The 107,788-nt window shown below is 63.4% G+C and carries 107 protein-coding genes, 1 tRNA gene, 3 pseudogenes and 1 riboswitch; of the genes and pseudogenes, 62 read left to right on the forward strand and 49 right to left on the reverse strand.

The features are described from left to right. The 6 genes from C8D77_RS32770 to C8D77_RS32790 form a co-directional block, all read left to right on the forward strand. A partial coding sequence (locus tag C8D77_RS32770; RefSeq protein ID WP_146211850.1) for a 2-oxo acid dehydrogenase subunit E2 occupies nucleotides 1-136 on the forward strand: 136 nt, incomplete at its 5' end. Between the two features lie 266 nt (nucleotides 137-402). Then, complete coding sequence (locus tag C8D77_RS32775; protein ID WP_109671571.1) at nucleotides 403-1,389, forward strand: ABC transporter substrate-binding protein; 987 nt, start codon at nucleotides 403-405, stop codon at nucleotides 1,387-1,389. Between the two features lie 90 nt (nucleotides 1,390-1,479). Continuing rightward, nucleotides 1,480-3,183 carry an ABC transporter permease gene (locus C8D77_RS32780; protein WP_109671572.1) on the forward strand — a complete coding sequence of 568 codons (1,704 nt, stop codon included), beginning with the start codon at nucleotides 1,480-1,482 and terminating at the stop codon, nucleotides 3,181-3,183. Next, a complete protein-coding gene (locus tag C8D77_RS32785) occupies nucleotides 3,171-4,250 on the forward strand; it encodes an ABC transporter ATP-binding protein (RefSeq protein WP_109671573.1) in 1,080 nt (359 codons plus the stop codon). The genes C8D77_RS32780 and C8D77_RS32785 overlap by 13 nt, the downstream gene beginning before the upstream one ends. Beyond that, nucleotides 4,250-4,426 (forward strand): hypothetical protein, encoded by a 177-nt coding sequence (locus C8D77_RS37870; RefSeq protein ID WP_170136888.1) that lies wholly within the window; start codon nucleotides 4,250-4,252, stop codon nucleotides 4,424-4,426. The genes C8D77_RS32785 and C8D77_RS37870 overlap by 1 nt, the downstream gene beginning before the upstream one ends. Nucleotides 4,427-4,458: 32 nt before the next feature. Then, nucleotides 4,459-5,583: a DUF930 domain-containing protein gene (locus C8D77_RS32790; RefSeq protein WP_109671574.1), complete on the forward strand. Its 1,125-nt coding sequence runs from the start codon at nucleotides 4,459-4,461 to the stop codon at nucleotides 5,581-5,583. Nucleotides 5,584-5,587: 4 nt separating this feature from the next. Here the strand turns inward: C8D77_RS32790 and C8D77_RS32795 are convergent, their stop codons facing one another. After that, complete coding sequence (locus tag C8D77_RS32795) at nucleotides 5,588-6,262, reverse strand: HAD family hydrolase (protein WP_109671656.1); 675 nt, start codon at nucleotides 6,260-6,262, stop codon at nucleotides 5,588-5,590. Nucleotides 6,263-6,359: 97 nt separating this feature from the next. Continuing rightward, nucleotides 6,360-7,001, reverse strand: a complete 642-nt coding sequence (locus C8D77_RS32800) for a hypothetical protein (protein ID WP_109671575.1) — start codon at nucleotides 6,999-7,001, stop codon at nucleotides 6,360-6,362. Nucleotides 7,002-7,196: 195 nt separating this feature from the next. On the opposite strand from C8D77_RS32800, the gene C8D77_RS32805 reads away from it, so the two are divergent. The 5 genes from C8D77_RS32805 to ptsP are packed head-to-tail and all read left to right on the forward strand — an operon-like array spanning nucleotide 7,197 to nucleotide 11,921. Further along, the gene (locus C8D77_RS32805; RefSeq protein ID WP_023757337.1) at nucleotides 7,197-7,634 is read left to right on the forward strand and encodes a transcriptional regulator GutM; all 438 of its coding nucleotides are present in this window, start codon (nucleotides 7,197-7,199) and stop codon (nucleotides 7,632-7,634) included. 60 nt (nucleotides 7,635-7,694) lie between these two features. Beyond that, a complete protein-coding gene (gene srlA, locus C8D77_RS32810) occupies nucleotides 7,695-8,456 on the forward strand; it encodes a PTS glucitol/sorbitol transporter subunit IIC (RefSeq protein ID WP_013529328.1) in 762 nt (253 codons plus the stop codon). Nucleotides 8,457-8,472: 16 nt separating this feature from the next. Then, the gene (gene srlE, locus C8D77_RS32815; RefSeq protein WP_109671576.1) at nucleotides 8,473-9,477 is read left to right on the forward strand and encodes a PTS glucitol/sorbitol transporter subunit IIB; all 1,005 of its coding nucleotides are present in this window, start codon (nucleotides 8,473-8,475) and stop codon (nucleotides 9,475-9,477) included. 27 nt (nucleotides 9,478-9,504) lie between these two features. Further along, a complete protein-coding gene (locus tag C8D77_RS32820; RefSeq protein WP_109671577.1) occupies nucleotides 9,505-9,885 on the forward strand; it encodes a PTS glucitol/sorbitol transporter subunit IIA in 381 nt (126 codons plus the stop codon). Nucleotides 9,886-9,941: 56 nt separating this feature from the next. Next, a complete protein-coding gene (gene ptsP / locus C8D77_RS32825; protein ID WP_109671578.1) occupies nucleotides 9,942-11,921 on the forward strand; it encodes a phosphoenolpyruvate--protein phosphotransferase in 1,980 nt (659 codons plus the stop codon). A gap of 23 nt (nucleotides 11,922-11,944) precedes the next feature. Here ptsP and C8D77_RS32830 read toward each other — a convergent pair whose 3' ends face one another. After that, nucleotides 11,945-12,742, reverse strand: coding sequence for a hypothetical protein (locus C8D77_RS32830; RefSeq protein ID WP_109671579.1), 798 nt, complete (start codon nucleotides 12,740-12,742; stop codon nucleotides 11,945-11,947). A gap of 159 nt (nucleotides 12,743-12,901) precedes the next feature. Here C8D77_RS32830 and C8D77_RS32835 point away from each other — a divergent pair, with 159 nt between their 5' ends. Beyond that, nucleotides 12,902-13,918: a sugar-binding transcriptional regulator gene (locus C8D77_RS32835; protein WP_109671580.1), complete on the forward strand. Its 1,017-nt coding sequence runs from the start codon at nucleotides 12,902-12,904 to the stop codon at nucleotides 13,916-13,918. Here C8D77_RS32835 and C8D77_RS32840 read toward each other — a convergent pair. Genes C8D77_RS32840 through C8D77_RS32850 form a run of 3 tightly spaced genes read right to left on the reverse strand, consistent with a single transcriptional unit; the run spans nucleotide 13,905 to nucleotide 17,086 of the window. Next, nucleotides 13,905-14,756: a TIGR01459 family HAD-type hydrolase gene (locus tag C8D77_RS32840; protein WP_109671581.1), complete on the reverse strand. Its 852-nt coding sequence runs from the start codon at nucleotides 14,754-14,756 to the stop codon at nucleotides 13,905-13,907. The genes C8D77_RS32835 and C8D77_RS32840 overlap by 14 nt on opposite strands. Next, complete coding sequence (locus C8D77_RS32845; RefSeq protein WP_109671582.1) at nucleotides 14,753-16,027, reverse strand: FGGY-family carbohydrate kinase; 1,275 nt, start codon at nucleotides 16,025-16,027, stop codon at nucleotides 14,753-14,755. The genes C8D77_RS32840 and C8D77_RS32845 overlap by 4 nt, the downstream gene beginning before the upstream one ends. A gap of 15 nt (nucleotides 16,028-16,042) precedes the next feature. Beyond that, a complete protein-coding gene (locus C8D77_RS32850) occupies nucleotides 16,043-17,086 on the reverse strand; it encodes a class II aldolase/adducin family protein (protein ID WP_109671583.1) in 1,044 nt (347 codons plus the stop codon). A 192-nt stretch (nucleotides 17,087-17,278) separates the two neighbouring features. Here C8D77_RS32850 and C8D77_RS32855 point away from each other — a divergent pair, with 192 nt between their 5' ends. From C8D77_RS32855 to C8D77_RS32895, 9 genes are all read left to right on the forward strand, one after another. Further along, nucleotides 17,279-18,061: a DeoR/GlpR family DNA-binding transcription regulator gene (locus C8D77_RS32855; protein WP_109671657.1), complete on the forward strand. Its 783-nt coding sequence runs from the start codon at nucleotides 17,279-17,281 to the stop codon at nucleotides 18,059-18,061. Continuing rightward, complete coding sequence (locus tag C8D77_RS32860; RefSeq protein ID WP_109671584.1) at nucleotides 18,058-19,437, forward strand: FGGY-family carbohydrate kinase; 1,380 nt, start codon at nucleotides 18,058-18,060, stop codon at nucleotides 19,435-19,437. The genes C8D77_RS32855 and C8D77_RS32860 overlap by 4 nt, the downstream gene beginning before the upstream one ends. Next, entirely contained in the window at nucleotides 19,434-20,978 is a 1,545-nt protein-coding gene (locus C8D77_RS32865; RefSeq protein ID WP_109671585.1) for a sugar ABC transporter ATP-binding protein, read from the forward strand. The genes C8D77_RS32860 and C8D77_RS32865 overlap by 4 nt, the downstream gene beginning before the upstream one ends. Next, a complete protein-coding gene (locus C8D77_RS32870; RefSeq protein ID WP_109671586.1) occupies nucleotides 20,975-21,973 on the forward strand; it encodes an ABC transporter permease subunit in 999 nt (332 codons plus the stop codon). The genes C8D77_RS32865 and C8D77_RS32870 overlap by 4 nt, the downstream gene beginning before the upstream one ends. Before the next feature lie 76 nt (nucleotides 21,974-22,049). After that, nucleotides 22,050-22,988, forward strand: coding sequence for an ABC transporter substrate-binding protein (locus tag C8D77_RS32875; protein WP_109671587.1), 939 nt, complete (start codon nucleotides 22,050-22,052; stop codon nucleotides 22,986-22,988). 97 nt (nucleotides 22,989-23,085) lie between these two features. Next, the gene (locus C8D77_RS32880) at nucleotides 23,086-23,979 is read left to right on the forward strand and encodes a sugar phosphate isomerase/epimerase family protein (protein WP_109671658.1); all 894 of its coding nucleotides are present in this window, start codon (nucleotides 23,086-23,088) and stop codon (nucleotides 23,977-23,979) included. A gap of 99 nt (nucleotides 23,980-24,078) precedes the next feature. Further along, on the forward strand, nucleotides 24,079-24,432 hold the full coding sequence (locus tag C8D77_RS32885) for a cupin domain-containing protein (protein WP_109671588.1): 354 nt from the start codon (nucleotides 24,079-24,081) through the stop codon (nucleotides 24,430-24,432). A gap of 185 nt (nucleotides 24,433-24,617) precedes the next feature. After that, complete coding sequence (locus tag C8D77_RS32890; protein WP_109671589.1) at nucleotides 24,618-26,114, forward strand: multicopper oxidase family protein; 1,497 nt, start codon at nucleotides 24,618-24,620, stop codon at nucleotides 26,112-26,114. Nucleotides 26,115-26,120: 6 nt separating this feature from the next. Further along, nucleotides 26,121-26,555, forward strand: a complete 435-nt coding sequence (locus tag C8D77_RS32895) for a YqaA family protein (protein WP_109671590.1) — start codon at nucleotides 26,121-26,123, stop codon at nucleotides 26,553-26,555. Between the two features lie 35 nt (nucleotides 26,556-26,590). On the opposite strand, the gene C8D77_RS32900 is transcribed toward C8D77_RS32895, so the two are convergent. From C8D77_RS32900 to C8D77_RS32910, 3 genes are all read right to left on the reverse strand, one after another. Further along, nucleotides 26,591-27,151, reverse strand: coding sequence for a cytochrome b (locus tag C8D77_RS32900; RefSeq protein ID WP_245951945.1), 561 nt, complete (start codon nucleotides 27,149-27,151; stop codon nucleotides 26,591-26,593). 111 nt (nucleotides 27,152-27,262) lie between these two features. Next, nucleotides 27,263-27,339: transfer RNA gene (locus C8D77_RS32905), tRNA-Arg, on the reverse strand. Between the two features lie 85 nt (nucleotides 27,340-27,424). Further along, complete coding sequence (locus tag C8D77_RS32910) at nucleotides 27,425-28,588, reverse strand: M20 aminoacylase family protein (protein ID WP_109671591.1); 1,164 nt, start codon at nucleotides 28,586-28,588, stop codon at nucleotides 27,425-27,427. Between the two features lie 216 nt (nucleotides 28,589-28,804). Here C8D77_RS32910 and C8D77_RS32915 point away from each other — a divergent pair, with 216 nt between their 5' ends. Both C8D77_RS32915 and C8D77_RS32920 read left to right on the forward strand, forming a co-directional pair. Then, complete coding sequence (locus C8D77_RS32915; RefSeq protein WP_109671660.1) at nucleotides 28,805-29,968, forward strand: D-alanyl-D-alanine carboxypeptidase family protein; 1,164 nt, start codon at nucleotides 28,805-28,807, stop codon at nucleotides 29,966-29,968. Between the two features lie 89 nt (nucleotides 29,969-30,057). Continuing rightward, complete coding sequence (locus C8D77_RS32920; RefSeq protein WP_109671592.1) at nucleotides 30,058-31,167, forward strand: CobW family GTP-binding protein; 1,110 nt, start codon at nucleotides 30,058-30,060, stop codon at nucleotides 31,165-31,167. A 9-nt stretch (nucleotides 31,168-31,176) separates the two neighbouring features. On the opposite strand, the gene C8D77_RS32925 is transcribed toward C8D77_RS32920, so the two are convergent. From C8D77_RS32925 to C8D77_RS32945, 5 genes are all read right to left on the reverse strand, one after another. After that, nucleotides 31,177-31,413, reverse strand: coding sequence for a sulfurtransferase TusA family protein (locus C8D77_RS32925; protein ID WP_109671593.1), 237 nt, complete (start codon nucleotides 31,411-31,413; stop codon nucleotides 31,177-31,179). A 9-nt stretch (nucleotides 31,414-31,422) separates the two neighbouring features. After that, the gene (locus tag C8D77_RS32930) at nucleotides 31,423-32,721 is read right to left on the reverse strand and encodes a L,D-transpeptidase family protein (RefSeq protein ID WP_109671594.1); all 1,299 of its coding nucleotides are present in this window, start codon (nucleotides 32,719-32,721) and stop codon (nucleotides 31,423-31,425) included. Between the two features lie 216 nt (nucleotides 32,722-32,937). After that, complete coding sequence (locus tag C8D77_RS32935; protein ID WP_109671595.1) at nucleotides 32,938-33,888, reverse strand: acetyl-CoA carboxylase carboxyltransferase subunit alpha; 951 nt, start codon at nucleotides 33,886-33,888, stop codon at nucleotides 32,938-32,940. Between the two features lie 99 nt (nucleotides 33,889-33,987). After that, entirely contained in the window at nucleotides 33,988-34,923 is a 936-nt protein-coding gene (locus C8D77_RS32940; RefSeq protein WP_109671596.1) for a site-specific tyrosine recombinase XerD, read from the reverse strand. A 17-nt stretch (nucleotides 34,924-34,940) separates the two neighbouring features. Next, nucleotides 34,941-35,093, reverse strand: a complete 153-nt coding sequence (locus tag C8D77_RS32945) for a histidine kinase (protein ID WP_109671597.1) — start codon at nucleotides 35,091-35,093, stop codon at nucleotides 34,941-34,943. 211 nt (nucleotides 35,094-35,304) lie between these two features. Between C8D77_RS32945 and C8D77_RS32950 the strand changes: the two genes are divergently transcribed. Genes C8D77_RS32950 through C8D77_RS32960 form a run of 3 tightly spaced genes read left to right on the forward strand, consistent with a single transcriptional unit; the run spans nucleotide 35,305 to nucleotide 37,945 of the window. Further along, entirely contained in the window at nucleotides 35,305-35,916 is a 612-nt protein-coding gene (locus C8D77_RS32950; protein ID WP_109671598.1) for a shikimate kinase, read from the forward strand. Then, on the forward strand, nucleotides 35,913-37,055 hold the full coding sequence (aroB, locus tag C8D77_RS32955) for a 3-dehydroquinate synthase (RefSeq protein ID WP_109671599.1): 1,143 nt from the start codon (nucleotides 35,913-35,915) through the stop codon (nucleotides 37,053-37,055). Before C8D77_RS32950 ends, aroB begins: the two co-directional genes overlap by 4 nt. Further along, complete coding sequence (locus C8D77_RS32960) at nucleotides 37,052-37,945, forward strand: HlyC/CorC family transporter (RefSeq protein WP_109671600.1); 894 nt, start codon at nucleotides 37,052-37,054, stop codon at nucleotides 37,943-37,945. Before aroB ends, C8D77_RS32960 begins: the two co-directional genes overlap by 4 nt. A 42-nt stretch (nucleotides 37,946-37,987) precedes the next feature. Here C8D77_RS32960 and C8D77_RS32965 read toward each other — a convergent pair whose 3' ends face one another. Genes C8D77_RS32965 through C8D77_RS32975 form a run of 3 tightly spaced genes read right to left on the reverse strand, consistent with a single transcriptional unit; the run spans nucleotide 37,988 to nucleotide 42,814 of the window. Beyond that, a complete protein-coding gene (locus tag C8D77_RS32965) occupies nucleotides 37,988-39,529 on the reverse strand; it encodes a SpoVR family protein (RefSeq protein WP_109671601.1) in 1,542 nt (513 codons plus the stop codon). Nucleotides 39,530-39,538: 9 nt separating this feature from the next. Then, entirely contained in the window at nucleotides 39,539-40,846 is a 1,308-nt protein-coding gene (locus tag C8D77_RS32970) for a YeaH/YhbH family protein (RefSeq protein WP_109671602.1), read from the reverse strand. 18 nt (nucleotides 40,847-40,864) lie between these two features. Then, complete coding sequence (locus tag C8D77_RS32975) at nucleotides 40,865-42,814, reverse strand: PrkA family serine protein kinase (protein ID WP_109671603.1); 1,950 nt, start codon at nucleotides 42,812-42,814, stop codon at nucleotides 40,865-40,867. Between the two features lie 441 nt (nucleotides 42,815-43,255). On the opposite strand from C8D77_RS32975, the gene C8D77_RS32980 reads away from it, so the two are divergent. Both C8D77_RS32980 and C8D77_RS32985 read left to right on the forward strand, forming a co-directional pair. Continuing rightward, nucleotides 43,256-44,062: an alpha/beta hydrolase gene (locus C8D77_RS32980; RefSeq protein WP_109671604.1), complete on the forward strand. Its 807-nt coding sequence runs from the start codon at nucleotides 43,256-43,258 to the stop codon at nucleotides 44,060-44,062. Nucleotides 44,063-44,171: 109 nt separating this feature from the next. Then, a complete protein-coding gene (locus tag C8D77_RS32985) occupies nucleotides 44,172-45,725 on the forward strand; it encodes an acetolactate synthase large subunit (protein ID WP_109671605.1) in 1,554 nt (517 codons plus the stop codon). A 28-nt stretch (nucleotides 45,726-45,753) separates the two neighbouring features. On the opposite strand, the gene C8D77_RS32990 is transcribed toward C8D77_RS32985, so the two are convergent. Continuing rightward, nucleotides 45,754-46,056, reverse strand: coding sequence for a BolA family protein (locus tag C8D77_RS32990; protein WP_109671606.1), 303 nt, complete (start codon nucleotides 46,054-46,056; stop codon nucleotides 45,754-45,756). 181 nt (nucleotides 46,057-46,237) lie between these two features. On the opposite strand from C8D77_RS32990, the gene C8D77_RS32995 reads away from it, so the two are divergent. The 5 genes from C8D77_RS32995 to C8D77_RS33015 all read left to right on the forward strand — a co-directional run bounded on the left by C8D77_RS32995 (nucleotide 46,238) and on the right by C8D77_RS33015 (nucleotide 51,375). Then, the gene (locus C8D77_RS32995; protein WP_109671607.1) at nucleotides 46,238-46,867 is read left to right on the forward strand and encodes a J domain-containing protein; all 630 of its coding nucleotides are present in this window, start codon (nucleotides 46,238-46,240) and stop codon (nucleotides 46,865-46,867) included. Between the two features lie 123 nt (nucleotides 46,868-46,990). Continuing rightward, the gene (gene cobS / locus C8D77_RS33000; RefSeq protein ID WP_109671608.1) at nucleotides 46,991-47,977 is read left to right on the forward strand and encodes a cobaltochelatase subunit CobS; all 987 of its coding nucleotides are present in this window, start codon (nucleotides 46,991-46,993) and stop codon (nucleotides 47,975-47,977) included. Nucleotides 47,978-47,986: 9 nt separating this feature from the next. Further along, on the forward strand, nucleotides 47,987-48,442 hold the full coding sequence (locus C8D77_RS33005) for a hypothetical protein (protein ID WP_109671609.1): 456 nt from the start codon (nucleotides 47,987-47,989) through the stop codon (nucleotides 48,440-48,442). 9 nt (nucleotides 48,443-48,451) lie between these two features. Next, nucleotides 48,452-50,350 (forward strand): cobaltochelatase subunit CobT, encoded by a 1,899-nt coding sequence (gene cobT, locus C8D77_RS33010; RefSeq protein WP_109671661.1) that lies wholly within the window; start codon nucleotides 48,452-48,454, stop codon nucleotides 50,348-50,350. Continuing rightward, the gene (locus tag C8D77_RS33015; protein WP_109671610.1) at nucleotides 50,347-51,375 is read left to right on the forward strand and encodes an esterase-like activity of phytase family protein; all 1,029 of its coding nucleotides are present in this window, start codon (nucleotides 50,347-50,349) and stop codon (nucleotides 51,373-51,375) included. The genes cobT and C8D77_RS33015 overlap by 4 nt, the downstream gene beginning before the upstream one ends. Before the next feature lie 17 nt (nucleotides 51,376-51,392). On the opposite strand, the gene C8D77_RS33020 is transcribed toward C8D77_RS33015, so the two are convergent. From C8D77_RS33020 to rpmB, 3 genes are all read right to left on the reverse strand, one after another. After that, nucleotides 51,393-52,064 (reverse strand): spermidine synthase, encoded by a 672-nt coding sequence (locus C8D77_RS33020; protein ID WP_109671611.1) that lies wholly within the window; start codon nucleotides 52,062-52,064, stop codon nucleotides 51,393-51,395. Between the two features lie 3 nt (nucleotides 52,065-52,067). Further along, on the reverse strand, nucleotides 52,068-52,748 hold the full coding sequence (locus C8D77_RS33025; RefSeq protein ID WP_109671612.1) for a queuosine precursor transporter: 681 nt from the start codon (nucleotides 52,746-52,748) through the stop codon (nucleotides 52,068-52,070). Between the two features lie 163 nt (nucleotides 52,749-52,911). After that, the gene (rpmB, locus tag C8D77_RS33030) at nucleotides 52,912-53,208 is read right to left on the reverse strand and encodes a 50S ribosomal protein L28 (protein ID WP_056583698.1); all 297 of its coding nucleotides are present in this window, start codon (nucleotides 53,206-53,208) and stop codon (nucleotides 52,912-52,914) included. Nucleotides 53,209-53,466: 258 nt separating this feature from the next. On the opposite strand from rpmB, the gene C8D77_RS33035 reads away from it, so the two are divergent. Genes C8D77_RS33035 through C8D77_RS33045 form a run of 3 tightly spaced genes read left to right on the forward strand, consistent with a single transcriptional unit; the run spans nucleotide 53,467 to nucleotide 55,922 of the window. Beyond that, complete coding sequence (locus C8D77_RS33035; RefSeq protein ID WP_109671613.1) at nucleotides 53,467-54,255, forward strand: DUF3108 domain-containing protein; 789 nt, start codon at nucleotides 53,467-53,469, stop codon at nucleotides 54,253-54,255. Between the two features lie 48 nt (nucleotides 54,256-54,303). After that, the gene (gene yddG / locus C8D77_RS33040) at nucleotides 54,304-55,239 is read left to right on the forward strand and encodes an aromatic amino acid exporter YddG (protein WP_109671614.1); all 936 of its coding nucleotides are present in this window, start codon (nucleotides 54,304-54,306) and stop codon (nucleotides 55,237-55,239) included. Further along, entirely contained in the window at nucleotides 55,236-55,922 is a 687-nt protein-coding gene (locus tag C8D77_RS33045; protein WP_109671615.1) for a lysoplasmalogenase family protein, read from the forward strand. The genes yddG and C8D77_RS33045 overlap by 4 nt, the downstream gene beginning before the upstream one ends. A 1-nt stretch (nucleotide 55,923) precedes the next feature. Here the strand turns inward: C8D77_RS33045 and C8D77_RS33050 are convergent, their stop codons facing one another. Further along, nucleotides 55,924-56,352: a cupin domain-containing protein gene (locus tag C8D77_RS33050; RefSeq protein WP_109671616.1), complete on the reverse strand. Its 429-nt coding sequence runs from the start codon at nucleotides 56,350-56,352 to the stop codon at nucleotides 55,924-55,926. A 10-nt stretch (nucleotides 56,353-56,362) separates the two neighbouring features. Continuing rightward, nucleotides 56,363-57,130, reverse strand: coding sequence for a hydroxyacylglutathione hydrolase (gene gloB, locus C8D77_RS33055; RefSeq protein WP_109671617.1), 768 nt, complete (start codon nucleotides 57,128-57,130; stop codon nucleotides 56,363-56,365). Nucleotides 57,131-57,269: 139 nt separating this feature from the next. On the opposite strand from gloB, the gene C8D77_RS33060 reads away from it, so the two are divergent. From C8D77_RS33060 to C8D77_RS33070, 3 genes are all read left to right on the forward strand, one after another. After that, complete coding sequence (locus tag C8D77_RS33060) at nucleotides 57,270-58,058, forward strand: class I SAM-dependent methyltransferase (RefSeq protein ID WP_109671618.1); 789 nt, start codon at nucleotides 57,270-57,272, stop codon at nucleotides 58,056-58,058. 139 nt (nucleotides 58,059-58,197) lie between these two features. Next, a complete protein-coding gene (locus C8D77_RS33065) occupies nucleotides 58,198-60,024 on the forward strand; it encodes an ABC transporter ATP-binding protein/permease (RefSeq protein ID WP_109671619.1) in 1,827 nt (608 codons plus the stop codon). Nucleotides 60,025-60,109: 85 nt separating this feature from the next. Continuing rightward, nucleotides 60,110-60,907 (forward strand): DUF1194 domain-containing protein, encoded by a 798-nt coding sequence (locus tag C8D77_RS33070; protein WP_109671620.1) that lies wholly within the window; start codon nucleotides 60,110-60,112, stop codon nucleotides 60,905-60,907. Between the two features lie 66 nt (nucleotides 60,908-60,973). On the opposite strand, the gene C8D77_RS33075 is transcribed toward C8D77_RS33070, so the two are convergent. After that, nucleotides 60,974-61,909: a glycosyltransferase family 2 protein gene (locus tag C8D77_RS33075; RefSeq protein WP_109671621.1), complete on the reverse strand. Its 936-nt coding sequence runs from the start codon at nucleotides 61,907-61,909 to the stop codon at nucleotides 60,974-60,976. Between the two features lie 365 nt (nucleotides 61,910-62,274). On the opposite strand from C8D77_RS33075, the pseudogene C8D77_RS33080 reads away from it, so the two are divergent. Next, nucleotides 62,275-62,630 (forward strand): annotated as a pseudogene (locus C8D77_RS33080) (DUF1330 domain-containing protein). Nucleotides 62,631-62,761: 131 nt separating this feature from the next. On the opposite strand, the gene C8D77_RS33085 reads toward C8D77_RS33080, so the two are convergent. The 4 genes from C8D77_RS33085 to metX all read right to left on the reverse strand — a co-directional run bounded on the left by C8D77_RS33085 (nucleotide 62,762) and on the right by metX (nucleotide 66,418). After that, nucleotides 62,762-63,652, reverse strand: coding sequence for a glycosyltransferase family 2 protein (locus C8D77_RS33085; RefSeq protein WP_245951946.1), 891 nt, complete (start codon nucleotides 63,650-63,652; stop codon nucleotides 62,762-62,764). A 144-nt stretch (nucleotides 63,653-63,796) separates the two neighbouring features. Further along, entirely contained in the window at nucleotides 63,797-64,627 is an 831-nt protein-coding gene (locus tag C8D77_RS33090) for a Stf0 family sulfotransferase (RefSeq protein ID WP_146211851.1), read from the reverse strand. Continuing rightward, nucleotides 64,576-65,190, reverse strand: coding sequence for a methionine biosynthesis protein MetW (gene metW, locus C8D77_RS33095; protein WP_023757246.1), 615 nt, complete (start codon nucleotides 65,188-65,190; stop codon nucleotides 64,576-64,578). The genes C8D77_RS33090 and metW overlap by 52 nt, the downstream gene beginning before the upstream one ends. A gap of 58 nt (nucleotides 65,191-65,248) precedes the next feature. Continuing rightward, nucleotides 65,249-66,418 carry a homoserine O-acetyltransferase MetX gene (metX, locus tag C8D77_RS33100; RefSeq protein ID WP_109671662.1) on the reverse strand — a complete coding sequence of 390 codons (1,170 nt, stop codon included), beginning with the start codon at nucleotides 66,416-66,418 and terminating at the stop codon, nucleotides 65,249-65,251. Nucleotides 66,419-66,527: 109 nt separating this feature from the next. Beyond that, a riboswitch (SAM riboswitch) is annotated at nucleotides 66,528-66,605 on the reverse strand. 137 nt (nucleotides 66,606-66,742) lie between these two features. On the opposite strand from metX, the gene hisC reads away from it, so the two are divergent. After that, nucleotides 66,743-67,852 (forward strand): histidinol-phosphate transaminase, encoded by a 1,110-nt coding sequence (hisC, locus tag C8D77_RS33105; protein WP_109671623.1) that lies wholly within the window; start codon nucleotides 66,743-66,745, stop codon nucleotides 67,850-67,852. A 6-nt stretch (nucleotides 67,853-67,858) separates the two neighbouring features. Next, nucleotides 67,859-68,794, forward strand: coding sequence for a prephenate/arogenate dehydrogenase family protein (locus C8D77_RS33110; protein WP_206532373.1), 936 nt, complete (start codon nucleotides 67,859-67,861; stop codon nucleotides 68,792-68,794). A gap of 154 nt (nucleotides 68,795-68,948) precedes the next feature. Here C8D77_RS33110 and C8D77_RS33115 read toward each other — a convergent pair whose 3' ends face one another. Beyond that, nucleotides 68,949-69,884, reverse strand: a complete 936-nt coding sequence (locus C8D77_RS33115) for a sugar kinase (protein WP_109671625.1) — start codon at nucleotides 69,882-69,884, stop codon at nucleotides 68,949-68,951. 7 nt (nucleotides 69,885-69,891) lie between these two features. Beyond that, the gene (locus C8D77_RS33120) at nucleotides 69,892-70,893 is read right to left on the reverse strand and encodes a DUF2125 domain-containing protein (RefSeq protein WP_109671626.1); all 1,002 of its coding nucleotides are present in this window, start codon (nucleotides 70,891-70,893) and stop codon (nucleotides 69,892-69,894) included. A 151-nt stretch (nucleotides 70,894-71,044) separates the two neighbouring features. On the opposite strand from C8D77_RS33120, the gene C8D77_RS33125 reads away from it, so the two are divergent. The 3 genes from C8D77_RS33125 to C8D77_RS33135 all read left to right on the forward strand — a co-directional run bounded on the left by C8D77_RS33125 (nucleotide 71,045) and on the right by C8D77_RS33135 (nucleotide 73,352). Further along, a complete protein-coding gene (locus C8D77_RS33125; protein ID WP_109671627.1) occupies nucleotides 71,045-71,566 on the forward strand; it encodes a gamma-glutamylcyclotransferase in 522 nt (173 codons plus the stop codon). A gap of 120 nt (nucleotides 71,567-71,686) precedes the next feature. Next, complete coding sequence (locus tag C8D77_RS33130) at nucleotides 71,687-72,634, forward strand: aldo/keto reductase (protein WP_109671628.1); 948 nt, start codon at nucleotides 71,687-71,689, stop codon at nucleotides 72,632-72,634. A gap of 91 nt (nucleotides 72,635-72,725) precedes the next feature. Then, nucleotides 72,726-73,352, forward strand: a complete 627-nt coding sequence (locus C8D77_RS33135) for a LysE family translocator (RefSeq protein WP_109671629.1) — start codon at nucleotides 72,726-72,728, stop codon at nucleotides 73,350-73,352. Nucleotides 73,353-73,377: 25 nt separating this feature from the next. Here the strand turns inward: C8D77_RS33135 and C8D77_RS33140 are convergent, their stop codons facing one another. Together C8D77_RS33140 and C8D77_RS33145 are read right to left on the reverse strand one after the other, a co-directional pair. Beyond that, nucleotides 73,378-74,178: a lysophospholipid acyltransferase family protein gene (locus C8D77_RS33140; RefSeq protein WP_109671630.1), complete on the reverse strand. Its 801-nt coding sequence runs from the start codon at nucleotides 74,176-74,178 to the stop codon at nucleotides 73,378-73,380. 79 nt (nucleotides 74,179-74,257) lie between these two features. Then, nucleotides 74,258-75,163: a LysR family transcriptional regulator gene (locus C8D77_RS33145; RefSeq protein WP_109671631.1), complete on the reverse strand. Its 906-nt coding sequence runs from the start codon at nucleotides 75,161-75,163 to the stop codon at nucleotides 74,258-74,260. A 98-nt stretch (nucleotides 75,164-75,261) separates the two neighbouring features. On the opposite strand from C8D77_RS33145, the gene C8D77_RS33150 reads away from it, so the two are divergent. The 3 genes and pseudogenes from C8D77_RS33150 (at nucleotide 75,262) to C8D77_RS33160 (ending at nucleotide 76,642) form a co-directional block, all read left to right on the forward strand. Further along, a complete protein-coding gene (locus tag C8D77_RS33150) occupies nucleotides 75,262-75,813 on the forward strand; it encodes a carboxymuconolactone decarboxylase family protein (RefSeq protein WP_109671632.1) in 552 nt (183 codons plus the stop codon). Nucleotides 75,814-75,871: 58 nt separating this feature from the next. Further along, a pseudogene (locus C8D77_RS37875) lies at nucleotides 75,872-75,985 on the forward strand (DUF1348 domain-containing protein); the annotation flags it as partial. A gap of 24 nt (nucleotides 75,986-76,009) precedes the next feature. Continuing rightward, nucleotides 76,010-76,642, forward strand: coding sequence for a pyridoxamine 5'-phosphate oxidase family protein (locus tag C8D77_RS33160; RefSeq protein ID WP_109671634.1), 633 nt, complete (start codon nucleotides 76,010-76,012; stop codon nucleotides 76,640-76,642). Here C8D77_RS33160 and C8D77_RS33165 read toward each other — a convergent pair whose 3' ends face one another. The 3 genes from C8D77_RS33165 to ftsE form a co-directional block, all read right to left on the reverse strand. Continuing rightward, nucleotides 76,643-77,368 (reverse strand): YdcF family protein, encoded by a 726-nt coding sequence (locus C8D77_RS33165; protein WP_109671635.1) that lies wholly within the window; start codon nucleotides 77,366-77,368, stop codon nucleotides 76,643-76,645. It abuts the gene before it with no gap. 133 nt (nucleotides 77,369-77,501) lie between these two features. Next, a complete protein-coding gene (locus tag C8D77_RS33170; protein WP_109671636.1) occupies nucleotides 77,502-78,497 on the reverse strand; it encodes a cell division protein FtsX in 996 nt (331 codons plus the stop codon). Then, nucleotides 78,490-79,149, reverse strand: a complete 660-nt coding sequence (ftsE, locus tag C8D77_RS33175; RefSeq protein WP_010911739.1) for a cell division ATP-binding protein FtsE — start codon at nucleotides 79,147-79,149, stop codon at nucleotides 78,490-78,492. Before ftsE ends, C8D77_RS33170 begins: the two co-directional genes overlap by 8 nt. A 192-nt stretch (nucleotides 79,150-79,341) precedes the next feature. On the opposite strand from ftsE, the gene C8D77_RS33180 reads away from it, so the two are divergent. The 3 genes from C8D77_RS33180 (at nucleotide 79,342) to C8D77_RS33190 (ending at nucleotide 80,999) form a co-directional block, all read left to right on the forward strand. Next, complete coding sequence (locus tag C8D77_RS33180; protein WP_109671637.1) at nucleotides 79,342-79,986, forward strand: hypothetical protein; 645 nt, start codon at nucleotides 79,342-79,344, stop codon at nucleotides 79,984-79,986. Nucleotides 79,987-80,010: 24 nt separating this feature from the next. Continuing rightward, nucleotides 80,011-80,553 carry a hypoxanthine phosphoribosyltransferase gene (hpt, locus tag C8D77_RS33185; protein ID WP_056583612.1) on the forward strand — a complete coding sequence of 181 codons (543 nt, stop codon included), beginning with the start codon at nucleotides 80,011-80,013 and terminating at the stop codon, nucleotides 80,551-80,553. A gap of 74 nt (nucleotides 80,554-80,627) precedes the next feature. After that, on the forward strand, nucleotides 80,628-80,999 hold the full coding sequence (locus C8D77_RS33190; protein ID WP_164548794.1) for a response regulator: 372 nt from the start codon (nucleotides 80,628-80,630) through the stop codon (nucleotides 80,997-80,999). Here the strand turns inward: C8D77_RS33190 and C8D77_RS33195 are convergent, their stop codons facing one another. Next, nucleotides 81,000-81,947, reverse strand: a complete 948-nt coding sequence (locus C8D77_RS33195) for a DMT family transporter (RefSeq protein WP_109671663.1) — start codon at nucleotides 81,945-81,947, stop codon at nucleotides 81,000-81,002. A gap of 223 nt (nucleotides 81,948-82,170) precedes the next feature. Between C8D77_RS33195 and C8D77_RS33200 the strand changes: the two genes are divergently transcribed. Continuing rightward, nucleotides 82,171-83,052, forward strand: coding sequence for a LysR family transcriptional regulator (locus C8D77_RS33200; RefSeq protein ID WP_109671664.1), 882 nt, complete (start codon nucleotides 82,171-82,173; stop codon nucleotides 83,050-83,052). On the opposite strand, the gene C8D77_RS33205 is transcribed toward C8D77_RS33200, so the two are convergent. The 3 genes from C8D77_RS33205 to C8D77_RS33215 form a co-directional block, all read right to left on the reverse strand. Next, the gene (locus tag C8D77_RS33205) at nucleotides 83,031-83,402 is read right to left on the reverse strand and encodes a glyoxalase superfamily protein (protein ID WP_109671638.1); all 372 of its coding nucleotides are present in this window, start codon (nucleotides 83,400-83,402) and stop codon (nucleotides 83,031-83,033) included. The two genes, C8D77_RS33200 and C8D77_RS33205, sit on opposite strands and share 22 nt — an antisense overlap. A gap of 53 nt (nucleotides 83,403-83,455) precedes the next feature. Further along, nucleotides 83,456-86,050, reverse strand: a complete 2,595-nt coding sequence (locus C8D77_RS33210; protein ID WP_109671639.1) for a TIGR02302 family protein — start codon at nucleotides 86,048-86,050, stop codon at nucleotides 83,456-83,458. A 212-nt stretch (nucleotides 86,051-86,262) separates the two neighbouring features. Continuing rightward, nucleotides 86,263-87,204, reverse strand: coding sequence for a threonine/serine dehydratase (locus tag C8D77_RS33215; protein ID WP_109671640.1), 942 nt, complete (start codon nucleotides 87,202-87,204; stop codon nucleotides 86,263-86,265). A 51-nt stretch (nucleotides 87,205-87,255) separates the two neighbouring features. Between C8D77_RS33215 and C8D77_RS33220 the strand changes: the two genes are divergently transcribed. After that, nucleotides 87,256-87,558, forward strand: a complete 303-nt coding sequence (locus C8D77_RS33220; protein ID WP_109671641.1) for an ArsR/SmtB family transcription factor — start codon at nucleotides 87,256-87,258, stop codon at nucleotides 87,556-87,558. Nucleotides 87,559-87,590: 32 nt separating this feature from the next. On the opposite strand, the gene lysA is transcribed toward C8D77_RS33220, so the two are convergent. The 3 genes from lysA to argH all read right to left on the reverse strand — a co-directional run bounded on the left by lysA (nucleotide 87,591) and on the right by argH (nucleotide 90,630). Beyond that, a complete protein-coding gene (gene lysA / locus C8D77_RS33225) occupies nucleotides 87,591-88,859 on the reverse strand; it encodes a diaminopimelate decarboxylase (RefSeq protein WP_109671642.1) in 1,269 nt (422 codons plus the stop codon). Between the two features lie 70 nt (nucleotides 88,860-88,929). After that, nucleotides 88,930-89,136: a lipoprotein gene (locus C8D77_RS33230; protein WP_056583600.1), complete on the reverse strand. Its 207-nt coding sequence runs from the start codon at nucleotides 89,134-89,136 to the stop codon at nucleotides 88,930-88,932. Between the two features lie 93 nt (nucleotides 89,137-89,229). After that, complete coding sequence (gene argH / locus C8D77_RS33235; protein WP_109671643.1) at nucleotides 89,230-90,630, reverse strand: argininosuccinate lyase; 1,401 nt, start codon at nucleotides 90,628-90,630, stop codon at nucleotides 89,230-89,232. 35 nt (nucleotides 90,631-90,665) lie between these two features. Between argH and tlpA the strand changes: the two genes are divergently transcribed. Next, nucleotides 90,666-91,355: a thiol:disulfide interchange protein TlpA gene (gene tlpA, locus C8D77_RS33240; protein WP_109671644.1), complete on the forward strand. Its 690-nt coding sequence runs from the start codon at nucleotides 90,666-90,668 to the stop codon at nucleotides 91,353-91,355. Between the two features lie 143 nt (nucleotides 91,356-91,498). Here tlpA and C8D77_RS33245 read toward each other — a convergent pair whose 3' ends face one another. Continuing rightward, nucleotides 91,499-92,539 carry an endonuclease/exonuclease/phosphatase family protein gene (locus C8D77_RS33245; RefSeq protein WP_109671665.1) on the reverse strand — a complete coding sequence of 347 codons (1,041 nt, stop codon included), beginning with the start codon at nucleotides 92,537-92,539 and terminating at the stop codon, nucleotides 91,499-91,501. A gap of 245 nt (nucleotides 92,540-92,784) precedes the next feature. Here C8D77_RS33245 and C8D77_RS33250 point away from each other — a divergent pair, with 245 nt between their 5' ends. The 5 genes from C8D77_RS33250 to C8D77_RS33270 all read left to right on the forward strand — a co-directional run bounded on the left by C8D77_RS33250 (nucleotide 92,785) and on the right by C8D77_RS33270 (nucleotide 98,114). After that, nucleotides 92,785-94,137: an extracellular solute-binding protein gene (locus tag C8D77_RS33250; protein ID WP_109671645.1), complete on the forward strand. Its 1,353-nt coding sequence runs from the start codon at nucleotides 92,785-92,787 to the stop codon at nucleotides 94,135-94,137. Nucleotides 94,138-94,312: 175 nt separating this feature from the next. Then, nucleotides 94,313-95,197: a carbohydrate ABC transporter permease gene (locus tag C8D77_RS33255; protein ID WP_109671666.1), complete on the forward strand. Its 885-nt coding sequence runs from the start codon at nucleotides 94,313-94,315 to the stop codon at nucleotides 95,195-95,197. Nucleotides 95,198-95,204: 7 nt separating this feature from the next. After that, a complete protein-coding gene (locus C8D77_RS33260; protein WP_109671646.1) occupies nucleotides 95,205-96,119 on the forward strand; it encodes an ABC transporter permease subunit in 915 nt (304 codons plus the stop codon). A 19-nt stretch (nucleotides 96,120-96,138) separates the two neighbouring features. Continuing rightward, nucleotides 96,139-97,239, forward strand: coding sequence for a sn-glycerol-3-phosphate import ATP-binding protein UgpC (locus C8D77_RS33265; RefSeq protein WP_109671647.1), 1,101 nt, complete (start codon nucleotides 96,139-96,141; stop codon nucleotides 97,237-97,239). A 65-nt stretch (nucleotides 97,240-97,304) separates the two neighbouring features. Then, nucleotides 97,305-98,114, forward strand: a complete 810-nt coding sequence (locus tag C8D77_RS33270; RefSeq protein ID WP_109671648.1) for a phosphodiesterase — start codon at nucleotides 97,305-97,307, stop codon at nucleotides 98,112-98,114. Nucleotides 98,115-98,161: 47 nt separating this feature from the next. Here the strand turns inward: C8D77_RS33270 and C8D77_RS33275 are convergent, their stop codons facing one another. From C8D77_RS33275 to C8D77_RS33285, 3 genes are all read right to left on the reverse strand, one after another. After that, on the reverse strand, nucleotides 98,162-99,244 hold the full coding sequence (locus C8D77_RS33275; RefSeq protein ID WP_109671649.1) for an ABC transporter ATP-binding protein: 1,083 nt from the start codon (nucleotides 99,242-99,244) through the stop codon (nucleotides 98,162-98,164). Then, complete coding sequence (locus C8D77_RS33280; RefSeq protein WP_164548919.1) at nucleotides 99,241-100,821, reverse strand: ABC transporter permease; 1,581 nt, start codon at nucleotides 100,819-100,821, stop codon at nucleotides 99,241-99,243. The genes C8D77_RS33275 and C8D77_RS33280 overlap by 4 nt, the downstream gene beginning before the upstream one ends. Nucleotides 100,822-100,995: 174 nt before the next feature. Continuing rightward, nucleotides 100,996-102,003 carry an iron ABC transporter substrate-binding protein gene (locus C8D77_RS33285; RefSeq protein WP_109671651.1) on the reverse strand — a complete coding sequence of 336 codons (1,008 nt, stop codon included), beginning with the start codon at nucleotides 102,001-102,003 and terminating at the stop codon, nucleotides 100,996-100,998. Between the two features lie 207 nt (nucleotides 102,004-102,210). Here C8D77_RS33285 and C8D77_RS33290 point away from each other — a divergent pair, with 207 nt between their 5' ends. The 3 genes from C8D77_RS33290 (at nucleotide 102,211) to C8D77_RS33300 (ending at nucleotide 105,549) form a co-directional block, all read left to right on the forward strand. After that, entirely contained in the window at nucleotides 102,211-102,762 is a 552-nt protein-coding gene (locus C8D77_RS33290) for a sigma-70 family RNA polymerase sigma factor (protein WP_109671652.1), read from the forward strand. Between the two features lies 1 nt (nucleotide 102,763). After that, the gene (locus tag C8D77_RS33295) at nucleotides 102,764-103,402 is read left to right on the forward strand and encodes an NrsF family protein (RefSeq protein ID WP_109671653.1); all 639 of its coding nucleotides are present in this window, start codon (nucleotides 102,764-102,766) and stop codon (nucleotides 103,400-103,402) included. Nucleotides 103,403-103,614: 212 nt separating this feature from the next. Continuing rightward, a complete protein-coding gene (locus tag C8D77_RS33300) occupies nucleotides 103,615-105,549 on the forward strand; it encodes a PAS domain S-box protein (RefSeq protein ID WP_245951947.1) in 1,935 nt (644 codons plus the stop codon). A 56-nt stretch (nucleotides 105,550-105,605) separates the two neighbouring features. Here the strand turns inward: C8D77_RS33300 and C8D77_RS33305 are convergent, their stop codons facing one another. The 3 genes and pseudogenes from C8D77_RS33305 to C8D77_RS33315 form a co-directional block, all read right to left on the reverse strand. Further along, complete coding sequence (locus C8D77_RS33305) at nucleotides 105,606-106,484, reverse strand: 3-hydroxybutyryl-CoA dehydrogenase (protein ID WP_013529423.1); 879 nt, start codon at nucleotides 106,482-106,484, stop codon at nucleotides 105,606-105,608. Nucleotides 106,485-106,694: 210 nt separating this feature from the next. Beyond that, nucleotides 106,695-107,624 carry an electron transfer flavoprotein subunit alpha/FixB family protein gene (locus tag C8D77_RS33310; protein ID WP_109671655.1) on the reverse strand — a complete coding sequence of 310 codons (930 nt, stop codon included), beginning with the start codon at nucleotides 107,622-107,624 and terminating at the stop codon, nucleotides 106,695-106,697. Nucleotides 107,625-107,648: 24 nt separating this feature from the next. Beyond that, nucleotides 107,649-107,788 (reverse strand): annotated as a pseudogene (locus C8D77_RS33315) (electron transfer flavoprotein subunit beta/FixA family protein); the annotation flags it as partial.

Consider the following 107,788-nt stretch of genomic DNA (forward strand, 5'->3'; position numbering starts at 1 on the left):
CGGCGAGATCAGAATAGCCACCGTGATGTCGGTGACGCTGTCGACCGACCATCGCGCCGTCGATGGTGCGCTTGGTGCAGAACTGCTGGTCGCCTTCAAGCGGCTGATCGAAAATCCGATGGGCATGCTGGTTTAGGACGGGAGAGGCAGCGAAACCTTCGGGTGGGGCGGCCAGTTGCATCGAAGGATCGCCAGCCCGCCAAAGGGCCATGAGGCTCGTGGAACGCCGGTTCCGCGGGCCGTAACTGTTGTGCCGTGAGAGCATTTCGCGCGAAGCTGTTGCCTGATCGGGTCGCACACGCGCTGTGTCATCCACCAGTCATATGCGCCGTGCAGGGAGGACGGGACGGGGAGCCGGCCAGGAGCCGGACCGGTCATGCACAGACAGGACAGGAGGTCTCATTGAAGACGCACTTCATCAAGCTGCTGGTCAGCCAGCTGGCGCTCGCGGCAACTTTGTTTGCCGGCGTGGCAAACGCCGAAACGCTGACGCTCTATACATCACAGCCGGAAGCCGACGCGGCCAAGACCGTGGACGCCTTCAAGAAGGCGCAGCCCGGCATCGACGTGACCATCTATCGTTCGGGAACGAGCGACATCCTGACCAAGATGGCGGCCGAGTTTGCCGCCGGCAGCCCGCAGCCCGATGTGCTTTTGATCGCCGACGCGGTCTCGATGGAGCTGTTGAAGAAGGACGACCGGCTGCTGCCTTATCCCGAGGCCAAGCTCGATGGCATCGACGCGGATGCCTATGACGCCGACAAGACCTATTTCGGCAGCAAGCTGATCACCACCGGCATCGTCTACAACACCGCCGCAGCCGAAAAGCCGGAGCATTGGGCCGATCTCGCCAAGCCGGCCTATGCCGATGGCCTGGTCATGCCGAGCCCGCTCTATTCGGGTGCGGCCGCCTACCTGCTTTCGGGCTTTGTCGGCGACACCAATTATGGCTGGGATTTCTTCCAGAAGCTGAAGACCAACAACACCGTCAGCGTGCGCGGCAACGGCGCCGTGCTGAAGTCGGTGGCATCAGGCGAGAAGCCCTATGGCATCCTGGTCGACTTCATGGCGATGAACGCCAAGAAGAAGGGCTCGCCGGTCGAATTCGTGTTCCCCAGCGAAGGCGTGCCGGCGGTGACCGAGCCGGTCGCCATCATGAAGACCGCCAAGAATGTCGAGGGCGCCAAGAGGTTCGTCGACTTCATTCTCTCGGATGAGGGCCAGAAGCTGGCACTGTCGATGGGCTATCTGCCGGCGCGCGCCTCGGTCGGCCGCCCCGAATGGCTGCCGGAAGGCGTCAAGGTCAACGTGATGCCGTTCGACACCAAGGCAATCGTTGCCACGACCGACGCCGACAAGGCGAAGTTCTCGGACCTGTTCGGCGGCTGAGACGGCAATCCCGGCGGGATGCCGTCCCAGCGGCATCCCTGACCGGCAAAACCCGATCGCATCGGCTGATCGATCCCAGGAAACGCAATCATGTCAACACGGATCAGGGAAAGCCGGGGGCAGGAAATGGCCCTGACGGCGGCGGTAGCCGTCGTCATCGTCCTGCTATCCCTGCTGCCGATGCTGCGTCTTATCAAGGAGATCGTGGCACCTGGCGGCACGCTGTCGACCGTCGCGATAAAGGCCGGGCTCGCCAGTCCCGCAACCTGGATCGCAACCTGGCATACGCTGGTCATCGGCGTTGGCGGCACCCTGCTTGCGGTGCTGTCGGGAACGCTGGTGGCCGTCCTCATCACGCTGACCGACATACGCAGCCGCAGCGCCCTGGTGCTTTGCTATGTCATGCCATTGATGATCGCGCCGCAGGTGACGGCGCTGGCCTGGCTGCAATTGTTCGGCCCGGCAAGCCCGTTCCTGAAGCTCTTTGGCGCAGCACCGCCGCTCGGCACCAAAAACCCGCTCTATTCCACGTCAGGCATCATCCTGCTGCTCGGCGTGCAGTATGGTCCGCTGGTCTTCCTGCTGGTGCGCGCCGGCCTGCGCAAGCTGCCGCGTGAACTGGTCGAGGCGGCGCGCGCCGGCGGCGCCGGCTGGTTCACCGTGCTGGTGACCATCGTGCTGCCGTTGATGACACCGTCGATCATGGCGGCCGCCGCACTCGCCTTCGTCTCCTGCGTCGGCAATTTCGGCATTCCGGCCTTTCTCGGCATTCCCGCCAATTATCTGGTGCTGCCAACCTTGATCTATCAACGGCTGGCAGGCGGTGGCCCCGCCGTGCTCGGCGAAACCGCGTTCCTGTCGGTGCTGATCGGTGTCATTGCCATGGCGGGCATCCTTGCCCAGGAGGTCATGAGCCGCCGCCGCGACTATCGCATCAGCTCCTCCTCGCTGGCGGCCGAACCCTATGAACTCGGCCGCTGGCGGCCCACCGTCCAGGCCGGCATGTGGCTGCTGATCGTGGTGGTGCTGTTGCTGCCGCTGTTCGGGCTGGTTTTGACATCGCTGGTGCCTGGCTACGGCATTGCGCTCACCGCCACGACGGCGACGCTCGATAATTATCGCTTCGTGCTGTTCGAGCATGACGCGGCCGGCCGCGCCTTCTTCAACAGCTTCTGGCTGTCGATCGCGGCGGCCTTCTTCGCGGTCCTCGTCGCCGTGCCGATCGGCTATCTGATCGCCTGGGGCAAGCAGCGCTGGGTGCGGCTGCTCAATCTGTCGGTCGAACTGCCCTATGCCTTGCCCGGTGTGGTGCTGGCGATCGCCTCGCTACTGCTGTTCCTGCGGCCAATCCCGCTGATCGGCATCCAGCTCTACAACACCGTCTGGATCATCCTCTACGCCTATCTTGCCCGCTTCCTGGTGCTGGCGCTGCGGCCGACCATCAGCGGCTATCACCAGATCGATCGGGCGCTGGAGGAAGCAGCGCAAATGGCAGGCGCCGGGCTGTTCACGCGCATGCGCACCATCATCTTCCCGCTCGTCGCGCCGGCGGCGATCGCCGGTGGCCTGCTGATCTTCATGACGGCGCTCAGCGAGCTCACGGTTTCGGCGCTGCTGTGGTCGTCGGGCTCGGAAACGATCGGCGTGGTGATGTTTTCCTTCGAGCAGGGCGGCGATTCCAACTACGCAGCGGCGATGTCCGTCATCACTGTCGCGGTCACCTTCGTGCTGATGCTGGTGACCAATCTGCTTGCCCCCTACCTTCCCAGCGGAGTGCTGCCATGGCGCGATTGAGCCTGGACAATGTGACCAAGAGCTTCGCCAATTTCGATGCCGTCAAGGACGTGTCGATCGATGTCGGCGACGGCGAGTTCCTGGCGGTGCTCGGCCCCTCCGGTTGCGGCAAGACGACGTTGCTGCGGCTGGTGGCCGGATTCGAGAAAGTGACGTCGGGCGAAATCCGCATCGGCAGCGAGGTCGTATCGGGCAAGGGCGGCAGCGTTGCGCCGGAAAAGCGGCGGGTCGGCATCGTCTTCCAGAATTATGCGTTGTGGCCGCACATGACGGTCGCCGAGAACATCGGCTATTCGCTGAAGGTCGCGAGGCTGGACAAGGCGGTCGCGCGCCAGAAGGTCGAAGATGCCCTCGCCCTGGTCAATCTGCAAGGGCTGGGCGACCGTCGGCCGGCCAATCTTTCCGGCGGCCAGCGCCAGCGCGTGGCGCTGGCGCGCTGCCTTGTCGCCACGCCCTCGTTGGTGCTGTTCGACGAGCCGCTCGCCAATCTCGACGTGCATCTCAGGGCCTCGATGGAGGACGAGTTCGCGTCCTTCCACAAGCGCACCGGCACGACCATCGTCTACATCACCCATGATCAGGCCGAGGCAATGGCGCTGGCCGATCGGATCGCGGTTATGGACAGCGGGCGTCTCGCCCAGCTGGCAACGCCGCGTGAACTCTATCATGAGCCGGCAAATGAAATGGTGGCGTCCTTCATTTCGCAAGGGATTTTGCTGCCCGCCGATGTGCTGAGCGCGGAGCAGGCGGGCCACTGCAAGGTCCGGGTTCTAGGCGCGGAGCTGGTTGTCCGCTGCCGGCCTGGCGAGCGGCCGCGCGCTGGGGCAAATATCTGCTGCCGGTCGGCCGATCTCGACGTGTCGCCGGATGGCCCCGGCTTCGATGGCCTGGTCAAGCGGGTGATCTACCAAGGCGGCTCGGCGCGCATCGAATTCACGCCTTCGACCAGTCCCGACCTTTCCTTGCATTTCGAACAGCCCGACCCGGTCGTGCTGGAGAGCGGAGCCAGGGCGCGTCTGCGGATACGGTCCGGCTGGCTGATCCCGGCGGCGGGGGCAGCATCGTGATGATGCTCGATCTGCTCGGTGGTTTTGGGGAAAAGGGCCGCACCAGCCTCGCTGTCAGCAGCGGCAACGACCGCATCCTGCTCGACGTCGGCCTCGGTAACACGGCCCTGCGCGTGGTGATCCAGATCACCAACCTGTCAGCGGCTAAATTGCGCCAATCCAGTGCTTATGCTTGAAGCCGCCGCCATTTCATTCCACATCGGTCAGGATGAAGGGCAAGACAGGAGAACGGCGTCGGAATCTGTTGTGGGGCTTGCCCGCATCGCTGATCATGCATGCGCTCATCGTAGCGCTCGTGGTCTACGGCCTGCGGAGTCCTCCTCAACAGCCGCAGGAGGAGCAGCCGGTCAATGTCGCGCTCGTGCCTGCGTCCGATCAGCCAAAACCGAAACCAGCTCCTGCACCACCGCCAAAGGAACCCAAAACCGAAAAGCCGCCGGAACCGAAGGTTGAAAAACCGCCCGAGCAGAAGGTTGAAAAGCCACCTCCGCCGGAAAAGCAGCCGCAGAAGCCGTCGCCAATCGAGGTGCTGAAACCTGTTTTTCAGTTCGGCGAGAAGGATACCGGCCCGAGGAAATCCCTGGATGGGGACAGCGCTCAGGACAACTCGCCATCACCGACCAAGGATGACGCGTCGAAGCCGCCTGTCGTGCCGAAGCAGGCAGAGAACAAATCGGCCGAGCCCACACAGGATGCGGAGAAGCAGGAAACTCCGATCCAGGAGATGGACAAACAGCAGGCAGACAAACAAGAGGCGGAAGCGCACGACGCCGACAAACAAGAGCCGGAAGCGTCACCAACGCCATTGGCTGCCGGCGAAGGTGAGATCGAGCTTCCCACGTCGGCAGAAGCGCCGAAGCCCAAACCCGCAAATACGCCGAAACCCGGCCCGTCAAAGGTCTCGAAATCCGGAAGCGGGGGCGCCGGGAAGCCAAGCTCGAAGGAGGTGGCCGTTGCCAAGTCGCGGACTTATTCCGGACTTCCGGGTGTTCACAGACTCTATTCGCAAGGCGCGACCGGCGATGCGTCGGCCACGACTTCGATGGCCGGTGTGCCTCGCGGCAAACGGGCAGCCCAACTTTGTGCCAGCGCGTTGCAGCAGCAATTGCTGGACGCCTCCTATTTCCCCGAGTTGATCCCAAGTGTTCCGCTGAAGGCCGGCAATATCCTTGACGCTCCGGATGTCGCCTTCCGCACCACAACCACATGGTATCATCTGGGCTTCCGGTGCGAGGTCGACACCGATGCGACGAAGGTCTTGTCCTTCAACTTCCGTGTCGGGCCAGTGATCCCGCCCGACCAATGGGTCCGCCTTGGACTGCCTGTTCGCTAACAGCCTAGGCGGGGACACCGAGTCCAGCCAATTGCCGGCTAACTTCTTGCCAGTCGGCGCAGATGAAATCGGCACCGGCCGCCGTCAGCCGCGCACCGTGCTCGCGATAGGTGTGACCGCCGCCTGTGTAACCGATCGCCGTCATGCCGGCGGCGACCGCGCCCTGGATGCCGAAGGGCGAATCCTCGATGACGATGCAGTCAGCGGGGTTGGCGCCCATCTTGTCGGCCGCAAACAGGAAGATGTCCGGTGCGGGCTTTCCGTTCTTGACCATCGAGGAGCTGTAGATCGCGTCGCCGAAAAACCGCGCAAGTCCGGTCACGGCCAGGCTGTGGTTTATGCGCTCGACGGAGGATGACGAGGCCACGCATCGGTCGCCCACAAGCGTCTGCAGAAACGCGGCGATGCCCAGTGTCGGCTTCAATTCTTCGGAGAACAGCGCCTTGGTCTCGGCCCAAATGTCGCTGTCTGCCGCCGCCGGAAACTGGTGGCCGGTCAATTCCCTGATCTTGGCGATGATATCGGACTGCTTCATGCCGATGCATTGGGCGATGATGCTGGTGTTGACGCCGGGCATGCCGTGTTTTTCATAGACGCGCTCATAGGCCCGGGCGGCCAGAGGCTCGCTGTCGACAAGAACGCCGTCGCAATCGAAAATGATAGGCCTTGGTCGAGCCACGAGCTTCTCCATCGAGTCAATTCCGCACATCGCTATCGGCAAAAAGTCAAATGTTCAATAGCGCGGGTGTTTTGGGGAGCGCAAAGCCGGCGCGCGGTCAAAGCTGGCGCAGCGCATCGCTCGCACGGGAAGACCCGAGCGCCCGCTGCATGGCTTGCCGGGACTGTGCGCGATCCGGCGTGATCCAGTTCGGTTCGGCGCCGAGGAAGCGGTCGAGGAAGGCCACCGCATAGGCTGGCATCTCGGTCACGTTCTCGCGATAGGACCACCATGTGCGCAGGTCGTCGGCGCATTTGTCGATGCTCGGTGCGCTGCCGAATTCCTGCTCGTGGATCGCCGAAATCACCGAGACGCAGTAGTTGGTGTAGAGGAACCCTTCCGGCCAGAAGCGGACGATTTCCAGCGTGCCGGCGTTTGTTTCCGTCTCGATCAACTGAGTGAGGCCGGAGACTTCCCTGGCCGGCGCCTGTTTTATCAATTCGCGCAGCACGAGGCCGGCGGCAAAGACGATGAAGTCGGCGCGATCGATCGCGGCGAAGCGCTTCTGCGCCTCCATGATCTCGACCCAGTCGAGAAAGGCCCTGGTGAGCTTGGCCTCGTCGATCTCGAAGCGCACGCCGAATGTGTCCGAGACCACCTTGGCGCTGCCGCGAAAGGTGGCGCGGAACCAGCGCAACTGCCGCAATCGATGGCGAAGGTCGGGCATCAAGGCCAGTTCGTCCCTGAAGGGCAGATCCATATTCCTCGTATCCTGTTTCCCGGTCAGGCTAGCACAATGGCGCCGTCGCCGAAATCTGTCAGCGTCCCTGTGGATGACGACAGCTAAGGCCAATATCATACATATTGACATTCTCGGAAACAAATGTTCTCACTTTGCTGTTGTCACGCGCCGGTCCAAGGTGCGGTTCAACTGAGGCTTCGGGAGGAGAACCGAATGGCGATTTGGCAGTGGGGACTGCTTCTGCTGGTTATCGTGTGGGCGTTGCAGTCGCTCGGCGTCTGGCTGCAGATGCGGCACTATTCGGATGTCTTCAGAGGCGTCACCGACCAGTACAAGGATGGCTTTGTCGGAGCCGGCAATTTTCGCGGTCGATTGGCCAAGGGCACCATCGCGCTCGTCGTGGTGACACCCGATCTGGTCGTGCGCCGCCTGATGGTGATGAGCGGCCGTTCCGTCTTCACCAAATTCAAAAGACATGAAGAGTTCGAGGGCGTTCCCCTCGATCGACTCCGGTCCAACCCTGCAATCATGGGGGAGGGGGAATCCGGTGTGGCCGAGGCCGTGAAGCGGGCGATCGAACAGATCGACAAAACACGGTCGGAGCCGGGGAAGAAGCCGGGTCTGTCCGGCTTGAACATAGCAAGGGCCTAGAGGACGAGAGGACGCCGCGCACCGACTGGGATCAACCGGCGGGCGGCATAAGGAGGAGAAATGTCTGTATTTTCGTTGTTGGCGCAGCATGCCGACATGGCCGTGCACAATCTGCATGTCGCAGGTGCCATGGTCTCGGATGCTGCATTGCATGGCAAGCTCGCCGTCGAGCATGCCTCTGACCATCTCGTTGTCCTGGCGCAAGCGGACAGCGGACCGATCACCGTCGATCAGTTCAAGGAAAAGCTGAAGGACGTCCAGCAGGAAGAGCAGCTCGGCTGGCTGACCGCCATCGGCAAGTACTTCATCGGCATCTTCCAGAAGGGCGGCGAGGTGTTCGCCGGCTTCGTCACCGGCATCATTCCGACGCTGGTGGTGCTGATGACGGCCTTCTACGCCGTCACCGAACTGGTCGGTGAAGAGCGCGTGCATGGCCTGGCGCGCGGCGCCGGCCGGATCGCGCTGACGCGCTATACGCTTTTGCCGCTGCTGGCGGTGTTCTTCCTCACCAATCCGATGGCCTATACGTTCGGATCGTTCCTGGAAGAGAAGCATAAGCCGGCCTTCTATGACGCGGCCGTGTCCTATGTGCACCCGCCGCTCGGCCTGTTCCCGCACATCAATCCCGGCGAGTATTTCGTCTGGGGCGGCATCCTGGTCGCGCTGCTGGAGCTGGAGAAGAAGGGCGTCGTCGTCGCCGGTTACCACGTCAAGGTGGCGATCTGGTACGCCATCGTCGGTCTCGTCGTCATCCTGCTCAAGGGCATGCTGACCGAACGCATCACCGCCATCATGGCACGCCGCCAGGGCGTCGAGCTGTAAGGGCGGGGAGGACATCATGGCCAAGACATACAAAGCCGTAAGGATCTCCCAGGGCAAAACCGGCTGGGGTGGCCCGCTCGTAATCGAGCCGACCGAACAGCGCAGCAAGGTTGTTTCCGTCACCGGTGGCGGCATCCATCCTGTGGCGCAGCTCATCGCCGATATGACCGGCGCCGAAGCCGTCGACGGCTTCAGGGCGCCGCCGATCGAAAGCGAGATGGCGGTGGTCGTCGTCGATTGCGGCGGCACCGCACGATGCGGCGTCTATCCGCGCAAGCGCATCCCGACCGTCAATCTGACGCCGGTCGGTCAATCCGGGCCGCTGGCCCAGTTCATCACCGAGGACATCTACGTTTCGGGCGTGAAGCCGGCCAACATCACAATGGCGGACGGATCCGAAACGGTCACGACTGCAGGGGGAGCAGCAGCGATGAGTTCGAGCAACAACAATGCGGCCGCGGCACCACAGCCGCTGCCGAGTGAAGGCGGGCTCATCGGCCTCATCAGCACGATCGGCCGCATCATGGGGCGTATTGTCGGCATCTTCTTCAATGCCGGTCGCCGCACCATCGACCAGGTCATCCGCAACGTGCTGCCGTTCATGGCCTTCGTGACCATGCTCATCGGTCTGATCCTCTACACCGGCATCGGCGATGTGCTGGCGCAGCCGATGGGTCCGCTGGCCAACAACATTGTCGGCCTGCTGATCATCTCGGCGATCTGCGGTCTGCCGTTCCTGTCGCCCATCCTCGGGCCAGGCGCTGTCATCGCGCAGGTTATCGGCGTCGCCATCATCGGCCCGCAGATCGCCAACGGCACGATTTCGCCGGCGATGGCACTGCCGGCGCTGTTTGCCTACAATACCCAGGTGGGCTGCGACTTCGTCCCCGTTGGCCTGGCGCTCGGTGAGGCCAAACCTAAGACGATCGAAATCGGTGTTCCGGCGGTGCTTATCAGCCGCCAGATCATGGGCCCGGTCTCGGTGCTGATCGCCTGGGTCGTCAGCCTGATCGTGTTCTAAGACAGATACAAAAATGAGGTTCGCCATATGACGGTTCTGCTGAGAACACGGGTCACTGCCATCGGACCCGAAGTGGCGGACCTTGCCGAAGGGGGCGTGGTCATCCTGTTCGCGGATGGCTCGCCACCGGAGCTTGCCGAGGTTTCGGTGCTCCACAAGACGGAGCAGGGACCAAGTGACGGAGCGCCCGCCAAGGGCGCTTCGATCACCCTCGGCCCGGTTGCCGCAGTTATAACGGCGGTCGGTTCCAGCGCCTGGAGCAAGGTGCTCGAAATGGGCCATGTCGTCATCTCGTTCAACGGCGCCACCGAGGCCGAGAGACCGGGCGAAATCTGTGCATCGCAAGTCGATCCGCAAGCGCTCGTGGCCGCCCTGAAGACCGGCGCGATCATCACCATCGCCGCCTGACAGCATTCGCGCCGCGATCTATGTTGGGGGCGGCGCCCAGAACCAGAGTATTTGCCATGGAACGCTCGACCATCGTCAGAGTGCATGAAGGTTTGCACGCCCGTCCCGCGACACGGTTCGTCAAGCTCGCCAAGGGTTTCGAATCCGATGTCGAGCTGGTCAAGGACGGCAAGGCGGTCAGTGCCAAGAGCTCGGTCAAGCTGATGCTGCTGGCGGTCAAGGAGAACCAGGAAGTCACGGTGCGGGCGAATGGCGCCGATGCCATCGAGGCGATCGAGGCGCTGATCGGCTATCTCGAAAATCCGAGAGCTGGCCTGGATGATGAAGCCGAGGTGCAGAGCCCGGCGCATGATGCCGGGCAGGAAGTAGCACCAGTGCCCGAACCCTCGCCGGCGGCGCTTGGTCGAGCAAACGGCTTGCGCGGCGTGGCGGCAAGCGAAGGTTTTGCCATCGGCCCGGCCTTTGCGCATTTCCCGCCCGATATCGCCGGACAAGGCCGCATGTTGCAGGCCGAGGAGATCACCGGCGAGATCGACAGGTTCCGCGCCGCGGTCCGCGCGGTCCAGGCACGCATGGACCATGCGTTGGCGCAGGACAGTCTGTCGGCTGGAGACCGCGGTATCGTCGCCGCACTCCGGGACATTGCCGCCGACGACAGTCTGACTGGCGAGGCCGAGGGCCTGATCAAGGGCGGCAACGATGCGATTTCAGCGGTCATCACCGCAGCGTCCACAATCGCCGCCGATTTCAGCGCCGTCGACGATCACTATCTCAACGCGCGGGCGGACGACGTTCATGCGGTCGGACGGCAGATCTGCCTGGTACTGCTCGGGCAGGATGATGTCAGTCTCGAAAACATTCCCGAGGGCGCCATTCTCATCGCCGACGATATCGGCGCCTGGGATCTGGCGCGCGCGCCGCTGAAGCGCATCGGCGGCGTGGTGTGCGGCCATGGCGGCGCCACCTCGCACATCGCCATCATTGCCCGCTCGCACGGCATTCCGGCGGTGCTCGGCCTCGGCGCCCAGGTCAATGCCTTGCGCACCGCGCGAGAAGTCGCACTCGACGGCAATGGCGGCCATGTGATCATCGACCCCGACGCGGCGACCCGCGCCGATTTCGCCGGCCGCGTCGAAGCGGCGGCAAAGGAGCGCGCCGGCTTGACCGTCTTCAAGACGGTGACGCCGAAGCTCGCCGACGGCAGGATCATCGAGGTCGCGGCTAATATCGGCTCGCTGGAGGAGATCGAGGCAGCGCTAGAGGCCGGCGCCATGGGCGTCGGCCTGTTCCGCACCGAGCTTCTGTTCATGCGCCATATGCACCTGCCTTCGGAAGACATGCAGGCCGAGACCTATGCGGCGCTGGCCAAGGCCTTTGCGCCCTACCCGGTCATCGTGCGTACGCTCGACATCGGCGGCGACAAGCCGATTGCCGGCATCGAATTTCCCGATGAGGAAAACCCCTTCCTCGGCTGGCGCGGCATCCGCATGTGCCTCGACCGGCCCGACATCTTCAAGCGCCAGCTCAGGGCGCTGCTGCGAGCCGCCGTGCACGGCAACATCAAGGTGATGCTGCCGATGGTGTCGGATATTTCCGAAGTCACGCGCACCCGCGCACTGGTCGAGGAATGTGCCGCCGAACTGAAAGCCGAAGGCGTGCCGCACGCAACGTTCGATCTCGGCGTGATGATCGAGACCCCGGCCGCCGTGCTGATCGCGCCGGCACTGGCCAAGGAGGTGGATTTTTTCTCGATCGGCACCAATGATCTCACCCAGTACATCATGGCCGCCGACCGGCTGAACCCGACGGTGGCCAAGCTCAACGATGTCACCAATCCAGCCGTCATGTCGGCGATCGAAATGACGGCAAAAGCCGGGGTCGCCGCCGGCATCATGGTCGGCATGTGTGGTGAGGCGGCCGGCCGCCCCGACCTTATTGCGACCTTCGTGAAGATGGGGCTGACCGAGCTCTCGATGAGCCCGGCCTCGATCCAGCGCGCCAAGAAGACAATCATGGCGATGGCTTCTGGAGACTAAATCTGAGTGACCGCTACCGTCAGTTACGGCAGATGGGCAAGCAAAGTGGCGAAAACGGGTGTCAACTCAGCGATCGGGCTCGCCTTGGCGCAGGCCTGAACGATGCGGTCATGACGGATGTCGGCGGCCAGGATAGCGATCTCCAGCATGTCCGGCTCCGGCGCGCCGTCCCTGCCGGTGGTTGCCAGGCCGCAGGCCAGAGCGAGCGGCGCCAGGCAGCTTATGTCGAGCGCCCGGCCGCCCACCGGCGTTTCCGGCGCGGCCTCGGCAAAGCGAACGGGACGCTGATTGAGGCACTCGACCAGCAGCGCCGAGCAGCTGGCCGCGATTGCCTGCAGTCCAGCACCCGGCGCGGCCAGTGCGGCCAGGAGATCGCCATGCCGCTTGTGCATCGTGGCATGGACGGCCGCGAAATCGGCTTCGTGGATGCGGGCATTGTCGATGTTCAGGCCGGCAAGCACCGCCTTGGTCAGATAATACATATCGCGCCGGAACAGGCGCTCAGCGCTCAGCTGGCGATCCTCGCTGCCGACCGGAAAATAGGTGCCGAGGCCCTTTACCGTCGTGCCGTCCACCTTTATCGGGCGCTCATGCGGGACAAAGGATTCGGCGATCGACAGCGCTTCGTCGACGGCACTCGCGGCATGGCTGAGCAGGCCTTCGATGCCCTTGCCCGGAAATGGCGGCAGATGGCTGGTTGCTTCGCGCAGGACACTGGCGTCGCCGCTGCCGTCGTGGCGGCTCTGACGGATGATTTCGCGGACTTCCCGCAACCGGTCCTTCAGATTGACGCGGACATCTTCGGAGATTTGTCGGAGCATCGCGGATCGCCTCGAAATTTGCTGCGGATGGCCGCCAACAGGGGGTGGCCGCCACCTCTACATTGTTCCTATCGATTGGTAGATCAATAGGCGATACTAGACCAGCATGCAGAATCGGCGACGGCGCGCTCGTCCGTCGCCGCAGGGGGAGAGACAGGCGTGGGCAGGCGACGACAGGGCGAAAGCGAAGACGGGCGAGGCGGAAGTGCGGCAACCGAGCAGGTCGCCAGCGAAAGCCGGACGGATCGCCTTAGGATTCGCGCCGCCTGGATGTATTTCGTCGAGCAGATGACACAGAACGAGATCGCCGATGTGCTCGGCGTCGGCCGCGTCACCATCGTGCGCATGCTGGCGGACGCCCGCGCGCGCAACGAGGTGAAGATCAGCATCGAGAGCGAATTGTCGGAGATCGTGCGGTTGGAGCGCGCGCTGGAAAAGACGTTCGGGCTGCAGCAGGCGCTGGTGGCGCCGCTTTCCACGCCCGACGCCGATCCGATACCGGCAATCAGCGCCAAGACCGGCAGTTTCCTGTCGGACACGATGAAGTCCGGCATGCGGGTCGGCGTCGGCTGGGGTCAGACGCTGTTCTCGAGCCTGCCCTTCATCAGCGCCAAGTCGCTCACCGACTTCAAGGTCATTTCGCTGCTTGGCGGTGTCGGCGTCGTGCGCCGATACAACCCGGCCGAGTTCGCCTGGCGCTTCGCCCAAATCTTCCAGGGCGACGGCTATCTGATCCCGACGCCGGCCGTCGTCGACAGCGTCGAGACCAAGATCGCGCTGGTCGAGCGCTGCGGCCTGCAGGAGGTTTTTGAAATGGCCAACGTGCTCGATGCCGTTTTGCTGAGCGTCGGTGGCATCGCCTCGGCCACCACCTTCTCTCGCGGCGGCTTTCTCAAGGAAGCGGATCGGGAGGCCCTGCTTGCGCGTGGCGCGGTTGGCGACCTTCTGTTCCATTTCTTCGACCGCAATGGCGATCTGGTCGACCATCCCGTCAACAGCCACGTGATGTCGGTGGATGTCGACCGTTTGCGCGCGGCGCCGATCCGCATCCTCACCTCCGGCGGTGCGGAGAAGACCGAGGCGCTGCTCGGCGCCATGAACCTCATCGCCCCGACCATCCTGATCACCGATGAGGAAAGTGCAAGGCGCATGCTGGAAGCGGTCAGCGGAAGCTGAAGCTGTCCGTGATGTAGTCCGGCCATGCCTGCTGTTCGTTGAAATCAGCGGCGAGATCTGATGTGTCCGCCAAAATTCCGCTCAGAACCAGCGCCGTGGCGATGCCGGCGCCATTACCACCGGCAATGTCATGCTCGACACTGTCGCCGACGCAGACCACGAGACTACGGTCTGGCTTGCCCGCCATCTCCAGTGCCGCGTCGAAAATCGCCTTGTAGGGCTTGCCGATGCGAGTGACGCTGCCGCCAAGGCTTTCGTAGAGATCGGCGATCTCGCCGGCGCCGAAGCGGGGGCCGACAGCCGTCAGCATGATCCTGTCGGGATTGGTGCAGAAGCACGGCACCTGTCGCGCAGCTGCCGGGGCAAGCAGCCTGATGTAATGGTCGAGGTCGTAGCGATCGCCCTCGCTGGCCGAGATCAGCACCAGTTCGGCGTCTTCACCGGCCTCGGTCAGCACGAAGGGCAGGCCTTCGATCGCGGTGCGGTCGTTGTCGCGGCTGATCAGCAGGCATTCTGTCCCCGGGCGCAGTTGTCCCGATGCTGCCATGTCATTAAAGGATCGCCACGCCACCTCGCCGGAGGAGACGAAATGGTCCCAGCTCCCCGGTTCGAAGCCGAGTTTCATAAGCCGGCTTTCATTGGGTTGTGCCCGCTTGCCGGAATTCGAGATCAGCACGACGGTCTTGCCGGCGCGTTTCAGCGCGGACAGGGCCGCCACCGCGCCCGGATAGGGTCGCGTGCCGTCATGCAGAACGCCGAACTGGTCAAGCAGGAACACCGCATAGCGCTCCGCCAGCGGCCCGATGCCGTCGAGACGTTCGACCCGTTTCGCGCTCATAGGAGCCCCGCCTTGCTCGCGCCCATCAGCGCCAGCCGCGCCGTGCCGGCGGCAGCCTCGTCGGAAAGCGCGGGTAGGAAATCGACGCCGAGCTTGCGCTGCCGGATTGCCGTCCAGGTCGGGTTTGCGGCGCCGCCACCGACGCTCCTGACCGATGTCAGCGCAGGCGCGCCGAGTTCGGCAAGCCTGTCATAGCCAAGCGCTTCGATCGCGGCGATGCCTTCGAACATCGCTTTCAGATAGTTCGCGTCATCCGCTGGCCGGGGCGTGAGGCGTGGCGGCAACGCCGGATCGGCGATCGGGAAGCGTTCGCCTGAAGTGCTGAGCGGGTAGTAGTCGAGGCCGGTCGTGGTCTTGGGGTCGATTGCCGCGCTGAGTTCGATGATGCGCGCCAGCGGAAAATGCTGGGCCAGCACCTTGCCGCCGGAATTCGAAGCGCCGCCCGCCAGCCAGGCGTTGCCGAGCCGATGGCTGTAGATGCCGAAGCGCGGCGCGGAGATCGGCCGGTTGGAGAGGATCTTGATGGTCAGCGACGACCCCAGCGCGGTGACGCCGTCGCCGATGGCCGCCGCGCCGGTCGCCAGGAACGAGGCGCAGCCGTCCGTCGTGCCAGCGACAACGACCACATCGCGCGGCAAGCCGAACAGCTCCGCGGCGGCAGCGGTGAGAGCGCCGGTGACATCGCCCGGTTCGACGACGCGCGGCAGCAGTTCCATGCGCATTCCGGCCGCCGCGATCCAGTCCGGCCAGCGGCGGGCTTCGACGTCATAGCCTGTCTTCAGGACATTGTTCTCGTCGCTGACATCGAAGCGACCGGACAAATTTCCGGCGATCCAGTCGGCCTGGTGCAGCACCATTGCAATGCCGGGCATGCTCTGGAAGCGCAGGGCCTTGGCGAGGCCGGATGTCGCTCCGTGCGCGGCACTTGCGGCCGGGGCCTCGCGGGCAATCGCGGCCAGGATGTCGCCGTCGGCGACCTTGTCGTTGTACATCAGTGGCTCGGCCAGCGGCCGTCCGGCGACATCGACCGGCAGCAGCGTGCCCGACGTGCCGTCGATGGCGATGGCGCGGACCGCCGCGCGGTCGATGCCGGAAAGCAGCTCGGTAAGCGCTGCGCCAACCGCCGACCACCACACAGCGGGATCGCGCGGGTTCCGGCCGAACCTGTCGAGCGGAACGGCCGAATGCCCGGCAATGGAGAACTCCGGCCGCATGGCGACGGCGCGCGCACCCGATGTGCCGATGTCGATGCCGATGACGAGTGGCATCATGTCATCCGTCCTTTGCTAGCCGCCGGCCGCGTTGAGCTTCTGGCGATACTGCTCGGCGTCCCAGTTGACCAGCTCGTCATTTTCGGCGGCGGTGAGATAGTTCAGCCGCGCCGCGATGTCGATGCGCGCCGTCACGTCGGCAAGGCAGCGTTGCATGGCGTCGGCGCCGGCACTGGCGTCGCCGCGCATCAGCACGCCTGCGCCGGGAAACAGGATCGCAGCCGGCGGCGTGCCCAGACGTGCGATGACATCGGCCACGGTCTCGCCAGGCCTCGCCGCGACCGAGCCCTGGCCGAGGAAGATGACGTGGTCCGGATAGAGGCTGCCGGCCTGCGCCATGCGGCGGCTCTCCGGGTCAAGCGCAACCGCATGCGCTTCGACATCGGCCGGAAATCTGTAACCGCTGTCGCCGGCAAGCGCCGTCAAGGCGGTAAGGTCGGGCGCGGCGGTCGCGCGCGCCGGCCGGGCCAGCAGCGACCGGACGCGGCGCAGCAGAAGCTCCGCTCCGGCGACGGTTTCAGCGGCGACGACCAGCCCGTGATTGCCAAGGATGAGAACGTCGACATCAGGCCGCAGTTTTTCGGCAATGCCGCGGGCAAGCGGTAGGCCTGGCCGGAAATAGGGCACATAGGCCCATTCGATGCCATCGAGCCGCCTGGCGACCTCGGCCTCGCCATCGGCCTGCACGGCAAGCGAGATGGTGTCGACGCAATGGACGTGCAGAACGACGCGCTGCGGCATCAAGGCGTGCACTGTGGTCTCGATCGACGGACGTAAGCCGCGCGGGTTGAGCGCTGCAACGGTGAAACCCTGCGGCTGGTCGGCGGCGCGATCGCGCCGTTCGACAGCCCGAAGCAGCGGCGCCATCGCCACCGGCACCATGATGTCGTCGGTGAGCGCGTCCTTCAGCCAGGTGCCGGAAGCCTTGATCCACAACGTGTCGCCGGCCTTCAGCGAGGTGTTGCCGCCTGCCGCCTGGGTCAGATGCGGACTCTGCCCGATGCTGGCCGAAAGCGCCCGCAAGGCCGCCAGTTCCTGCGCGTCAGCTTGGGTCGCCATGGCGCTTTTCCTCCAACGGCTCGGCCGTGTCCTGCGCGAAATCCCGTTGCAGGGATCGAATCGGCGCTGATATCGCAGATACGAGTGATCTACGTCAACAGTGATCTACTATCATCAAAACACGCTTGCAATCCGCCTAATGTTGAGTAAGTTGCGCCAATTGCCATGGAAAAGGGCATCCGGGAGGAAGAGTTGAGCGACTCCGGCCGTCAGCGTCAGATCGTCGAATTGCTGCGGGATCGCCCGTTCGCCTCGGTGCGCGAGCTGCAGGAGCGGCTTGGCGTTTCAGCCGCCACGGTCAGGCGCGATATCGACAGGATCGATGAAGCCGGCGAAGCACGGAAGGTCTATGGCGGCATCTCGGCGCTCGACGGCGCCTCCCAGGCCGGTGTCGCCTATGCCAGGCCCTATGACGAGAACCGCGACCTTGCGGTCGAGGCCAAGCGGCAGATCGCCTCTCTCGCGGCGACCATGGTGCGCGACGGCGATGCGGTCATCGTGCATGGCGGTTCGACCTGCTTCCATCTCGGGGTCAAGCTCGCCGAGCGCAACATCCGGCTCTACACCAACTCGATGCCGCTGGCGGCCTATCTCAGCGACCACGGCCATTGCAGCCTGACGGTTGCCGGCGGCGACCTGCATCGCGAACCCGGCATCATCCATTCGCTCAGCCAAGCCGTGCCCTTCTACGCCTCGAAATTCTTTCTCGGCGCGCAAGGCCTTGGCCAGGAAGGTGTGCTGGAATCGCATCCGCTGCTGGTGCGCTCGATCGTCGACCTAAGCCTTTGCGCCGACCAGATCGTGGTGCTGGCCGACAGCCGCAAACTGTCGATCCATGCACGCAACGTCGCGCTGCCGCTTTCCCGCATCGGGACGCTGGTCACCGATGACGGCCTCTCCGACACCGATGCGCGCATGCTGGAAGATGCCGGCGTCATGGTGCGGATAGCCTCATCCTCGGGAGCCATCCAGTGAAGGTGGCAGTCCTCGATTTCGGCAAGACCAATTCGAAGCTGTTCGTCTTCGGTCAGGACGGGCGCATTCTCGACGAGCGTCGCACGCAGCCGAAATGGGTGCGCCAGGGCGGCTTCAGCGTGCTCGACGAGGCATCGCTCCACGATTGGGCACTCGGTGCTGTAAACGCTGCGGTCGACAGCCACAGCGTTGAGGGGCTGATGGTGTCGGGCCATGGCTGCACCTTCGCCTTGATCGACGAGGCGGCGCTGACGCATCCGATCCTCGACTACGAGCAAGAGCCGCCGGCCGAGATTGCCGCGCGGATCGATCGCCGCATTCCGGATTTTGCCGAGACGTTCTCGCCGCGACTGCCGCTCGGCTTCAACTACGGTCGCCACATGCTGTGGCTGCAGGAGGTCGATCCCGACGCATTCGCGGCGTCGAGATCGATCCTCGGCTATCCGCAATACTGGAGCTGGCGCCTTGGCGGGCGGGCGGTTTCGGAGGTGTCCTATTTTGGCTGCCACTCGCATCTGTGGGCGCCGCGCAGCCAAGACTTTTCCTCGCTGGTCGACGCGCAGGGCTGGCGGGACCGGATGCCTTCCTTCGAGCGCGCCGGCGCCGTGACCGGCGAACGGCGGCTTGGCGGTTCGGCACGGCCGATCGCCATCCACAACGGCGTCCATGACTCGAATGCGGCGCTGCATGCCTATCGCCGGCAGGAACTCGGCCCAGTCACCGTCGTTTCGACCGGCACCTGGGTCATCGTGCTCAATCCGGACTGCCCGCTCGACGCGCTCGACCAGGGCCGCGACATGCTGGTCAATGTCGATGTCGATGGCGGCCCGGTGCCGACCATCCGCTTCATGGGGGGACGCGAATTCGCTGTCATCAGCGACGGCTGGCAAGGCGTGATCGCCCCATCCTCGATCCAGCGGGTGATCGACGCCGGCATCATGGCGCTGCCGAGTTTCGCGCCGGGCGGGCCGATGTCCGGCCAGTCCGGCCGGCTGGTCGGGCGCACGCCCAATGCCGAGGAACGCGCGGCCGTGGCGCTGCTCTATGTCGCGCTGATGGTCGATCTGTCGCTCGACCTGATCCATTCGGACAACACCGTGATCGTCGATGGCGGGCTGAACACGGGCGGCCTGCTCGCCGGGCTGTTGGCGCAATTTCGTCCTGGCCAGGCTTTCCTGCAGGGCGCCACGCTGGAAGGCAGCGCCACGGGCGCCGCGGCGCTCGCCTTTGAGAGCGTCGGGCGCGAATTTGCCGCGGAAGTGCCGGAGCCGGTGCGTGCGTCGCGTTTCACCGGATTGGCCTTCTATCGTGATGACTGGCGTGCGCGGGCCATGGACCGTGGCATCACCGGTGCCGTGGCGGGAGGCGCGCGATGAGTGCGGCCGCCAAGGTCGAGACGACGCGCCAGCCGGTGCTGGAGATGCGGCACATCTCCAAGACGTTCGGCGCTATCCGCGCCTTGCAGGATGTCTCGCTCAGCGTCCATGCCGGCGAGCTGCACGCCTTGATGGGCGAAAACGGCGCCGGCAAGTCGACATTGATGAAGGTGCTTTCAGGCGCCTATCGGCCCGATCCCGGCGGCGAGATCCTGATCGACGGCATGCCCGCCGCGACCGGCGATCCGATCAAGGCGCGCGCCAGCGGCGTCGCGGTGATCTATCAGGAGCTGTCGCTGGCGCCCAATCTGACGGTGGCGCAGAACATTTTCCTCGGCAACGAGCCGCGGCGCTTCGGCATCGTCGACCGCGACCAGTGCACCCGGCGCGCCAGGGAGATCATCGCGCGTCTGGGCGTCTCCTTCTCGGCCCGCGACATGGTCTCCAGCCTGTCGCTTGGCGAGCGCCAGCTGGTCGAGATCGCCCGCGCGCTGTCGACCAATGCGCGCATTATCGTCATGGACGAGCCGACCACGTCGCTGACCTCGCGCGAGACCGACCGGCTGTTCGAGGTCATTGCGACGCTGAAATCGCAAGGCATCGCCATCATCTACATCAGCCACCGCATGGAAGAGGTCTACCAGCTTGCCGACCGCGTCAGCGTGCTGCGCGACAGCGGTTATGTCGGCACGCTCGAGCGCGCCGAGCTCAGCGCCTCGCGCCTCGTCTCGATGATGGTCGGCCGCGATTTGTCTGCCTTCTACAAGAAGGACCATCGGCCGCCGGACGAAAAGCGCGCGGTGGCGCTTTCGGTGCGCGGCATGTCCGACGGCCGTCTCCTGAAGAACTGTTCGTTCGACCTGCACAAGGGCGAGGTGCTGGCGTTGGCGGGCCTGGTCGGCTCCGGCCGCACCGAGCTTGCACGGCTGATCTTCGGCGCCGACAGGCGCACATCAGGCACGCTGGAACTCGACGGCAAGCCTGTAACCATCGGCTCGCCGCGCGAGGCGCTGGATGCCGGCATCGCCTATCTGACCGAGGACCGCAAGGAACTCGGGCTGTTCCTCGACATGTCGATTTCCGACAACATCAGCATGGGCGTGCTGGCGAGGGATTCCCGCGCCGGCGGCTTGCGTGACTTCGCGGCCGCCGAAGGGCGCGCGTCCAAGGCTGTTGCCGATCTCTCCATCCGCACCAGTTCGGTGCAGGCCAATGCCGGTTCGCTGTCGGGCGGCAACCAGCAGAAGGTGCTGCTCGCCCGCCTGCTCGAGACCGAGCCGAAGGTCGTCATTCTCGACGAGCCGACGCGCGGCGTCGATGTCGGGGCGAAGTCGGAAATCTACCGGCTGATCGACAATCTCGCCAAGCAAGGCATCGCCATCCTGATGATCTCCAGCGAACTGCCGGAGGTGATCGGCGTCGCCGACCGCGTGCTGGTGATGCGCGACGGCACGATATCGGGCGAGGTGACGGCATCCGAAGGCCAGCCGCTCAGCCAGGAGAAAATCATGGAACTTGCAACGGGAGCGGCTCAGCAATGACCGACAAGGCGACCGAGATCAGCGCAGGCGGCCAAGCCACCGGCACGAGCCGGCGGTTGCGCACCGCCTTTGCCGCCCTTGGCATGCTGCCGGTCCTGATCCTGCTGGCGGCCGGCTTCCAGTTCATGAACCCGCGCTTCCTGACCGAGACCAATCTGCTGATCGTCACCCAGCAGTCGTCGATCAACATCGTGCTGGCGGCCGGCATGACCTTCGTCATCCTGACCGGCGGCATCGACCTGTCCGTCGGCGCCATCCTTGCCGCATCGGCGATGGTGGCGGTGATGGTGTCGCTGGTGCCGGACTGGGGCCTGCTCGGCGTGCCGGCGGCCATTCTGGTCGGCCTCGGCTTCGGCCTCATCAACGGGCTGCTCATCGCCTACATCAAGCTGCCGCCCTTCATCGTCACGCTGGGTTCGCTGACCGCGGTGCGCGGCGTCGCCCGCCTGCTCGGCCAGGACACGACGGTGTTCAATTCGGACCTGCCGTTCGATTTCATCGGCAACGGTTCGCTGTTTGGCATCCCCTGGCTGGTGATCATCGCGCTGTCGGTCGTCGTGCTGTCCTGGCTGGTGCTCAAGCGCACCGTGCTCGGCACCTGGATCTATGCTGTCGGCGGCAATGCCGAGGCCGCCCGACTGACCGGCATCAAGGTGCCGCTGGTGCTGCTCTTCGTCTATGGCGTTTCCGGCATGCTGGCCGGCCTTGGTGGTGCCATGTCGGCGGCCCGGCTCTACGCCGCCAACGGCCTGCAGCTGGGGCAGTCCTACGAGCTCGACGCCATTGCCGCGGTCATTCTCGGCGGCACCAGCTTCGTCGGCGGCGTCGGCTCGATCTGGGGCACGCTGATCGGCGGCCTGATCATCGCGGTGCTCTCCAACGGGCTCATCTTGGCCGGTGTCTCGGACATCTGGCAGTACATCATCAAGGGATTGGTCATCATCGTGGCGGTCGCCCTCGACCGCTACAGGCTCCAGGCAGGAGCAAGAACGTGATTGACCTTAGTCGCCGGCGTAAACGACCGGTTTGTGTAACGCACCGTGAGAGGCGCGGGGCAATCGGAGGAAAGCAATGAAGACCATCGCCAAACTGCTCTGCGGCGCCGCACTCGCGTCGCTCGCCATCGCGCCTGCTTCGGCCAAGGACCTCAACAAGGTCGGCATCTCGGTCGGCCTGCTCGGCAACCCCTTCTTCGTCGCCACCATCAAGGGCATCGAGGACGCGGCCAAGAAGATCAACCCGAAGGTCGAGGTGACCTCGGTGTCGGCCGACTATGACCTCAACAAGCAGGTCTCGCAGGTCGATTCGTTCATCGCTGCCGGCGTCGACGTGATCATGCTCAATGCCGTCGACGCCAAGGCGATCGCACCGGCGGTGAAGAAGGCGCAAGCCGCGGGCATCGTCGTTGCTGCCTTCGACGTTTCAGCGCCGGGCGCCGACGTCACGGTGATGACCAACAACGTCAAGGCTGGCGAAGAGGCCTGCCAGTACCTGGTCGACCATACCGGCGGCAAGGGCGGCTACGTCATTCTCAACGGGCCGGCATCGTCGTCGATCCTGGAGCGGGTGAAGGGCTGCAAGAACGTGCTGGCACAGCATCCGGACATCAAGATCCTCTCCGACGACCAGAATGCCGAAGGTTCGCGCGACGGCGGCCTGAAGGTGTTCCAGTCGCTGCTCACCCGCTTCGACAAGATCGACGCGGTGTTCGCCATCAATGATCCGACGGCGATCGGCGCCCAGCTCGCCGCCAAGCAGCTCAACCGCGCGGAGTTCATCTTCACCGCTGTCGACGGCGCGCCGGATATCGAGAAGGAACTCTCCTCCGGCACCTCGATGATCAAGGCTTCGGCGTCGCAGGATCCTTATGTGATGGCCGGCCAGTCGCTGACGATGGCGGCTGAATTGCTGGCTGGCAAGAAGCCGGCGGAGCCGACCGTGCTGCTCGACCCGAAGCTGATCACGGCCGAGAACCTGAAGGACTACAAGGGCTGGACCGCGGCCCGCTAAACGTCCCTCAGCAGCGTGCGGCCGGGATCACCGGCCGCACGTTTTGTCCAAGCATCGGCTCGCTTATGGGTCCGATGCGCAGAAGCCGGAGACGATGATGTCGCGCATTGGAATCCATTCTTTCGTCTGGTCGGCGAGCTCGGCGCAGGCCGATCTCGAGCGGACGTTGGCCAACACCAAAGAGGCCGGCTTCGACCTCATCGAATTCTCTTATCTCGACCCGGCCGATGTCGACATCAGTGGGCTCGCCAGGCGCATCGCCGATCTCGGCCTCGGCGTCGCGATCAGCATCGGATTGCCTGGTGATGGCGACATTTCGAGCGCCGACAAAGCGATTGCCGCGCGCGGCGTCGAGATACTCAACGACACCATAGCGCTGACGCGCGACCTGGGCGGCCAGAAGATTGGCGGCATTCTCTCGACCAGCCACGGACTGCAGACGCTGGCGCCGACGCGCGATCAATGGCAGCGCAGCGCCGGCACGCTGGCCAAGGTCGCCGAGACGGCCAAGGCGGCCGGCGTCACGCTTAACCTCGAGATCGTCAACCGCTTCGAAAGCAATCTGCTCAACACCGCCGCTCAAGGGCTGGCGTTCATCGAGGATACGGGCTCGGACAACATCTTCTTGCATCTCGATACTTTCCACATGAACATCGAGGAGGCCGATGTCGGGCTGGCCATCCGGCATGCCGCAAGCAAGATCGGCTACGTCCATATCGGCGAGAGCCACCGCGGTTTCCTCGGCACCGGCAATATCGACTTCGCCGCGATCTTCGATGCGCTGACGGCTATCGGCTACAGCGACGACCTCAGCTTCGAATCCTTCTCGTCGGAGATTGTCGATGAGAACCTGTCTAAGAAAACCGCCATCTGGCGCAATCTATGGACAGACAATCTGGCGCTCGCCAAACACGCGCGCGCCTTCATCGGGCTTGGGCTGGAGACGGCGCGGCGCAAGGCCGAGCTTGTTTCTGCGCGGCACAAACCGTAGCCCCCGAGCTGGATGGCGGCATTGCCCACGGCAGGGGCATCGGCTATCTGACCGTCCAGGCACATAACGCCGGCACAACGACTAGACGGAGCCCAGGACATGACACGCAACACGATCCTCAAATTCGGCGCCGTCGAAAACGCGGAAGCCGGCGATCTGGCCGGCTGGGTCGTGGTCGAGGGCAAGCCGACCATGAAAACCGCCGTCCAGCACACGACCGAGGACGGCAAGGTGCTGTCGGGCACCTGGCAGGCGACGCCCGGCACGTATCACGCGACCTACACCGACTATGAGTTCGTGCACATGATCGCCGGCCGCATCATCATCACGCCGGACGGCGGCGCCCCGGTCGAAGTCGGCCCCGGCGACGCCTTCGTGGTGGAAGCCGATTTCAAGGGAACCTGGAAGATCATCGAGCCGGTGACGAAGCATTTTGTCGTTAGGGTTGGCTGAACGGGCTGATCGCGTGGGCCGCTGTCGGTCGGCGCCCATGGCGGGTCTTTGGCGCGATGGTTGCCTTTCCAGCGGCCATGATGCCAGGCCGATCAGGCGGCCTAAACGCCGCATTGACCTGGTTGGGCTTCGGCAGTCTTCTTAGGATCGCCCCTGGCGTTCATGGCTGATCGAGGAGACGACAGATGCATCGACGTGGTTTTCTGGCGGCAGGTCTTGCCACGGTTCTCGTGAGCCCCCGCGCCATCGCCCAGATGAAGATGGACGACATGCCCGGCATGGATATGGGCCACGACATGGGGGCGGCGCCAAAAAGCGCAGCCATGCTGCCTGAGGGCGAGGCATTGCGCGAGTTGCCGCTGCTGGCCAGTGAAACCGGCACTGCCGGGCTGTTCAAGGCTAAGCTCACGGCCCAGTCCGCCACGGTGCGTTTTGCGGAAGGGCTGGACACGCCGATCCTCGGCTACAACGGCACCAGCCCCGGGCCGCTGATCGAGGCGGTCGAAGGCGACCGCATCGAGATCACCTTCGCCAACCGGATTGCGGGCGAGGCAAGCACCATCCATTGGCACGGCATGCCGGTGCCGGCCGACCAGGACGGCAATCCGATGGATCCGGTCGCGGCAGGCACCGATCGCACCTACAGCTTCGACCTGCCGGAAGGCAGCGCCGGTTCCTACTGGTATCACCCGCATCCGCACGGCAAGACGGCCGAGCAGGTCTATCGCGGCCTTGCCGGCGCGTTCGTGGTCAAGCCGAAGGCCGATCCGATCCCGGCCGCCTATGGCGACACCGTGCTGATGTTCACCGACCTACGCCTCGCGGCCGATGGCACCTTGCCCGACAACACGATGACGGACCTGATGAACGGGCGCGTCGGCGACCATGTGCTGGTCAACGGACAGAAGAATCCCACGCTGACGGTCCGCTTTGGCACGAAGCGGCGTTTCCGGTTCTACAATGCGACCAACGCACGCTTTTTGCGGCTCTCCTTCGATGGCGCGCCGATGACGATCATCGGAACGGATGGCGGTCTGCTGGAGACGCCAGTCGCGGTCGACGACATCCTGCTCAGCCCGGCGGAACGGCTTGAACTGATTGTCTCCTTCGACAGGCCTGGCGCGGCCATGCTTACCACGCTCGACTATGACCGCGGCTGGATGGGCCCTGGGCGGCCTGCCGATGCTGGACTGACGCTGCTGACGGTCAATGTCTCGCAGACTCAGGCGGACCCCGTTCCGCCATTGCCCGACCGGCTGCGGCCGATCGTGCAACTCGGCGCTCCTGCCGTCAGCCGCCGCTTCGTCTTTACCGAAACCATGACCATGAACGCCAGCGGCATGGAGATGGGGTTCCTGATCAACGGCGCTGCTTTCGACATGAAGCGCACCGACGTCGTCGCCAAGGCTGGACAGGTCGAACTCTGGGAGATCGTCAACAAGGCGGACATGGATCATCCATTCCATGTGCATGGAACGCAGTTCCAGGTGGTCGAGCACGAACGCGGCGGCAAGATATCAAAGCCGGCCTATCGCGCCTGGAAAGATACCGTCAATGTCGCGCGCGGAGAGACGGTGCGGCTGCTGTTGCGGCAGGACCGGCCGGGGCCGAGGATGTATCACTGCCACATCCTCGAGCACGAGCAGCTCGGTATGATGGGCATTGTCGACGTGCAGGCCTAGTCCGGCGTGATGGCACTCTATGGCGCGCTGTTCATCAGCGCGTTCTTCGCCGCAACCGTGCTGCCGATCTCGTCGGAGGCGGTGCTCGCTGGCCTGATCGTCTCGGGCCGCGGTGATCCTTGGCTGCTCCTTGCGGTCGCCACGATCGGCAACACGCTCGGCTCCGTGGTGAACTGGATTCTGGGGCGTGGCATTGACACGCTGCGGACCAGACGCTGGTTTCCTGTAAGTCCTGAGCGCTATGAGCAGGCAAGCCGGACGTTCCGACGCTTTGGCGAATGGACGCTGCTGTTTGCCTGGCTGCCGGTGGTCGGAGATGCTTTCACCATTGCGGCTGGCGCGGCACGTGTGAACCTTGGCGTGTTCGTTGCTCTTGTCGCAATAGGCAAGGCCGCGCGCTATGCGGTGATCGTCGCGGGAGGATTGTGGGCGATGGCGTGAGCAGCCGTCTCATCGTCGACCGCAAGCGGCATTTTCTATTCCCGCGAGTCGATGTTCGACCGGCTGAAGAACATGCTTCGCATGACACCATCGCGCAACAGCACGAAATGCACCATGGCGGCCAGGATGTGAACAGCGGTAAGTCCAAGCAATACCCAGACCAGCTTTGCATGGATGAGCGCGAACCCCCTTGCCGACAGCGTGCCAACGGATGGCGCCAACGGCACAGGCAAGTTTCCGAAAAGCCGTGCGGGAGGCATGAAAGGCATTGGCCGGTAGCCCAGCCATCCCGTTATCAGGACGGCGAGGATCGCAACGTAGAGAAACATGTGGAAGAAAACCGTCGCAAACCGCATGAACCGTGGGGTTTGCCTGACAGGGGCCCGGGTGAAGATGCGCCAGCAAAGCCTGAGGACGATGACAGCAAGGATCGTCACGCCGACCGACATGTGAAACGGAAGCCAGTTCATTGTCGCCATGCCCGGCCTGTCCATCGGTCTCAAGGCAATGGCGATTTGCGCAGCGAGCGCGACCACGGTCAGCCAATGCAGCAGACGAATGCCGAAATGCCAGCGCAGGCGAGGATTCTCTTTCACATCCGAGGCCCGGCTGTTGTCAAATGCGCGAACGAGGGCGTGATGGTTCATCCACTCCAACGGGCCCAGTTTCGCAAAAAGTATGGCGGCTCGCTAAGCCTTTGAAATGCATGGTGATCCCGACAGGAATCGAACCTGTGACCTACAGATTAGGAATCTGCCGCTCTATCCTACTGAGCTACGGGACCACGCGGCCCGACACATAGCCGCTTCGGATCGTTTCGCCAAGAGGCTGGCCGAAGGCAATTCGGCCAGCCCTTTGTGCTGATGCTATCAGGCCGCCAGCGCGGTTTCCGCCAGTTTCACCCAGTAGCTCATGCCGTGCGGGATGACCTCGTCGTTGAAGTCGTAGGCGGGATGGTGGAGGCCGGCGGTGTCGCCATTGCCGATGAAGATGAAGGCGCCGGGGCGGGCTTCCAGCATATAGGAAAAATCCTCGCCGCCCATCACCGGCTGGATGCCGCGGTGGACATGGGCGTCGCCGGCGACGCCGGCCGCGACATCGCTGGCGAAAACCGTTTCTTCCGCGTGGTTGAAGGTCACGGGGTAGTTCGCCTGGTAGTCGACCTCGATCTTGGCGCCGAACGCGGTCGCCAGCCCGTCGCAGATGGTGCGGATGCGCTCTTCCGACCTCTTGGCGATTTCCTTGCGCAAGGTGCGCACGGTGCCGGCGATTTCAGCGGTTTCCGGGATGATGTTGTAGGCATCGCCGGCGTGGAACTTGGTCACCGACACCACCACGGCCTCGACCGGATCGGTGCTGCGCGAGGCGATCGTCTGCAAGGCGCCGACCAGCTGGCTGGTGATGACGATCGGGTCGATCGTGCCGTGCGGCATCGCCGCATGGCCGCCCTTGCCGCGCACGGTGATGGTGAACTCGGCCGTCGCCGCCATGATCGGGCCCGGGCGGATGGCGAACTGCCCGACAGGCAGGCCCGGCATGTTGTGCATGCCGAACACTTTGGAAATGTCGAAACGCTCCATCATGCCGTCCTTGACCATCTCGTTGCCGCCGCCGCCGCCTTCCTCCGCCGGCTGGAAGATCACCGCCACCGAGCCGGTGAAGTTGCGTGTCTCGGCGAGATATTTCGCGGCACCAAGCAGCATCGCCGTGTGGCCGTCATGGCCGCAGGCATGCATCTTGCCGGGGATGGTCGAGGCGTAGGACTTGCCTGATATCTCGTTGAGCGGCAGCGCGTCCATGTCGGCGCGCAGGCCGATGGTCGGGCCTTCGCCCTGGCGGCCGCGGATGATGCCAACCACGCCGGTCTTGCCGAGGCCGGTGACCACGTCGTCGCAGCCGAAGGCTTTCAGCTTCTCGGTAACGAACGCAGCGGTCTTGAAGACATCGAAGTTCAGTTCTGGCGTCTGGTGCAGATGCTGGCGCCAGCCGGCAACTTCGTCCTGCATTTCGGCGGCACGGTTTAGGATTGGCATGATGGTTCCATCTCGCTGTTGGGACAGGCGGGTGTTGTCCGCTGCCTTGCAATTGTGATCGCCAGGCACTTTGCCATGTTGGCGTCACATAGAGTAAATAGCACCGCAACAATACGGTCCGGTTTTTGAGGGTCGGACCTATCATGCTGGCGATCGCGTAACGAAATCTTACGGAGCCAGGGGCGACTACGGCAAGAGGCGATTTCGGATTTGATCATGCGGCACAGGCATTTCCTCAAACTATTCTCGGCTGGCACAATCGCGCTGTCGGTCGTGGCCGGGCCGGCGCTGGCGAATCCGGTGGTTGTGTTCGACCTCAGCAGCGGCAAGATCCTGCAGCATCAGGATGCGTTCAAGCGCTGGTATCCGGCGTCGCTGAGCAAGCTGATGACCGCTTATGTGACCTTTCGGGCGCTTGCGGCCGGCGAGGTGCAGCTTGATTCGCCGATCAAGGTGACCAAACACTCCGCCGCCGAGCCGCCAAGCAAGATGGGTTTCAAGCCGGGTTCGGTGATGCGGCTCGACAATGCGCTGAAGATGATGCTGGTCAAATCAGCCAACGACATCGCCATGGCCGTCGGCGAAAATGTCGGCGGTTCGCAGGCAGCCTTTGCCGAGCGGATGAATGCCGAGGCGACCCGGCTCGGCATGAATGGCACGCATTTCGTCAATCCGAACGGGCTCTATTCGCCGGACCAGTACACGACGGCGCGCGACCTCGCCGTGCTGGTGATGGCGATCCGCCGCGAATTTCCGCAATATGTGCCGTGGTTCTCGATTGAAGGCCTTGCCGTCGGCAAGAAGGCGATTCCCAACTACAATCTCTTGATCGGTCGTTATCCCGGCGCCGATGGCATGAAGACTGGCTTTGTCTGCCCCTCCGGCTTCAACATGATCGGCTCGGCGACCCGCAACGGGCGCACGCTGGTCGCGGTCGTGCTTGGCGAGAAATCGGCGGTCACCCGCGCTGAGACTGCCGCAAAACTGCTCGACCAGGGTTTTGACACGCCTGCCGCCGGCTCGGCCACCGTCACCACGCTGGCGCCCTACGGCGATCTGGTCTCGCCAAACGACATGCATGACGAGGTCTGCAAGAAGAAGACGCCGCAGGAGCAGTCCGAGGCACCACCGGTCGTTGCCAAGGACGTGCCGAAATCGCCCTATCAGGAAAAGCTCGACCATGTGCCGACGCTGGTTGCCGTCGGCCTCGGCGGCGCCACAGGTCCGGCGCCGAAGGCCATGCTCGACCAGGGTGCGCAGGAATATACCGACGTGCCGATCCCGAGCTGGCGGCCCGACAGACCGGCGCCGGCAGGCACCGGCCCGAAGATTGCCGGCTCCGCCGCGCAAGGCGACCAGCCGGCCAAGGTTGCGAACTAGAGCATGATCCCGAACCGAAGGTCCGCGTCAGCGAAACTTGGATACCGGTTTTCGCTGGAGATCGTGCTCAAACAGACAGATAGAGTTCGATGAACGGCTTCCCGATCCCCGTCTCGGTGCTGACCGGTTTCCTCGGCGCTGGCAAGACGACGCTGCTCAACCGGCTGCTCAAGGATCCGGTGCTGGCCGACACGGCGGTCATCATCAACGAGTTCGGCGAGGTGGCGATCGACCATCTGCTGGTCGAGCAGTCTTCCGACGGCATCATCCAGCTTTCCGACGGCTGCCTGTGCTGCACGGTGCGCGGCGAGCTGGTCGATACGCTGGCCGATCTGGTCGACCGGCTGCAGACCGGCCGCATCGCCCGTCTTGCCCGCGTCATCGTCGAGACCACGGGGCTGGCCGACCCGGCGCCGGTGCTGCAGTCGATCATGGCGCATCCCGCACTTGTCCAGGCCTTCCGGCTCGACGGTGTCATCACGCTGGTCGATGCGGTCAATGGCAACGCCACGCTCGACGCCCATGTCGAGGCGGTCAAACAGGTCGCCGTCGCCGACCGCATCGTGCTCAGCAAAGCCGATCTGGTCACCGACCCCGGCGATCTGGAAACGCTGCGGGCACGCCTGCGGCAGATCAATCCGGGCGCCGAACTGCTCGATGTCGCCGACACGGGGACAGGCGTGGCGGCGCTGTTTGATTGCGGCCTCTACAACCCGGCGACGAAATCCGCCGATGTGCGGCGCTGGCTTGGCGAGGAAGCGGCGCATGATCACGACCACCATCATCATGACCATGATCACGAACATGGCCATGACCATGGTCATCGCCACGATCAGCGTGTGCGCTCCTATTCGCTGGTGCATGACGGCCCGGTGCCATTTTCGACCATCGAGATGTTCCTCGACTTGCTGCGTTCGACACATGGCGAGCATCTGCTGCGGATGAAGGGCGTCATCGAACTCAGGGAAGACCCGTCGCGGCCGCTGGTGATCCATGGCGTGCAGAAAATCCTGCATCCGCCGGTGCAATTGTCGTCCTGGCCCGACGGCCAGCGCGGCACGCGGCTGGTGCTGATCACGCTCGACATGCCGGAAGATTATATCCGCCGGCTGTTTGCCGCCTTCACCAACCGGCCGTCGATCGACACGCCCGATCGCGAGGCGCTGGAAAACAATCCGCTGGCCATCGCCGGACGTTGAACTCTACGATTACGACACGCCGCGCTCGACCAGAAAGCGGTGGCCGCCCGAGACCGCCGCCGTTTCAATCAACTGGTGGCCGCTGTCGAAGCAGAAGGCCGGAATATCGATGACGGCGAGCGGGTCGGTGGTCTCTAACCACAGCCGGTTGCCTGGCTGCATCCCGGCCAGGCGCTTCTTAGCCTTGAGCACGGGCAAGGGACAGTTCAGTCCCTTGAGGTCATAGACAGCGGCGCGGTCAGCCACGAGTGAAAATCAACCGCCGAACATGCCGAGCAGCTTGTTCTTCAGCTTCGTCACCCTGCTCTCGTCGGCACTTGCTGCTTGCGTTTCGGCCACTGGCGCGGCTTCGGAAGGGGCCGCGATGGTCGCGGTGGCGACAGGGGCTTCCTTGGCGGCCTTCTCGGCCTCCTTTTCAGCCAGAGCCTGAGCCTTGGCGGCTTCCTTGGCTTGCTTGGCCGCCTCTATGGCAGCCAGCCTCTGCTCCTCGGCCTTCTGCTTGGCGGCCTTTTCGGCGTCGAGGGCGGCCATCTTGCGGCCGGCAGGCGAATCGATGCGGCCCATGCGCGCCGTCTCGGTCACCGAGCCATCGTTGTTGAGCGACGGCGGATCGATCGGCACGCGCTCGCCGCGCGCCCGGCGCTTGGACCAGTCGGAGACGATGCTGGCTTCCTTGATGCCGGCGATGGTCGGCTTGGGTGGGGGCACGCTGGCCTTGACCGCGCCGTTGAACGCCGCGTCATAGGTGCTCATGTAGGAATTGTAGGCACTTTTCAGCGAATCAGGCTGCGTCGACGCCGGGCAGGCGCCGGTCGGGTTGAATGTCTCACCGTCGGCGGCGACCTGGTTGAAGACATAGCGCTTTTCGCAGACATCGACTTTCGGCGGCACCTTGGTGATCTCGAAATTGTCGTAGCCGACCTTCAGCATCTTCCAGAACTCGTAATTCGGGTCATTGCGATAGCGCGCCATGTTGGCGGCGGTCATGCGGAATGGAAAGGCCTCGACCTGGAACTCGGTCTGCCCGCCCTGAAAGGCGTCGCGGCCAAAGGCATAGATCTGCTCGATCTGCGCATCGGTCATCGAATAGCAGCCCGACGACGAGCAAGCGCCGTGCACCATCAGGTTCTGACCGGTGCGGCCATTGGCGCGGTCATAGGCATTGGGAAAGCCGATGTTGAAGGACAGATGGTAGTTCGAGCGCGGATTCATCTGCGACGGCCGCACCGTGTAGAAGCCTTCCGGCGCCTGGCGGTCGCCCTCGGTGTATTTCGGCCCGAGCTTGCCCGACCATTTGCAGATGTCGTAGCTCGCCACCATGTCGTAGCGGCCGTTGGTCTTGGCCTTCCAGATCTCGAGCTTGCCCTCTTCCTTGAAGATGCGGGCCATCACCGATGAGGTGCGGACCATGCCCTTGGCTCTCATGTCGGCGAGGATCTTGTCGGGCAGCGGCTTGTTGGCCTCCGGGGCAAAATCCTTCATCGACGAATTGTTACACCCGGCAACGCCGAGGGCAGCGATCAGGATTCCGGTGCGGGCAAGCTTGACAAACATGGCTGCGGATATCGTCTTTTCTCTGGCGCCGGACGTTTCTTTGCCCCGGCTACTGCACTGCGCATCGACGGACCCTAAGCCCGTTAACCTTGAAAATTCCTTACCGCAAGTGTCGACGCGTCCCCTGACGGCAATCCCATTGAGCCGAATGCAGCGGCATTTTTGTGGCAAAAATGCTCCGCGCCGCCACATTGTGGCGGGCAAGGCTGCCTGCGGTCAGAGGCTGCGGCCCATAGCCAGGTATTTCTCACGGCGCTGCTCGCGGAAATCGGTGTTGGCGCCGGCGAACTCCTTCATCGTCCTGGCGATGAGGTCGCCGGTCGCGGCAATCACGGTTTCGGCGCCACGATGCGCGCCGCCGAGTGGCTCGGGAATAATGGCGTCGATGATCTTCAGCTCCAGAAGATCCTGCGCGGTGATCTTCATGTTGGTCGCCGCGTCCTTCGATCGCGTCGTGTCGCGCCACAGGATCGAGGCGGCACCCTCCGGCGAAATCACCGAATAGATGGCGTGTTCAAGCATGTAGACGCGGTTGGCGGTGGCGATGGCGATGGCGCCGCCCGAGCCGCCTTCACCGATGACCACCGAGATCGACGGCACTTTCAGGCCAAGGCAGGCCGAAGTCGAGCGCGCAATGGCTTCCGCCTGGCCTCGCTCCTCGGCGCCGACGCCAGGATAGGCGCCGGCGGTGTCGACCAGCGTCAGCAGCGGGATCTTGAAGCGGTCGGCGAGTTCCATCAGCCGCACCGCCTTGCGGTAGCCTTCCGGCCGCACCGAGCCGAAATTGTGCTTCAGCCGGCTGGTCGTATCGGAACCCTTTTCCTGGCCGATGATGGCGACAGGCTCGCCGCGAAAACGGGCGAAGCCGCCGACGATCGCCTGGTCCTCGCCGTAATTGCGGTCGCCCGCCAGTGGCGTGAAATCATTGAACAGGCCCTTGATGTAGTCGACGCAATGCGGCCTGTCGGGATGGCGCGCCACCTGCACCTTCTGCCACGGCGTCAGCGCCTTGTAGGCGTCGCGCAGCGCGTCGCGGGAGCGCTTCTCGAGACGGCTGATCTCGTCGCCGACATCGACCGCCTCGCCGTTCTCGGCAAGCTTCTTCAGCTCGAGGATCTTGCCCTCGAGGTCCTGCACCGGCTTTTCGAAATCGAGGTAATTGTACATGCGTGAGCGGACCGATACGTCGGAAGGCAATGGCTGACGGAACCCTTGAATACAAGGCTCCGGGCGGTGGAATGTCGTCCTCACATAGCGATATGAGGCCTAGTCGGCAAGCGGATGATGATCGTTGACCAACCGCACCAGTCGCTCTTCCAGCACATGGGTGTAAATCTGTGTCGTCGATATGTCGGCATGACCGAGCAACTGCTGCACCGCCCTGAGATCGGCGCCGTTCTGCAGGAGATGGCTGGCGAAAGCGTGGCGCAGCACATGCGGCGAGATCTTCGCCGAGGCGATGCCCGCCCTTGCCGCCAGCCCTTTCAGGTCACGGGCAAAGACCTGGCGCGAGAGATAGCCGCTGTCGGAGGCGGCCGGAAACAGGAATGGACTGTCGGCGAAGGCAGGCACCTTGGCGCGGGCGGCAAGCCAGGTCTTCATCGCCGTGCGCGCCTTGGCCGAGAGCGGCACCATGCGCTCCTTGTCGCCCTTGCCGCGCACCATGAAGAAACGGTCGTCGCGCTGCGCCACCGTCACCGGCAGGCCGACCAGCTCGGAAACGCGCAGGCCGGTGGCGTAAAGCACCTCGACCAGCGCATGCAGGCGCAGTGCCGCCAGCCACTCACTGTTGCCAAGCGCGGCATCTTTGCCGAACCTGGGATCGTCGGCCTCAAGCGCTGCGCGGTCGATCAGCCGGCCAGTATCGGCCTCGCTCATCGTCTTGGGCAGCGGGCGGCCCTTTTTCGGGCTGTCCAGCGTGCCGGTCGGGTCATCGCTGCGCAGGCCCTCGGCGTAGAGGAATTTGAAGAACTGGCGGATCGCCGACAGTTTGCGCGCCTGCGATGTGGCGGCAAAGCCGCGAGCGGCGATGTCGTCGAGATAGGCGCGGATATCGGCGGCGGCCGCGCCGGCGAGCCCGCCATCGATCTCGCTTGAGGCGTCTTCGAGGTCGCGGCGGTAGGAGGAAAGCGTGTTTTCGGCCGCACCCCGCTCGGCGCTCATCATTTCCAGGAAGGCTTCGATGCGGGCGGCGCTGTTCATTCAGCTTGCCTTGTCATTCAACTTTTCTTGGGATTGAGCTTTTCCGGAGGGATGCGCACGGTCATTTCCCCCTTCTTGGGCTCGACGAACATCACCAGTGCGAACATCGTACCATAGGCAATGCCAGCCAGAATCGCGAGCGTAACGACAAAGCGAAACAGTGTCGGCATCAATTTTCGCCCGTCTTCTTGTTCTGCGTTTCCAAACCCTGTCCCCTTATGGGACGCCAATCCGGCCAATTCAAGGAAGAAGCTGAGGCCTGTTAGCAACTTCTGATGCAGAGGTCAGCCAGCCCATATCGGGCTTGAAGTGCTCGCTACGCTTGACGCAAACGGGCTTTTCATGTCGATACGCCGGCAAAGAGGGTCCTAGAAACATCCGATGAACGCGCTGCCAGCAAATCCTCCAGACGAGACCCACGCCGCGCTGCTTGGCCGGCTGGGCAGCCGTTCCGTCGTCTTTGTCGGGCTGATGGGCGCCGGCAAGACGGCGATCGGTCGCAAGGTGGCAACGATGCTGGCGCTGCCCTTCATCGACAGCGACCAGGAGATCGAAAGCGTCTCGCGCATGACCGTTCCGGAGTTGTTCGAGCGCTACGGCGAGACGGAGTTCAGGGCGCTGGAGCAGCGCGTCATCCTGCGCGTGCTGGAAAACGGCCCACAAGTGCTGTCGACGGGCGGCGGCGCCTTCATGAACGCGCAGACGCGCGAGGCGATCGCAGCGCACGGCGTGTCGGTGTGGCTGAAGGCCGAGCTCGGCCTGTTGATGGAGCGCGTCTCCAAGAAACAGAACCGGCCGCTCCTGAAAAGCGCTGACCCGCGCACCGTGCTGGAGCGGCTGATGGGGGAGCGCTATCCAGTCTACGCGACATCCGATGTCACCGTGCCGACCCGCGACGACCGTAAGGAGGTCATCGCCGCCGAGGTGGTCGACGCGCTGTGCCGGCATTTCGGCATCGATGAGACTGCCGCGACAGGCGAGGTGGAATCGTGAGCGTCGATGCACCCGTTGTTGTCGAAGTCGGCCTTGGCGATCGGACCTACGACATTCTGATCGGCTCCGGCCTGCTGTCGCGGGCCGGTGCGGAGATTTCGCGTCGCCTGCCGGGCACACGCGCCGCTGTCGTCACCGACGCCAACGTCGCGGCAGTGCATCTCGATGCGCTGAAAGTCGGCCTCGAAACGGTCGGCATTCAACCCGCCGTCATCACGCTGCCGCCCGGCGAGAAGACCAAGAGCTTTGCCCATCTCGAAGAGGTGGTCGACGGTGTGCTGGCCGCCAGGCTGGAGCGCGGCGACATCGTCATCGCTTTCGGCGGCGGCGTCATCGGCGACCTCGCCGGCTTTGCCGCCGGCATCGTGCGCCGCGGTATGAATTTCGTGCAGATCCCGACCTCGCTGCTGGCGCAGGTCGATTCCTCGGTTGGCGGCAAGACCGGCATCAACAGTGCGCGCGGCAAGAACCTTGTCGGCGTCTTCCATCAGCCGAAACTGGTGTTGGCCGACACCGGAGTGCTCGACACGCTGCCGATCCGCGAATTCCGTGCCGGTTACGCTGAGCTTGCCAAATACGGGTTGATCGACCGGCCGGAGTTTTTCGCCTGGCTGGAAGAGAACTGGGCAAAGGTTTTTGCCGGCGGGCCGGAGAGAGCGCAGGCGATTGCCGAAGCCTGCCGCGCCAAGGCCGACGTCGTTGCGCGCGACGAGTTCGAGACTGGCGACCGCGCATTGCTCAATCTCGGCCACACGTTCGGCCACGCGCTGGAAGCCGCCACCCAGTATGACGGAACCCGCCTCGTCCATGGCGAGGGGGTCGCTATCGGCATGGCGCTGGCGTACCGGTTCTCGTCGCGGCTCAACCTGGCCAGCCCCGACGATGCCGCGCGCGTCGAGGCGCATCTGCGCGCCGTCGGCCTGCCTTGGCGGATAGTCGACATTCCGGGTGATTTGCCCGACGCCGAGGCGCTGCTGGCCTTCATCACCCAGGACAAGAAGGTCTCGCGCGGCGCGCTGACCTTCATCCTGACGCGCGGCATCGGCCAGGCCTTCATCGCCAAGGATGTGCCGGCTTCGGAAGTGCTGTCGTTCCTCAGGGAGAACCACCCAGGCCCGAAGGAAAGCGATCGGAGATGAACGAGACCGGCTGGATCGTCGTCGCTGTCCTCGCCGCCCTCGTCCTGCTGGCCGTTGCCTTGCGCACGCGCCTGCTTGCCGCTTTCGACTACGAGCTGTCTCGCATCGAGCCGCAGCGTTCGACCCAGGACGAGTTGCGCGGCGCGGTCGACGATTTCCGCCGCGACGGCCAGGTGGTGCGCGAGGACCGCGACCGTGTCGGCGGCCTGTTCGATCTCGCTGAGCTCGAAGTCTCCGATATCATGGTCCACCGCACCAACATGCGCTCGGTCAATGCCGACAATGCACCTGAAGCGGTTGTGCGCGAGATCCTGCAGAGCCCGCACACCCGCATGCCGCTGTGGAAGGGCTCACTCGACAACATCGTCGGTGTGCTGCACGCCAAAGACCTACTGCGCGCGCTCAACGAAGTCGGCAACGATTTCTCCAGGATCGACGTGATGAAGATCGCGTCGAAACCCTGGTTCGTGCCCGACACGACGACTTTGCAGGAACAGCTCAACGCCTTCCTGCGCCGCAAGGCGCATTTCGCTATCGTCGTCGACGAATATGGCGAGGTCGAAGGGCTGGTGACGCTAGAGGACATTATCGAGGAGATCGTCGGCGAGATCGCTGACGAGCACGATGTCGACATCCAGGGCGTCAAGCAGGAGGCCGACGGCTCCGTCGTCGTCGACGGCACGGTGCCGATCCGCGACCTCAACCGGGCGCTCGACTGGAACCTGCCGGACGAGGAAGCAACCACCATTGCCGGCCTCGTCATCCACGAGACGCAGTCGATCCCCGAGGAGAAACAGGCCTTCACCTTCCACGGCAAGCGCTTCATCGTCATGAAACGCGACAAGAACCGGATCGCCAGGCTGAGGATCAGGCCAGCCGGCGACGCCTGAAGCGCGTTGAGGAGCTGCGAGGACCAGCGCAGCTACGGAGCCTCATTCCGCGATCTGGCTCGTCGAGCGTTCGTGGATCGCCACACCCGTCTCAGCGTCGACAGCCGCCAAGCTGACCTCATAACCCCAAAGCCTGCGGATGTGACGAAGCGTAGCGTCGCGGCTGGCATCATCGAGAAGGATGCCGTTGTTGACCTTGTGCTGCAGTCGCAAATGTCGGTCGCCGAGCAGATCGACATCCACCACCTGGATGTCCGGTTGGTTCGCGCCGACCTCGTAGCTGTGAGCGAGCGCGGCGCGTATCTCGTCATAGCCGCGTTCGTTGTGGATCGAAGCGACTTGGCAGTGCGGTTGGTCGGCAGCGTCGCCGACCACAAAGAACCGCCATTTCCGGATCAAGGCAGGACTGAGATACTGGCGGATAAAGGACTCGTCGCGGTGATCCGCCCAGGCGCCAAGTAGGACCTCGCGCCAGTTGCCGTGGCCGGCGATGTCGGGAAACCAGTCCCGATCCTCGGCCGTCGGCTTGGTCGAGATGCGCTGAATGTCCTGCATCATATCGAGGCCGAGAGCGTAGGGGTTGATGCCGGAAAAGCGCGGATCGTCGAACGCCGGCTGGAAGACCACGTTGGAATGATTGCGCAGGATTTCGAGCATGGCGCCTTCGCTGATCTGGCCGCGATCGAACAGCATGTTCATCAGCGTATAGTGGACGAAAGTTGCGCAGCCCTCGTTCATCACCTGTGTCTGCCGTTGCGGATAAAAATATTGTGCTATGACGCGAACGATCCTGATGATCTCACGCTGCCAAGGCTCCAGGACCAAGCTGTTCTTTTCCAGGAAATAAAGCAGGTTTTCTTCGGGCAGGTTGAGCGATTTCTTCCGCTCCGGGTCTTGTCCCTTGTCGTTGGCCTTTCGCTGCGACGGCGGCAGCGTGCGCCACAAATCATTGTAGGACTGCTCTTCGTATTCGAGGCGCTCGCGAAGCCCTTCGCGCTGCCGCTCCGACGACAGCTTCGGCGGCCGGTGATAACGGAACACGCCCTGCGCCATCAGCGCGTGGGCGGAATCGAGAACAGCCTCGACGGCGGCGAGGCCGTGCCGCTCCTCGCAACGGACAATGTAGCCCTTGGCGAAATCGAGGTAGCTAAGGATCGCCCCAGCGTCCGTCCACTGCTTGAACAACTGATTGTTCTTGAAGAAATGGTTGTGCCCGAGCGCAGCATGGGCCGTCACCAAGGCCTGCAAGGCCATGGTGTTTTCCTCCATCAGATAGACGATGCAAGGATTGGAATTGATGACCAGTTCATAGGCAAGCCCTCGCCCACCTTTACGATAGAGCAGGTCCTGGTAGAGGAAATGTTTGCCGAAAGACCAGTGACGGTACATCAGCGGCATGCCGACCGACGAATAGGCGTCGAGCATCTGCTGGGAGGAGATGATCTCCATCTGCACGGGATAGGTATCGAGATGAAGCTCTTCGACGGCGATTGCCTCGATCGCATCATAGGCCCGCGACAATGTCTTGAAATCCCAGTCGGACCCCGAAAAAAGCAGGCTGGATTTACTGGCTTGTCGGGCCATCGGACACCTTCACGCTCTCTTAAGGGGAGCCGGCTGTCTGCCGAAGAGCTGGCGGAAGACCGGATAGATATCGGCGGGCGTGGCGATGCGGCTCATCTGGAAGTTCGGCCATCTCTGGTCGACTTCGCTATAGGCACGCCACAGCGATGTCCCGTTTTCAGTCGCGCCGAAGATATGGGCTTCACGCTCGTCGATGATCTCGACATAGGCAAAATACTGGCACAACCGCATGAGCTTGCCGTTGAGCAATGCTATGCATCGCTCGGAATCGCCGGCGAAATTGTCGCCGTCCGAGGCCTGGGCGGCGTAGATGTTCCATTCGTGGACGGGGTAACGTTCGTCAATAATGCGGTGCATTTCCTCCAGCGCGGTGGAAACGACAGTGCCGCCGCTTTGCGTGTTGTAGAAGAATGTTTCCTCGTCGACCTCCTGGGCCAGATGCGTGTGGCGGATGAAGACGATTTCGATGCGGTCGTACCGCCGTTTCAAGAACAGGTGCAGCAGTACGAAGAAGCGCTTGGCCAAGTCCTTTTCGCGCTCGCCCATCGAGCCAGACACATCCATCAGACAGAACATGACGGCATTGGCGTTCGGCACGGGTCGGGGATCGAAGCGGTTGAACCGGATGTCGACCGGATCGACATAGGCAATTCGCCTCCGCCGCCGCTCCAGCCGGTCAAGCTCTTCGCGCAACGCCGCAACGCGCTGATGCGCCGCTGCACTGGATGGCACCTCCTCAAACGTTGCGATTTCCCGGAGGATCGCGTCCAACTCCTCCTGCTTAGGACGCCTCAACGCAATGCGGCGGCCATGGCTGTTACGCATCGTGCGCCCAACATTGATGTTTGTCGGTGAACCGGTGGCGGCGAAGCCAGCCCGGCGCGGCTTGTAGGCAAGGATCTCCTTGAGGTTGAGCTTGACCATATCTGGGAGTTCGAGATCCTCGAAAAAAAGATCGAGCACCTCCTCGCGTGACAGCACGAAACGAAAGTCGTCTTCAGACGCCGTGTTCCCCGGGGACGACGCTCCCGCGCCTCCGCCGGGCTTGGGGATCAGGTCTCCAGGGGAGAAATGCCTGTTGCCCGGCAGGATGTGCTGGCGCCTGCCGCTGTTCCAGGCGTTGTTGAAGCTCGGCTCGGCCGTGCCTGTTTCAGGCATGGGTACGGCGTGCTCGGCATCCACGTCGGCGATCCTGCCGGTGCGGATCTGATCGCGTATGCTCCGCTTCAGTTCCTCGCGCGCACGCTTGAGAAAGCGCTGGCGATTGCCGAGGCTCTTGTCCTTTGGATTCAGGCGACGGTCGATGAAGATCGGCATGGACCCATCCGGGCTCTCTCAACCCGCCTTGTTCACTCGCATATACCAATCCACAAGGCGACGCACCTGCCGCTGGGTGTAGCCGCGCTCAACCATCCGCTGCACGAATTCATTGTGGCGTTTTTCCGTGACGCTGTCCTGCTTGGAACCGAAGCTGATCACGGGCAAGAGATCTTCGACCTGTCCGAACATCCGCTTCTCGATCACTTCGCGCAGCTTTTCATAACTCGTCCATGACGGGTTGCGGCCGTCGTTCCTTGCGCGAGCGCGCAGCGTGAACTTCACAACCTCATTGCGGAAGTCCTTGGGATTGGCGATGCCGGCCGGCTTTTCAACCTGGGACAATTCCTTTTCCAATACCTCGCGATTGAGCACCTGGCCGGTATCTGGATCCTTGTAGTCCTGATCCTCGATCCAGGCATCGGCATAGGCAATGTAACGGTCAAAGAGGTTCTGGCCATACTCGCTGTACGATTCCAGATAGGCCTTCTGGATTTCGTGGCCGATGAACTCGGCATAGCGCGTTGCCAATTCCGACTTGATGAACTCGAGATAGGCAGCTTCCATCTCCTTTGGAAACTGCTCGCGCTTGATCGCCTCTTCCAGGATGTACATCAGATGCACGGGATCGGCAGCCACCTCCTTCGTGTCGTAGTTGAATGTCTGCGACAGGATCTTGAAGGCGAAGCGTGTGCTGACGCCGGTCATGCCTTCGGCGACGCCGGCGGCGTCGCGATATTCCTGGACCGACTTCGCCTTGGGGTCGACGTCCTTCTGGTTCTCGCCGTCATAGGCGCGCATCTTGGTGTAGAGCGGCGAATTGTCATGCTCGGCAAGGCGGGTCGAGACGGTGAACCGGCTGAGAAGGTCCAGCACCTCGGGGGCGCAGGGGCTGGCGGCCAATTCGCTCTCCCGCAGCAGCTTTTCGTAAATCTGCCTTTCTTCGGTGGTCCGCAGGCAATACGGCACCTTGACCACGAGGATGCGGTCGAGAAAGGCCTCGTTGTTCTTGTTGTTCTTGAACTGTTGCCATTCCGATTCGTTGGAATGGGCCACGATGATCCCCTGATAGGGAAAGGCGCCGAAATTCTCGGTACCGTTGTAGCTGCCTTCCTGGGTCGCCGTCAGCAACGGATGCAGAACCTTGATAGGCGCCTTGAACATCTCGACGAATTCGAGCAGGCCCTGTGTGGTCCGGTTCAGTCCGCCGCTGTAGGAATAAGCATCCGGATCGGACTGGCTGAAATTTTCCAATTGCCGGATGTCGACTTTGCCAACCAGGGCCGAGACATCCTGATTGTTCTCATCGCCAGGCTCTGTCTTGGCAATGCCGATCTGGCGTAGTCTCGAAGGCATCAACTTGACCACGCTGAATTTGGAAATGTCGCCGGCCAGTTCGTCGAGGCGCTTGGCCGCCCATGGCGAGATGAGCCCGTTCAGTCGGCGTCGGGCTATGCCGTATTTGTCCTCCAGCAAGTCGCCCATGCGATCGGGATGGAAAAGGCCAAGTGGCGATTCGAAAACCGGGCTGATCTGGTTACCGACCTTCAGCGTGTAGATTGGGCGCTGCTCCATCAATTTCTTCAGCCGTTCGGCAAGCGAGGATTTGCCGCCACCGACCGGGCCTAGGAGATAGAGGATCTGCTTGCGCTCCTCGAGCCCTTGGGAGGCATAGCGAAAATAGCCGGCGATGCGCTCGATCGTGTCCTCCATGCCATAGAAATCTGCAAAGGAGGGGTACACCTTCACGGTCCGGTTGGAGAAAATGCGGCCGAGCCGCTCATCCTTGCTGGTGTCGACCAGGTTCGGCTCGCCGATCGCCTCGACCATCCGTTCAGGCGCCGAGGCATACATCGATTTGTCTTCCCGGCAGGCAAGGAGATATTGCTGGAGGCTGATCTCCTCCTGCGCCACGCTCGTATAAATTTCCGAAAACAGATCGAAGACGTCAGACTGGTTCTCTCGCATGATTCTGGTCCTCGGAGCCGTTCTGGGTGCCAGACGGCTCATCACAGATTCAACTGCTGGAAAGCATTGTGGTTCCCTTCACATGAAGGAGAGCGCGTGCATCTGGCATTGAAACCCGGGACACTACCCATGTGGCTGGAATGCTTGCCCAAATACTTAGGTGGTGATGGCCAGATGAGACCGTCAAGGGGTAGATATTGATTTCGTGAACTGAACTGCAAGGACGGTGCATTTGATGCAGCCTGATGCTCCGAGAGTTGCGACCCGATGCGAGTTCGACGAAGCCCGGTTTGAACCGGCCTCCTCTGCCGCGGATGAGTCCCCAAAAGCTCGAGTGTCATTCGCGGGTCGGATCGATGATCGATCGCCGAACCAGACCTTAACGGGACGCTCGTGGCGCCTGCGGGCACTGTCGGCACCCACACGGTCGGGAGAACCATGATGATCGATCGACGAAGCCTCATTCTGGCCTCCATGGCGGCGATGCTGCCATTGGGAGCATCGCCGGCGCGGCGCCCGCGCCAATCCGCGCCAAAAACCTTCGACTACGGGCCGGCCAAGCTCGACATCTACGCGCCCGATGGTGCAAGCGGCCTGCCGGTCGTCTTTTTCGTCCATGGCGGCACCTGGCAGTTCGGCAAACGCAGCCAGGTTGATGCCAAGCCGGCCTTTCTGCTGGCCAACGGCTTCTGCTTCGTCTCCATCGATTACCGCATGTTGCCTAAGGCCGATGTCGCCACCCAAGCGGATGACGTCGAAAAAGCCTATGCCTATATCAGGGCCAACATTGCCCAGCATGGCGGCGACCCCAACCGCATCGTCGGTATGGGCCATTCGGCCGGCTGCCATCTGATTGCACTGACCGGCATGCGCGGTGGGCTGCCCGGCGTCGCGGCGTTCATTCTCGACGATACAAGGGCCTACGATCTTGCCGCGCTTGCCAAAAATGGCGGCATGGTTCGGGCCTATGCACGGGTCTTCTCCGATCCCTCGCAATGGGCAGCACTTTCGCCGGCCAGCTATGTCGGCGGCCACAAGCATCCGCCGACCTTGATTGCCTATTCGCAGGCGTCTGGCCGTGGCGAGGCCTCGAAGGCCTTTGCCGAGCGTCTGCGGGCCACCGGCGCCATGGTTACGCTGTTCGACGGCAGCGCCTATACGCACATGTCGATCAATCGTGATTTCGGTGAGGATGGCGACGCGCTGACCGCCGCCGCGCTGGCATTTCTCAAATCGACGGTCGGCTGATCCCGAGGCAGCGGCGCGGCGCGACTGGATCAGATCAAAAGCACCGGCAGGATATTGCCGCGCGGGCGCCCACAGGTGCAAGTGCTCTCTTCGATCGGGAGAGAACTGCATGAACGGCGCCGATGTCCTGTGTGACGTGCTTCTGGCCAATGATGTGACGGTCTGCTTTGCCAACCCCGGCACGTCCGAAATGCATTTCGTTGCCGCACTTGACCGCAAACCGCAGATGCGTTGCGTGCTCGGCCTGTTCGAGGGTGTGGTGACCGGGGCCGCCGACGGCTATGCGCGGATGACCGATCGGCCGGCCGCGACGCTGCTGCACACCGGTCCCGGCCTGGCCAATGGTCTCGCCAACATGCACAATGCGCGGCGCGCCTTCAGCCCGATGATCAACATTGTCGGCGACCATGCTTCTTATCATCTGCCGCTCGATGCTCCACTCACCAGCGATATCGAGGGCCTTGCGAGACCGATGTCGAACTGGGTGCGCCGCATCGGCGGCCCGGACGATGTCGCGCCGGCGACCGAGGCGGCCTTGCGCGCATCGCTGACACCTCCCGGCGTCACGACCCTGATCCTGCCGGCGGATGCCGCCTGGGGTGAAGTCGGGGCGGTCTCGGTTGGCAAGGTGAGGCTGGCGCCGCCGCCCGCCGTCGACATGGACGCGGTAAGAAAGATCGCTGCGGCGATCCGTGTCGCTCCGGGTCGGGCGGGCATCATCGTTCGCGGGAAGGCCGCCCGCGCCGATGCGCTCGCCATCGCCGGGCAGATCTCGACGGGCAGCGATGTCCGCCTGTTCAGCGAGGTTCTGATCGCGCGGATGCAGCGCGGACGCGGGCGTGTGGCGCCGGCTCGCATCCCTTATCCGGTCGATACGGCGACAGCTGTGCTCAGGGACATCGACTTTCTAATCCTGGTCGGCGGGAAGGAACCGGTTGCCTTCTTTGCCTATCCGGGAAAACCGGGACGGCTTGTCCATGAGGGCTGCCAGGTGCTGACGCTGGCAGCCCATGGCGACGATCTGCATGCGGCGCTGGAGGCGCTTCGCGACGAACTCGGCATAAAGCCGTCGCAACAACAGGTGTTCGCGACCGCCTTTCCCGACGAGGCAACGCCGAACGGCAGACTGACGGAAGATGCCATCGCATTGTCAGTGGCGCGCAAGCTTCCCGTGGATGCGATCGTCTGCGACGAAGCGATCACTTCGGCCAGGCGTTTCTTCGCACTGTCGGCCTTTGCCGCGCCGCACGACTACATGATGGGCACAGGCGGATCGATCGGCGGCGGCATTCCGATGGCGACCGGGGCGGCAATCGCCTGTCCCGACCGCAAGGTGATCAATCTCGAGGCCGATGGCAGCGGCATGTACACGGTGCAGGGGCTGTGGACCCAGGCCAGGGAAAAGCTCGACGTGCTGACGATCGTATTTTCCAACCGAACCTATGCGATCCTGCATGGCGAGATGAAGAATGTCGGTGTCGAGGCGATCGGCGAGAACGCCAGGCGCATGCTCGACCTCGACCATCCGTCGCTGGACTGGGTCTCGTTGGCCAAAGGCATGGGCGTGGAGGCGGCCCGCGCCGATACGTGCGAGCGGTTCGACGCGCTGCTGGACAGTGCGCTGTCGCGGCGCGGGCCGTTCCTCATCGAAGCGGTGCTCTGAGTGCGGCGGAGGTGAGGGCGGGTCTGGCCTACCAGCGGGTCATTTCGCCGGGAGCCGCCGGTTCGATCGCCAGCGCGTGCACGCCGGCCTTCAATTCGTCGGCAAGCAATTCGTTGACGGCGCGGTGACGGTCGATGCGGCTCATGCCGGCAAAGGCGGAAGCGACGACGCGGACGCGAAAATGTGTCTCGCCGGTGCCGTCATAGGCACCGTGATGGTCGGAGCCGTGGTGGTGATGGCCGGCATGGAGATGGCTTTCGTTGATGATGACCAGCCGGTCCGGCGAAAATGCCTTGTTGAGCTTGTCTTCCATGGTCGTCTGTATGGACATCGCTGTCTCCCTTCACCACATATGGCTGGCGCGTCAGCCTTGAAACCGAAAATCGGTCTCTGCAAAAGCCGCAGCCGCGTAACAAAATCCGCCATTCGCCTGCTTTATGCCGCGATTCAGCGGTTAGGGCGATGATCTCGAAAATGTCAATTCTTGTTTCGCATCTGCGAACGCCCCATAAATGGGTCAGATGAAGCCGTACCCCAAATATTTCGAGAAGATTCGCGTCCGCCCCGACAAGGACGCGGAGCTGAAGTCGCATTCGCCGATTTGCCAGTGGGACGGCTGCAAGGAAGCGGGCACCCATCGCGCGCCGGTCGGGCGCATGAAGGAGGGCGAGTATTTCCGTTTCTGCTTCGACCATGTGCGCGAGTACAACAAGGGCTTCAACTATTTCTCCGGCGTGCCGGACACCGAGGTCGCGCGCTTCCAGAAGGAAGCCATGACCGGTCATCGGCCGACCTGGAAGATGGGCGTCAACGGCGCCTCGACGCGTTCGTCGCCGGATATGGCGCAGCTGCGTTCCGGCCGCGCCGGCTATTACAACCGCATGCGTGACCCGTTCGATCTGTTCAAGGGGCCGAAGGATCCGCGCGAGGCGCGCGAGCGCAAGGCCAAGCCGCTTGAGGCCAAGGCGCTGGAAACGCTTGGCCTTGATACAAAGGCGACTGGCAAGGAGATCAAGGCGCGCTATAAGGAACTGGTGAAACTCCACCATCCGGATGCGAATGGTGGCGACAGAGGTTCGGAAGACCGGTTCCGCGATGTGCTGCAGGCCTATCGCGTGCTCAAACAGGCGGGCCTGTGCTGAGCGACCATACGGTTCGTGTCGTTTTCCAACTTTCATAAGGTTGGAAAACGCTCTAAGACCGCCCCCGGACAAATTCGATTGCCGGCGAAATCAGGGGTTTCGCCCGTGGAGACGTTGAGAGATATGAACAAGGTCGATCGTGACATCGCCAACCTGCCCGACACAACGGTGTCGGTGAAGGAAAAATTCGGCTTCGAGTCCAAGATGGTGGTGCCGGCCTATTCGGTGACATCAGAGCATGTGCCCGACATCGATCCGGACTATCTGTTCGACAAGAACACGACGATGGCGATCCTTGCGGGCTTTGCCTATAACCGCCGCGTCATGGTGTCGGGTTATCACGGCACCGGCAAGTCGACCCATATCGAACAGGTCGCCGCCCGCCTCAACTGGCCCTGCGTGCGCGTCAATCTCGACAGCCATGTCAGCCGTATCGATCTCGTCGGCAAGGATGCGATCGTCGTCAAGGACGGGTTACAGATCACCGAATTCCGCGACGGCATCCTGCCCTGGGCCTACCAGCACAATGTCGCGCTGTGCTTCGACGAGTATGACGCCGGCCGTCCGGACGTGATGTTCGTCATCCAGCGCGTGCTGGAATCGTCTGGCCGGCTGACGCTGCTCGACCAGAGCCGGGTCATCCGCCCGCATCCGGCGTTCCGGCTGTTTTCGACCGCCAACACGGTCGGCCTTGGCGACACCACCGGCCTCTATCACGGCACCCAGCAGATCAACCAGGCGCAGATGGACCGCTGGTCGATCGTCACCACGCTGAACTATCTGCCGCACGATAATGAAGTCGCCATCGTGCTGGCCAAGGCCAAGCACTATCGCGACGCCAAGGGCAAGGAGATCGTCAACAAGATGGTGCGCGTCGCCGACATGACGCGCTCGGCCTTCATCAATGGCGATCTGTCGACCGTGATGAGCCCGCGCACAGTCATCACCTGGGCCGAGAATGCCGAGATCTTCGGCAATATCGGCATGGCGTTCCGGCTGACCTTCCTCAACAAGTGCGACGAACTGGAACGCTCGGTGGTTGCGGAGTTCTACCAGCGCGCCTTTGGCGAGGATCTGCCGGAATCAGCGGCAAACGTGGTGCTGGGGTGACACCACTCCATGGGAACAATCCGCTGGACGTTCCTATGGAGTTTTTCAATCCTCTGCTTTTGTGTCAGTCAGGCAGCCTTGGCTCAGAACGAACCATTCAAACCTGGGCAGACCTGGACGTATCGCGGCGCGACACCAGTATCATCGCGGGTGATCATAGGCGCTGTCGACAATCTGGAAGGCGAAAGTCAGCCGATCGTGTCGATTTCAGTCTCTGATGCGCCGATACCTAATGACGGAAAGCAGCTGCAAACCATTCCTCACCTCCCTGTAGCGGCCGACGTACTGAGAGAAAGTGTGGTTGAACTTGAGGGTGTTCGTCCAATTCCCGATGGGTTTGACCACGGATACAGCCTGTGGAGACAGGCATATGACATTGGGAAAGGCGGCTACTTTACAGTCTCGGTGGAAGAGATTGTCGGTCTCCTACGCACTCAGCTTGGCCAGCGGCCGGCGGTACAATAGAGATAGATGATGGCGGGTCCGGGCGACAACACGCGCAACAAGTCGAAGACGGGGTCTGAAGCCGACAGCTTCAAGCGCGCCGTCACCGTCTGCATGCGCGCCATTGCCGGCGACAAGGAACTCGAAGTCGGTTTCGCCAAGGACAGGCCGGCTCTCGCCGGCAGCCGGGCACGTTTGCCCGAATTGCCGAAGAAGGCGTCGAAGACCGACATAGCCATCACCCGCGGGCTCGGCGATTCCATGGCGCTGAAGCGTGCCTGCCACGATGTCCGCATCCACACCAAGCTGGCGCCGGAAGGCAAGGCAGCCCGTGCCATCTATGACGCGGTCGAGCAGGCCCGCGTCGAGGCGATCGGTAGCCGCGCCATGCAGGGCGTCGCCGACAACATAGGCTCGATGCTGGAGGACAAATACGCCAAGGCCAATCTCGTCGACGTCAAGGACAAGGCCGACGCGCCGATCGAAGAAGCGCTGGCGCTGATGGTGCGCGAGAAGCTGACTGGCCGGCCGGTCCCGAAAAGCGGCGAGCGGCTGGTCGAACTCTGGCGCCCCTGGGTCGAGGAAAAGGCCAAGGCCGATCTCGATGGTCTTTCGGCCAAGCTCGGCGACCAGCAGGCCTTCGCCCGCGTCGTGCGCGAGATGCTCGCCTCCATGGAAATGGCCGAGGAGCTCGGCGACGACCAGGAGACGGAAGACTCCGAGGACAATGACGACAACCAGCCGCAAGGCGAGGAACAGAGCGAAGAGGGCGGCGAAGAGGATTCCGGCTCCGAGCAGTCGCAGTCCGAGGATGCCGAAGCTTCGGCCGACGACGAGCAGTCGGCCGAGACAGAAGCCTCCGACGCCACCGCCGACGACCTGTCCGACGATGACGACGCCGATGCCGAGACACCCGGCGAGGCGCGCCGCAACGACAATCCCTTCACCAATCTGCCGAAGGAAATCGACTACAAGGTCTTCACCACGGCTTTTGACGAGACGGTCGGGGCCGAAGAGCTTTGCGAAGAAGAAGAGCTCGACCGGTTGCGCGCCTTCCTTGACAAGCAGCTTGCCAACCTGTCCGGCGTCGTCGGGCGGCTGGCCAACCGGCTGCAGCGCCGGCTGATGGCACAGCAGAACCGGTCCTGGGATTTCGATCTGGAAGAGGGCTACCTTGACCCGGCACGGCTGGTGCGCGTCGTCATCGACCCGATGCAGCCGCTGTCGTTCAAGCAGGAGCGCGACACCAAATTCCGCGACACGGTGGTGACGCTGGTGCTCGACAATTCCGGCTCGATGCGCGGCCGGCCGATCACGGTCGCCGCCACCTGCGCCGACATTTTGGCGCGCACGCTGGAACGCTGCGGCGTCTCGGTCGAGATCCTCGGCTTCACCACGCGGGCCTGGAAGGGCGGGCAGGCGCGCGAGAAGTGGCTGAAGGACGGCAAGCCGCCGAATCCCGGCCGGCTCAACGATTTGCGCCACATCATCTACAAGTCGGCCGACCATCCGTGGCGGCGGGCACGGCGCAATCTCGGCCTGATGATGCGCGAAGGCCTGCTCAAGGAAAACATCGACGGCGAGGCGCTGCTGTGGGCGCACAACCGGCTGATCGCCCGGCCGGAGCAGCGGAAGATCCTGATGATGATCTCGGACGGCGCGCCGGTTGACGATTCAACGCTGTCGGTCAATCCGGGCAACTATCTCGAACGCCATCTGCGCGCCGTCATCGAGCTGATCGAGACGCGTTCGCCGGTGGAACTGCTGGCCATCGGCATCGGCCATGACGTCACGCGCTACTACCGCCGTGCCGTCACCATCGTCGATGCCGAGGAACTGGCCGGCGCCATGACCGAGCAGCTGGCTTCGCTGTTTGCCGAGGAAAGCGCGAAGGATACGCGGCGCGGCGGCATGCGGCGCGCCGGATGATCTCTTCGCGCGGCGGTTTTCGGCAGACGCTTTTCGCCGCCATCGCCCTATTTGCCGGCGTGGGTTCGGCGGCGGCCAGTTCGGCTGGCTCAAGCTTGGTCGAACCGGCCGAGGTGTCGGCTCGCCCGATCACCGAATTCCACATTGGCCATGCCGACAAGCAGTTCGGCCCGCTCGAATTCGTCGGCGGGCTGGAGATGACTTCGCCGATTCGCGATTTCGGAGCGCTGTCGGCCTTCCGCTTCCTGAAAGTCGGTGGTGACTTCATCGGCGTTGCCGATACCGGCTTCTGGTTCTTTGGCACGGTGGTCCGCGACGCCGACAAGCGGCCGTCCGGCATCCAGAATTTCCGCATGCAGCAGATGGTCGACGAGACCGGCCGGCCGATCGACAAGAAATGGGAGGTCGATGCGGAAGGCCTCGCGGTCAAGGACGGGATTGCCACCGTCGGCTTCGAGCGCAACCACCGCGTCGCCCAGTTCAAGATCGACCCGGCCGACATGAAGGCGCCGTTCAAGCAGCTTGATTTCCTGGTTCCGGCCCGGGAGCTGCGCCAGAATCGCGGCTTCGAGACCGTCACCCACGCCAATGCCAACGGCCAGCACGAGGGCGGGCTGGTGGTGGTCTCCGAGAAGAGCCTCGACAAGGCCGGCAACATCTATGCCGCCATCATCGAAGGGCCGCACAAGGGCGTCTTCACCGTCAAGCGCAATGGCGATTTCGACATCACCGACGGCGCCTTCCTGCCGGATGGCGACCTGCTGCTTCTGGAGCGCAGCTTCTCGATGGCCCGCGGCGTCAAGATGCGGCTGCGGCGCATCTATGGCGAGAGTGTCGAAAAGGGCGCCGTCGCCGATGGGCCTGTGCTGCTGGAAGCCAACATGGGCTACCAGATCGACAATATGGAAGGGCTCGACGTCTGGACCCGTGACGACGGCGCGCTGATGGTGTCGCTGATCTCCGACGACAACCATTCGATCCTGCAGCGCAACCTCTATCTGGAATTCATCCTGCACCAGGATTGAGCCCCGCCACTGCCGGCTTACGTCCTGGTGGCTATCCAGATGACATGGCGCGCGCCGCGTCTGCCGTTGGCACGCGTGTTGACCTCTTCGACCGTGAAGTCTGCCTGCTTCAGCCGCCGCGAGAAGCCGCTGTCGGGGCCCTGCGACCACACCGCCAGCACACCACCCGGCTTTAGCGCGGCGCGTGCGGCGCTAAGGCCCTGCAGGCTGTAAAGCGCATCGTTGGATTTGTGGACGATGCCTTCGGGACCGTTGTCGACATCGAGCAGGATGGCGTCCCAGGCCGCGGGCTGCGAGCGTATCAGCTGGCCGACATCGGCCTCCTGGATGGTGACGCGCGGATCGTTGAGACAGCCGCCAAAGATTTCGGCCATTGGGCCGCGTGCCCAGGCGACGACGGCAGGCACCAGTTCGGCGACAACGATTCCGGCATCATTGCCCAGTTCTGTGAGTGCGGCGCGCAAGGTAAAACCCATGCCAAGCCCACCGATCAGGATTCTTGGCTGCCGATGACTGGCAATCCGCCCGCATGACAGTTTTGCCAGCGCTTCCTCGGAGCCGCTGAGGCGGCTGTTCATGAGCTCGTTGGTGCCGAGCATGATCGAGAATTCTGACCCGCGCCGCTTGAGGCGAAGTTCCTGCGCGCCATCCGGGGTCCTTGCCGAATCGAGCTGGACCCAGGGGATCATGTTCTAAGCCGCAATTGCCGGCTGGCTCCAGCGGGCGGCGAGCAGCCGGTAGGGGATGAGTGCGACGACGGCGATGATCAGTTTCACCGACAGATCACCAAGCGCCCACGAAACCCAGCGCATCGCGTCGACATGGAAGACGCCCATCAACGGTGCGGTTTCGAGCGCAAAGCTGTCGTTCGGACCAGCGAAGGCAAAGGCGGCCGAGAAAGCGACGGTGAAGAACACGGCGGTGTCGAACACCGATCCGACCAGCGTGCCGATGATCGGCGCCCGCCACCAGCTCTGCCGGCGCAGCCGGTTGAAGACGGTCACATCGAGCAATTGCGCGGAAAGGAATGCCGCGCCGGAGGCCGCCGCGATCCGCACCAGCCGGTCGGCGGCGGTCTCGAATTCGATCAGGCCGTGGCGGAACAGGAAGGGCGGGACAAGGATCGAGCAGACCACCGCCGTCATGAAGCCGACAAAGACGATCCTGCGCGCCACAGTAGGCCCGTAGCGGCGGTTGGCGAGGTCGGTGACCAGAAAGGAGAAGGGGTAGGTGAAGGCGCCCCAGGTCAAAAGGTCGGCCAGCGACAGGCCGCCGACCTTGCCCTGCATCGGGAACTGCACAAGAATGTTCGACGCCACGACGACAAGCGCCATGGCGGCCACGAATGGCAAATATCGCGAGAAGGAAGTCATTTTTTTATCCTGGGTAATGGAACCAGCGGAGCGTCATGCCGAAACCGGATCACGCTCGCTTCGTATTTTGAGCATCGGGTTGCCGAAACCTTGCGGATTCGATCCGATGCCAAAGGCCAACAAGAGGTTGGCCAGGGCGGTCGTCCCCCGCCTTTAAACGATGTCAGGCAGCAGGCTGCTCGGCGATCTTCTTGGCAATCTGCTTCTTCAGCAGACGCGCGCGCTGCGACAATTCCTTGACGTCGGCCTTGGCCAGGAAGGCGTCGAGGCCGCCGCGATGTTCGACCGAACGCAGCGCGTTGGCCGAGATGCGCAGGCGCACATTCTGGTTCAGCGCTTCCGAAATCAGCGTCACATTGACGAGATTCGGCAGGAAGCGACGCTTGGTCTTGTTGTTGGCGTGGCTCACATTGTTGCCGGACATGACTGCCTTGGCAGTGAGTTCGCAGGTGCGGGACATTGTTCTAACCTTCAGTTCTCGGGGTCTGCCAAACCTTTGTGCCCACGCCGGGTGGCGCGCGGTTCTGGTCAGGCGGCCTTATGGAAAAAGTTGGCGTTCCATAGTTGCATTTCGCCGGGGCGTCAAGCTCCGGCTTCCCCACGGACGCGCCCGGCATTTTCATATTAAGGCCGGAATTCATCCTATAAGCGGTCTGATAGGGACATGCCAGACCAGAGTTGCCCGCCTCCGGCCGAAAATCAAGGACCCGATCCCGCCATGCTTCGTTCGTCACATGCCCTTGTCGCCATGCTTGCCATTGCCTTGCCGTCCGCCGCGTCTGCTGCCTCGCCGCAGTCGTTCAAGGGCGAGTACACGGTGTCGTTCCTTGGTCTTTCGATCGCGAAATCAACGTTTTCCAGCCGCTATGAGAACGGTGCCTACGCGATCGAAGGCAGCGTCAGCGCGGCCGGTCTCGCCAAGTTGTTCGACGACACGCGTGGCACGATCTCCTCCAAAGGCACGATTGCGGGCAAGAAGATGGTGCCGCAGGTGTTCCGTGCCGATTACACCTCCGGCAAGAAGGCGTCCGTAGTCGACATCCGTTTTGCCAATGGCACGGTCACCTCGACGCAGGTCATCCCGGCGCCGGGCAAGCGCGATCCAAAGAGCTGGGTGCCGGTCAGTGCCGGCGACCTGGCATCGGTGCTCGATCCGATGGCCGCCACCGTTGTCCATGCCGACAGTCTCGACCAGGTCTGCGGCCGCACGGTGAAGTTCTATGACGGCGAGATGCGCGCCAACCTGGCGCTGACCTACGCTTCGAAAGGCACGATCTCGGTGCCGGGCTACAAGGGCGACACCATCACCTGCCGGATGGGTTTCGAGCCGGTGGCGGGTTATCGCAAGGGTCGCAAGGCGCTCAACTATCTGAAGAACAAAAGCCGCATGATGGTGACATTTGCACCGCTCGGCCAAACCGGCGTATATGCGCCGATCCACGCCACGGTGGGCACGCAGATCGGCACCTTGACCATCAGCGCCGGGCGTTTCGAAGCGGTACGATAGGCCAGGCGCGCTACTGGAGACAGGGTGGGGCGCGCCACTGGAGACAGAATGGGGCGCGCAACACTGATCGGCTTTTCGGCGGTCGCCATGTGGGCGCTGCTGGCGCTGCTCACGGATGCCTCGGGCCAAGTGCCGCCGTTCCTGCTGTCGGCAATCACCTTCTCGATCGGCACCGGCGTCGGGCTTGTCGCGCGACTATTCATGCCGGCGCCTGACAAGAGCCAGAAGATACCGCCGCAGGTCTGGCTGATCGGCATTGCCGGGCTGTTCGGCTACCACTTCTTCTACTTCACCGCGCTGCGCAATGCGCCGGCGGTGGAGGCGAGCCTGATCGCCTATCTGTGGCCGCTGCTGATCGTGCTCGGCTCAGCGCTGATGCCGGGCGAGCGCCTGGCCTGGAACCATGTCGTCGGTGCGCTGCTCGGCCTTGCCGGCACCGTGCTGATCGTCACCAAGGGTGGTGGCCTCGCCTTCGACGCCCGCTACGCCTTCGGCTATACCATGGCCGCCGTTTGCGCCGTGCTGTGGTCGTCCTATTCGCTGTTGTCGCGGCGCTTTCCGTCGGTGCCGACCAGCATCGTCACCTGGTTCTGCGCGGCAACCGCGGTGCTGTCGCTCGCCTGCCACCTGGCGCTGGAACAAACCGTGCTGCCTGACGGCGCCGGCCAGTGGCTGGCCGTGCTCGGCCTTGGCCTGATGCCAGTGGGTGCTGCCTTCTACGCTTGGGACATCGGCGTCAAGCGCGGCAACATCCAGGTGCTGGGTGCTGCAAGCTACGCGGCACCGCTGTTGTCGACGCTGGTGCTGATCGCGGCCGGCGTCGCCGAGCCGTCGCTGCGCATTTTCGCCGCCTGCGTGCTCATCACCGGTGGCGCGGCGCTGGCGGCAAAGTCGCTGTTCCTGCGCAAGCCGGTCGCGACCGAAAGCGGAGCCGGGGCATCCGAAAGCGGAGCCGGGGCATCCGAAGGCGGAGCCCGGGCATGACGATGCCGTTTGCGGGCGGCATCGACGCCAACGCCAATGCGACACTGATCTTTTCGCTGGCGGCGGCGGTCATCTACGCCTTCACACTTGGCATGCCGCCAACGCTCGCCCGCTCGGCGGCAAAGACGCTCGCAGTGGCGATGCTTGCCGTGCTGGCGGCGCTGCAAGGCGGCCCGCTGCTGCTGGTCGCCGCCCTTGCGCTCAGCGCCGTTGGCGACGCCTTCCTGTCGCGGGACGGCGAAAAGGCCTTTCTCGGTGGGCTGGCCAGTTTTCTCATCGCCCACATCGTCTATGTCGCGCTGTTCCTGCGCAGCGGCGGCGGGTTGAGATTACTTGGCGCCGAATCCTGGCGCGGAGCGATCGCGCTCGCCATGGCGGTGTTCGCGATCGCCATGCTGGCGGCGCTGTGGCGTCGCGTTGGTCCCGGCCTGCGTATCCCGATCACCGTCTATGTCGCTGCGATCCTGGCAATGGGCGTTTCGGCGCTGACGACAGGCAGCATCTGGATTATCGGTGGCGCGCTGTTGTTCATGGCATCGGACGGGTTGCTCGCCACGGAGAAATTCCTGGTGGCTGCCATCTCGCCGCATCGTGCCTGGATGCGTTTTGCGGTCTGGGTGCTCTACTACGTCGCCCAACTCGCGATCACGCTAGGCTTCCTGCTAAATCAGGCTTCTTATTGAGTTAGGTTTGTTTCGGCTGCCAGCCGGGTGCTGCCAGTTCGAAGGCGGCAAACTCGAAGCCCGGTGCGACGGTGCAGCCGACCAGCGTCCATTCGCCCAGGCTGCGCGCCGATTGCCACCAGCCTGCCGGCACGACGATCTGCGGCCGCTCGCCGGCTGCGAGATCGATGCCGAGCACCTGCTCCACAACGGCGCTGCCTTCTTCCCACATCGCCAGCGCCAGCGGGGCGCCGGCGTGGAAATGCCAGACCTCGGCGGCGTCCTTGACCCGGTGCCAGGCCGAAACCTGATGCTGTTCCAGCAGGAAGTAGATCGCGGTCGAATGGCCGCGCGCGCCGCCCGCGCCGTCGCGAAAGGTCTCGGCGTACCAGCCGCCTTCCGGATGCGGTTTCAAACCGAGCGTCGCGATGATTTCGGCGGAGCTGGTCATGGTCGATGCTCTAGAAGTTGTCCTTGCGCTTGCGGATTTCGGCAAAAACCTCGGCGTCCGAGGCTTTCTCCAGCCCGAGATGCTTACGGATCGCCGGATCGTGCCAGCGCAGGAAGGGATTGGTCGACAGTTCCTCGCCGATCGTCGTCGGCAGTGTCGGCTTGTCGGCGGTGCGCAGCGCCTCGATCTTGGCGGCGCGTTCCTTCAATGCCGAATTGGTCGGGTCGATGCTCAGCGCGAAGCGGGCGTTGGAGAGCGTGTATTCGTGGCCGCAATAAATGACCGTTTCAGCCGGAAGTGCAGCCAGCTTCTTCAGCGAATCATACATCACCGGCGGCTTGCATTCGAACAGCCGCCCGCACCCCAGCGCAAACAGCGTGTCGGCGGTGAACGCCACACTCGACGCCGGCAAATAATAGGAAACGTGGCCGGCGGTGTGGCCGGGCGTGGCGATCACCTCGATCCGCTCATCGCCGAGATGAACGACGGAACCCTCTTCGACGGGTTCGTCGATGCCGGGGATCTTTGCCTTCTCCGCTTCCGGGCCGACGATGCGCAATTTGAAGCGCTCCTTCAGCGCCAGATTGGCCTCGACGTGATCGACATGATGATGCGTGGTCAGGATCATCGTTGGCGTCCAGCCGGTGCGCTTGAGCGCGGCCAGGATCGGTGCCTCCTCGGGCGCGTCGATGATCGCGGTTTGGCCGCTTTTGGGATCATGCACCAGCACGCCGAAATTGTCGCTGCGGCACATGAACTGTTCGATTTCGACCGGCATCGCATGTCTCCATTGTCGCCGCAGACATAGGGTGCTGGCGCGCGGATGTCATCCCAGGATGTTGAATGTCATTCCCGGAATGTCGGGCCCATCGAGGCCTTTTGTTGAAACCCGCCGATATCGCGGCTACATCCTTGCCATGCATTCCGACATCGTCGATCTTCGCTCGTTCTATTCGACAACGCTCGGCCGGTTCGCCGAGCGTTCGATCACCATGGCGTTGTCGTCGATATGGGCAACCGTACCCAACGAGCGGCTGGTTGGTCTGGGTTACACCTTGCCGTGGCTGGAGCGGTTCGGCACCGACGCCGAGCGGGTCTTCGCCTTCATGCCGGCAACGCAAGGCGCCGTGGTGTGGCCGGCGACAGGGCCGACGGCGACGGCATTGGTCTTCGACGAGGAACTGCCGCTGGTCGATTCTTGCATCGACCGCATGCTGCTCGTCCATTCGCTCGAACATGTCGAAAACCCGCGGGAGACGCTGAATGAGATCTGGCGTGTGCTGTCGCCGGCCGGCCGGGTGGTCATCGTCGTGCCCAATCGGCGCGGCGTCTGGGCGCGCTTCGAGCACACGCCGTTCGGCAATGGCCGGCCTTTTTCGCGCGGCCAGCTCACCGAATTGCTGCGTGAGGCGAATTTCACGCCCGCCGCCTGGTCCGATGCGCTGTTCTTTCCGCCATCGCGGCGCCGTTTCATGATGCGGTTCCACAATGTGCTGGAGCGCGCCGGCCGGCGGCTGTGGCCGATCTTTTCCGGGGTCATCGTCGTCGAGGCGCAGAAGCGGCTCTATCAAGGCGTGCCGGTCGCCCAGCGCGCCTCGCGCCGTGTCTTCGTGCCAGTGCTGTCGCCGCATGGCGCCACCCGGCTTGGCCGTCGCAATGAGGCCGGGGACACCAAGCCATCGGTTGCGCGGGTGACGGCTTCGTGATCGCGGCGAGAGTGCCTGAGGCCATTTCCCTGCCTATCTGTCGCAAGCGGACTGACAGCCTATTTGGCAGCCCATTTGAACGACGGAGGCCTTCAAGTCTCACCAACCGGCTTCAGCACTGAACGCAAGGATCTCGGCCATGGCTGATCAACCGGGCAATGCCGCCGCCGCTCAGCCGGTTGCCGTGGCGGTCGAAGCCAGCAGCCTGAGCGATCAGGTGGCGACGATCAGGCGGGCGCTGGCGGGGTCGCCGGTTCGCAAGTGGTTGCTCTGGACATCGGTCGGTATCATGGCCGTCATCATCGCAACGTCGATCGGCCAGGTTCTGCTCAACCGCTGGAATCAGCCTTTCTACGATGCGCTTGCGCGCCGCGACATGGCGGCCTTCCTGCACCAGCTTCTCGTCTTTGCGGCCATAGCCGGTGGACTTCTGGTGCTCAACATCGGCCAGACCTGGCTCAACCAGATGATCAGGCTCAAGCTGCGCGAGGCGCTGACGCTGGACCTGATCGACCAGTGGATGCGGCCGGCGCGCGCCTTCCGGCTGGCCAATGCCGGCGCCATCGGCGTCAATCCCGACCAGCGCATGCAGCAGGACGCCGCGCATCTGTCCGACCTGTCGACCGATCTCGGCGTCGGCCTGCTGCAGTCGTGCATACTGCTCGTGTCCTTCGTCGGCGTGCTGTGGGAGCTGTCCTCGGGCTTCGTGTTCCACATCGGCGGAACGTCGCTCGCCATACCGGGCTACATGGTCTGGGCCGCCATCCTCTATGCCGGCATCGCTTCCTGGCTGAGCTGGCTGGTCGGACGCCCGCTCATCCGCCTGAACAGCGACCGCTATACACGCGAAGCCGAGCTGCGCTCCTCGATGGTGCGCGTCAATGAGAATGTCGATGCCATTGCGTTGTATCATGGCGAGGCCGACGCCAGGCGACGGCTTGAACTCGACCTCGGCACGGTGCTGGGCGCCATGCGACGCATCTACACCGCCCAGATCAACCTATCCTGGGTGACCGACACCTATGGCTGGATCACCGTCGTGGCACCCATCCTGGTCGCCTCGCCGGTCTATTTCGCAGGGGATATCAGCTTTGGCGGGCTGATGATGGCGGTCGGTGCCTTCAACCAGGTCCACTCGTCCCTGCGCTGGTTCATCAACAACATCGGCAGCATTGCCGATTGGCGCGCCACGCTGATGCGCGTCGCCGACTTCCGCATCGCGCTCGATGAAACCGATGTGCTGCACGACACGGAAAAGCGCATCGTCTTCGGTGAAAACGCCAATGGCAGCATGACTTTCGAGACGCTCGAAGTGGCTTCGCCGGAGGGCTGCACCAAGCTCGCCGACCAGCATGTCGAAATCCGTGCCGGCGAGCGCGTCATGATCACCGGCGACCGGGGCGCCGGTAAGACGCTGTTCTTCCGCGCCATTGCCGGCCTGTGGCCATGGGGAAGGGGGCGGATCGGCCTGCCGGCGGGAGAAACCCTCATATTCGTGCCGCGCGTCCCTTATTTCCCGGCCGGTACGTTGCGCGAGGTCCTCGATCACCCGAACGGAGCTGCGCCGGCGAGCGATGCCGACATTTCGGCGGTGCTCGCCGAGGTTGGTCTGGAACGGCTGTCGTCGTCGCTCGATCGCGCCGGACGCTGGGATCACGAACTGGGCGATGACGAACAGCGCTCGCTGGCCTTCGCCAGGCTCGCCTTGCGGCAGCCGAAATGGGTGATCATCGACGAAGCCATGGATGCGTTCGACGGGCCCTCCCTGCGGCGCGTGCTGTCGATGCTGGAGAAGCGTTTGCCTGACGCCGCGATCCTCAACATCGGACGCGGCCTGCACAACAATCAGTTCTTTCCGCGTGCGTTGACGATCGTCAACGATTCCGGCGCGCCGGCGCTGAAACCTGCTCGCATCAGGGCGGGTGCTATCGAACCGCCGCCAGCCGGCGCCCGCCGCAAGACATAGGCCGATATCCGGATTGCCGGCGCAAAGCTTTATTTTGCCGTGATCGCGAGGGAAGCTCTCCGGGAGAAACAACCCTGCGACGGCCATGCTTGATGCTCTGCGCCTGCTTGCCTGTCTTGCCTGCGCCCAGGCCGCGCCCGCCGCCTCGCCGACGGATGCGCTGCCTGTGGACGTCGAGCTGGTGCTGGCGGTCGACATCTCGCTGTCGATGGACGAGAAGGAGTTCGCCCTGCAGCGCGCCGGCTATGTCGAGGCGCTGCGGCATCCCGATTTCATCCGGGCCGTCCGCGCCGGCGCCACGGGCCGCATCGCGCTCACCTATTTCGAATGGGCCGGCACTGTGCGCGATGACGCGGTCATCGGCTGGCAGATCATCGACAGCGCCGAGAGCGCCAACAGCTTTGCCGACAAGGTCGCGGCCCGCCCGTTCCGGAGCTTCCGCGGCACATCGATTTCCGGTGCATTGGTCTTCGGCACCGAGCTTTTCGATCGCACCTCTTTCGAGGGCGAACGCAGCGTCATCGATATCTCCGGTGATGGTCCAAACAATATAGGGCCGCCGGTCACCGCGACGCGTGATGCGGCAATCGCCAAAGGCATAGTCATCAACGGACTGCCGATCCTGATCAGCCCGTCGCCAACCTTCAGCCATCTCGACCAGTATTATGCGCAATGCGTGATCGGAGGACCCGGTTCCTTCGTGCTGCCGATTTACGCGGCGGCCGAATTCTCGACAGCCATCCGGCGCAAGTTGATCCTCGAAGTGAGCGGCATCCGGGACAGGATCATCCCCGTCGACGCGGCCGCGCCGATCGATTGTCTGCAAGGCGAGCGGGACAGGCGGTTCTTGTCCGATCCGTATTTTCCCGAACTCGACCGGTGAGCCTTGCCGGACTGTTGGTGCATGTCGTTGTCCCAAAACCGCTGGACACTTTTGGGCGACATGCAATTAGGCCGGCCGGGCGCCAAACTTGTCGCGGAACTCATTGTAGAGATCGCGGCGCCAGCGTCGACCATGGACATAGCCGTGCATCAGCTCCGGCAGCGAGTAGCCGAGCGCTTTCGACTCGCGATTGGCCATGTAGCCCTTGAATGCCTCTGGTATCCGGCCTCTGAGGATATCGGCGATGATCTGCCGCGAGATCATGTAGGGCGGAATGTGCGGGTAGGCGTGGGCAATGTGCGGGTGTTTGCCCATCAGGTTCGCATAGGCTTCGACATAACCGTCACGGCGGCCCGAAATCGAGTTTTCCGAATTGTATTTCGTCCAATCGATGTCCTCGGACAAACGCGCGCCATAGCGACGGGAAAGCCGCAGCAGCAATTCCCGATCCTGCATCCGGGTGATGTCGCTATCGTAGCCGCCAATGCCCAGCAAGGCTTCGCGGCGGGCGGTTATCGCGGAGCCGGCGATGAAGATCGTCTGCGCGACCAGCGTGCGTTCCAGCATGGTCGGGCTCACGAATGCATCGCGATTGACGCAGTTGGTGGCACGGTTGCCCTTCAGGGAGACAAAAGAGCTGATCAGCACCTGAAGTGCGGGATTGTCATCGAACAAGGCCAGGGTCCCTTCAAGTCGGTGCGGCAGGTAGACGTCGTCCGAATCGAGGAAGGTCACCACCGGCGCGCGCGCTCGCTCGATGCCGGCATTCCTGGCGGCGTTGGCGCCTCGCCATTTGGCGCCGACATAGATAAGCCGCGGATCCTGGATGCGCGCCAGCGCCGCCTCGGTCCCATCGGTCGAGCCATCGTCGACGACAATGTGCTCAAGCCTAGGCATGCCCTGGGACAGCACGCTTTCCACGGCGCGCAACACCGTCTCGCGCCGATTGTGGGTCGGCGTTATGACCGTGATGAGAGGTGCGTCTTCGATGATCCCGGCCATGTCGTGTCAGCTGTTTCCTGCGCAGGACTGCGCGTCTATCCAGGACTTTTCGATTTTCAGAACGGTCGAATGGATCGGACTTTTCCTTTCCGGTCATCATCTTCGACGCGACGCTACAAAAAACAGCTTCCTGTGTCACCCACCGTGCCAGCACTCAACCCGCGCGAGATAACGAATTCCCGTTGCTAGCGTTCCAATTGCAACAGCACTGCCGCGCAGACTCGCGAATCACCATGGAAGCGACCCGCCGCGACAGGATAGCATACACTCCATTACCTCAGACGTAATCGCTTTGCACTCGGCGTTTGGTCAGATTGCCCTTGCGAGGCCGGCAACTCGGGCTTCGATGACAAGGGAGTACAGTCATGACCGCCTACGCCGTTGCCCATATGCGCCAGGCCACAATGGGTCCGCAGATCGTCGAATATCTGCACAGGATCGATGCCACACTGGAATCTTTCGGCGGCCGTTTTCTGGTTCATGGCGGCGATGTGGAGGTGATCGAGAACGACTGGCCGGGCCACCTGATCATCATCGAATTTCCCGACCGGCAGCACGTGCATGGCTGGTACAATTCGCCAGCCTACCAGGCGATACTGGCGCTGCGCACGGGTATTCGGTGTCCGATGTGGTGTTCGCTGACGGCGTCGAACATCCGCACAAGGCGACGGATGTTCTGGAAGAGTCGACGGTCCCAGACCAATTGAGCTTAGAAGCGTGATTCAGGGATCGGGAAAGGCGCCTAGCTGTGCCCGACATAGTCAGGCACGATCTCGATTTCGTCACGAACAATGCCGGCGGCGAAACTGAACTGGCCCCAAAACGCCAGGGCATAAAATGCCTGACCGACAATCAGGGAAAATGGAATTTGCCAAGGCGGCATCCCTGTCTCTCGGGCATGGCCGACAATCCGTCGTGTCGTGCGCCACGACATGGTGAACCATCGGACTTGGCCACCCGTTGCGTACGGCCAGCCGAATTGAGCGCCACGAACTTCCGGTCGGCGTCGCGGCCGGTAACCAAGGCACGCCAGTAAAAGAACCGCCAGCCCCGGGGTGAGTAGTGGTAGACGCGTGCGTTGACATTATGAATTTTGTGGCCTTCGCGCAGCAGTTCGCGCATCAGCAACGTGCAGGAAACCTTGAAGCCATTGTGTTTCGGGAAAGGATGGCTGACGATCCATTCGCGTCGAAACCCTACATTGTTGGCGTTCATCGCCCGCTTCGAGGCAAATCGCCCATCGCCATGAGCCATCGGGAAAAACCAGATCAGGGCAAACGTTCTTGAAAAGAAATCATCGTGCGAAAGATATGTGTATCCGTTTACGCAAATGATTTTTGGATCTTCAAATGGCTTCAGCAAAGCTGACAGCCAGCCTGGTTCCGGCACGACGTCGGAATCGGTCAAGATGACGATGCTTCCGTCCGTTGCCAGTACGCCATTGTTCTTCAGGTCGTAGTATCGGCCGCCAGGGAACGCTGTGAAGACGAGGTCGGAAACTTGACCCAGCTGCGGTGCTTCAGCCGTGATTTTATGAAGCAGCGCGTCTGCATCCGACTCATGCCCACCATGAGAAATAACAACTTTCGGTCGCGCCAGGCCGAGATCAGTGACAGCTACGATTTCCCGCGCCAAGGCCTTCAGTCCAACGCCGATCTCGTCCCAGTCGATGGACTTGGCGTTTTCCATTTCCACAACGAGTGAATATCTTACGCGTTCTTCAACCATCTCTGCACTGACCATTCATCGTCTAGGTGGCTATATCCGCCGCAACCTAAAGTAAAGCAACCTCTGCCTATCGAGCGACAGCCTTTCGTGAAACGCTCCATTGTCCCACATAATCTTGCATGTTGCCTCTTTGATCAAATCGGAGCGCCAGCCCGGATTTCAAAGAAAGCCGGACCCGCGGTGATTTCTGGCCTGGAACTTTGAGGTGTCGGAATACTGCGACAAGAAGCGTTCCCTCCATTCCGTATTGACGGTGTCCCGTTGGATCTCGAGACCAGAATTGGGGCCTGATGTAGATTCAAATGTGATTTCGGCGTCAACCAGATGCGCGACCTTTACAAGGCTGGCCCGTGGGTTTGCCAAGAGTTCCTCATATGTCAATGACAGGAAAGACAATCCGTTTCTTGCTAGCCAAATGTCCCAGGCCAGATTTTCCAGCATGATTTTTTCAAGCGCCTCCGCGATCGCCGCGCCGTCATAGCGTGGTGAGTTCTGAGCAGCCTCAGTGGAGCGAAATCGACCGGTCTGACGAGCGCGTGCCCAAGAAATTGCCTGACCAAGGAGATCGCGGCGGGTTAAGCGGACATAGCGCAGTCCTGGAAGGCTGGCTGGGAGGTCCACAGTCTTGGCCACCTGGGAAAACTGGCTTGCAAAGAGTTTGACTGCATAAATTCCGGAGGGAGATCGCCCATCCTTTAATGCACGCAAAACCTGAGCACGGGGATCGCGAGGATAGTTCGGCAATTCGAGAACACGGCGGCCGCCGAACCATTCCAGAGGATTGCCAAGCCCGGCGGTTGCCATCAACCCGGCGAGATGGTTGCTGCCACTGCGTGGTGAGGTGCAGATGAGAATCCCGGCTTTTAACCCAGCCAGGATGTCGGAAGGGATTTCAACAGGCAAAGGGCGCCTACGAAAGAGATGCATGGCGAACACAGCTACCGCTTCAGCAAGAACACGGCCTGCTGGCCGAAGAAATTCCAGAACCACCACGGCATCGACAGGCCGATCTTCTGGCCATTGGCGTCGAGCGCCGTCGCCTTCTCCACGGTCGCGCCGAGCTCGTCGCACAGATTGACGAAGTCGCGGATGGTGCAGAAGTGGATGTTGGGCGTGTCGTACCAGGAATAGGGCAGGTCCTTGGTCACCGGCATGCGGCCCTGGATGAACAGCGACAGGCGCACCCGCCAATGGCCGAAATTGGGGAAGGACACGATGGCGCGGTTGCCGATCCTGAGCAGTTCGTCGAGCACCAGCTTCGGATTGCGGGTTGCCTGCAGCGTCTGCGACAGGACGACGAAGTCAAAGCCCTTGTCGGGATAGAATTCGAGGTCCTTGTCGGCATCGCCCTGGATGACCGAGAGGCCGCGCGCCACGCATTCGTTGACGCCGCGCTGCGACAGCTCCAGTCCACGGCCGTCGACCTGCTTGGTGTCCTGCAGCAGTTCGAGCAGCGAGCCGTCGCCGGAACCGACGTCGAGCACGCGCGACTGCGGTGGGATGAGGTTGGCGACGACCTCGAGGTCGACGCGCTGGTCGCGGTTGACACTCATGGCTTCGCCTCCTGCCTGGCGCATGATCCCGATCCGAAAAGTCTGCAATTTTTCGGGGTCATGCGCTGAGCCCTCTCGCCCGGGCCGCCGATCCGATGAAGCCGTTGATGGCGGCAAACAGTTCCGGCTCGTCGAGCAGGAAGGCATCGTGGCCGCGGTCGGTCTCGATCTCGACGAAGGAAACCGACGCGCCGGCCGCGTTGAGTGCGTGCACGATCGAGCGACTCTCCTCGGTCGGGAACAGCCAGTCCGAGGTGAAGGACACCAGGCAGAAGCGGGTTCTGGTGCCTGCGAAGGCATCGGCCAACCGACCGCCATGATCGGCGGCGAGGTCGAAATAGTCCATCGACCGCGTCATGTAGAGGTAGGAATTGGCGTCGAAGCGATCGACGAAGGTCATGCCCTGGTGGCGCAGATAGCTTTCGATCTGGAAGTCGGCGTCGAAGCCGAAGGTCAGCGCTTCGCGATCCTGCAGATTGCGGCCGAACTTCCGGTGCAGGGCGGCTTCCGACAGATAGGTGATGTGGGCGGCCATGCGCGCCACCGCCAGGCCCTTTTCCGGGCGTTTGCCGTGCTCGAAATATTTGCCGCCATGCCAGTCCGGATCGGCCATGACAGCTTGCCTTCCGACCTCGTGGAAGGCGATGTTCTGCGAGGAATGGCGCGCGCCGGTGGCGATCGGCAGCGCCGAGAAGACGCGCTCCGGATAGCTCGACGCCCATTCCAGCACCTGCATGCCGCCCATCGAGCCGCCGAGCACGCAAAACAGTTTCTCGACGCCGAAATGGTCGATCAGCATCTGCTGCGCGCGCACCATGTCGCGGATGGTGATGATCGGCAGGTCGAGCCCATAGGGCTTGCCGGTGGCGGGGTTGGTCGAGGCCGGTCCGGTGGACCCCAGACAACCGCCGATGACGTTGGAGCAGATGACGAAGAAGCGGTTGGTGTCGATGATCTTGCCGGGGCCGATCAGCACTTCCCACCAGCCCGGCTTGCCGGTCACCGGATTGGTGCTGGCGACATGCTGGTCGCCGGTCAGCGCATGGCAGACGAGGATGGCGTTGGAGCGAGCGTCATTCAGCGTGCCGTAGGTCTGGTAGGCGATCTGGAACGGCGACAGCAGTGTGCCGGCATCCAGCTTGAGCGGCTTGTCGGAGCCAAAACGCAAAACCGGGCTCGACGGTTGGTCGGCCTCGTTGTTGGTTTTGCGGGCGCGCAGAACGGCCATGACATCCATCTCACACTTTGAATCCACGGCACCGCGCTTTCGAAAATCGATGCCGATGTCCGGCCGGTCGCGGACAACAAAAAACCGGCATTGCAGTCGCAAAGCCGGTTACAGGATGCAAACGGCCCTTTAGCAAGTTGTTTAACGTGGCTGCAAGCCGACCGGCCAAATCACCACGGAAGTTCGCACCTCTTCTACGGCTGTGGCGCGCCGGCGTCAACGGCCAGCCTTGGTCCGGTGGCTGTCACCTCTCGACATTGCGGGCCACGGCTTGTATTTCCGCTGCGGCTTCCCTCAGGAAGCGTTCTCGACGGATTTTGCGACATGAGCCAGACACCGGACAAGGCACGTCCAACCCCGCGCGCGGGCATCATGGACATCGACGCCTATGTGCCGGGCAAGAGCACGGCGCCTGCCGGCGTCGCCAAGGTCTACAAGCTGTCCTCGAACGAGAACCCGCTCGGTCCGTCGCCGAAGGCGATCGAAGCCGCGCGTGAAATTGCCGGCAAGCTCGACGTCTATCCCGACGGCACCGCCAGGCGGCTGCGCGAAGCGATCGCCGAGGTGCACGGCCTCAACCCGCAGAACATCATCTGTTCCAATGGCTCCGACGAAATCCTCGGCCTGCTGGCACAGACCTATCTGGCGCCCGGCGACGAGGCTGTCATCACCGAACACGCCTTCATGGTCTACAAAATCTACATCCAGTCGGCTGGCGCCGTTCCGGTGACGATCAAGGAAACAGACGAGCGCGCCGATATTGACGCCATCCTGGCCGCCGTCACGCCGCGCACCAAGATCGTGTTCCTCGCCAACCCCAACAACCCGACCGGCACCTATGTGCCGTTCCAGGAGGTGCGCCGCTTGCATGCCGGCCTGCCCAGGCACGTGCTTCTGGTGCTCGACGCGGCCTATGCCGAATATGTCCGCCGCAACGACTATGAAGCCGGCATCGAGCTGGTCAGCAGCGCCGAGAACGTGGTGATGACCCGTACCTTCTCCAAGATAGGCCTCGGCGGTGCGCGGATCGGCTGGATGTATGCGCCGATGCACATCGTCGACGCCATCAACCGCGTGCGGGGGCCCTTCAATGTCAATGCGACGGCGATCGAGGCCGGCATCGCCGCGATCCGGGACCGCGCTCATGTCGAGCGCAGCGTGACGCACAACGAGACCTGGCTGGCTTGGCTGAGCGAACAGATGACAGGGCTCGGTTTGCGGGTGACGCCCAGCGTCGGCAATTTCATCCTCATTCATTTTCCCGAGGACAAGAAACATTCCGCAGCGGCGGCGGACGACTATCTGACGGCGCACGGCTATATATTGCGGCGCGTTTCCGGCTACGGCTTTCCCAACGCGCTGCGCATGACCGTCGGCACTGAAGAGGCCAATCGCGGCGTTGTCGCCGCTCTCACGACATTCCTGAAAAGCTAGAACACCATGACATCACCGATGTTTGAAAAGATCGCGCTGGTCGGCATCGGCCTGATCGGCTCGTCGCTGGCCCGCGTCATCCGCCGCGAGGGCCTCGCCCGTCACGTCGCCATTTCCACCCGCAGCGCCGCGACGCTGGCGCGGGCTGAGGAGCTTGGGCTGGGTGATTCCTACACGACCGATGCGAGAGAAGCGGTCCGCGATGCCGATCTGGTCATCGTCTCGGTGCCGGTTGGCTCATCCGGCGCGGTCGCCGAGGAAATCGCGCCGGCGCTGAAGCCGGGCGCGATCCTCACCGATGTCGGCTCGACCAAGGCATCGGTCATCGCGCAGATGCAGCCTTATGTGCCGGCCGGCGTCCATTTCATTCCCGGTCACCCACTGGCGGGCACCGAAAAATCCGGCCCCGATGCCGGTTTCGCCGACCTGTTCGACAATCGCTGGTGCATCTTCACGCCGGTGCCCGACACCGATCCGGACGCGCTGGAGAGGCTGTCGGAATTCTGGCGGCGCTGCGGCGCCAACATCGACACGATGGACCCTCAGCATCACGACATGACGCTGGCCATCGTCTCGCACCTGCCGCACATCATCGCCTACAACATCGTCGGCACCGCCGATGATCTGCAGTCGGTGACCAAATCCGAAGTGATCAAATATTCGGCTTCGGGCTTTCGCGACTTCACCCGCCTTGCCGCTTCCGACCCGACCATGTGGCGCGACGTGTGCCTGCACAACAAGGACGCCATCCTCGAAATGCTGGCGCGGTTCTCGGAAGATCTGGCGTCGCTGCAACGCGCGATCCGCTGGGGCGATGGCGAAAAACTCTTCGACCTGTTCACCCGCACCCGCGCCGTGCGCCGCTCGATCATCGAGGCCGGCCAGGACATCGACGTGCCCGATTTTGGCCGTCAGGCGGTCGAGCACCCTAAAGGGAGCTGATATTCAGGTGAGGCCGGCCTGCAAATGGCGGATACCTGCGCTTCCCCGTTCCACCGCGTCGCGGTAGAACTGTGCTCACGTACTTCAAGTACGCTCCGCTCCGGTTCTCGGTCTCAGCCATTTTCGACTCGGCCTGACCTGAATCTCAGCTCCCTTAGCCTTGTCGGGATGTCGGCCAGGTCGCAGCGACCATGGCCAGAGTCTCGGCGCGGTCCGGCGCGCCCAGCCTGCCGCCGAAGCGCAGGCATTTGAGCGCGGCGGCCGCACTGGCAAAGCGCAAAGCCTGCTCGACCGGCATGGCTTCCGCCAGCCCGACGGCGAAGGCGCCGTGAAAGACATCGCCGGCGGCCAACGTGTCGACGGCCTTGATTTTCGGCGCCGCGACATGGCGTACACAGCCTGCGGAACGGTCGTGCCACCAGCTCCCCGCCGCGCCGCCGGTCACCGCGACAAAGGCGTCGGTGCGGCTGGCGAGATCGGCGCAAGCCGTTTCCGGATCGAGCGCCTGGCCGCAGACAATGCGCGCCGCCGGCTCCGAAGCGACGATGTGCGTGGCGAGCGGCAACAGCTGTTCCAGGACCTCCAGCCGTGCGGTGTCGGCATCGAGGATCGCCGGACGGCCCATGGCGCGGGCCGCCTTCAGGGCAAGTGCTGCCGCACCCGGCCAGCGGACATCGACCAGTACGGCGTCGAATGCCATGAGGTCAGCGACCGGCAAGGCTTCGGGATCGGCGTGGGCAAGTCTGTCATAGAACGGCACGATGATGCGCTCGCCATGCGCGTCGACCAGGATCGAGGCCAGCGCCGAGCGGGCGCCTCTGACGCGGCGCACAAAGGTGCAATCGACGCCCTCGGCCTCGATGCCGGCGATGAGCTGGTCGGCGACGGCATCGTCGCCGGCACTCGCCCACAGCGATACCTCGGCACCCAGGCGGTGGGCCGCGCAGGCAGCGCTCGTCGCCATGCCCGAGGCGATCTGGACGCCGTCGGAGGCGATGAACTTTCCTTGATGCATGGGCAGTGTCTCGACACGCAGGATGGTGTCCAACGTCAGTGCGCCAACACTCAGCAACCTCACGGGTCTTGCCATGGCAACGCTATTCCACCGGCTTGATCTTGCCCAGCGGAATGAAGCCGAGCGAGGCCTTGCCCTTGACCACCTTCAGCGGCATCGACGGTTCGTTGCCGAGCACCGCCAAGGCAGCAAAGCCCTGCTCGATCTGGCTTTTCTGCTCGGGTATGGCGGCGCCGAGGATCGCCGCCACCGCCTTCGGATCCTTCAGCCTGATCATCAGATCGGCGTTGATAAGGCCCTCGGCATCGACCGACAGCGGTCCCGAAACGGTGATGCGCGCCGTGCCCGACGACAGGTCGAGGTTGCGGATTTCGATCGCCTGGCCGCGCAGGCTTTTCACTTGCGTGCCGATCAGCGCGACGCCGTTCTTCAGCGTGACGTCGCCGCTGGCATCGAGCGCCGGCAGCACGCGCCCGCCGATCGCGTCGGGATCTATCTCGAGATCGCCAAAACTGCCGATATAGTCGATATCTCCGCCGTTCGGCTGCAACTGACCTGATGCCTTGCCGGCGCTGAACAGTTGCATCGGATCGGTGTCGTCGGCTGGATCGGTCTGGCCGGACAGGCCCTCCGCCTCCAGAGAAATCCGCTGCGGTAGCGGCCACCACAATTTGACGTTGGCTTGCAGATTGTCCCAGTCGATCCAGAGCGGCACCATGTCCGGAACGGAGGTCCTGAGCGGACCGCGCAGATTGGCTACCGGTGACAGAGGCTGGATGATCTGGGCGGCTGCGTTGAAGCTGCCGGCCGAAGCGGCGATGTTTTTGGCATCGTCCTCGTAGGCCAGGTTGTCGCAGGAGACGCTAAAGCTCAGGGGATAGCCGCTGACCTGCAGGTTGGCGCAGCCGGCTTCGACGCCAGTCTTGTTCAGCGTGGCGACCGCCTTGTCGGCCTCGGTCCTCACCCGGTCAGCCAGATAGAACCAGCCGCCGCTGTAGACGGCGAACAGCACGACGATGAACGCTGCAAGCCAGAACAGGCGGCGACCGTTGTTACTCGGCTGGCGTTCGTCACTTGACGTCATGCTTTGGCTCTCGTTAACGCAAGGGTGTTGCGGACGGACAGTCGATTCCGCCAACAACAGGTAGACAGAGACGAATAGGTAGACAGAGAAGGGCGGAAAAAACACCGATTCCCTGTGGTGCTGCCATTCTTTTGCAATCAGGCGCGGCGATATGGGCGATTTTTGGGTGTTTGGCTATGGTTCGCTGATTTGGCGGCCGGGTTTCGCGCATGTCGAGACACAACGCGCCCGTCTGCACGGCTATCGCCGGTCGCTCTGCGTCTATTCCTTCGTGCATCGCGGCACGCGTGAACGACCGGGGCTGGTACTCGGCCTCGACCGCGGCGGCTCCTGCATCGGCCTGGCGTTCCGCGTTCCCGGCGGCTTGCGCGACGAGGTCATCACCTATCTGCGCGAGCGCGAGCTGGTCACCAATGTCTATCTCGAGCGTATGCTCAAGGTTCGCCTCGACAGCGGCCGCACGGTCGAAGCGGTGACCTACATCGTCGACCGCCAGCACGAGCAATATGCCGGCGCGCTCGATGCGGCACATGCGGCGGCGGTGGTGCGCGGTGCCGTCGGCCAATCCGGCATCAACGAAGATTATGTGCTCAGCACGCTGGAGCATCTCAAGGCGCTGGGCATCCGCGACCACTGGCTGGAGGATGTCGCCAGGCAGGTCGCGCCTTTGTGAAGCTGGCTCTGCGGAAAAAGGCGGCCAGGCCTTTGACCTCGATCAGGCAAGACCTAGTTAGGCTTCGAACCTCAGCCAGTGGGCCGCATTCGCCCACCCCAATCATCCTGGAGATACGCCTTGCAGAAACGCCGTCTCGGTCGCACCGACCTGTCCATCGCGCCGCTGGTTCTGGGCGGCAATGTCTTCGGCTGGACCGCCGACGAGAAAACCTCGTTCGACCTGCTCGACCGCTTCGTCGGGGCCGGCCTCAACGCTATCGATACGGCGGACGCCTATTCGCGCTGGGTCTCTGGCCACAAGGGCGGTGAGTCGGAAACCATCATTGGCAAGTGGATGAAAGACCGGGGCAATCGTGACAAGGTCGTGGTGATCACCAAGGTCGGTTCGGATATGGGGCAAGGACACAAGGACCTGTCCGCCGCCTACATCGAAAAGGCCGTAGATGCATCGCTGAAGCGGCTGCAGACCGATGTCATCGACCTCTATCTGTCGCATTGGCCGGACCCGACGACGCCCTATGAGGAAACCCTTGGCGCCTACGAGAAGCTGCTCGCCAAGGGCAAGATCCGCTATGCCGGCTGCTCGAACCTCGACGCCGGCCAGTTGCGTGCCGCGTTTGATGTGGCGAGCCTGCGAAGCCTGCCGCGCTACGAGGTGCTGCAGCCGGAATACAATCTCTACGATCGCTCGTCCTTTGACGGGCCGCTGCGCGATCTGTGCGTGGCCGAGGACATCGGCGTCATCACCTATTTCAGCCTGGCCAAGGGTTTTCTCAGCGGCAAATACCGCAGCGAGGCCGATCTCGGTCAAAGCCCGCGTGGCGGTGGGGTGAAAGACTACCTCAACGCGCGCGGCATGCGCATCCTTGCCGCACTCGACGCGGTGTCGACCAGGCATTCGGCCAAGCAGGCGGAGGTGGCGCTTGCCTGGGCAATCGCGCGGCCGGGCGTCACCGCACCGATCGCCAGCGCCACCAAGCCCGAGCAGATGGACAGCCTGATCAAGGCGGCGTCGCTGAAGCTGAGCGGCGCCGACATGGCCGAACTCGACAGAGCGAGCGGCTGAGGTTTTCGGCGGCCGCTCCTCGCACGAACGTCCAAGACGACCCTCTTGTCTTGCCATAGCCTCCGTCGCACGGGGCAAGGCAGAGGGTGAGATGACTGAGCCGCTTCTTTCGCAGCCGGACCTTTGGCGTCAGCTGCTCGCTCTGGTGCTTGCCTCTGCCGTCGTCATGGGCAGCCCGGGACCGGCAACGATAAGCGTCACCGCCGTCGGCGCGGCGTTCGGTTTGCGCCATTCGCTGGGCTATGCCTGGGGGATCATCCTGGGCACGATCGCCGTGCTTTTGGTCGTCGCGACAGGGGTCATGGCGGTGCTCCATTCGGTGCCGAAGCTGGCGCCGTTGCTGGCTGTCGCTTCCGCGGCCTACATCCTCTATCTCGCCTTCAAGATCGCCACGGCCCCGCCGCTGGCGGCGCGCGCCGCCGAGGCTTCGCGACCAACATGGCTGGCTGGGTTTCTTCTCGCGATCGCCAATCCAAAGGCCTATGTGGCGATCGCCGCGGTGTTCGCCGGCGCCTCGTCGAAACAGGGCGCCGCTGAGCTTGGTCTATGGCTGAAGCTGGCGGTTCTTGCCCTGATGATCGTTGCCATCCACGCTCTGTGGCTCGTCGCGGGGGCTGGGTTCGCGCGCTTCCTACGCCGGCCGGCGGCATCGCGGATCATCAATCTGGTCTTTGCCGCAACGCTGGTGTTGACCACCGCGCTGGCCGTGTTCGGCTGAGAACTGCCGGCCGGAGACTTCCGGTTCAGACTTTGGTTCTTGCAGCCGCGTCCAACTCTTGCAGCCTTTTCATCGCTGTCGGCGGCAAGGCAGGTGGGTTCGGGCCGCGTGCCGCATCAATCAGGAACTGGTCGCAGGCAGCCTCGGTTTCACCGATCAGCCGGGCCATGAATTCGTCCTTGCCCAGTCCCGGTGGGATCGGCGGCAGGAAACGCGCCTTCACGGTGCCGGGGTAGCGCAGAAATTTTCGACGCGGCCAATAGAGACCGGCAACATGTGCGACCGGCACCACCGGAATGCCAAGTTGCGTGTAGATTTCGACGATACCGTATTTGTAGGCCGGCTCGTCGCCCGGCGCCCGGCGTGTGCCCTCGGGATAGATGATGAGCTGGCGGGGATTGCGGGCCATCTCCTCCTTGGTCGCGGCGACCACGGCCTTCAGCGCCTTCGAGCGGCTGCCGCGGTGAACCGGGATCATGCGCATCTTCATGATGTACCAGCCGAAGAACGGGATCCAGGTCAGCTCGCGCTTCAGGATGTAGAGCGGGTCCTGAAGGAAGGGGAAGAAGGCGATCGCATCCCAGAACGACTGGTGCTTGGGCGCCAGGATGAAGGAGCCTTCGGGAAGGTTTTCCTGGCCGGTGATGTCGTTCTTCGTTCCGGCGATCTTGTCATAGAGCCACATCGAGGTGCGCGACCAGAATTTCGGCACGAACCAGGCGCGGTGACGGGGCGACAGGAAGTAATAGGGGGTCCAGAGGATCATCTGGACGATCAGGTTGACGTAGAAGACGAAATTGAACGTCAGCGATCTGAAATAGAGCATTTGGGGGGAGGCCCGGTGAGGAGGTGTGCGTTGGTTACACCAAGCAGGCGCAAAAAGGAAACGGTACAATGCGGCTCATCTACCAGGTCGCCTGCGCCAGACGTTCCCTGAGGCGCGGGCCGGCAAAGTCCAGGAAGGCGCGTAGTTTCACTGGCAGCCGGCCCTGGCCGGCATGCACCAGGTTCACCGGCCAAGGTTCAGGTTCGAAATCCCTGAGCACGGGCTGCAATATCCCTGAGCGTACGGCGGCGACGATCTGGTAGGAGAGCACGCGCGTCATCCCGACACCTGCGGTCGCCGCATCAATCGCTGCCTCGGCGGTGTTGACCCGGAGCCTGGAACGGACAGGGACAGGAACGTCAGCTTTGTCCACCGCGAAAGTCCATGTGGCGAGCGAGCCAAGGCCCTCAAAGGTGATGCAGCTATGCGTTTCGAGGTCTTTCGGGGTTTTCGGCGCCCCGTGCTCGGCCAGATACGCCGGACTTGCGCACACGACATGCCCGATCGAACCGACCCTGGTCGCGATCATACGCGAGTCAGGCAACCGGCCGATGCGGATGGCGAGGTCGATATGGTCCTCGGCCAACTGGGCTATCCTGTCGCCGAGCGTCAGGCGGATATCCACCTTCGGGTACGCGGCGAGGAAGGCAGTGACGACCGGCAGCACGTGAAGGCGGCCGAAAACGATCGGCGCGGTGATGATCAGCTCGCCTGTCGGTGCGCTATACTCGCCGCCCGCGGTACGCTCGGCCTCTCCGACGTCCTCCAGGATGCGACGACAGGCGGCAAGATAGGCGTCGCCCGCATCGGTCAGCGTCAGGCGCCGTGTCGAGCGGTTCAACAAGCGTGTCTTGAGATGCCGTTCCAGCTCGGAGACCTTGCGGCTGACGGTCGCCAGCGGAGTGCCCAGACGACGCGCAGCAGCGGAAAGGCTGCCGGATTCCGCTGCCGCGACGAAAAGGGACATGGCTTCGAGGCGATCCATGGTTTTCCCAGAAATTGGAAGGATAGGTTACAATTATGGCATCTACATCCGCAAGATGGAAGGGCTCATATAGGACTGGCAAATCCAGAGGAGTTCTCATGCCCCGCATCGCCACGCCTTCGTCCATCGCCGCCGCTCCCGCAGCCGCGCAGCCCATGCTGCAGGCCGTGGAAAAACAGCTCGGTGTCGTGCCGAACCTGTTTCGGATGGTCGCCAACAGTCCAGCCGCGCTTGAAGGCTATCTCGGCATGTCGGGTGCGCTGGCCAAGGGCCGGCTGCCGGCGCCGACGCGCGAGCGCATCGCGCTGGCGGTCGCCGAGATCAACGGCTGCAGTTATTGTCTTTCCGCGCACAGCTACCTCGGCAAGAATCTCGCCAAGCTCGACGACGCCGAGATGATCGCCAACCGCCATGGCGGTTCCACGGATCCCAAGGCGGCCGCGGCGGTGCGTTTTGCCGCCAAGGTTGCGCAAAGCCGCGGGCACGTCGGCGATGAAGACCTCGCCGCTGTAAGGCTGGCGGGCTATGATGACGGGCAGATCATCGAGATCGTCCAGCACGTCGCGCTGAACGTCTGGACCAACTATATCAACGAGGTTGCCCGGACCGAGATCGATTTTCCGGTTGTTTCCGCCCGCGATGCTGCCTGAATGCGGACAGGGCCGGTGGTGTCCGCCGGCCCCCGTCCGGCACGGGTCGCGCTTGCCTCTGCGCATCGCCAGCATGGACGACCTGCCGATCGGTGCGGCTGATCGCAAGTATCACTGGCCGCACGGCCGGCGGCCGGACGATCACCTGACATTGTCGGAACTCGGGCTTTAGCACCTTTCCGCAAGGAGGATTTTGATGAACGCGCATGCTTTCACCAGCGACGTCGCCTTCACGCCGACGGTCAAGGCGATCCAGGCCCGCAAGGGCTCACGCCAATCCTATGCCCGAGTCGAGGAGCGTGGCGGCTGGCAAGCTGTCATCACCCCTGACCTTGCCGCCTTCATCGAGATGCAGACCAGCGTCTTCCTGTCGACGGCCAATGGCGATGGCCAGCCCTATATCCAGCATCGCGGCGGGCCTGCCGGCTTCCTCAAGGTGCTGGATGAACACACGATCGGCTTCGCGGATTTTGCCGGCAACCGGCAGTTCATCACGCAGGGCAATCTGGCCGACAATCCGCAGGCCTTCCTGTTCCTGATCGACTACATGCACCGCCAGCGCATCAAGCTCTGGGGTACTGCGCGCGTCGTCGAGAACGATGCCGAACTGATGGCGAAGCTGATGCCGCAGGATTACAAGGCGCGCCCCGAGCAGGTCATCCTGTTCACGGTCTCGACCTGGGACGCCAATTGCCCGCAACATATCCCGCAACGGTTCGAGGCAGCCGACGTGGCGGCCGCACTCGGCGAGAGGGACAAGCGCATCGAGCGACTTGAACAGGAGATCGCACGTCTCAAGGGGAATTCAGGCGCCGCCGCAGGGGAATGATCAGCCGCCGGCCGCGGTTTCGGCCAGCGCGATGCCGTTGGGCGTCGGCTTGACCGGCACGATGCCGCGCGCCAGCGCCAGCAAATATTTGTTGTATTCGGTGAACAGCACCCGCAAGGCCCGCGGCTTGGTCAGCCAGCCGCCATTGTCGAGGTTGGAATTGACCACCGGATAGGGCTCGAGCTTGGCGCCGTGCAGCAGCCGGCCCATCTCAAGCAGGCTGCGCGGCATATGATAATTGTTGGTGACGAGGATCACCGTGCCATAGGCATGGCTCTCGACCCATTTGGCGCTTTCCTCGGCATTGCCGATCGTGTCGAGCGCAGCGCGGTCGATGTCGACACAGCAGGAGAACAGCCTGACGTCACCACCGGTCGCCGCCTGCAACTGGCGACGGCTGGCGGAAGGATGCACACCGCTGATCAGCAGCCGCTCGCCCTTGCCGGACGCCAGCAGATCCATCGCGGCATCAAGGCGGGACTGGCCGCCGGTCAGCACGATGATCGCGTCTGCCTTGGCCGGGTTGGCGGGCGTTGTCAGGTGACTGACCTTGTTGGCGAACCAGCCGAAGCCGCCGGCAAACAAAGTTGCGAGGATGAGCACAGAGAGAGCGGATAGGCGCAACGCGGCCCTTAGACGGCTCACCGTGCTACGGTCATGCGAACGGGCAACCACCACTGGCATCTGCCCAGCCGTACCGGTCGATTCCCGCGCGTCCATAGCCATATGGTTAGTCCTGAAATGCGCCCTTGGGTAGGTAAAAGACGCACTTTGCGTTACGTGAATTCTCCATCCGTGATCACCCTGTCTTATCCATGCCGTTGTCCCAAAACCGGTTCCCACTTCTGGGCGACATGGATCACCCTGCATCCGGTTGGCGGACATCGATGTCGCTGAGATAGGCAACGACGGTGGCGTGGGACGTCGCAGCCGTGAGCCCGCCGATCACCAGCACCATCAAGACGACACCGAGATAGCCTGCCGAACCGATGGCGAAATTGCCGAATAGGGCGGTTGCCTGGTCGGCCTGCGGTGTCGCCATGTTGCGCGACGACCACCAGGAAAAGACGATGAAGACGAGCACTGCCGCCGCCCCGCCGGCCGCCGCGCCCTTCATGCCGGTGACCAGGAAATGACGGCGGAATTCGCGTGCGATGAATTGTGCCTCGGCGCCGACGAAATGCAGCACCTCGATGATGTGGCCGTTACCGGCCATGGCGCCGCGTGTGGCGAACACCACGGTCAACACCGTCGCCGACAGCATCAGCGCCAGCACGGCGATGCCGATGGTCACCGTGGTGCGGGCCATGGCGACCAGCCGGTCGACCCAGGTGCGGTGATCGTCGAGCGATGCGCTCGGCAGTCTCGGTGTGATCGCGGCGCGCATGGCGGCGAAATCGGGCGGGCTGTTCTCATCGATGGTGACGATGATCAGGCGCGGCACCGGCAGCTCGTCGATGTTGAGGCCTGAACCCAGCCATGGCTCCAGCAGCCTCGCGGTCGCCTCGCGATCGATGATCTTGGTTGCTTTGACGCCGGGAAATTCGCCGGCGATCTGCGAGGCCTGGGCAAGGGCTGCCTCCATGTCTAGGCCGTCGACCGGCTTGACCTGGATCGTCGCCTCGCGCGAGATCTGGTTCTCCCAGACAGACGCGGTGTCGCGCACCAGCGTCACCGCGCCGAAGGTCAGGCAAGACAGGAAGGTCATGATGGCGATGACCAGCACCAGCGCCCGGCCGGCAATGTTCTGCGCCGGCACGATCGGCGCCATCCTGCGCTGGGCGCGCGGCTTTGCCTCGGTCGCCTCGGCGTCCTGCTCTCGTTCCACAAGATGGTCGGCGGACAGCTCAGTCATAGATGTCCAGCCTTCCGCCGGCCAGGATCATGCGGCGCGCGTCGACCTGTTCCATCAGTCCGAGGTCATGGGTGGCGATCACCACCGCGGTGCCCAGACGGTTGAGCTCGATGAACAGCCGCAGCAGGCGTCGCGCCAGCGGCGGATCGACATTGCCGGTCGGCTCGTCGGCCAGCAGGATTTCCGGCTGCTCGATCAGCGCACGCGCGATCGCCGCGCGCTGCTTCTCGCCGCCGGACAGAACCGGCGGCAGCACATGCATCCGCTCGCCCAGCCCGACCCATTTCAACAGTTCGGTGACATCGGTGCGGTAGCTCGCTTCCTCGCGCCCGCGCACGCGCAGCGGCAGCGCGACGTTCTCGTAAGTGGTCATGTGGTCGAGCAGGCGAAAATCCTGGAACACGACGCCGATGCGGCGGCGCAGATGCGGCAGCTCGGTGCGCGAGATGCGCGAGCGATCCTTGCCGAATATGGTGATCAGCCCGCGCGTCGGCTTCAGCGACATGAACAGCAGACGCAGCAACGTCGTCTTGCCGGCGCCCGAAGGCCCGCTGAGGAACTGGAAGGAGCGCTCCGGAATGTGCAGGGAGATGTCGCGGAGGATTTCCGGACCCATGCCATAGCGGAGGCCGACATTTTCGAAACGAATCAATTTCGGCGACCTGAAATTCGGCGCGGCAGCGAGCCGGCCTGTTCTGGGTAAAGACCATCGGCTGGCATGGTTAACCGGCGGTTAATTCCTAGGCTCTTTCGGCTCGTCACGAGGGCTCCGGTGGGGAAGCGTTAACCATTTGTGTTTACGCAAAAGAAACGAAAAGCGAACACGTGCTGCAATGCTGGGGCCATGATGCCTGACGATCGAACCGCGCGCCCGGTTTCCGGCGAAATCATGACCGATCCGGCGGCAATTGCCGCTACGGACCGGTTCATGCGTGGTTCGGCTGCCGACATCGTCGATGCCGACTACGTGGTGATGCCACGTCTTGTCCCTGCCGTGGAAAGCGTTTCACCGCTGCCGCGCGCGATCGTCACACCGCCCATCGAGGGCATGGACATGCTGCGCAAGCCCGAGGCCCCGGCGGAACGGCCGCCGGCCTCGCGCGGCGGGCCGATCTTCTGGATCGCCGGCATCGGCGCCGCGCTGGCCGCCTTCTGGGTTTCCGGCGGGCACGCGCTGGTGCGCCAGGCGCCGTTCCTGTCGGGTGCGCAGGCCTCGGCGCTCAGCATTTCGGGCGTCACGTCACGCGTCGACGCCTCCGGGCCGAACCCCGCGCTGTTCGTCGATGGCGAGGCCGTCAATGATGGTGCCAAACCGGCGCAGTTGCCGCCGCTCGAAATCCGGGTGACCGGCAATGACGGGCGCACAACCCGCTATACGTTGGGGACATCCGGCCGCGCGCTGGCGTCCGGCGAAAGATTCGGCTTTGCCAGCCGGCTCGACGTGCCTAAGAACGGCGTAAGGACCGTTTTGGTCACTTTCGCCCAATAGGCGATCACCGGGGAAAGACCACCAATGCCCATCGTACGCGGCAAGGACATCGAAGTCCTGTTTTCGGCATCGGCGATCGCGCGGCGCAATCTCGAGCTTGCCAAGGAGATCGCCGGCCACGATTATCACGATTTGCTGGTGATCTCGGTGCTGAAGGGCTCGTTCATCTTCGCCGCCGATCTCATCCGCGCCATGCACGATGTCGGCCTGTCGCCCGAGGTCGAATTCATCTTCATCTCCAGCTACGGCGCCGGCACCACCAGCGGCGAGGTGAGGGTGCTGCGCGACATCGACAATGAGGTCGCCGGCCGTGACGTGCTGTTGATCGACGACATTCTCGAATCGGGCAAGACGCTGAGCTTCACCCGCGACCTGATGCTGTCGCGGGGCGCCAAGAGCTGTTCCATCGCGGTGCTGCTCGACAAGCGCATGCGCCGCCAGACCGCGCTCAATGCCGACTATGTCGGCTTCGACTGCCCCGACTATTTCGTCGTCGGCTACGGCATGGACGTTGCCCACGCTTTTCGCGAGTTGCCGTTTGTCGGCGTCGTCAAAGGGGACGTGTGAGCGACATCAAAAATGCTTGGCGATGCTGCGCGCTTTCAGGAAAAGTCAACTTTTCAGCGCCAAATATGCCGGCCATGGCAAAGCTTCTGATCGTCGAGGACGATGAGTCCGTCCGCACCCTGGCAGCCCGCGCGCTTGAACGCGCCGGGCACACAATCGATATCGCGGCGGACGGCGCGCAAGGGCTTTCGCTGATCCAGGCCGCGCGTGGCGGCTACGATCTTGTCGTCTCCGACATCCGCATGCCGGAGATGGACGGCATCGAGATGGCGATCGCGGCGGCAGCGCTCTTCCCATCGATGAAGATCATGCTGATGACCGGCTATGCCGACCAGCGCGAGCGTGCCGAGGAATTGAACGGCATTATCCTCGATGTCGTGCAGAAGCCTTTTACGCTGGCCGAAATCCGCTCGCGCGTCGAACGGGCGCTGATCTGCTTCGCCTGATCAGGCTGGATCGGCAGCAGTGAGCACGGGTGCAGCGCTCTTGCGCCGTTCGGTGTTGAGCGCCATCAGGCCGGCGCCGATGATCAAGGCAGCACCGATCACGGTTGTCGACCGTGGTACTTCGGCGAAGAACAGGAAACCCCACAGCGGCGACCACAGGATGCCGGTGTATTCGAAAGTGGCAACGCGGTTGGCCGGCGCCATCCGGTAGGCCTGCGACAGCAAGATCATACCTGCCGAAGCGACGAAACCGCAGGCCGCCATCTTGAGAAAATCGGGCAGCGTCGGCCACAGCCAGGGCCGCACCAGGAATTCCAGGCTCGGGTGGACGGCGTGAGTTATGCCAGCAAGGTGAAACGCGCCGGCCACCACGGCGGCGCCAACCAGATAGGCGCCGTTCTGATAGAAGGCCATGACGGTGGACGATTCGGTATCGCCGATCTTGCGGGCCATCAACTGCGAAAAACCATAGAGCGCCGCCGAGCCCAGTGACAGCAGCGCCGCCCAGTCGAACAGCCCGGCGCCCGGGCGCAGCATCACGAGGACGCCGAACAGCCCGATCAGCACGGTCGCCAGCGTCCGCCAGGAGACGCGCTCGCCAAGATACGGCCCGGCCAGCGCCATGATGAACAGCGGCGCCATGAAGTAGAGCGCCACCGCATCGGCCAGCGGCAAGGCAGCGATGGCCAGATAGTACACCGTATAGGAGGTGAACTGGATGAAGGCGCGCACAGTAAGCATGCCGAATCGCCTCGACAGGATCGCCCGCAAGCCGACATCGGCATGGACCAGAAAGATCAGGATCGGCAGAGCGACGATCGAGCGGATCGCCATCACCTCGGTCACCGGATAACCGCTCGACACGGCTTTGACGAGCGGATCCTGCAGCGAGAAGACCAGCACGCCCAGACACAGGCTCAGGATGCCGCGCACCATCCGGTTCTGCATGAGGGTTCCAGGCTCCAGTACCGCGACCGCAAGCACGCTTGCTGCAAGCTAAAAAGAACCCGCCACCGTTTCGGGCAGCGGGCACGAGTGAGGACTCTTGATTGGTCCGCGGCTGATTTCGCAGTCGCATATCCAATGGGTGTGGCCACTATCATCCTGCGTTTGACATGTTGCAAACGAATTGGAATGATACCAGCGATCAAATTTCCTTATGGCGGATTTCATGCGACCGACCCTCGACAGCGACCTCCTGCGCACCTTCGTGGCGATTGCCGAGACCGGCAATTTCACCAAGGCGGCGGAGCAGGCCGGCCGCACCCAGTCGGCGGTGTCGATGCAGATGAAGAAGCTCGAAGAGCTGATTGGCGACAGTCTGTTCGAGCGCGGTTCGCGCGGCGTCGCGCTGACGCGGCGCGGCGGCGAACTCATCGTCAACGCCCGCCGCATTGTCTCGCTGCTCGACGAGACGTCGGCGTCGATGGCGGCGCCGCCGCTCGGCGGGCCGGTGCGCATCGGCATTCCCGAAGAGTATGGCCACGCCATCCTGTCGCGCGCGCTCGGTGCCTTTTCGAAGCGCCATACACAGGTGGAGGTCACCGTGCGCTATGCGCATTCGGGGGCACAGATAGCCGCGCTTGCCGCCGGCGAACTCGATCTGTGCGTGGTGTTTGAATGGCAGGATCCTGCCGGCGGCGAAGTGCTGATGCACGATCCGACCGTGTGGGTAACGTCGACCCTGCACCATATGCATGACGAACAGCCGGTGCCGATCGCACTCTACAACCGGGCCGGCTGGTGCAAGGACTTCGCCATCAAATCGCTGGAGCAACGCGATCTTGCCTATCGTGTCGCCTATACCAGCGACACCACCGGCGGCCTCAAGCTCGCCGTCACCTCCGGACTGGCGATCGCGCCGATTTCACGCAGCAACATTCCCGACGGCTGCCGTGAACTGACGACCGCGGACGGGTTCGGCGCCATCGATTCCTCGAATGTGGTGATGCACCGCAACCCGAATGCGTCAGGCGAGGCGATCGACGGTATGCAGGAGGCAATCCGCGAAGCGTTCGTCAACAGGCTCACTCAGCCGGCGGCATCTTCATAGAAATGCAGGCGGTTGCCGAATGGATCGGCGACCGATACCTCGCGGGTCTTCCACGGCGTCTCTTCCAGGCCCGGCTTGGCGAACCGGTATTTCTTGCCGATCAGTTCGCCATGCAGCGCGGCGATGTCCTCGACCTTGATGCGCACGGCAATGCCGGGTGCACCGTCGCCGTGATGTTCGCTGAGATGCAGGACGCAGCCATCGCGGCCGATCGCCATGTAAAGCGGCGCGTTGTCGTCGAAGCGATGCTCCCACTGCACCTCGAAGCCGAGGAAGCCGACATAGAATTCACGCGCCTTGGCAATGTCGAAGATGCGCAGGATGGGCGTGACGGCGCCAAGTCTAGGCATGGTGGTGCAACCGTTGAAGAGGGTTTTCGGGCGGGGTGGGAGGCGGGCAATCCTTACTTCAGCTCGAGCAGCCGTTCGAGATAGCTGCGTTCGATATCGGGGCTGAGCGCATTGCCGAGCCGCTTGCGGATTGCTTCCAGAATCTGACGGGCGCGCTGCACGTCGATCTCGTCGGGTACCTTCACCGAATCGCCGAAATCGGGACCCTGGCTGGCGCGCGGCCGGCCGAGCGGATCACGATCGGCGTTCTGCTGACGGCCGCCTTCCTCGCTGCCGCCCTGGTCGCCCTGCATGGCCTGCATCTGCTTCATCATGTCCTTGGCGCCTTTGCGCAGCGCTTCCAGCGCCCGGCCCTGATGGCCGACGGCCTCGTCGCCTTGGCCCTCTCCGAGGGCCTGTTCGGCATTGCCCATGGACTTGCCGGCCTCGCCAAATCCTTCATTGGGCTCCATGCCCATGCCTTCGAGACCCTTCTTCAGCTGCTCGAGGTCGCTTTTCAGCTGGCCCTGGCCTTGCTGCAGCTGTTTCAGCGCGTCGGCGAATTCTTGCGGCGTCATCGGCTTTTGCCGGGCGAGCGGATCGCGGTCCTCGCCGACCCCTGGCTTGTCCCCATCCTGGCCGCCGCCTTCGCCGAGCTGCTCGTCGCGGTTCTGTCCGCGCTGGCGCTCACCGCGCTGCATCTGGTCCATGCGGAAGGTGTCGTTCATCATCTCCTGCTGGCGCCGCAGGATCTCGCCCAGCTTGTCCATCTGCTGGCGCATCTCGCTGTCCTGTTGGCCGCCTTGCTGCTGACGGCCGGCCTGCAGATTGTTCATCATGTCCTGCAGTTGCGACAGCAATTGCTGGGCCTTGTCGCGGTCGCCCGACTTCGCCAGATTCTCGATCTGGTCCATCATGCGGTCGATGTCGCTCTGGCGCAGTTCCTGGCCGTTCTGCTGCATCTGCGGTGCGCTGGGATTCTGCTTGGCGCGTTCCGCGAATTCCTGCAGGAACTGGTTCATCGCCTCGCGCAGTTCCTTCATCGCCTTTTCGATTTCAGCGTCGCTGGCGCCATTCTTGATGGCGTCCTGCAGCGCCTGCTGCGCCTGGCGCAGCCGCTTTTCCGCGGCCGAGAGATTGCCTTCCTCGATGCCAAGCGCGATTTCCCAGAGATAGGAGACCTCGCTGCGCAACTGATCGTCGCTGTCGGCCATCTTCAGCCGGCTGCGGGCGCTCACGATGGCGAGGTAGTGGGACATGTTGTCGAACGTGTCTTCCGGTCGCAGCGTGATGGCGTCCATCAGGTCGAGCACGCGGGGCTTGGCGTTGGCGTCGAGCGCCAGCAGGCGGCGCTGCTCGATCACCGCGCGCGCCAGCGGATTGGCGAATGGCCGCTCCGGCATCAGCAGCGTCTTGGTCTCACTCGATGCAGTGTGCCCGGCATCGTCGGTGGCAACCAGCGTCAGCTTGATGCTGCTGCCGGCCCAGACATGTTCGGTCAGGTCCTTCGAGGTCCTGGCGGCGTTCGACTTTCCACCACGACGCGGCAGCGACAGCGGCATTTCAGGCGGACCATAGAGCGGGTGTGCATTGGGCGCCTGCGGATCGGCGAGCGCGAACACCGCCTTGGCGGTGGCGGCGCCATAATCGTCGTCGATCTGGTAGTTGAGTTCGAAGGCGCCGTTGGCGGCGCGCTTCGGCTCACCGACGAAGCGGATCTGTGGCGGCTTGTCGGATATGACCGCGAAGGCCCAGCGCCCTAGCTGGTCCTCGCCCGACGTCAGCGTCAGCGTGCCGTCACCGGTCAGCTTGCCGGTGAACTGGCGCACTTTGGATGGTGTCGCCGGCGTTGGCGCCGGCTTGGCGGCGGCGGCCTGGGGGCCGGCCGGGTCGATGGCGCGGGAATTGCCCTGCTTGTCGGCATAGGCAAGGGTTTCTTCGCCCGAGCCGCCGGTCACACGCAGCGAGACGTCGCTGCCTTCCGGAATGGTGAAGGTCGGCGTCGCCTGGTTGGCGTCGGCGGTCAGGAAGATCGGCGGCTTGCCGGTGTAGGCCGGTGGCGTCACCCAGGCGTCGATGCGCGGCGGCACGGCATCATGCGCCCCATGGGCATTGAACCCGTCGCTGATCCTGCCGCCTGTTGGCCCGAAGGAGAAGGCAAAGGCGGTAACGAGCAAAAGTGCCGCCACCGCGCGCAGCCCCCAGGGGTCGTGTTCCGGCACGCGTGTACGCGGCAGGTCGGCGCCGAGGCTGTCGAGCTTTCCGGCCATGCGCTTCTGGTGTTCGCGCCACAGCGCCTGCGAAAAGCTGCTTTCCCGGCCGCTTGGCCGGTCGGTCTGCACCAGCACCGGGCTGTGCAACAGTTGATTGGCCGCCTCGATCCGGCGGTCGATTTCGGCAGCGCCCGGCAGGCGGAAGAAGCGCAGCGGATAGAGCGCGGCCAATGCCGCGATGGCAAAGGCGGCGACGAGGCCGATGCGCGCCATATCCGGCACCCGGGAGAAGATGCCGAGCCAAGAGATGCTGAGGAACAGGCTGGCGACGATGACGAGCGGAAGCAGCAACGGCCAGCCGCGCTCGACCATCATCGAGACCCGCGTCGCCAGCCGGCTCAAGGCAAGGCGCCCGGCCAGGCCGCGATCGCTGCTGAAGGTGGGTCGTTGCGTCATCGGCCCTTCCTAGAGCCTATTCCATCCCGAAAGAACCGGGATGGGGCTCTATCTCCTTGAGCATGATCTGTTCCGAAAACCGGATTCCACTTTTCGGAATCATGCTGTGGGGCGGGCAGGATAGCCCAAGCCTCACGACTCGAAGAATACCAGCAAACACGGCAAAGGCGAGGCGCTTTCAAAAAACGTGAAGCCCATCGCTATAGTTGCAGTCAGAAGGTCGCCGGGTTGGCATTCGCCCCGCAGACCAGCACGGCGACGCGTTCGCCCGGCGCCGGCGTATAACGGCCGGACAGGACGGCGGCAAAGGCCGCGGCGCCACCTGGCTCGGAGATGATGCGGACCCGGTTCCACAGCGCCTTCTGCGCGGCGATGATGTCGTCGTCGCTGACCAGGATCGAGCGTTCGACAAAGGCCTCGGCGATCGGGAACATCATTTCGCCGACGCGCTTTGGCGCCAGCGAATCAGCGGCGATGCCCTCGGCCGGCGCGTCGACGGGGTGTCCGGCCTCAAAGGCACGGTGAAGCGTCGGCGCCCCCTCCGGCTCGACGGCGATGATGCGGATGCGGCCGGCAAACCAGGCGGCGATGCCGCCGATCAGGCCGCCGCCGCCGACGGCGACCAGCAGCGTGTCGATCCCAGGCAAATCGCTCTCGATTTCGAGCCCGAGCGTGCCTTGGCCGACCAGCGTTTCCTCCTGGTTGAAAGCATGGATCTGGAGGGCGCCGGTCTGCTCGGCGAAACGTTCGCTGGCGGCCAGCGCCTCGGCGTAGCGGGCGCCGCCGACGATCAGCTCGGCGCCGTAGCTGCGGATCCGCTCCAGCTTGGCTGCCGGACTCACTTCGGGAACGAAGATGGTCGCCTTGTGGCCAAGCCGCATGGCGGCATAGGCGACGGCCGCACCATGGTTGCCGCCCGATGCGGCGACGACGCCGGCTTCGGGGACCGGACGCTCCAGCAGGTTGGTGAAGGCGCCGCGCGCCTTGAACGAACCGGAATGCTGCAGGCATTCGAGCTTCAGGTCGACCGTCAGCGGCGTGCGGTCGAAGTCGGCCATGTCGACACGCAGCACCGGCGTGTGCCTGATATAGGGGCGGATGCGCGGTTCCATCGCGGCAATGCGCTCGCGTGTGACGGTGTTGCCCTGCGACATGTGTGATCTCCTCGGGATTGACAGCAATTAGTAACTTGGCAAAATGGCTAAATGCAAGAGGTTGATGTCTTCAAGGCGATTGCCAACGAACGCAGGCTGCAGATCCTCGACTGGCTAAAGGATCCGCGCGCGCATTTCCCTGCCCAAGCGGATGGCGATCTGGTCGAGGACGGCGTTTGCGCGCTGCTGATCGCCGAAAAGCTCGGCATCACCCAGGCGACGCTGAGTGAGCATATGCGCGTGCTCACCCAAGCCGGCCTGCTGCGCGTCAGGCGCATCAAGCAATGGACGTTCTACCGTCGCGACGAGGACAGGATCGCCGACATCAGGGCGCTCGTGCAGAACCGGCTATAGCGCTTCCGGCCGGCATCCAGGCCGGGCAGCTTCTATGCAAGCCAGTCGGGCACGGAATCAAGCCCGATCAGGTCGTCATAGGTCAGGCGCGGACGCACGACGTGGAACCGGTCGCCGTCGACCAGCACCTCCGGCACCAGCAAGCGGGTGTTGTAAGTGCCGGCCTGCACCGCGCCATAGGCGCCGGCGGTGGAGACGGCAATTAGGTCACCGGCCTTCAGCCTGGGCAGATCGCGATCGAGGCCGATGTAATCGCCGGTCTCGCAGACCGGGCCGACCACATCGACCATCATGCGCGGCGTGTCCGCCGGCGGCTGCACGACCGGGCGGATGTCATGGAAAGCATCGTAGAGCGTCGGCCGGATCAGATCGTTCATGGCGGCGTCGACGACGAGGAAGTTCTTGGCGTCGCCTTCCTTTACGAAGATCACTTCCGAGACGAGGATGCCGGCATTGCCCACGATCAGCCGGCCCGGCTCGAACATCACCTTCAACCCGAGCTTGGTGACATGCCTCCTGACGATCTGGGCATAGGCATCGGGCAGCGGCGGCGGGTTGTTGTCGACGCGATAAGGGATGCCGAGGCCGCCGCCGAGGTCGATATGCTCGATGGCATGGCCGTCGGTGCGCAGCGCGCCGACCAGATCGACAAGCAGAGCGAAGGCGTCGTCGAAAGGCTGCAGTTCGGTGATCTGGCTGCCGATATGGGTGTCGATGCCGGTGATCTTGATACCGGGAAGCTTTGCCGCGCGGGCATAGACCTGGCGGGCCTTCTGCCACGGGATGCCGAACTTGTTCTCGGCCTTGCCAGTGGAGATCTTCTTGTGGGTCCTGGCGTCGACATCGGGATTGATACGTAGCGAGATCGACGCCACCTTGCCAAGTGCGGCGGCTCGCGCCGACAGCAGTTCGAGTTCAGGCTCGGATTCAACGTTGAAGCAGAGGATGCCGGCGGCAAGGGCAAAGTCCATTTCACGCGCGGTCTTGCCGACGCCCGAAAACAGGATCTTGCCGGCTGGGATGCCGGCGGCCAGCGCCCGGCGCAATTCACCTTCCGAAACCACATCGGCGCCGGCGCCGAGCTTCGCCAGCGTGCGCAGAACGGCCTGGTTGGAATTGGCCTTCATGGCGTAGCAGACCAGCGCGTCGAGCCCGGCAAAGGCTTGCGCGAACACCCGGTAGTGTCTGGTCAAGGTGGCCGTCGAATAGCAGTAGAACGGCGTGCCGACCTGTGTAGCGATATCGGGGATCGCCACGTCCTCGGCATGGAGCACGCCGTCGCGGTAGTCGAAATGGTTCACTCGAGTGGTTCCGGAAAATTGGGGCACGATGAGACCGGGTTTGGAAAGACCAACCCCGGTGTCATCGGCTCTAGATCAGCGGGTCGAGGATGAATTTCTTGTCCACGACCGGTTTTTCCGGCTCCGGCGGCACAGGCTGGTGAGCCTTCGAGGCGTCCTTGCGCGCTTGCACGGCTGCCTCATAGGGCGTGTCGAGACCGCCCCTCCTACCGCAGGCCGAAACGGCCGCGATCGCAACCAGCAGCGTCAGCGTCACCAAAATCCTGCTTCCGGTCATCGATCCATCCGTCCGAAACGTTTGCCAGCCGCCGCTTTTAGCCGAGTTCTCAGCGTATTGCACCCCGGATATTGCTGGTCGCAATATCTGGCATCACGCTTTCGCCAGTCGCTTTTTCCAGGCTCGGATCTGCTTCCTCACTTCCGACGGCGCGGTGCCGCCGAAACTGGTGCGGCTCTTGACCGAGTTCTGCACCGCCAGCACCGAAAATATGTCCGCCGTGATGCCGGGATTGATCGACTGCAAATCCTCCAGCGAAAGCTTCTCCAGCCCCACCTTCTTGTCTTCGGCCAGTGCCACCGCCCGGCCGGTGACATGATGCGCCTCGCGGAACGGCAGGCCGAGCGTGCGCACCAGCCAGTCGGCGAGGTCGGTCGCTGTCGCGTGGCCGGAGCCGGCGGCCTTCTTCATCGCGGCTGCGTTGATCGTCATGTCCGAGACCATGCCGGTCATCGCGGCCAGCATCAGGTCGAGCGTCTCGGCGGCATCGAACGCCGATTCCTTGTCTTCCTGCATGTCCTTGCCATAGGTCAAAGGCATGCCCTTCATCACCGTCAGCAGGCCGACCAGATGGCCGGTGACGCGGCCGGTCTTGCCGCGCACCAGTTCGGCGGCGTCAGGGTTCTTCTTTTGCGGCATGATCGAGGAGCCGGTGGAAAACGAGTCCGACAGCCTGACGAAGCCGAATTGCGGCGTCGACCAGATGATGATCTCCTCGGCCAGCCGCGACAAATGCGTGGCGCAGATCGCGGCAAGAGCGAGGAATTCGAGAGCGAAATCGCGGTCCGAAACGCTGTCGAGCGAATTGCGCATCGGCTCGCGGAAGCCGAGCGCCTTGGCGGTCTGGTGACGGTCGATCGGGAAACTGGTGCCGGCGAGCGCTGCGGCACCGAGCGGGCTTTCGTCCATCCGTTCGATCGCATCGCGCACACGCGACAGGTCACGCGAAAACATTTCGACATAGGCCATGCAGTGATGGCCGAAGGTCACCGGTTGTGCCGCCTGCATATGGGTAAAGCCCGGCATCACCGTTGCCGCATGCTCCTCGGCCCGCTCCAGCAGCGCTTTGATCAACCCTTTCAGCGCCTCGGCGACGCGAAAGCACTCGTCCTTGACCCACAGCCTCAAATCGACCGCCACCTGGTCGTTGCGCGAGCGGGCGGTGTGCAGCCGGCCGGCGGCCGGGCCGATCAGATCGGCAAGGCGTGCCTCGATGTTCATGTGGATGTCTTCGAGCCGGGTCGAGAACTCGAAGGTGCCGGCCTCGATCTCTTTCAGGATCGTGTTCAGCCCGTGAGCGATTTTTTCTTGATCGGCTGCCGAAATAATGCCCGTTTGCGCCAGCATCTCGCTATGGGCGATCGAGCCTTTGATGTCCTGGGCATAGAGTTTACGGTCGAACGAGATCGACGCGTTGATGGCTTCCATGATCGCGGCCGGACCCGAGGCAAAACGTCCGCCCCACATCTGGTTGCTGGTCTTCTTGTCGCTCATGGCTATAACCCGTGCTTCGGAGCAGTTTTGAGAAAATGGCAGACGGTAATAGATTCTTCCCGGCCCCGCGCCTGATCTTCGCCGCCTTGGTGGCAGGCGCGCTGGCCGGCGCGGTCGCGGTATATGTCAGCGAGAGCCGGTCTGGCAACAATGCACCGGCACAAGCGGCCGTCGGCGAGAGCAAGGACGACGTTGCCTGCGCGGCCAAGAGCGACCGCGCCAAGAAGGTCGCGGCCTCCGCCACCGGGGAGGTCGCCGCGCTTTTGCCGGCCGATCCGCCGCAATCCTTGAAGAGCCTCGCCTTCAATGGCCCGGACGGCAAGCCGATGACGCTTGCCGATCATGCCGGCAAGACGGTGCTGCTCAACCTGTGGGCGACATGGTGCGCGCCGTGCCGAGCCGAAATGCCGGCGCTCGATGCACTGCAGAAGGAAAAGGGCAGCGATGCCTTTCAGGTGGTCGCCGTCAATGTCGATGCCGGTGACGATACGAAGCCGAAGAAGTTCCTCAGCGATACCGGCGTCAAGACGCTCGGCTATTTCAGGGATTCGACGATGGGGCTGTTCAACGACCTCAAGACGCGCGGCTTGGCGCTCGGCCTTCCCGTCACCATGCTGATCGACGGTGAAGGCTGCCTGATCGCCCATATGAATGGCCCGGCCGAATGGTCGGGGCCGGATGCCAGACGACTGGTCGAGACCGCACTCAAGCCCGAAAGCCTCTAAAAGGGCGTCGTTGTCCCAAAGCCGCTATACCCTTTGGGCGATCAGGCCCTGTTCAGACCGAGCGCGGGCGCGGGCGCGAAGGCGTGTTTTTCCGGAGCAGGGGTGTTTGATTTCTTCTGGTGGAAGCCGGCCGCCCGCGCTCGTCAGGCGATGCGGACCGTCACGACAAGTGCCTCGTGATCGGAGCTCGGCCTGCCGTCCGCCAGCACAGCCGGAAGAACGGCAGGAGCCGTTGCGACAAGGCCGCGCGTGAAGAACCAGTCGATGTGGCCGATCGGGGTGGGATCGCCGGCCTCGCGTCGCTGCGTGGGCAGGTCGAGCTTGTTGGCGGGCTTCCAGTCGTAACCGCGCCCGGCGAGGACCGCGAACAGTGGTTCATGGCGTTCGACATCGATCAGCCGGTCCGGCTCTGCCGCGATGCGCGCCGCCCAGGCGTCGGGATCGTCATTGCGCTCCTCATGGGTTGACGTCAGCGTATTGAAGTCGCCGCCAAGCAAGACCGGCGCCTGCGAATCGTATTTGTCGATGGCATCGAGGAGATGGCTGGTCTGGATGGCACGGCCGGCGGGATCTGTCCGGTTTTCAAGATGAACCGAGACCACCGTCACCCTGCGGTCACCGATCCGCACCTGGCCACCGATGGCCATGCGTCCGCCGATGCGCGGCTGGCCGCGTTCCGGCCGGAACCAGCCGCCAGCCGCCTCGATGCGGACCAGGAAAGGGCGAAGTAGTGGGATCGCGCTGGTCACGGCATTGCCATGGAAGCCTTCTGTATTCTGGGCCGTGCCGGTTGCGGCCTGCTCAGCCTCGTTGCCGCCGCCGAGCTCGACGAATTCGACACCATAGGCGAAGGCATGGCCGAGCCGGTCGGCAAGAACACGCAAAGGATGGCCGTTGCCTGAGCGCACCATGCCTTCGTCAACCTCGGACAGCAGCACGACATCGGGAGCCTGGCCGGCAAGCGTGGCCGCGATAGCATCGCCATGGCGCAGCCGTTCGACGTTCCAGGCCACGACGGTGAGCGTTTCGCCGCCGCTTTCGCGTGAAGTCTTGCCGCCGATTTCGATCTGGCCAAGTGCCGGCGTGGCGGCAGCTAGGCGCAGATGGGTAGCGCTGTCGCGTGGCCCGTCGCGCATGGCCTGGCGCTCAGCGAGTGGAACATGCGTCAGCTGTGGCACCAGCATTTCATTCATCCCTTAGCCGGGTAATCATGACAGCTCTTCAGGGTCTTTACGTCCTCGGCAGCCGCCCTAGCTACCTAGAGCGCCGGCATGACATTTTCATGCCGGCGCAACCGCCGGAGGGGAGGAGAGACGGGCTGTCCACAGGCCTGAAGGGCCACAGCAGAACTGTCACATACCTTCTCTAAGAGAGCGGGCAAGGACTTGCGCAAGACCCTTGTCAACAGCCACTCAAGAGGGAAGAAATCATGACCATCATCAAGCGGGGCTTCGCCGCCCTTGCCGCTGGCGCGCTCAGCGCAGCGCTTGCCATGCCTGCCGTCGCAGAGCCGGTAAAATTCGATTTCTGGTTCGGCCTTTCGGGCGATCTCGCCCGCGTCGTCGACACGCTGTGCAAGAACTTCAACGCCTCGCAGACCGACTATGAAGTCGTCTGCACCAGCCAGGGCAATTACGACGCCACGCTGCAGAACACGATCGCTGCCTTCCGCGCCGGCAAGCAGCCCGCCGTCGTCCAGGTCTATGACGTCGGCACCGCCACCATGATGCTGTCGGGCGCCTACAAGCCGGCCGACAAGCTGATGGAAGAAAACGGCTACAAGATCGACTACGCCGACTATTTCCCCGGCATCGCGCGCTACTATGCGACCTCGAAGGGCGAGATGCTGTCCTTCCCGTTCAATTCGTCGACCCCGCTGATGTACTGGAACAAGGACGCCTTCGCCAAGATCGGCAAGACCGAGGCGCCGAAGACCTGGGAAGATGTCGCAGCCGACCTCCAGGCATTGAAGGACGTCGGCTACGAGTGCCCGATGGCGATCAACATCTCCGCCAATGAAAGCTGGCAGCTGATGGAGCAGTTCTCGGCGCTCCACAACCAACCAGTCGCCACCAAGAACAACGGCTATGACGGCCTCGACGCGCGTCTGGAAGTCAACAAGACCAAGTTCGTCCAGTACGTCACCGATCTCAAGAAGTGGTATGATGCCGGCCTGATCAAGATCAAGTCCAAGGACCTCGGCCAGGATATGGTCCAGGCCTTCGCTTCCGGCACCTGCCAGGTCATCCTGACCTCGGTCGGCGATCACGGCACCGTCGGCAAGACCCAGAAGGAAGGCATGAACTGGGATGTCGCTGAACTGCCGGTCTATGCCGGTACCGAGCGCAAGAATTCGCTCGTCGGCGGCGCTTCGCTATGGGTTCTCTCGGGCAAGTCGGATGCGGAATACAAGGGCGTGGCCGCGTTCCTCAACTTCATCCACGACCCCAAGACCGCATTGTTCTGGTCGACCAACACCGGCTACATCCCGGTGACCAAGTCGGGCTTCGACTACATGAAGTCCACCGGCTTCTACGACAAGGCGCCCTACAAGGGCCGTGAAGTCGCGATCGCCAGCCTGACCGCGTCCGAGCCGACCGAAATCACCCGCGGTGTGCGGCTGGGCAATTTCACCCAGATCCGCGCCGAGTTCGGCACGCAGATGCAGGCGATCTTCGCCAACAAGGTCAGCGTCCAGGAAGGCCTCGATACGCTGGTCAAGAATGGCGACGCCATCCTCGACCGCTTCCAGCAGACCTATCCGGGCAAGACCCTGCCCTGATCTCGGAATCTACGCGGCCGCCCGCCGGTCTTCTCCGAGCATGATCCCTGGACAAACGGAAACCGTTTGTCCGTGAAAACGGGTTTCCACTTTTCGGGATCATGCTTGGGTCGACGGGCGGCCATTTCGTTATTAATCTTGCTCTAAGTGGCCGTTGAGCGGCATCGGCGGACGGATGGAAAAACGCGTTACCTTTGGCAGCTGGACGATCGGCATCCTTTTCGCGGTGCCTCAGCTCCTCTTGATCTTCACGTTCTTTTACTGGCCCGCCGGTCAGGCCGTGTACTGGTCGCTGACGCTGCAGCAGCCCTGGGGCGGCGGCAATGTCTGGGTCGGGCTCGACAATTTCCGCTCGATCCTGTCCAACGCCGACTACTGGAATTCGATCACCGCCAGCCTGGTCTTTGCCGCGATCAGCACCGGGCTTGCGATGTTCGTCGCGCTGGTGCTCGCGGCGCTGACCGACCGCCAGCTTGCCGGCTCGCGCTTCTATCGCGTGGTGCTGATCTGGCCTTACGGCATCGCGGCGCCTGCGCTGGCGCTGGCGTTCCGCTTCATTCTGGCGCCGGAGGCGGGGTTCCTTTCCGTCATCAACCGGATGTGGCCAGGGATCTGGGATCCGGGTCTCGATGGCGCGGATGCCATGGCGTCGATCATCGTCGCCTTCTCGTGGAAATATGTCGGCTACAACTTCATTTTCTTCCTGGCCGCGTTCCAGGCCATCCCGCGTTCGCTGATCGAGGCAGCGGCGATGGACGGCTCCGGCGTCGTCAGGCGCTTCTGGGATATCCAGTTCCCGCTGATCACGCCGACGATCTTCTTCCTGCTGGTCATCAACATCACCGAGAGCTTCCAGGATTCGTTCGGCATCGTCGACATCATGACCTCGGGTGGGCCGGCGAACGCCACCAATTTGATGGTCTACAAGATCTATTCCGACGGCTTCAAAGGCCTCGATTTTTCCGGCGCCGCCGCGCAGAGCATCATCCTGATGGTGCTCATCATCGTGCTTACCATCTTCCAGTTCCGCTTTATCGAGCGGCGCGTGCACTATCAGTGAGACGGTCATGGTAGAGCGCACCCCCATCCTGAACTTCGTCACGCACCTTGTGCTGTTCATCGGGTTTTTGTTGGCGATCGCGCCTTTCGTGATCGTGGTGATTGCCTCGTCGCACAATCTGAAGGACGTCAACGACGTGCCGATGTCCCTGCTGCCGGGTAGCGATTTCTGGCTCAACATCAAGACGGCGTGGACGACGGCCGATCTCGGCCCCAAGCTGCTCAACAGTTTCATCGTTGCCACGGGGGTCGCGGCGGGCAAGGTGATAATTTCGGCGCTTACGGCCTTTTCGATCGTCTATTTCCGCTATCCCGGCCGCACCTTCATCTTCTGGCTGATCTTCGTCACCCTGATGCTGCCGCTGGAAGTGCGCATCGTCCCGACCTACGCGGTCGTTGCCAATGTGCTTACGCCCTATCAGGCGATTCTCGACGTGACCGGCATAAGCTGGCTCATAGAAAAGGTTTCAGGCGTTCAGGTCTCGCTGAACCTAGGGCTGCTCAATTCTTATCCCGGGCTTATCCTGCCGCTGGTCGCGACGGCCACCGGCACCTTCCTTTATCGGCAGTTCTTCCTGACGATACCGGACGAATTGACCGAGGCGGCGCGCATGGACGGTGCCGGCGCGCTGCGCTTCTTCATCGATGTTCTGCTGCCGCTGTCGCGCACCAACATGGCGGCGCTTGGAACCATCATGTTTCTGTATGCATGGAACCAGTATTTGTGGCCGCTGCTCATCACCACGGATCAATCCCATGCGATGGCGGTCACCGAACTCAAGCAACTCATTCCCAACGTCGGCGGCATTCCCGAATGGAACATCGCCATGGCCGGCACACTCATCGTCATGCTGCCGCCGCTGATCGTCGTCGTGGCCATGCAGCGCTGGATCGTGCGCGGCCTGATCGCCACCGAGAAGTGACTTCAGAAGGAGAGAGCCGATGGCCTCCATCACCATTCGCGACGTCAAGAAGAGCTACGCCAAGTTGCAGATTGTGCACGGCGTCGACCTCGACATCGCCTCGGGCGAATTTGTCGTCATTCTCGGGCCTTCCGGCTGCGGCAAGTCCACGCTGCTCAGGATGATCGCTGGGCTGGAAGAGATTTCCGGTGGCGAGATCGCCATCGACGGCACCGTGGTCAACAAATTGGAGCCGCGCGAGCGCGGCTGCGCCATGGTGTTCCAGAACTACGCGCTCTATCCGCATATGAGCGTGGCGCAGAACATCGGCTATTCGCTCAAGGTGGCCGGCGTCCCCGCCGCCGAGCGCCAGCTGCGCGTCCAGGCGGTTGCCCGCACGTTGGAGCTCGAGCATCTGCTCGACCGCAAGCCGATGGCGCTGTCCGGTGGCCAAAGGCAGCGCGTCGCCATGGGCCGGGCGATGATCCGCGAGCCCAAGGTGTTCCTGTTCGACGAACCGCTGTCCAACCTCGATGCCAAGCTGCGCGTTCAGATGCGTTCGGAGATCCGCAAGCTGCATCGCCGGCTGAATGCCACCTCGGTCTTCGTCACGCATGACCAGGTCGAGGCGATGACGCTAGCCGACCGGCTGGTGGTCATGAATGGCGGCCGCGTCGAGCAGGTCGGCACGCCGGCCCAGATCTATAGCCGTCCGGCCAGCCGCTTCGTCGCCACTTTCGTCGGTGCGCCGGCCATGAACATCCTCGAAGGCACAGTTGATCTCGACGGGCTGTCGCTGCTTGGCGGCAGCCGGCGCCTAGCCATGGCACGCGCGGGGCTGCCGGTCGGCACGAAGGTAGCGATGGGTATCCGGCCTGAAGCCGTCCGCCTGGTGGCGCCGGGCACGGCAGGCGCGCTCGATGCCACAGTCGATCTCGTCGAGGAGCTGGGCGCGGGACGCGTCATCTATGTCGATCTCGACGGTGCGTCGTTCTCCGTGATGACCTCGGAGGCCGTCCACCCCGAACCGGGCAGCGCGGTCGGCCTGAAGATTTCGCCGGAGGATATGCATTTCTTCTCGTCGGATACGGGAACACGTCTCGAGGTCTTCAAGGCTTCGGTGCCGGAACCGGCACTCTAATTTCTGAAGCCGCCAGTCATCGCCGATGACGGGCAGGCACCACCGACAAGTCCAAGAAGCGCGCAATGAAAATTATCCAGGTCACCGATGTCCATCTTGGCCGGCAAGGCGAGCGCCGCTATGGCGCAGATCTGCATCAGCGGCTGGCTTCATGCATCGCGCACATCAATGCGCATCACGCCGATGCCACGCTTTGTGTCTTCACCGGCGATCTGACCGAGACCGGCGCGCCCGAGAGCTATGCCGATCTCAGGGCAGCCCTGAGCACGCTGTCGGTGCCCTGGCGGCTGCTGCCGGGAAACCACGATCGGCGAGCCAATCTTGTCGCGGCGTTTCCCGAGATTCCGCTCGATGAGAACGGCTTCGTGCAGTCGGCCCATCAAACGGCCGACGAGGTGCTGCTGTTTCTCGACTGCCTGGCGGAAGGTCGCGTCGAAGGCGAATTGTGCGACAGGCGACTAGCCTGGCTCGAAGCCCGCCTCGAAGAAGCGGCCGGCCGGCCGGCCTATGTCTTCATGCATCATCCGCCGGTCGCGCTCGGCCTGCCGCAGCTCGATCCGCTTGCCCTTGAGCAGCCCGAACGGTTGCTCGGTCTGCTGCGGCGCCATGGCAATGTCCGCCACATCTTCTTCGGTCACGTCCATCGCGACATTGCCGGCACGGTCGCCGGCATTGCGTTCTCGGCGCAGCGCGGCCTGCATGCCAGGTTCGAGCTTGCGCTTGACAGATCGAGCGAGATTGTCGAGCAGGCGCCGCCTTCCTACGCGGTCGTCCTCATCGACAGCGCCAACGAGCACGTGGTCGTGCACGGCTGCGATTTTCTCGAACGATGGCCGATCTATTCCGGCGAAACCGGCGAGCGCCTCACGGCGTGAGCCGGCCACCCCGCGTTGAGGCGCGGTGCGGCAGCGCCTTCGATCAATCAGGCGAAGACATGCGCCTTTCCCGATACGGTCAGCCGGACGATCTCGCCGACCGCCGGCGCGTCCATGCCCGGTTTGCGCAGGACCAGCGGCGTGTTGCCGATCGCGGCCGCATCGGGCGGATCGGCATTGTTCAAGAGCCGCACCGCGATCGTGCACATAGAGCCGGCGAATTCCGATTCCGTCACTTCGCCGAACAGCATGTCCGAGGTGCCCGACATGCCCTCGCGCGACGTTCTTTTCAGCGCGATCTGCTCCGGCCGCAGCATGATGCGGGCGATATCGCGGCTGTCATTGGTATCGACCGCGATGCGGCCAAGCGGCGAGTTGGCGAAGCCGCCTGATATCTTTGCCGGCAGGATGATGGCGTCGCCGAGGAACTCGGCGATCATCCTGTCCTTCGGCTTGAGATAGAGGTCGCGCGGCGTCCCTACCTGCGAGAACTTGCCGTCGCGCATCACCGCGACCTGGCTGGCGAAGGACAGCGCTTCGGCCTGGTCGTGCGTGACCAGGATGGTGGTGATGCCGGCGGCTTCCAGAAGCTCGGCCACCGCCTTGCGCATCGAGGCGCGCAGGCCGGTATCCAAGGCCGAGAACGGCTCGTCGAGAAGCATCAGCCTGGGCTTCATCGCCATGGCGCGGGCGAGCGCCACACGCTGCTGCTGGCCGCCGGAGAGTTCGTGCGGGCGGCGTTTGAGGATCGCCTTGTCGAGGCCGACGATATAGGCGAGCTCGACGATGCGTTCGGTGCGCTTGTCCTCGCCGCGACCCATGCCGAAACCGATATTGTCACCAATGGTCAGATGCGGGAACAGCGCACCATCCTGCGCCACCACGCCGATGCCGCGGCGATGCGCCGGTACCGCAGCGCCGCCATTGGCCAGCACCTCGCCGTCGAGCATGATGCGGCCCTGGTCCGGGGCCTCGAAGCCGGCGATCAGCCGCAGCAAGGTCGTCTTGCCGCAGCCGGACGGGCCGACAATCGCCGTGCGGCTCCCGCTGGCGACGTTCAGGTCGACGCCGGCAAGGGCGGCCACCGGGCCGTAATGCTTGTGCAGGCCGCTGATTTCGAGAAAACTCATCGTCCGGCCATCCGTTTCGACTGGACATAGAGCAGCCAGGTCAAGGGAAGCGACATCGCCACCATGATGAAGGCGTAAGGTGCCGCGGAGGCATAATCAATCTCGCCGCTATAGGACCAGAAGGCCATCGCCAACGTGCGGGTGCCGTTCGGCGCCAGCATCTGGGTCGCGGTCAGTTCGTTCATGATGCCGAGCGCCACCAGCGCCATGCCAGCCGCGGCACCTGGCGCCGACAGGCGGATCGTCGTTGACCACAGCGCCTGCAGCGGCGGCCGGCCGAGGCTGGAAGCGGCGCGTTCGAGTTCGACCGGTGCCTGCGCGATCGACGCCCGCAGGCTGACCAGCGCGCGCGGCAGGAACATTAGCGCATAGGCAACCAGGATGGTGAACAGGGTCTGGTAGAGCGGCAGCGCGATGCGCACGGTGATGGTGACCAGCGCCAGCGCAATGACGACCCCCGGCAACGAGCCGACGATGTAATTGCAGCCCTCCAGCAGACGCTGCAATGGCCCCGGCGCGCGGATCGAGATCCAGGCCATTGGCATCGCGGCGACCGTGGCGAGCAATGCGCCGGCGAGCGCCAGGAACAGCGTCTGGCCAAGCGCCAGGCCGATCTCGTCGAAGCGCCAGACATCGGCGCCACCGGCGGCAAGCCAGCCGCCGATGGTGACGAACGGCACGCCGAGCGCCAGCAGCGTGGTGATGACAAGCAAGAGCAAGCTCGGGATGGTGGCGCGTCCGAGGCTTGTGCGCTGCTGATAGCGCGCGGCGCCGGAGCCGACACGAGCATAGCGTTCCTCGCCGCGCACCAGCACTTCGAGGCCGAGCAGCACGAAGCAGCAGCTCACCAGCACGCCAGCCAGCATGTTGGCGGCCGGTCCGTTGAAGGTCGACTGGAACTGGTCGACGATCGCCGTGGTGAAGGTGTCGAAGCGGATGAAGACATAGAGGCCGTACTCGGCCAGCAGGTGCAGGCCGACCAGCAGCGAGCCGCCGCAGATGGCGAGCCGCAATTGCGGCAGCACGACACGCCAGAAGACGCGCCAGGGTCCAAGGCCGAGTGCGGCGGCGGCGTCCTCCAGGGCGGGATCGAGACGGCGCAACGCCGCCGACACCGGCAGATACAGGAACGGGAAATAGGCGATCACGGAAACCAGCACGCCGGCCCACAGGCCGTGCAGTCCCGGCACCATGGTGATCCAGGCATAGCTGTGCACGAAAGCCGGTATGGCGAGCGGCGCCACGCACAGCCAGGCCCAGAGCCGGGCCGCCGGCAGGTCGCTGCGCTCGGTCAGCCAGGCCAGCGCAACCGACAGCACGATGGTGATCGGCACGGAGAGCGCGACCAGCAGGACAGTATTGACCAGAAGCTCGCCGACACGCGGCCGGAAGACCAGCGCCGAGACGGTCTCCCAACCGGTCTGCACCGCGATCCAGATGATGAAGGCAAGTGGCACCAGCGCCAGCAGCGCAACGAAGATGGCGGCGACGACCAGCCAAAGCGGTGCGCGTCGGCGCGCCCTTCGGCCTGTGCCCAAAGGCAGGCCCGAGCGCGCGAGATCGACCGCAGACTGCATCAGGTCAGACGCCGTGCCGTTGCCGTCCAGCGGCAGCAATTGAAGGGACGCGATCGCGGTAGGGAACACAGCGTGTCGTCATCGACGAATGCCATCTCGAAAAACAAAATCACTCCCGCGGAAGGCGAATTTCCGCGGGAGCGTGGTCGGTTGTCCTTTTAGGAGGAATGACAACTAAAGCAAGCCGGCTGCCGTCATCAGATCGGTGACCTTCTTGGAGTTCAGCGTCGTAGCATCGACCTTCGGTGCCTGCAGATCGGCGAGCGGCACCAGCTTCGGGTTAGACTTCGCACCCTTGCCGACCGCGTATTCGAAGGAATCGCCAGTCTTCAGCACGTCCTGGCCGCCCTTGCCGGTCACCCATTTCAGAAAGGCCTGGGCTTCCTTAGGATGCTTGCTCGAGGCCAGCACACCGCCGCCGGAGATCGAAACGAACGCGCCCGGATCCTGGTTCTTGAAATAGTGCAGCTCGACATTCTTGCTGTTTTCACCGGTCTTGGCCTGATCGCCGAAGTAGTAATAGTGGTAGATCACGCCTCCTTCGATCTCACCGGCATTGACCGCCTTCATCACCGTGCTGTTGCCCTTATAGGCGGTGAAATTGGTCTTCATCGCCTTCAGCCAGTCCGCCGTGGCGGCCTCGCCCTTGAGCTGAAGCAGCGCGCTGACGATGGCCTGGAAATCGGCGCCCGACGGGGAGGCGGCCCAACGGCCCTTCCAGCTCGGATCGGCGAGGTCAAGCATCGACTTGGGCAGCTGGTCGGCGGTCAGCTTGGTCTTGTTATAGGCAAAGACCGTGCTGCGCGCGGCGACGCCGACCCATTTGCCGCTGGCCGGCTGATAGTCCTGCGGAACCTGTGCCAGCGTGTCGGCGTCGACCGGTGCGAACAGGCCTGATGTCTCGACCAGCACCATGGCCGGTGAATTTTCGGTCAGGAAGACGTCGGCCGGCGAAGACGTACCTTCGGCGACGATCTGGTTGGAGAAGTCGCTGTCGCCGCCATTGCGCACGGTGACCTTGATGCCGGTTTCCTTGGTGAAGCCTTCGGCCCACGCCTTGGCCAGGTTTTCATGCTGGGCGTTGTAGACAATGATGCCATCATCTTCCGCCATCGCCGGGCCGCCGATCAGGCTGATTGCCAGCGCGGTGGCGCCGACGAGGGTGGAAAGAGCGTATTTCATGGCATTGTCCTCGATCTCGGGGAGTCTTCAGTCTGTCACGGCTGCACCTATCGATACATGACAAGGATAGTCAACATTGTCTTGCGGATTTTAATCAGACGCCGAGGCACAAACTTTCGTGATTTGCCGGTAATTTGGCTTGGACATTATTTCGCCGGCCACGTAACAAATCAGCGCCGAGACGCGAAAATCGGGGGAGTAACTCTTGTGAGCGGCAAGGATGAGGCCGAGCTTTCCCGGCTGATGCGGGCCGCGATCGCGGGAGACGAGAAGGCCTATGCCGACTTTCTGCACCGGATTGCCGCGCTGGTGCGCGGTTTTGTTCGGCGCAAGATCGTGCAGGGCGGGGTCGATCCCGAGGATGTCGTGCAGGAAACCTTGTTGGCCATTCATGTGAAACGGCATACCTGGCGCCAGGACGCGCCGGTGTTGCCATGGATCTATGCGATTGCCCGCTTCAAGCTGATCGACGCGTTTCGGCGGCGTGGGCGGCGCATCGAGATCGATGTCGACGATATCGCCGAGACCTTCGCCGAGCCGGAAACCGAGACCGTCAGCGAACGCGACATCAATCGGGCATTGGACGGCCTGTCGCCGGCGCAGCGCTCCGTGGTCTCGGCCGTTTCGGTGGAAGGGCGGTCCATCGGTGAGACGGCAGCAAAGTTCGGTATCAGCGAGACGGCGGTGCGTGTGTCGCTGCATCGGGGACTTGCCGCGATAGCCAAGCGATTCGGGCAGGGGCGGTTCGGGCGGGAATGACATGAGGACGGACGATCTCATCAAGGCGCTGGACGCCGATGCAAGCAGCAAGGCGATGCCGCTGCAGTCGGCGTGGTGGATGGCCGCCGGTGCGGCCGTTGTCATCGCTGCAGCCGTTTTCCTGCTGACCATCGGCCCGCGCCCTGATTTCATGGCGGCCGCGCACACGATGCGCTTCCTCTCCAAATTCGTCTTCACCATCGTGCTTGCGGTCAGCGCCTTTGCCTTGATCCGCGCCTTGTCGACGCCGGGTGCCTCGACGGGCCGGGCGATGGCCTGGATGGCCGCGGCTCCGGTGCTGGTAGCAGTGGCGGTGATTCTGGAGCTTTTCATGGTGCCGGAGGCGCTGTGGGGAACAAGGATGGTCGGCTCCAACATGATGATCTGCATGGGCTTCATCCCGTTGATCGGCCTCGGTCCGCTTGCCATCTTCCTGTGGATGCTGCGCTACGGCGCGCCGACACGGCCGGTGCTGGCCGGTGCGGTGGCGGGTCTGCTCGCCGGCGGGCTGGCGGCGACCTTCTACGCCGCGCACTGCTTCGACGATTCGCCGCTTTTCGTCGCCACCTGGTACACGATAGCGATCGCAGCACTCGCGTTGCTCGGTGCGCTCGGCGGACGATTTTTCGTGCGCTGGTAGCGTTCCGCCACGATCCCGAGCCCATGCACACCGATCCTTAATCATGCCGGCAATTGTTTGCCGGTTAGCGATGGCGCCGGTATGCCGGACGCAACCTTTCCTTAAAATCGATCCGTCAAGGTTGATGCGAGAACATGCGTTTGCGCACGGGGGTGGCACGTATCGTGATGTGGCGAGGATTGACCAGCCGAAAATCTCTTGGGCATGCAGGCTTGGCGTTGCTCGTGGCCGGCCTGGGCGTCCTAGCGGCTTCGATCCTGCTGTCGCGCCTGGACCTCGGCACCGAAGCGCTGAAACTCTGCATGCAGATCTCGGTGGCGGTGGCGGCGGGCGCGCTGTTCCTCGCTGTCATGTCCACCCGTCGGATCAGCGAGGATCGTCAGCAGATCGCCGAGAGCGAGATGCGCTTCCGCCGCGCCATGGCGGATTCGGCGATCGGTATGGCCGTTGTCGGTCTCGACGGGCGCATTCGCGAGACCAATCCGGCCTTCGCCGCCATGCTTGGCTACAGCCGTGAAGAGATCGAGGCGCTGACCTTCTTCCAGATCACGCATCCCGACGATCTGCAGATCGGGCGGGAGACGATGGACGATCTGAAGGCGGGCACGGTCAATTCCTTCCACTTCGAGAAGCGCTATCTCAGGAAGGACGGAACGCCGGTCTGGGCCCATCTTGCGGGCTCGGTCATTCGCGACGAGAACAGCGGCCGCCCGCTCTATCTTGTCTCGCAAATCGAGAACATCGACGCACGCAAGCAGGCCGAGGCGCGCATTGCCGAAGCGGAAACGCGTTGGAATTTCGCCCTGGCCGGCGCCGGCCAAGGTGTCTGGGACCTCGACATGCGCAAGGGCGGCACGACCTATTCCTCGACCTGGGTCAAGATGCTGGGCTATGCGGATGGCGAGCTCGATGGCGACACCGACCGCTGGCTGACGATGATCCATCCCGACGATCGCGAGATTGTCGCGGAAGCGGATCGCGCCCATCTCGAGGGCAAGACGCCGTTCTTTGAAGCCGAGTTCAGGATGCGCCACAAGGATGGCCACTGGATGTGGATCCTCGACCGCGGCAAGGCCATCGAGCGTGACGAGGATGGCCGGCTGATCAGGGCCATTGGCAGCCTGACCGACATCACCCGACGCAAGGAGGCCGAAGCACGCCTCACCGTATCGGCGGCAATGCTTGCCGATGAAAAGGAGCGGCTGAGGGTGACCCTGCAGTCGATCGGTGATGCCGTCATCTGCACCGATGCCGCAAACCGCGTCACCTTCATGAATCCGGTCGCCGAAAAGCTGACCGGTGTTGCCGGCGGCGAGGCTCTCGGCAAGATGCTTGGCCATGTCTACTGGGCAGTTGACGAGGAGACGGGGCACCGGATCGGTGTGATCCGACCGGCGATCGGCGGCCTGGCGCCCGCAGATCAGAACAGCCGCGCCGTTCTCATCCGGCGCGACGACACACGCTGCAGCATCCGTCAGGTCGTGTCGCCGATCATCAACGAGCGGAACGAATTCTGCGGGCTGGTCATCGTTTTCCAGGACTTTACCGATGCGCGCGCGCTGCAGCGCCAGCTCGCCCATGCCGCCGCGCATGACGCGCTGACCGGCCTTGCCAATCGCTCGAGCTTCATTCGCGCCATGGAGGAACTGGTCGGTCAGGCCCGCAAGGACGGTACCTCGGGCAAAGGCGGCGGACACCAGTTCATGTTCATCGATCTCGACCATTTCAAACTGGTCAACGATACGGGCGGCCACGCGGCGGGAGACGCGCTGCTGAAACGGGTTGCCGCGGCGGTTCGCGGCGTGCTTGGTCCAGAGGACATCGTTGCTCGTCTGGGCGGCGATGAATTCGCGGTCATTTTGAAATCGGGTTCGGCAGCCGGTGCCAAGATCGCTGCGCGCTCCATCATCGATTCGATCGGCGGCCTGGACTTCACCTGGGACGGCCGTCCTCACGTGATCGGCGCGAGCATCGGGCTGGCCGCGATCAGCGCCAATTGCGGCGAGGTCGACGAGATCATCGCTAGGGCCGATGCAGCTTGCTATGCGGCCAAGGCGGCCGGCCGTGGCTGCGTTTGCGTGGCGCCGGAAGGGGAGATTGTGGACGGCAAGGCAGTGCCGCCCGAGCCGCTGGCTGCGGCCTCCTGATCCGGGTATCAACCTCTGATCCGAGAGGCTTCGGGTTTCCGCTGACGCGGATCTGATCAGCGCGTCGGGACGGGATGCTCGCCGCGATAATCGTAGAAGCCACGCCCGGTCTTGCGGCCGAGCCAGCCGGCCTCGACATATTTCACCAGCAGCGGACAAGGGCGGTACTTCGAGTCCGACAGGCCGTCATGCAGCACCTGCATGATCGACAGGCAGGTATCGAGCCCGATGAAGTCAGCCAACTGCAGCGGTCCCATCGGATGGTTGGCGCCGAGCCGCATAGCGGTGTCGATGGCATCGACCGAGCCGACGCCCTCATAGAGCGTGTAGATCGCCTCGTTGATCATCGGCAGCAGGATGCGGTTGACGATGAAGGCCGGAAAATCCTCCGAGACCGTGATCGTCTTGTCGAGCTGCTTCACGTAGGTCTTGGCTGCCTCGAAGGTCTGGTCCTCGGTGGCGATGCCGCGCACCAGTTCGACCAACTTCATCAGCGGCACCGGGTTCATGAAATGTATGCCGATGAACCGCTCCGGCCGGTCGGTCTGCGCGGCAAGCCGCGTGATCGAGATCGACGAGGTGTTGGTCGCGAGGATGGCTTCGGGATTGAGCTGCGGACAGAGCTGGGCGTAAATCTTGCGCTTGACCGTCTCGTCCTCGGTCGCCGCCTCGATGACCAGATCGGCGCCGGCAAGATCGGCCATCGCCGGGGCGGCCGAAATGCGGCCCATCGCGTCGTTGCGCACCTTTTCGTCGAGCTTGCCCGACCCCACCTGGCGGGCCATGTTGCCGCTGATGGTGGCGATGCCCTTCTCTATGCGGTCGGGGGATATATCGTAGATCAGTACCTTGTAGCCCGAAAGCGCGGAGACATGGGCGATGCCGCCGCCCATCTGGCCCGCGCCGATGATGCCGATCGTCTCGATCTTGCTCATTACACCGATCCCGTCCTGAGCCCTTCCGCATGAATTGCGAAAGCGCTCCACCTTTTTGTTTTCCGCAATTCCGGACGCAAAACCGCTGCGCACTTTTGCTGGAATTGCTTTTGGCCTTTGCGGCCTGGTTTTTGTGCAGTGCAAACTAAAAGGGCGGGGCGACTTCGTCTACCCCACCCCTCACTATTTAATACGCTTTGGCAGAAAGCGTCAAAGCGCCTTTTGCAGCTCCGGCAGAATGACGAAGAGATCGCCGACAAGGCCGTAGTCGGCAACCTGGAAGATAGGCGCCTCCTCGTCCTTGTTGATGGCGACGATGACCTTCGAATCCTTCATGCCGGCGAGGTGCTGGATGGCGCCGGAGATGCCCACCGCGATGTAAAGATCGGGGGCAACCACCTTGCCGGTCTGGCCGACCTGCCAGTCGTTCGGCGCATAGCCGGCGTCGACCGCCGCGCGCGAAGCGCCGACCGCCGCACCGAGCTTGTCGGCGACCGGCAGGATGACCTCCTGGAACTTCTCCGCCGAACCCAGCGCACGACCACCCGAGATGATGATCTTGGCCGAGGTCAGCTCCGGACGGTCGGTCTCGGAAAGCTTGTTCTCGACGAAGGTGGACAGGCCGGGATTGGCTGCCGCCTTGATACTCTCGACCGCCGCCGAGCCACCCTCGGGGGCTGCCTGGAACGAGGCCGTGCGGACCGTGATCACCTTCTTGGCGTCGCTCGACTGCACCGTCTGGATGGCGTTGCCGGCATAGATCGGCCGCTTGAAAGTGTCGGGCGACACCACTTCGATGATCTCGGACACCTGCGCGACATCGAGCAGCGCTGCCACGCGCGGCGCGACATTCTTGCCCGACGAGGTCGCCGGCGCGATGATGGTGTCGTAAGCGCCTGCCAGCGACACGACGAGCGCTGCCGTCGGTTCGGCAAGGCGCTCGGCAAGCTCGTCGGCTTCGGCCAACAGCACCTTGCTCACGCCCTTCAGCTTGGCGGCGGCGTCCGCTGCCGGCTTGGCGCCCTTGCCGGCAACCAGCACATGCACGTCCGAGCCGATCTGCAAGGCGGCCGACAGCGCCTTGGCGGTCTGGTCGGAAAGCGTTGCGTTGTCGTGTTCTGCGATGAGGAGAATAGCCATTTTTCTTGTTCCTTTCCCGATCGCTTACAGCACGCCGGCTTCGTTCTTGAGCTTGTCGACCAGCTCAGCGACGCTCTTGACCTTGACGCCTGCCTTGCGGCCACTCGGCTCCTCGGTCTTGATGACCTTCAGCCGCGGCTTGACGTCGGCGCCGTAGTCGGCCG

The sequence above is a fragment of the Mesorhizobium loti genome (assembly GCF_003148495.1).
In the GTDB taxonomy this organism is placed as follows: Bacteria; Pseudomonadota; Alphaproteobacteria; order Rhizobiales; family Rhizobiaceae; genus Mesorhizobium; species Mesorhizobium loti.

Excerpts from the sequence above, each read along its gene's own strand:
- C8D77_RS32780 (WP_109671572.1), top strand. The coding sequence starts at position 1,480 with ATGTCAACACGGATCAGGGAAAGCCGGGGGCAGGAAATGGCCCTGACG.
- C8D77_RS32785 (WP_109671573.1), top strand. The coding sequence starts at position 3,171 with ATGGCGCGATTGAGCCTGGACAATGTGACCAAGAGCTTCGCCAATTTC.
- C8D77_RS37870 (WP_170136888.1), top strand. The coding sequence starts at position 4,250 with ATGATGCTCGATCTGCTCGGTGGTTTTGGGGAAAAGGGCCGCACCAGC.
- C8D77_RS32790 (WP_109671574.1), top strand. The coding sequence starts at position 4,459 with ATGAAGGGCAAGACAGGAGAACGGCGTCGGAATCTGTTGTGGGGCTTG.
- C8D77_RS32800 (WP_109671575.1), bottom strand. The coding sequence starts at position 7,001 with ATGGATCTGCCCTTCAGGGACGAACTGGCCTTGATGCCCGACCTTCGC.
- C8D77_RS32805 (WP_023757337.1), top strand. The coding sequence starts at position 7,197 with ATGGCGATTTGGCAGTGGGGACTGCTTCTGCTGGTTATCGTGTGGGCG.
- srlA (WP_013529328.1), top strand. The coding sequence starts at position 7,695 with ATGTCTGTATTTTCGTTGTTGGCGCAGCATGCCGACATGGCCGTGCAC.
- srlE (WP_109671576.1), top strand. The coding sequence starts at position 8,473 with ATGGCCAAGACATACAAAGCCGTAAGGATCTCCCAGGGCAAAACCGGC.
- C8D77_RS32820 (WP_109671577.1), top strand. The coding sequence starts at position 9,505 with ATGACGGTTCTGCTGAGAACACGGGTCACTGCCATCGGACCCGAAGTG.
- ptsP (WP_109671578.1), top strand. The coding sequence starts at position 9,942 with ATGGAACGCTCGACCATCGTCAGAGTGCATGAAGGTTTGCACGCCCGT.
- C8D77_RS32830 (WP_109671579.1), bottom strand. The coding sequence starts at position 12,742 with ATGCTCCGACAAATCTCCGAAGATGTCCGCGTCAATCTGAAGGACCGG.
- C8D77_RS32840 (WP_109671581.1), bottom strand. The coding sequence starts at position 14,756 with ATGAGCGCGAAACGGGTCGAACGTCTCGACGGCATCGGGCCGCTGGCG.
- C8D77_RS32845 (WP_109671582.1), bottom strand. The coding sequence starts at position 16,027 with ATGATGCCACTCGTCATCGGCATCGACATCGGCACATCGGGTGCGCGC.
- C8D77_RS32850 (WP_109671583.1), bottom strand. The coding sequence starts at position 17,086 with ATGGCGACCCAAGCTGACGCGCAGGAACTGGCGGCCTTGCGGGCGCTT.
- C8D77_RS32865 (WP_109671585.1), top strand. The coding sequence starts at position 19,434 with ATGAGTGCGGCCGCCAAGGTCGAGACGACGCGCCAGCCGGTGCTGGAG.
- C8D77_RS32870 (WP_109671586.1), top strand. The coding sequence starts at position 20,975 with ATGACCGACAAGGCGACCGAGATCAGCGCAGGCGGCCAAGCCACCGGC.
- C8D77_RS32875 (WP_109671587.1), top strand. The coding sequence starts at position 22,050 with ATGAAGACCATCGCCAAACTGCTCTGCGGCGCCGCACTCGCGTCGCTC.
- C8D77_RS32880 (WP_109671658.1), top strand. The coding sequence starts at position 23,086 with ATGTCGCGCATTGGAATCCATTCTTTCGTCTGGTCGGCGAGCTCGGCG.
- C8D77_RS32885 (WP_109671588.1), top strand. The coding sequence starts at position 24,079 with ATGACACGCAACACGATCCTCAAATTCGGCGCCGTCGAAAACGCGGAA.
- C8D77_RS32890 (WP_109671589.1), top strand. The coding sequence starts at position 24,618 with ATGCATCGACGTGGTTTTCTGGCGGCAGGTCTTGCCACGGTTCTCGTG.
- C8D77_RS32910 (WP_109671591.1), bottom strand. The coding sequence starts at position 28,588 with ATGCCAATCCTAAACCGTGCCGCCGAAATGCAGGACGAAGTTGCCGGC.
- C8D77_RS32915 (WP_109671660.1), top strand. The coding sequence starts at position 28,805 with ATGCGGCACAGGCATTTCCTCAAACTATTCTCGGCTGGCACAATCGCG.
- C8D77_RS32920 (WP_109671592.1), top strand. The coding sequence starts at position 30,058 with ATGAACGGCTTCCCGATCCCCGTCTCGGTGCTGACCGGTTTCCTCGGC.
- C8D77_RS32930 (WP_109671594.1), bottom strand. The coding sequence starts at position 32,721 with ATGTTTGTCAAGCTTGCCCGCACCGGAATCCTGATCGCTGCCCTCGGC.
- C8D77_RS32935 (WP_109671595.1), bottom strand. The coding sequence starts at position 33,888 with ATGTACAATTACCTCGATTTCGAAAAGCCGGTGCAGGACCTCGAGGGC.
- C8D77_RS32940 (WP_109671596.1), bottom strand. The coding sequence starts at position 34,923 with ATGAACAGCGCCGCCCGCATCGAAGCCTTCCTGGAAATGATGAGCGCC.
- C8D77_RS32945 (WP_109671597.1), bottom strand. The coding sequence starts at position 35,093 with ATGCCGACACTGTTTCGCTTTGTCGTTACGCTCGCGATTCTGGCTGGC.
- C8D77_RS32950 (WP_109671598.1), top strand. The coding sequence starts at position 35,305 with ATGAACGCGCTGCCAGCAAATCCTCCAGACGAGACCCACGCCGCGCTG.
- C8D77_RS32960 (WP_109671600.1), top strand. The coding sequence starts at position 37,052 with ATGAACGAGACCGGCTGGATCGTCGTCGCTGTCCTCGCCGCCCTCGTC.
- C8D77_RS32965 (WP_109671601.1), bottom strand. The coding sequence starts at position 39,529 with ATGGCCCGACAAGCCAGTAAATCCAGCCTGCTTTTTTCGGGGTCCGAC.
- C8D77_RS32970 (WP_109671602.1), bottom strand. The coding sequence starts at position 40,846 with ATGCCGATCTTCATCGACCGTCGCCTGAATCCAAAGGACAAGAGCCTC.
- C8D77_RS32975 (WP_109671603.1), bottom strand. The coding sequence starts at position 42,814 with ATGCGAGAGAACCAGTCTGACGTCTTCGATCTGTTTTCGGAAATTTAT.
- C8D77_RS32980 (WP_109671604.1), top strand. The coding sequence starts at position 43,256 with ATGATCGATCGACGAAGCCTCATTCTGGCCTCCATGGCGGCGATGCTG.
- C8D77_RS32985 (WP_109671605.1), top strand. The coding sequence starts at position 44,172 with ATGAACGGCGCCGATGTCCTGTGTGACGTGCTTCTGGCCAATGATGTG.
- C8D77_RS32990 (WP_109671606.1), bottom strand. The coding sequence starts at position 46,056 with ATGTCCATACAGACGACCATGGAAGACAAGCTCAACAAGGCATTTTCG.
- C8D77_RS32995 (WP_109671607.1), top strand. The coding sequence starts at position 46,238 with ATGGGTCAGATGAAGCCGTACCCCAAATATTTCGAGAAGATTCGCGTC.
- cobS (WP_109671608.1), top strand. The coding sequence starts at position 46,991 with ATGAACAAGGTCGATCGTGACATCGCCAACCTGCCCGACACAACGGTG.
- C8D77_RS33005 (WP_109671609.1), top strand. The coding sequence starts at position 47,987 with ATGGGAACAATCCGCTGGACGTTCCTATGGAGTTTTTCAATCCTCTGC.
- cobT (WP_109671661.1), top strand. The coding sequence starts at position 48,452 with ATGGCGGGTCCGGGCGACAACACGCGCAACAAGTCGAAGACGGGGTCT.
- C8D77_RS33015 (WP_109671610.1), top strand. The coding sequence starts at position 50,347 with ATGATCTCTTCGCGCGGCGGTTTTCGGCAGACGCTTTTCGCCGCCATC.
- C8D77_RS33020 (WP_109671611.1), bottom strand. The coding sequence starts at position 52,064 with ATGATCCCCTGGGTCCAGCTCGATTCGGCAAGGACCCCGGATGGCGCG.
- C8D77_RS33025 (WP_109671612.1), bottom strand. The coding sequence starts at position 52,748 with ATGACTTCCTTCTCGCGATATTTGCCATTCGTGGCCGCCATGGCGCTT.
- rpmB (WP_056583698.1), bottom strand. The coding sequence starts at position 53,208 with ATGTCCCGCACCTGCGAACTCACTGCCAAGGCAGTCATGTCCGGCAAC.
- C8D77_RS33035 (WP_109671613.1), top strand. The coding sequence starts at position 53,467 with ATGCTTCGTTCGTCACATGCCCTTGTCGCCATGCTTGCCATTGCCTTG.
- yddG (WP_109671614.1), top strand. The coding sequence starts at position 54,304 with ATGGGGCGCGCAACACTGATCGGCTTTTCGGCGGTCGCCATGTGGGCG.
- C8D77_RS33045 (WP_109671615.1), top strand. The coding sequence starts at position 55,236 with ATGACGATGCCGTTTGCGGGCGGCATCGACGCCAACGCCAATGCGACA.
- C8D77_RS33050 (WP_109671616.1), bottom strand. The coding sequence starts at position 56,352 with ATGACCAGCTCCGCCGAAATCATCGCGACGCTCGGTTTGAAACCGCAT.
- gloB (WP_109671617.1), bottom strand. The coding sequence starts at position 57,130 with ATGCCGGTCGAAATCGAACAGTTCATGTGCCGCAGCGACAATTTCGGC.
- C8D77_RS33060 (WP_109671618.1), top strand. The coding sequence starts at position 57,270 with ATGCATTCCGACATCGTCGATCTTCGCTCGTTCTATTCGACAACGCTC.
- C8D77_RS33065 (WP_109671619.1), top strand. The coding sequence starts at position 58,198 with ATGGCTGATCAACCGGGCAATGCCGCCGCCGCTCAGCCGGTTGCCGTG.
- C8D77_RS33070 (WP_109671620.1), top strand. The coding sequence starts at position 60,110 with ATGCTTGATGCTCTGCGCCTGCTTGCCTGTCTTGCCTGCGCCCAGGCC.
- C8D77_RS33075 (WP_109671621.1), bottom strand. The coding sequence starts at position 61,909 with ATGGCCGGGATCATCGAAGACGCACCTCTCATCACGGTCATAACGCCG.
- C8D77_RS33085 (WP_245951946.1), bottom strand. The coding sequence starts at position 63,652 with ATGGTCAGTGCAGAGATGGTTGAAGAACGCGTAAGATATTCACTCGTT.
- metW (WP_023757246.1), bottom strand. The coding sequence starts at position 65,190 with ATGAGTGTCAACCGCGACCAGCGCGTCGACCTCGAGGTCGTCGCCAAC.
- metX (WP_109671662.1), bottom strand. The coding sequence starts at position 66,418 with ATGGCCGTTCTGCGCGCCCGCAAAACCAACAACGAGGCCGACCAACCG.
- hisC (WP_109671623.1), top strand. The coding sequence starts at position 66,743 with ATGAGCCAGACACCGGACAAGGCACGTCCAACCCCGCGCGCGGGCATC.
- C8D77_RS33110 (WP_206532373.1), top strand. The coding sequence starts at position 67,859 with ATGACATCACCGATGTTTGAAAAGATCGCGCTGGTCGGCATCGGCCTG.
- C8D77_RS33115 (WP_109671625.1), bottom strand. The coding sequence starts at position 69,884 with ATGGCAAGACCCGTGAGGTTGCTGAGTGTTGGCGCACTGACGTTGGAC.
- C8D77_RS33120 (WP_109671626.1), bottom strand. The coding sequence starts at position 70,893 with ATGACGTCAAGTGACGAACGCCAGCCGAGTAACAACGGTCGCCGCCTG.
- C8D77_RS33125 (WP_109671627.1), top strand. The coding sequence starts at position 71,045 with ATGGGCGATTTTTGGGTGTTTGGCTATGGTTCGCTGATTTGGCGGCCG.
- C8D77_RS33135 (WP_109671629.1), top strand. The coding sequence starts at position 72,726 with ATGACTGAGCCGCTTCTTTCGCAGCCGGACCTTTGGCGTCAGCTGCTC.
- C8D77_RS33140 (WP_109671630.1), bottom strand. The coding sequence starts at position 74,178 with ATGCTCTATTTCAGATCGCTGACGTTCAATTTCGTCTTCTACGTCAAC.
- C8D77_RS33145 (WP_109671631.1), bottom strand. The coding sequence starts at position 75,163 with ATGGATCGCCTCGAAGCCATGTCCCTTTTCGTCGCGGCAGCGGAATCC.
- C8D77_RS33150 (WP_109671632.1), top strand. The coding sequence starts at position 75,262 with ATGCCCCGCATCGCCACGCCTTCGTCCATCGCCGCCGCTCCCGCAGCC.
- C8D77_RS33160 (WP_109671634.1), top strand. The coding sequence starts at position 76,010 with ATGAACGCGCATGCTTTCACCAGCGACGTCGCCTTCACGCCGACGGTC.
- C8D77_RS33165 (WP_109671635.1), bottom strand. The coding sequence starts at position 77,368 with ATGGCTATGGACGCGCGGGAATCGACCGGTACGGCTGGGCAGATGCCA.
- C8D77_RS33170 (WP_109671636.1), bottom strand. The coding sequence starts at position 78,497 with ATGACTGAGCTGTCCGCCGACCATCTTGTGGAACGAGAGCAGGACGCC.
- C8D77_RS33180 (WP_109671637.1), top strand. The coding sequence starts at position 79,342 with ATGATGCCTGACGATCGAACCGCGCGCCCGGTTTCCGGCGAAATCATG.
- hpt (WP_056583612.1), top strand. The coding sequence starts at position 80,011 with ATGCCCATCGTACGCGGCAAGGACATCGAAGTCCTGTTTTCGGCATCG.
- C8D77_RS33190 (WP_164548794.1), top strand. The coding sequence starts at position 80,628 with ATGGCAAAGCTTCTGATCGTCGAGGACGATGAGTCCGTCCGCACCCTG.
- C8D77_RS33195 (WP_109671663.1), bottom strand. The coding sequence starts at position 81,947 with ATGCAGAACCGGATGGTGCGCGGCATCCTGAGCCTGTGTCTGGGCGTG.
- C8D77_RS33200 (WP_109671664.1), top strand. The coding sequence starts at position 82,171 with ATGCGACCGACCCTCGACAGCGACCTCCTGCGCACCTTCGTGGCGATT.
- C8D77_RS33205 (WP_109671638.1), bottom strand. The coding sequence starts at position 83,402 with ATGCCTAGACTTGGCGCCGTCACGCCCATCCTGCGCATCTTCGACATT.
- C8D77_RS33210 (WP_109671639.1), bottom strand. The coding sequence starts at position 86,050 with ATGACGCAACGACCCACCTTCAGCAGCGATCGCGGCCTGGCCGGGCGC.
- C8D77_RS33215 (WP_109671640.1), bottom strand. The coding sequence starts at position 87,204 with ATGTCGCAGGGCAACACCGTCACACGCGAGCGCATTGCCGCGATGGAA.
- C8D77_RS33220 (WP_109671641.1), top strand. The coding sequence starts at position 87,256 with ATGCAAGAGGTTGATGTCTTCAAGGCGATTGCCAACGAACGCAGGCTG.
- C8D77_RS33230 (WP_056583600.1), bottom strand. The coding sequence starts at position 89,136 with ATGACCGGAAGCAGGATTTTGGTGACGCTGACGCTGCTGGTTGCGATC.
- argH (WP_109671643.1), bottom strand. The coding sequence starts at position 90,630 with ATGAGCGACAAGAAGACCAGCAACCAGATGTGGGGCGGACGTTTTGCC.
- tlpA (WP_109671644.1), top strand. The coding sequence starts at position 90,666 with ATGGCAGACGGTAATAGATTCTTCCCGGCCCCGCGCCTGATCTTCGCC.
- C8D77_RS33245 (WP_109671665.1), bottom strand. The coding sequence starts at position 92,539 with ATGCTGGTGCCACAGCTGACGCATGTTCCACTCGCTGAGCGCCAGGCC.
- C8D77_RS33250 (WP_109671645.1), top strand. The coding sequence starts at position 92,785 with ATGACCATCATCAAGCGGGGCTTCGCCGCCCTTGCCGCTGGCGCGCTC.
- C8D77_RS33255 (WP_109671666.1), top strand. The coding sequence starts at position 94,313 with ATGGAAAAACGCGTTACCTTTGGCAGCTGGACGATCGGCATCCTTTTC.
- C8D77_RS33260 (WP_109671646.1), top strand. The coding sequence starts at position 95,205 with ATGGTAGAGCGCACCCCCATCCTGAACTTCGTCACGCACCTTGTGCTG.
- C8D77_RS33265 (WP_109671647.1), top strand. The coding sequence starts at position 96,139 with ATGGCCTCCATCACCATTCGCGACGTCAAGAAGAGCTACGCCAAGTTG.
- C8D77_RS33270 (WP_109671648.1), top strand. The coding sequence starts at position 97,305 with ATGAAAATTATCCAGGTCACCGATGTCCATCTTGGCCGGCAAGGCGAG.
- C8D77_RS33275 (WP_109671649.1), bottom strand. The coding sequence starts at position 99,244 with ATGAGTTTTCTCGAAATCAGCGGCCTGCACAAGCATTACGGCCCGGTG.
- C8D77_RS33280 (WP_164548919.1), bottom strand. The coding sequence starts at position 100,821 with ATGCAGTCTGCGGTCGATCTCGCGCGCTCGGGCCTGCCTTTGGGCACA.
- C8D77_RS33285 (WP_109671651.1), bottom strand. The coding sequence starts at position 102,003 with ATGAAATACGCTCTTTCCACCCTCGTCGGCGCCACCGCGCTGGCAATC.
- C8D77_RS33295 (WP_109671653.1), top strand. The coding sequence starts at position 102,764 with ATGAGGACGGACGATCTCATCAAGGCGCTGGACGCCGATGCAAGCAGC.
- C8D77_RS33305 (WP_013529423.1), bottom strand. The coding sequence starts at position 106,484 with ATGAGCAAGATCGAGACGATCGGCATCATCGGCGCGGGCCAGATGGGC.
- C8D77_RS33310 (WP_109671655.1), bottom strand. The coding sequence starts at position 107,624 with ATGGCTATTCTCCTCATCGCAGAACACGACAACGCAACGCTTTCCGAC.